A 113,750-nucleotide genomic window follows, 5' to 3' on the forward strand; every position below is an offset into this window, starting at 1 on the left:
TCGACCTCAACGCAAGCAACAGATAGGGTGGGAAACTGTTCGCGATGTCCTCGCACACCTGTTCGCGATGTCTCCGGTCCAAACACCCTTGTGGGAGAAGGTGGCCGAGCGAAGCTCGGTCGGATGAGGGGTGTTCCAGCTTGGCATCAACGTGCTCCGTCCAGCACCCCTCAACCATCTTGGCGCTGCGCGCCAATCCACCTTCTCCCACAAGGGGAGAAGGAAAGAAGGGTCACCCCTTCGGCGCGGGCCCCGGCACGGGCTTTACGTTCGGGGTTTCCTGCGCCGTGTTGGATTCGATCGGCGGCAGGCCCTTCATCAATTTCTGCTGCAAGGCGGCAAGCACGTCCGGGTCCGGCTTCAGGTCGCGGGCCTGGTTCCACTGGAAGGTGGCTTCCAGCTTGCGGCCGACGCGCCAGTAGACGTCGCCGAGGTGATCGTTGAGCACCGGATCCTCCGGCTTCAACGAAACGGCGCGTTCCATTTCGCGCACCGCATCGTCGAACTGGCCAAGGCGGTAATAGGCCCAGCCCAGCGAATCGACGATGTAGCCGTCGCTCGGCCTCAGGTCGACGGCCTTCTGGATCATCGCGAGGCCTTCCTTGAGGTTCATGTTCTTGTCGACCCAGGAATAGCCGAGATAGTTCAGAACCTGCGGCTGGTCGGGGTAGAGCTCCAGCGCCTTGCGGAAATTCGGCTCGGCCTTCGGCCATTCCTTCAGTCGCTCATAGGCGATGCCGCGCTGGTAGAAAATGTTCCAGTTGGCGGCGGTCGGCGTCTTCAGCACCTCGACTGCCTTGTCGTAAAGATTGGCGGCGGAGCGGAAATCCTCCTTCGAGGAATAGACGCCGCCGAGCGCCAGATAGGCGCGCATGTCGTCTGGATGCGCATCGACGATGGCCTTGAGGTGAGCGATCGCCTCGTCGTTGCGGTCGAGATCGGCAAGGTTGAGGCCAAGCTGCAGGTCCGAAAGCTCCTTCAGCGGCGAGCCAGCGGGAATGCGGCGATAGAGCGCGATGGCGCCCTCGCCGTCTTTCAACTGCTCGGCAACGGCGGCAAGCTGAACGAGCGCCGCGTCGTTGTCGGGCCGCAGCGCCAAGGCATATTGCAGATAAAGCCGCACGAACGGCTCGCCGCCGCCGCGGTTGAGCGCGGTGGCGAGATCGAGCAGGATTTCCGAGGCGCCGTCCGACGGACCGGCAACGAAGGGCTCGATCTTTTCGCCCTTGTTGATCTTATCGCGAAGCGCCGCAATCTCGACCTTGCCGGGGGCGAACGCCTCGGCCTTGTCGAGCACCGACAGCGCCTTGGCCTTGTCGCCTTTGCGGGCGAGGAAAGAGGCGTAGGCCTGCGCGTTGCGCATCCATGTTTCGGGGGCCGCACCGCCGGCGGCCGTGTCCTGCACGGTGGCGGTGTAGAGCGCATCCGCCCTGTCGGGCAGGCCGGAGGCGTCGGCAATCAAGGCACGGTGGAAGGACTTGAACAGGCTGAACCAGTCGGGGCCTTGCAGCTTGTCGATGGAAGCCATGGCCTCGCCGGCGTCACCCGCACCCTGCTTGGCCCAGCCGGTCATGACGCCGGAGATCAGCCGGTCGAGATCGGATTCGAGCGACAGCTTGAGCCAGTATTCGGCCTTGGAGAAATCCTTCTTGTGGAAGGAATCGATGGCCAGCGCCAGGCGCGAGAAGCGCTCGACATCGGGAACCGCCTTGAGCTTGTCGGCATAGACCAGGGATTCGTCGAAGCGCCCCTGCGCGATCAGCGACAGCATCAGACTCTGCTGCAGTCCCGTATCGTTCGGATCGAAGGCAAGCGCCTGCTTGTAATAGGAAATGGCGCTGTCGAGGTCGTTGTCGCCGTCGGCAATCCTGGCGGCGAGATAGGCCCCCGAGAAGGATGTGATCCTGACCGGCTCGGCGGTCTGTTTGGCATGCGCCGGTAAAGCCGAGATCGCCATGCCCGTCGCGATTGCCAGCCCCGTCAGCCAGCGCGCATATCCTTGCCGCATCATATCCCTTTCAGCCAAACGCCATCTCCGCGTCAGCGGGATCGCCGTAGACTCGATCCTTACAGGTAAAGCATGGCCTTTTTGGGGTCGTGCTTCAACCCGGCCCGAATTCACAATCGGTCAAGCAATTAATAAACCATGCCGAAAGGGCCTGAACTGCGACCCTTGACCGCGTGGCGTCCGCTTTGGCGCTGCCTGTGCGGTGCTATTTCCCGACGCCGTAAGCGATCCATAAGCGCCAACGGTTGAAAGCTTCCGCCATGCAACTTTGCGTGGCAGGATGAGATTTCAATTCTTGCTTCGCCAGCCATGGGGGCGCCGATGCTGGAAGTGCCGCGCGACGAAGAAGCCTTCGCCATCGTTGATCGTATCTACGAAGCAGCGTTCGCCGCCGAGCTGTGGCCGGGAGCGTTGGAAGCGACCAGTGCGATCACGCGCTCGGCAAGCGGCTCGATTTTCATGATCAGCGATCATTCCCCGCTTCGCGCCATCGGCGAGGCGCAGGCCGAGCCCTTGATCGACGCTTTCATGGCAGATTGGAAATTTTCCGAGAGCGTGCAGCGCATGTGCAGCACTCAGCCGGCAAGCTTCGTGCGGGTCGACGACTTCATGACGGGAGAGGAGATCGAGCGGGACCCGATCTATGCGTGGGCAAGAAATTTCGGCGTCGGATCGCCCGTCTGCACGTCGATTCCCATGCCGAGCGGGGAGCTTGTCCTGTTCGTCTTCCAGCGCTGGCTGAAGGACGGCAAATACGATCAGGCGGCGATCGACCTGCTGAACGGGCTCCGTCCGCATCTGGCGCGGGCCGGCCTTGTCGCCGGACGGCTCGGTCTGGAGCGGGCCAGGACCGCCGTGTCCATTCTGAGCGAAATCGGGCTGCCTGCGGCAGTCATGAGCGGATCGGGCCGCGTGCTGACAGCCAACCGCCTTCTGGAAAACATGGCGGACGTGTTCGTTGCCTTGGCCCATGGCGGCATGGCACTTGCCGATGGACCGGCAAACGCGCTTTTCCAGCAGGCCGTTGCGCACAACCAGGACAACCGCGTCGTGCGGTCCATTCCCGTTCCGGCCAGGAAGGGGCGGCCGGCTCTGATCGTTCACCTTTTGCCTTTGCGCCGCGCCGCACATGACATCTTTTCGGGCGCGGATATCCTTGTCGCGGCAACTGCCGTCAGCATCAGCGCGACGGTGCCGTCGCCCGGTATCCTTTCGGGCCTGTTCGACTTGACGCCGGCGGAAGCCCGGCTCGCCGTCGTGCTTGCCTCCGGCCGTTCCGTACAGGAAGCCGCCCTCGAAATCGGCATCGCCGTTAAATCGGCCCGCACCTATCTCGAGCGAATCTTCCGAAAAACCGGCACCAGTCGCCAAAGCCAGCTCGTGGCGCTGCTGACGAGCGCGCGACCGTTTTCGTGATTTCGGCAACTGACCAGTTCCTGTGTTGCTGAATTGCAACAGCAGGCACCGGAAACGCCGCAAAAACAGCGGGTTTTCCGCGAAATGTAGGCATTTGCCGACTGTCCGGCCGTCGCCGGCTTCATGCATGGTCTGTCTCATCGGGAGCCTTGCGATCGGCCAGCGCTGTTCTGGCAAGAAGGGGATAATTAAGATGGATTGCCGTGTTGTAGAACGCTTTGAATGGTCGGCTGCAGTAAGGGCTGCCGGCATCCTGATGTCGTCGCGCGTGCCGGTTCGCGGGGCCGGAGCTTTGGTGATAGCCGCGGCAGCCGGCTTAGTGGTCCTCGCACCGACTCCGGCGGCGGCGTTTGTATGTGAGGATATAAATTTTGGCGCAGATGGCGCCGGGGCTTCGCCTACCGGTATGGCATGCGGAACTATCGCCCAAGCTGCGGGCGGATCCTCCACGGCGGTTGGCAGTAGAGCCGTTTCTGATGGAGACCTCAGTACCGCTCTTGGCGACGATGCATGGGCTGGGGGAATCTCAGGTCCCATCACCCATAACAATGCAGGCACGACGGCTATCGGCGCCCGTGCTCAGGCTGGTGCGGGAGGCCCTAACCAGGCCAACGCTACCGCTCTTGGCGCCTCGGCCAAGGCGAATGCGGTGAATGCCACCGCTCTCGGCACTGGTGCGACGGCCAATTTTGCCGACTCCGTCGCCATCGGACAGGGCGTGAGCACGACACGGACCAATCAGGTGGCAATCGGCAACAGCAGCGCCACCTACACGCTCGCCGGTGTCAACAGCCAGGCCAGCAAGGACGCGCAGAGCGGACCGAGATATCTGGTGACGTCCGACGCCGCCGGCAATCTGGCGACGGCTTCCGTCAACATTGACGAGATCGAAGGGCTGGTGGACGACGTGGCAGCCCACACCACCCAGATCGCCTCACTCAACACCACGGTCGGCAACCACACCATGCAGCTTGCCGATCACGAGACGCGCATCACCAACAATACCAACCAGATCAACACGCTAAACACCACAGTCAGCGGTCACACGACGCAGCTCGCCGACCATGAGACGCGCATCACCGACAACACCAACACGCTCAACCTGCACACCGCGCAGATCTTCAGCCTCGACAGCCGCACCACGATCAACGAGGCGAACATCGCCCTGCTCGACGGCCGCGTCGGGGCGCTGGAGGGCGGGTTGCAGGATCTTGGCGAGCAGGTCAGCGAAAACCGCTCGGAAGCCCGGGCCGGAACGGCGCTTGCCCTGGCGACGGCGGGCCTGCGTTACGACGACAGGCCCGGCAAATTGTCGCTGGCCGGCGGCTTTGGCCACTTCAAAGGTCAATCGGGCCTGGCGCTCGGCCTCGGCTATAGCCCAAGCCTGGATTTCCGCCTCAACGCCGCCGTGTCGGCCTCGACAAACCGCGGCGATGTCGGCGTCAGCGTCGGCGCATCGTGGACACTGAACTGATGCAGCCGGCATGAGCTCGATGCTGCCGGGATCGGTGCGGCCGGCGGGCAGAATGTTGCTGGCAGCCTTGGTGTTGACGACGGCCGTTCCGCAGCTTGTCCCGTCTGCCCTAGCGCAAACGTCGAAAACCCAGAAATCGGCCAAGCCGCAAGCGCCGAAGCCGGCCAATATCGACCGCAACGGCGTGCTGATCCTGGTGCGCGGCTCGCTGCTGGCGCTCGACCATGCCAACAAGACGGGGAATTACACGGTGCTGCGCGATCTCGGCGCGCCGGGCTTCCAGGCCAACAACGCCGCCAAGCTTGCCGAGATCTTCGCCGGCCACCGCAATGACGGCATCAACCTCGGCGGCGTCGCGGTGCTGGAGCCGCAATTGACGCTGCTGCCGCAGATCGAGCCCAACGGCATGCTGCATATGGCCGGGTTCTTTCCCTCGGTGCCGATGCAGGTCAATTTCGAGCTTCTGTTTGCGCCGGTCGAACGGCAATGGAAGGTGTTCGGCATCTCGGTTGCGCTCGGCAAGGCCGGCCCGGAAGCGCCGGCGACGGAGCCGGAACCACCAAAGCCTGTCGCCACCGAAATACCCGACCCGCCGACGCCGGAGGTCAATCCCAGAAGGGCCGCCGAACAAGCCGGCAAATGAGGCGTCACGGCCCCGAACCTTAGGACGCTTGCGAAAGGCTTGCGTCCAGCGCCTGCATGGCGACGGTGACAAGATCGTGCAGCCGCTTTTTCGGCACGCCGTCGCGTGCCTGGACCGAAAGGCCGTGCATCAGCGTGGCGTAATAGTCACCCAGCGTCTCGGCATCGGTATCCGGCTTCAATTCGCCATCGCGCACGGCCTTTTTCAATCGCTCGACGATCGACGCGGTACGCGCCAGCCGATGCTCCGCCAGCCATTGCAGCACGGCGTCATTTTCGATGGCGCAATTGGTCGCGGCCGTCACCACCATGCAGCCCTGCGGCCGCCCCGGCCTCGTATAGATTTCGACGGCGTCGCGAAGCATGCGCTCGGTGACGCGCCGGACATTTGGTTCTTCCTCCAGCGCGCGCGTGGCAAAGCCGCCCTCATTGGCCTCGTAAAGCGCCACCGCTTCGCGAAACAGGTCCTCCTTCGAGCCGAAGGCGGCATAGATGCGCGCCGATGCGAGACCAAGCGCCGATACGAGATCGGCCATCGAGGTGCCCTCGTAGCCGCGCCTCCAGAAAGCGTCGCGGGCTTTCTCCAGCGCCTGGTCGCGGTCGAATTGCCTTGGCCTGCCTGCCATGGCGGTCTCCAATTTTTGTCGATCAACAAATAATCTGCTTGACTTCGGATTGCAAATCTCAATTCTTTGTCGATCATCAAATAATTGTGGACAAGGAGTCCGACATGAGTTCACTCGATCAAGGCGCGCCGCTCGGGGCGATAACGCAGGGAGCAAGCAGGGCGAAACATGGCGCAACGCTGGCGCTGCTCGCCTTCGCGCAGCTCATCATCTCGCTCGACCTCAACATCGTCTTCGTGGCGTTGCCGAAGATCGGCGCCGGCCTCGGATTTTCAGGCCAGACCCTGCAGTGGGTGGTCAGCGCCTACACCGTGTTCACCGGTGGCTTCCTGCTGTTCGGCGGCCGGGCCGCCGACCTGATCGGCCAGCGCCGCGTCTTCATCTTCGCGCTCTGGCTCTACGCGCTTTCGTCTCTCGTCGGTGGCCTGGCCTAGTCGCCGGAAATCATCATCGCGGCCCGCGCCGTACAAGGCATCGGCGCCGCGTTCCTGTTTCCGGCGACGCTGTCGCTGATCAACCGCCTGTTCGCCGAAGGGCCGGAACGCAACCGGGCGCTCGCCGTCTGGGGCGGCGCGGGCGCCAGCGGCCTGACGCTCGGTTCGCTTGCCGGCGGGTTTCTGACCAGCGCCTTCGGCTGGCCGTCGGTCTTCTACGTCAACGTGCTGCTGGCCGGGATCGCCATCATCGCGGCTTTCGCCATCATCCCGCGCGATCGCAAGCGGCACGAGCAACGCAGCTTCGATCTGCCGGGCGCACTGGCCGTCACCGCCGGCGCGACGCTGCTTGTCTTCACACTGGTTCAGGGGCCTGAATATGGCTGGGGCTCTGTCGCAATCATTGTCAGCGCGGCACTGGCGGCATTCTTCCTGATCGCCTTCACCGTGATCGAGGCCAACAGCGCCGATCCGCTGATGCCGCTGCGCCTGTTCCACAACCGCAGCCTTGTCGCCGGCATGACGATAACCTTCCTCTACATGGCCACTTTCGGCGCGCTGCCCTACTTCCTCACCGTGCTGCTGCAGAACGTGCACGGCTTCACTGCCTTGCAGACGGGCCTCGCCTTTCTCGTGCCGTCGGTCGCCATCGCCACCGGTACGCAAGCCGGCGAGCGTCTGGCGACGCTCTTTTCGACGCGCAGCACGCTGGTCGGCGGCATGATCGTCGGCGCGGTCGGCACAGCATTGATGGTATCAGGCGCGACCGCGGAGAGCAGCTATCTGGCCCTCGTACCTGGCCTGATCGTCTCCGGCGTCGGACAAGGCATCGTCTGGACCGCAATGTGGATTGCCGCCGCTTCCGGCGTTGCCCATGACCAGCAAGGCGTCGCCTCGGGGATGGCTTCGACGACGCTCAATGTCGGCAACGCCATCGGCATGGCCGTGCTGATTGCGATTGCGAACAGCCAAATCGGCGAATTGTCCGGCAATGCGTTGAAAATTGCCGTCGCCGACGGCATCCAGGTCGCCTTCTGGCTCGCGGCGGCGGGCATCGTCGTTAGCCTGCTGGCAGCAATGGTTCTTCCGGCAAAGGCTCGATGAGAACAAGCGCGGGGCGCCGATGCCTGTCAATTCACCCGGCTGATGCAGAAATCGATGACGTCGATCAGCGCCGATTTCTGCGGCGTCGCCTCGAGCGGCGCCAGCGCGTCGCGGGCGATCTCGCCGAAATGGCGGGCGCGCCCGATGGTGTCGGCAATCGCGCCATGGCGGAGCATCAGGCCGATGGCCTTCTCCAGCCCGGCATCGTCGGCGGCATTGTCCTCGATGGCGCGTTTCCAGAAGCTGCGCTCGGCCTTGGTGCCGCGCCGATAGGCGAGGATCACCGGCAGCGTGACCTTGCCCTCGCGAAAATCGTCGCCGACATTCTTGCCGAGATCCTTGCTGGTGCCGCCGTAATCCAGCGCGTCATCGATCAGCTGGAAGGCAAGGCCGAGATTCATGCCGTAGGAGCGGAGTGCTGCGCGATCATTGCGCGTCGCCTGAGCGATGACGGGGCCGACCTCGGCGGCGGCCGAAAACAGGGCCGCGGTCTTGGCCTTGATCACCGCGAAATGCTCATCCTCGGTGGTCTCGAGGTTTTTTGCGGCAGCGAGCTGCATCACCTCGCCTTCGGCGATGACCGAGGCCGCGCTCGACAGGATATCGAGCGCTTCCAGCGAGCCGACATCGACCATCATGCGAAAGGCTTGGCCGAGCAGGAAATCGCCGACCAGAACACTGGCCTGGTTGCCCCAGATCATGCGTGCCGTCTTCTTGCCGCGCCGCATGCCGCTTTCATCGACAACATCGTCGTGGAGAAGTGTCGCGGTATGCATGAATTCGACCGATGTGGCGAGCTTGACATGGCCGTCGCCGGAATAGCCGAACATCTGGGCCGCGGCGAGCGTCAGCATCGGCCGCAGCCGTTTGCCGCCCGACGAGATCAGATGATTGGCTATCTCCGGAATCATCTCGACATCGGAGCCGGCCTTCGACAGGATCAATTTGTTGACGCGCCCCATGTCGGCCGCGGTCAGGTCGATGAGGTCCTTTATCGAGGCGGCTTCGCGCTTCCCGTTTTCAATGTTGAGAACGACACCCACGGCAAAACTCCCAACCTCGATATGCACGACGGCAACATGGTCCCTGGACAGACTCTAGGGTGTCACCCACCGGCGCGGCAAGAGGCGAATTGGCGCGCCGGCTCTGGTACATGATCACGCCTACGTTTACATCAACGCCGCAAACTGCGAGTTTCATCCGATGATAGAGCTCATCCGCACCAACGACGCCGTCATCATTTCGTTTGTCGAATCGCTGATGCGCGATGCCGGCATCGGCTGTTTCGTCGCCGACCAGAACATGAGCGTGCTCGACGGCTCGATCGGCATCCTGCCCCGCCGTGTCATGGTGGACGCCGACAAGGCCGATGCGGCGCGGCGCATCCTGACGGATGCAGGCATCGCCAACGAGATCCGCCAAAAATAATGTCCGCGTCGCCCGCTGCCCTTGTCCCGGACATGCCGGCTCATACGGTCGACGCCTTCCATCGCGGTCGCTTCTGGCTGGTGCAGCCGAGAAAGGCGGGCCACCGCGCCGGCATGGATGCGATGATGCTGGCGGCTGCCGTGCCGTCCTCGTTCGCCGGGCGGCTTGCTGACTTTGGCGCGGGTGCCGGTGCCGCCGGCCTGGCGGTACTGTCGCGCTGCCCCGCTGCAGAGGCCGTGCTTGTCGAGCGTTCCCCGGAAATGGCGGCCTTCGCCACCACCACGCTTGCCCATCCCGGCAATGCGCATCTCAGCGACCGCGCCTCGGTGCTCGTCGCCGATGTCGCGCTGTCGGGCCGGGCGCGAACGGCCGCCGGCCTCGAGGACAACAGCTTCGATTTCGTCATCATGAACCCGCCGTTCAATGCCGCCGAGGATCGCGCGACGCCCGATCCGCTGAGAAAGGCCGCGCATGTCTCTGCGGATGGGCTGTTCGACAGCTGGATCCGCAGCGCGGCCGCGGTGGTCAGGCCGGGCGGCGGGCTGGCCGTCATCGCCAGGCCGGAACAGCTCGGCGCCATCCTCGATGCCATTGCCGGCCGCTTCGGCGACGCCGAGATGCTGGCCGTCCACCCTCGCCCCGAAGCGGCGGCGATCCGCATCGTCGTCCGGGCAGCACTCGGCGCACGCGGCAAACTGTCGATCCAGCCACCGCTTATGCTGCATGCCTATTCAGGCAATGGCCCTTCGGAGCGGGCAGAGCTGATCAATAACGGGCTGGCGTCGCTGTTCGGAGACTGATCCATTCTGATTGCCGGGGTGACGGCATTGCCGTTGGCCGGCGAATTCCTACATGCCTCAAGCAAATCGACCGGAGACCGCCCCCTCGTGAAACGCCTTTTCAACCGCCTGCTGCCGAAATCCTGGCGCTCCGCCGTCGTCACCATTCCGGTCATCCGGCTGCACGGCACGATCATGCCCGGCGGCGGCCAGTTCCGGCCGAGCCTGTCGCTCGCTTCCACCGCCGGCCTTCTCGAAAAGCTGTTTTCCTTCGACGCGCCGGCGGTCGCCATCTCGATCAATTCGCCAGGTGGTTCACCGGTGCAGTCGCGGCTGATCTTCAGGCGCATCCGCGACCTGGCGAGCGAGAAGAACAAGAAAGTCCTGGTTTTCGTCGAGGACGTGGCGGCATCGGGCGGCTACATGATCGCGGTCGCCGGCGACGAGATCTTTGCCGACCCGTCCTCCATCGTCGGCTCGATCGGCGTGGTGTCGGCCTCGTTCGGCTTTCCAGAGCTGTTGAAGAAGATCGGCGTCGAGCGCCGCGTCCACACCGCCGGCCAGAACAAGGCGGTGCTCGACCCGTTCAAGCCGGAAAAGAAGGAAGACGTCGAGCGCCTGAAGGCGCTGCAGCTCGAGGTCCACGAGACCTTCATCGATCTCGTCAAGGACAGGCGCGGCAGCAAGCTCAAGGACGATCCCGACCTGTTCACCGGACTTTTCTGGACGGCCAAAAAAGGGCTGGAGCTCGGGCTGGTCGATGCGCTCGGCGACATGCGCAGCGTGCTGAAGAGCCGTTTCGGGCCGAAAACCCAGCTCAAGCTGATCACCGCGCCGCGCGGCCTGTTCGGCCGCTTCGGCCTGTTCGGCTCGAGCTTTTCGGCGCCCGACATAGCCGCCGCCGCGGCAAGCGGCGTCATCGATGCGGCGGAAGAGCGCGCGCTGTGGGCGCGCTTCGGGCTTTGAAAAGCCGGTGAAAGCGTCTAGCATAAATCATCAACCGACCCGACCGGCCGCCTTGCCGGCCTTGCGAGGGAGGAGTTTGACATGCCGCAGATCATTTTCTTCGCCGTCGTCGGCATTGCCGCCTATTTCGGCTACCGCTCCTTCGTCAGGGAAGCCGAGCGTGTGACCGCCAAGGTGCGGCGTACCGAAAAGCAGGCCGCCAACGGTACAATGGGAACATTGGTCAAGGACCCGAAGACCGGCGAATACCGTCTGGCCAAGGATTGACCGTCGTCCCCCTCGCGGCAGAGCCAGTGAACGCCGAGGCCAGCATCCGGGCGTCGCATGCGCACGCCAAGATAAATCTCGCGCTGCACGTCACCGGCCAGCGCGCCGACGGCTATCACACGATCGAAAGCCTGGCTGTATTCACGCGCTTCGGCGATCGCATCGAGACGGAACTTGCCGACAGCGATGGGTTTTCCGTGTCCGGCAAATACGCCTCCGCGGTGCCGGTCGACGACAATAATCTGGTGGTGAGAGCGCGCGATGCACTGCGGCGCGAGGCCGGTCCCCAGCACGCACCGGCTGTCGCCATCAGGCTCGAAAAGAACCTGCCGGTCGCGTCCGGTGTCGGCGGAGGGTCGAGCGATGCGGCGGCTGTGCTGCGCGCCCTGGTCCAGACTTGGGGATTTGATGTCGGCGATGCCGAACTGGCGCGGATCGGCCTGTCGCTCGGCGCCGACGTGCCGATGTGCCTCGCTGCCAAGCCGCTGATAGCCCGCGGCGTCGGCGACGAGCTGACGCTCGTGCCGGGTTTCCCGGCGCTGGGTCTGGTGCTCGTCAATCCCGGCACTGCCGTCTCGACGGCCGACGTGTTCGAGGCGCTTGGCCGCCGCGACAATGCGGGGCTGCCGCCGCTGCCGCACAGCCTCGACTTCCACAGCATCCGCAACTGGCTGGAGATCACCCGCAACGATCTCGAGCCTGCGGCGCGCGCAATCCAGCCCGCCATCGGCAAGGCCATTTCCGTGCTCAACAAGGCCGGAGCCGGTTTTGCCAGGATGTCCGGTTCAGGCGCCACCTGCTTCGGGCTGTTCGAGACCGGCAATGTGGCCAAGCGCGCGGCCGTCGATATTCGCAGCCGCCATCCCGACTGGTTTGTCGCGGCGACGCGAAGCGTGACATCGGAGGTTGATGCCCATGGCCAGGATTGACGAGAGCCGCCCCTTCGTTCCCGTGCGCATCGCGGTACTGACCGTTTCCGATACGCGCAGCCTCGCCGACGACAAATCCGGGCAGACGCTGGCCGACCGTATCGCCGAGGCCGGCCATGTCCTGGCCGCCCGCGACATCGTCACCGACGACCGCGACAAGATCCGCGACAAGGTCCTGGGCTGGTCGAAGGACGATGCGATCGATGTCGTCATCACCACCGGCGGCACCGGCTTCACCGGCCGCGACGTGACGCCGGAAGCGCTGGAGCCGATCTTCGAAAAGCGCATGGACGGCTTTTCCGAAGTGTTCCACCGCATCTCCTACGACAAGATCGGCACTTCGACGATCCAGAGCCGGGCAACCGGCGGCGTCGTCAACGCCACCTTCGTCTTCGTGCTGCCGGGCTCGCCCGGCGCCTGCAAGGACGCCTGGGACGGCATTTTGAAGCCGCAGCTCGACTATCGGCACATGCCCTGCAACTTCGTCGAGATCATGCCGCGGCTGGACGAGCATTTGCGGCGCGGCTGAGACGAACCGAGGTATCAGCCAAGCGACCTCGGTTTAGCGAATGACCGGCTCGCCGTGAAAACGCCGGCGCGAGGGCGGCGAGACGCCGAAGCCAACCTCCATCATCAGCCGCGGCGTGCGCGTCGGCACGGTGCCCATATGGAAGCCGAACGGATCCTCGACAAAGCCGAGGCCGGCCGGCCCGGTCAGCGTGACCGGGCTCTGCTCGCCGTACACGCCCAGCACCTCTTCCGCCGAATGGCCGACCAGCAGCGTCAGCTGATGCTTCAGGATGCGGCGGTTGTGGGAGCCGCGGACATAGACATGCGGCCCGGTGTCGGCGTCGACCGGCACCAGGTAGAAAAAGAACTTCAGCATGCGCCAGTCGTCGAGGTCGAAATGGTATTTGCCGAGCGAGGCCATGTTCTTGTCGGCGTCCGAGACGCCACCGGTCGGAAAGCTCCACCAGACGCGGGTCGTGATCAGCTTGGCCTGGCTGCCGAGATAGTGTGCCGCGACGTCGAGAAGCAGCGGATCGCGCTGCACGGCGACCGCAGCGCTGCAGTCGAGGACCCGCTCGAAATAGTGACCGCTGAGCAGCGGGCGGCCGAAATGCTTTTCGGCATCGGCGTGTTTTTCGGGCAGGAATTCCAGCCGGCGGTCGAAATTGCCGAAGCATGGCGTGCGCTCGGCGAAGCGGGCGATCTCCTCATGGACGGCGGCCGGCAGCATCAGGCCCGAATAGAGCCCCTCCGTCCGCAGCGCGCCGACGACGGCATCGCGGTCAACGCCGGCGAACATCGTTTCACCGAAATTGCGCGCCGGCCGAACGGGCTTTGCACCGCGCCAGTGCAGGCGCCGCGCCGGCATGGTGCGGGCCAGCATGAACATCGGCAGCCATGCCGGATTCTCGCGAAGGTCGGAAAGATAGGTCGGGATGCGGGCGGCGATGCGGCGCAGCGTGCCGCCGTTGCGCGCGATCGCCTCGAGGCTTGCAGCGCCGGACTTGTCAGGGCTTGAAAGGGTCATCGGGGTCCTCAAAATGTCGAGGGAACAGCATCGACGTTAGTCGTCGCCGCTCCGGCACACCCCAAACCCTATTCGCCCATATCGCCGGGAATGGTAACCCCCGGCCAGATTTTGTGCAATGCACAATAAACCACGACCCGCCAGAAAATTTGCTTGGGCGGAGTTCCCATAACCGGCACGGTAAGCCGTCACTTCCGCGGCGCGACCCAGATCTCGGCGTGGAGACTCCTGGTCGCCAGGCCGCGGGCGATCGCTTCGGCGCTGCGGGCGTTCTTCGACAGCGCCACGGCCTGACGCTTGCTGATCACCAAGCCTTCGGCGAGAGCGCGATTTCCGGCAAAGACGCGCGACAGGAACGGCGCGCGGCTGCCGCGTGCCCGCGAGAACCGCGCCGCCATGGTTTGCCTGGCGATATGGGCGACGACCTCGTCGATCCAGCCCTCTCCCAGCCGCGCGCCCGGTTCCAGCAAAAGCAGCCAGTCGCCCTTGGCCTGCCTGATGCCGGCGGCGATGCCGCCGCTGACATAGTGGCACCCGGCATGTTCGGCGACGCGGTGCGTCTGATCGGTCGAGCCGGTATCGCAGACGAGAACGTCGCGCACCACGCCTTCGACCGCGCCGCCGATCAGCGAGGCGAGCGTGCGGGCAAGGCCCTCCTCGTCGTTCAGGGTTTCGATCAGGACGCTGAGCATGTTTAGCCGAATAGCGGAAAGCGGTGGGCAGCGCCAGTTTTTGCGGCGCACCGCGAGAAAGTTCTTGCTTTGTTCTCATCGATACGATAGGAATACATTCATGAGCAGAGCGATTCGACAGCGGGCGGACAGTCCCTGGGAAAGGGCCAAGATGGAACAGATCGTGCGTGCCGATATTGCAGCCTTCGGCGCTGGCAGGGCCGAGATGGCGAATGCGATGATCGAGCAGAGCGGCATGCGCGTCCGTCCCGACCGCAATCGCGGCAGGTCGGCGGGCATCAATCCGTCCGGCCGTTTCGAGCCGGTCAGCAGGCATGTATTCGACGATGGCTGGAATTCGCTGGAGGAGCTGCCGCCGTTCAAGACCGAGGTACAGGTCGAGAAGCCGCGCACCATCATCACGCGCAACGAATCGCCCGACATCTCCTTCGACCGCTCGATCAATCCCTATCGCGGCTGCGAACATGGCTGCGTCTATTGTTTCGCGCGGCCGACGCACAGCTTCATGGGCCTGTCGCCGGGGCTGGATTTCGAATCGAAGCTGTTTGCCAAGCCGGATGCGGCCCGGCTGCTCGACAAGGAATTGTCCAGGGATAATTACCAGCCGCGCACCATCGCCATCGGCACCAACACCGATCCTTATCAGCCGATCGAGAAGCAATACCGGATCATGCGCGAGATCCTCGAAGTGCTGGAGGCGCGCGGGCATCCGGTCGGCATCGTCACCAAATCGGCGCTGGTGACACGCGATATCGACATTCTGTCACGCATGGCCGAACGCGGGCTGGCCAAGGTGGCATTGTCGGTGACGACATTGGACAGGATGCTGGCCAGAACGATGGAGCCGCGAGCGTCAACGCCGACCAAGCGGCTGGAGGCGATCAGGCAGCTTTCGGATGCCGGCATTCCGGCCTCGGTGATGGTCGCGCCGATCATCCCCGGACTGACCGACCCGGAAATGGAGCGCATCCTCGATTCGGCGCAGGCAGCGGGCGCGCGTGAAGCCGGCTATGTGCTGCTGCGCCTGCCGCTGGAGGTCGCGCCGATCTTCAAGGACTGGCTGCTGCGCCATTATCCCGATCGCTATCGCCACGTCATGTCGCTGATCCGTTCGATGCGCGACGGCAAGGACTACGATTCGGAATGGGGCAAGCGTATGAAAGGCTCCGGTCCCTATGCCTGGCAGATCGGCCGGCGTTTCGAGATCGCTGCCAAACGGCTCGGCCTCAACGCCGAGCGGCGCTCGCTCAGGACCGACCAGTTCGTCCCCGCCGCCAAGGCTACCGAGCAGCTGATGCTGCTGTGACAAAGCGTCTCGCGCCAGCCGGTTGAAACGGCCGGCAACAGGCAAAAATCCCGTCCGGCCTGTCCTGTCCCCGGGCTTGCAGACGGTAGCCCCTCCTGGTCCGGTGCCCCGCCCGACCCGGAGGGACTTGCGGAGAATCGGAGCCGATGCGAACCTCGCCGCACCATGGCTCGCCCGCGTTCCGATTCTCCGCTTCTCTTCGAAATCGTCGAGAAACCCGACTTCTCGTTCGAGACGAGGGCGATGGCCGAAGGCCTGTGGCCGGTGGCGGGGATGGACGAGGCCGGCCGCGGTCCGCTCGCCGGGCCGGTGGTGGCTGCAGCGGTGGTGCTCGATCCCGCCAACATCCCCGATGGCCTCGATGATTCCAAGCGGCTGACGCATTTGCAGCGTGAGGCGCTGTTCCTGAAAATCCTCGGCTCCGCGCTCGCCGTATCGATGGCGTCGGTCAGCGCCGAAGGCATCGATGCCTCCAACATCCTCAAGGCCAGCCTGGAGGCGATGCGCCGTGCCGTGGCCGGCCTGTCAATCCAGCCGAAGCTGGCGCTGGCCGACGGCCGCGACGTGCCGCCCGGCCTGCCCTGCGAGGGCAGAGCGCTGATCAAGGGCGACCAGCGCTCGCAGTCGATCGCCGCAGCCTCGATCGTCGCCAAGGTGATGCGCGACCGCATGATGTGCGGCTGCGGCAGCCATCATGCGCGTTACGGCTTCGAACTGCATATGGGCTACGCCACTGTGCGCCACCGCACGGCGATCGATCTGCATGGACCAGTGGCGCGGCTGCACCGCAACTCCTTCGCGCCGTTCCGGTTCGGCGGCACCGAGGTGCTGGAGGAAGAGGGTTTTTCGGGTTTGGATTGAGGGATTCGGCTAGGTGTGATCTCCCCCCTCGAGGGGGAGATGTCGCCAAAGGCGACAGAGGGGTCGGTACGTCCTGGCGCGACGCCATGCGGGACGAAAGAGAAGGCTGGCGCTTCACGCGCGGCGACCCCCTCTGGCCTGCCGGCCATCTCCCCCTCAAGGGGGGAGATTACGCGCTTGGCCGCTTTCGCTAACAAAAAAGCCGCCAGGTTTCCCGGGCGGCTTCGATGACTTGTAGATGCAGCCGTTCAGTCCAGCTTCGACTTCAAATCCTGCAGTGAGGCATTGAACAGGTCGGCGCCGGCCTTGGCGTCGATCTTGCCGGCCAGCAGCGCGCGCGGCTTCGACGGCGATATCGACTGCGCTGGCACGCACTTCGCCCATCGCCTCACAATCGGCCTTCTACCTTTTAAGTCTTCGTCGCAGCATCACAATATGTAATTAAACTCATCTAAAGAGCAATCGGTGAGCTTTACGCTCACATACCATTGAGGCTTGCGGGGTTAGATATCCGTCGTGGTCGGTTGATTTACTCACACCAACTCCACATGCGACAGAAATGTCAGTATCCGACGAAAGCAAAATAACGTGAAACGTACTCCGGAACCTTGCTGTTCCGCAAATTGCGTAGTTCCAACGGAAATCGTTCCTACGGTAAAGTTGTTCCTGTCAATTCGAATCAATACTTGGTTAAATGCAAACAATAGCACTATTAATGTTACACATGATATCGCAATGGCTAGCAGTAAAAAAAAGAATCTCTTCATAGTCATTTATGCCGACACGCCACATCTGGCTTTGACGTCTGCAGGATTCCATTGCGCCAGAGCCATTCGTGCGGTTTCCCTGGGCCAGATCCCCAGCAATGCAGCGCCGAGAATGCGCCCGTTGTCATTTTTGGTCTCATCGATACCGAGGGTCTGCGCCGCAATGGCATTTAACGTATCAAAAATAGCAACATTCGCTAGGCGCGGATCTCCCCCCTTGAGGGGGAGATGTCGCCAAAGGCGACAGAGGGGGTCGGTACGTCCTGGCGCGACGTCATGCGGGACGAAAGAGAAGGCTGGTGCTTCACGCGCGGCGACCCCCTCTGGCCTGCCGGCCATCTCCCCCTCGAGGGGGGAGATTACGCGCTTGGCCGCTTTCGCTAACAAAAAAGCCGCCAGGTTTCCCGGGCGGCTTTCGATGAATTTCTCGACGAAGTCGCTTAATTCAGCTTCGACTTCAAATCCTGCAGCGAGGCGTTGAACAGGTCGGCGCCGGCCTTGGCGTCGATCTTGCCGGCCAGCAGCGCGCGCGCGGCTTCGACCGCGATGTCGACGGCGCTGGCGCGCACTTCGCCGATTGCTTCGCGCTCCGCCTGGCCGATCTTCTGCTCGGCCAAGGCGGTACGCCGGGCGACATAGTCCTCGGTCTTCTTGTGCGCCTCGGCGGCAAGCATGTCGGCTTCGCGCTTGGCGGCGGCGACGATGGCCGCGGCCTCCTGCTCGGCTTCCTTGCGCTTGCGCTGGTATTGGCCAAGCAGTTGCTGGGCCTCTTCGCGCAACCGGCGCGCTTCCTCGAGCTCGCTGCTGATCTTGTCGGCGCGGGCATCGAGCGCCTTGGCGATCATGCCCGGCACCTTGATGTAGATGGCGATGCCGAGGAAGATTACGAGGGCAACCGTTGCCCAAAGCGTCGCGAGAGATGTGGCGTCCATGATGCGCTCCTCACCCGGCCACGGATTTGACCGCGGCCGCGATTTCGGCCTTGCTGGCCTTGCCGCCGACAAGCGCTTCGACGATGGCCGATGCGGTGTCCTCGGCGATCGTGCCGACTTCCTTCATGGCATTGGCCTTGATGGAAGATATACGCGCCTCGGCCTCGCCAAGCTTCTGGTCAAGCGCTGCCTCGATCGTCTTGCGGGCAGCCTCGGCTTCCGCCTTGGCCGCATCGTTGGCCTGCTGACCGATCGCATTGGCCTTGCCCTTGGCTTCCGCCAATTCCTGCTCATAGGCGGCAACGGCGGCATCGGCCTCGCTTTTCAGCCGGGCAGCATGGTCGAGATCCTGGGTAATGCGGTCGTTGCGCACGTCGATGATGCCGCCAACGCGCGGCATCACCACCCGTTTCAAGAAGAGATAAAACAGCCCGAAGGTGATTGCCAGCCATAGAAGCTGCGAGGGGAATGTCTCCGGATTGAATGGCGGAAACGTGCCGTGCGCCTCGGCGGGCACGCCGGTGCCAGCGCTCCCACCTTCGACGGCGGGCGCGGGCTCTTGCGCAAAGGCAGATGTCACGAACATCGCATTCCCCTGTCCATACAGTCAGGCCGCACCTTGCGCGCCCCTCTTCGTCGGCCCGGTGTTTCTTACTTGAACACCAGCAGGAAGGCGATGAGAAGGGAGAAGATGCCCAGCGCTTCGGTCACGGCGAAGCCGAAGATCAGGCGGCCGAACTGGCCATCGGCGGCCGACGGATTGCGCAGCGCGCCCGCCAGATAGCTGCCGAAGATGTTGCCGAGGCCGATGCCGGCGCCACCCATGCCGAGGCAAGCGATGCCCGCGCCGATTGCAGCTGCTGCATTTACTTCCATGTCAAACTCCTTGTGGTTCCATTGTCGTTGCAGTTTGTAATGACGGTAAATCCGCCGGTGAAATTCCCTAGTGACTGGGATGCAAAGCGTCGTTGAGATACATGCAGGTCAGAACCGCAAAGACGTAGGCTTGCAGGAAAGACACCAGAACTTCCAAGGCCGTCAGCGCTACCGCCATAGCCAATGGCAGGATCGAACCCGCCACGCCAGCCGCGCCAAGCGCGCTCAGCGAAACCACGAAGCCGGAAAAGACCTTGAGGGTGATGTGGCCAGCCAGCATGTTCGCGAACAAACGGACAGAAAGGCTGATTGGTCGCGACAGAAACGAGATGATCTCGATCGGTACGACGAGGAACATCATCACTAAAGGCACGCCCTGCGGCACGAACAGCTTCAGGAAGCCGAAGCCGTGCTTCATGAAGCCGTAGACGATGACGGTTCCGATCACCAGCGCAGCCAGGCCGAAGGTGACGATGATGTGGCTGGTGACGGTGAAGAAATAAGGAAAAAGCCCGAGCAAATTGGCGACGAGCACGAACATGAACAGCGAAAACACCAAGGGGAAGAACTTCATGCCTTGGGTTCCGGCTGAATCGCGCAGCATGTTGCCGACGAATTCATATGCCATCTCGGAAACTGACTGTAGGCGGCCGGGAATGAGGCTGCGGCTCGATGTGCTGAGGTAGAGAAACGCCGCCGCGACAGCCACCGTCGCGACCATGAACAGCGCCGAATTGGTGAAAGACAGGTCGTAGCCGCCGATGTGAATCGGAACAAGCGGATGTATCTGGAACTGGTGGATTGGATCGACCTTGTCAGCAGCCACTTTAAATCCCCATCAAAGTCGCACGCGACTCTACTATCCGTTCATTGCGCCGGTGAGTGGCGCGTTAATTCATTCTTTCGGATCGCGCTGTTTATCGCTTTGTCCGAATTCTGCCATAAGCCCTGCTGAGCGCATGACATTGAGCACGCCGGCGCCAAAACCCAGCAGCAAAAAAACGATCAGACCCCATGGCGTTGTCCCCGCCAGACGGTCGATGATCCAGCCGATGCCGGCACCAACCACCACCCCGGCGATGAACTCGCTGGACAGCTTGAGCGCCTGGCCGTACCCGGCCACACTGCCCGCTTTCGCGTCGTCTTTCCCCTCGAGCCGGTCCGGCCGCCTTGTCGCAAGCGATGCTTCAAGGTCGCGCCGGCGGCGCTCAAGATCGTCGTCGCGGATGTCGGCTTCATGCTGCTTGCCGCGGCCGGTTTTTCCGGTTCCGTCTGGCCCATTCTTGTCGGCCACGCAACCCCCTGCCCGGTCAGACCGTCACCGTCCGTCCGCTTCTTAAAGTCGCCGGCAACATAGTTAGAGGGTCCGCGCCCGTCAAGCCACGGGCAGACGTTCAAGCTCAAGTATTTTTTTGTTATAAATCAGCTACTTGCCTGGGTGCGACATCGTGCCCGACGCGGTCGCTGGCGGGCTGCGCCCGAATCCCTACGGCGACGGGCCTTCGATCGGCCGCTCTCGCGCGAAAGATGCAAGGGCTGCCCGAGCACTTAGCTCCAGCCGCCGCCATAGGTGCGGTAGAAGATGTGCAGGCCGATCCTGGTCATTTTCTGCATCGTCCGCGCCCAGCCCGGATGGACGTAGTCGGCATAATAATGGGTCGACGAGCCGACTTCCGGAATGAAGATCTTGCCGGCCGTGACGGCCATGGCGACATCCTGTGCGGTCTGGTAGGCAGCGGGGTTGTCGATGCGCTTCTTCCTGCCGTCGCAGGCGAAGGAAAACTGGCAGCGGTTGAACCAGTTGTCGTTCTGGTAGACGACGCCGCAGATCGAGTTCGGATAGGCCGGGTTGCGGACGCGGTTGAGGATGACCTGGGCAACGGCGGCCTGGCCGCGCACGGCTTCGCCGCGCGCTTCGAAATAGATGCCCTTGGCGAGACAGGCCTGCTCCGGCTTGGAAAAGACGCTCGCCGGCAGCGGCGTCTGCATCCAAGAATGATCGCCCTTGCTCAGCGGCGGAATGAAGCGACCGTCGTTTGGTTCCTCGTCCTGCAGCAAGGCCTCGAAGGGCGACGCCTGTGCATAATCGGGGGCCGACGAGGCATAGGCGGTCGCCAGCACGTCGGGATGATCGTTGTTGACCAGCGCGGCGAGCATCGCCGGCACGCCGGGATCCGGCTTCTTGTCGATGCGCGTGTGGAAGGCGGCGGCGATCTGGATTTCCTTACCTTTGATCTCGGGCTTGGCGAAAGCCATCCTCAGGCCGCTGTCCATGCTTGGGCGGAGCAGCGAAGAGGTGCGCTCGAAGATCGAGCCGGCATTGAAGTTCTTCGGCGGCGAGACGGGCGAGACCTGGATGATGCGGCCCTTCTTGTCGGCACGCGTGATGCGGTTCTCGTCCGGCGTCGTGCCGGCGATGCCGCCCTTGCCGCGAAACGAGACGGAGCCGATGCCGGGCAGTTGGACGCCGGAGCCGGAGAGCGAACCGGTGCTGCTGGAATCCAGGAAGGGCATTTCGGCGGCGTGAACGGAGCCGGCGACGGATTTCTCGACATAGGCGTTCCAGCGGACGCTCGGCGCCTCAAGGCCGGAGACCAGGCTGGTCATGTCCTGATAGGCAGCGACCGTCGGAAAGCCGATCCAGATGCCAAGGCCAATAATGAACGGAGACAGGAAGGAACGCTTTTTCTCACCGGCGGCGGCGATAAGCCGCGTCAAAACACGTCGATGCACGGAACTCTCCAGAAACGCAACGGACCCCACTGGAGAGCTACAATGATGCATTAACCTTGATGGGGCGTTAACAGCTTAGAACGTTGTTTTCCCATCTCGTGTCGAAGTCAGGCGCTTTTGCGGCCATCGCTTGACGGAAGAAAGATCGGCCAGGCGATCAGCGCGCAAATAGCCGCACCCAGCCAGACGCCTGCCCACGAGCAGAGCACGAGAAGTCCGGGAATGGCGATCGGCACCAGGAAGAAGGCAATGAAGACCAGACTGTTAGCGAGGCCGAGCGCCGTTCCGGCCTGGCTGGCGCCGGCCAGCGTCGCAAGCTCGGTGTAGGCAACGCCGTGCCAGGAGGAGACGCAGATACCGGCCACGACCAGCACCGCAACGATCGCCGGCGACAGCATCGGCGCTTGGCCTGACAAGAATTGGGCCGAAAACAAGACGAGCGCCGCAAGCACGGTGAAGGCGGCCACGCTCAGCATGCTGCACAGACGCAGGAACGACCGGCGGTTGCCGTGACGGTCGGTGTAGCGGCCGCTCCAGACGCGCATGACCATGGCGCCGACCTGCACGGCAGCCAGGCTGGCGCTGATCACGGCTGTTCCCATGCCGGCGAAATCATGCAGGAACACGGAAGCAAATGTAAGCACCGCCACCTGCGGAAAGCAAAGCAGGCCGATGGCTGTTGCGATGCGCCAGACGGCCGGGTTGCGCAGCGGCGCCGGGCCGGCCGACAATGCCATGCTGCCCGAATTGGCATCGTCATGCGCCGGCGGCTGATGCAGCCAGCGCCAGGCGAGCGAGGTCGAGACCGCGGATGCAGCCGCCAGAAGTCCGAAGACCGCCGTGAAGCCATGGGCTGAAGCGAGCGACGGCAGCACGAGCGCGCCAAGCCCGCCGCCAAGCGGCACCGCCGTCTGCCTGATGCTCATGGCAAAGCCGCGCTCGCCTTCGCCGAACCAGGCCATGATGGCGCGGCCGCTGGAGCCGTTGACGCTGCCGCCGAGCAATCCGGTGACCAGCAAGGCAGCGGCGAGAAGCGCGATGCCGGGAATATGGGCCAGTGACGGCACGACCAGCGCGGCCATGACGAGCAGCCAGACCGCGGTTGCGCCGAGCCCCGTCAGCAGCACGCGGCGGTCGCCCCAGCGATCGGTCAGCAGCCCCCACGGCAATTCGCTCAGCGCCACGCCCAGGCCGAGAAGGCCAAGCGCTAGGCCGAGTTCGCCATTGGAGAGATGATAGCCCGAGCGCAGGAACACCGCCGTCGCCGGAATGCCGGAGAAGGTCGCGGAAAAGCAGGCATTGGCGGCGACGCCGATGCCCAGCACCTTCCAGCGATGATTGGCTCGAAGCACCGCCGCCTCTGACGGGGTGGTAACGGCGGCCGGGCGAAGCGGTTTGCAATCTGCTCGTGTGGCGACAGCGGACATGGTTCAGCTCCTGCATGGGTCGGCTGCATTCGGTCTTGACGCGCTCTCTCTACCGCCATAGCTTCGTACTGAATATCAGGAAGTTTTTGACGTAATGTCCCGAATATCAGGATTATTGGCATGCGACGCGTGACATTCGATCTCGACGTCCTGCGCAGCTTCGTTACCGGGATGGAGCTGGGCAGCTTCGCCAAGGCCGCCGACCGGCTCGGCCGCTCGACCTCGGCAATCAGTGCGCAATTGAAGAAGCTGGAGGAGCAGGCGGCGACGCCGATCTTCCGCAAATCTGGGCGTGGCCTGGCGCTGACGGACGCGGGCGAGACCATGCTCGGCTACGCGCGGCGGCTGATCGAGCTCAATGACGAGGCCGCCTCCGCCATCCACGATGTCGAGCTGGAGGGTTGGGTGCGGCTTGGGCTACAGGAGGATTTCGGCGAGGCGGTGCTGCCGGAGGTGCTCGGGCGCTTCGCCCGCGCCCATCCCAAGGTCAAGATCGAGGCCAGGATCGCACGCAGCCATGAGCTTGCCGAACGGATCGTTTCGGGCAGCCTGGATATCGCGCTTGCCTGGCACAATGGCGCGACGCTGCCTTACAGCCGGCATGTCGCCGACGTCCAGATGCGCTGGATCGGCCCGGCAAGACAGATCGAAACCAGCCTGCGCGAAGGCGAGCCGTTAGCGCTGGTGGCGCTCGAGGCGCCGTGCCTGCTGCGCAGCGTGGCGACTGAAACGCTGGACCGTGCCGGCCTGTCATGGCGGATGGCCTTCTCCAGCCCGAGCCTTGGCGGCATCTGGGCAGCCGTCGCCGCCGGACTCGGACTGACGATCCGCACCGATATCGGCCTGCCGGCCACCGTCAGGGCGATGACGCCGGAGATCGCCGGGCTGCCCGCCTTGCCCAAGATGGCGCTGTTCCTGCATCGCAAGGAGGCCGAGCCCGACGCGGTCGCGGCGCGGCTTGGCGACATCCTGCTGCAGGCAGCGCTGGAAGCGTTGCCGCAAGGTGCGCGGATGGATGAGGGGCTAAGAGACGTCGCTTAGGTTTCGACAAGACAGTTTTGAGGCGACGTCGCAAGACTTCCGAAGGCACAGCGATCCAGAACCGCACATCCTGCGTCGAATTTCTTCACACCCCCCTCTGTCCTGCCGGACATCTCCCCCTCAAGGGGGGAGATTGGCAGCTTCGTTCTTGGCACCTTTCTTGCACCGTTAGAGATTGGCGAAGGCATTCGCGAAATCCAATCTCCCCCCTTGCGGGGGAGATGTCCGGCAGGACAGAGGGGGTGCTGTCCCGCCAGCGTTAGCAAAGATCCTGCACCGCAACGACGCTCTTGCGTTACTCCCGAGCCGAGCGCAGGCGCAGCGCCCCTGAAAGCTCCCCTCAGTGGCGCTTCTTGGCCCTGCCGGCGAACGGGTTGTCCGAGGTGCGCAAGGCGATGCGGATCGACACGCCGGACATGTCGAAAGCCTCGCGCAGGCTGTTCGAGAGATAGCGGACATAGGATTGCGGCATCGCATCGGGGCGAGAGCAGGAGACGACGAAGCCCGGCGGCCGCGTCTTGGCCTGCGTGACATATTTGATCTTCAGCCGACGCCCGTCATCGGCGAGCGGTCTCTTGCTTCAGTGAGGTTTTTCGGTGGCGTGCTGCGGTCAGGGACTAATTCCCCGAGGGCCCCGGCGTAGCTGAATCTGGCGGGTACCGCAGCATTTCTTGAACTTCATACCTGAACCGCAAGGACATTGATCATTGCCGCCGCGTTGCAGCCGGCCGACCAGGGGCAGCAGCGCTGCGGAAGGCAGGAGCGCTGCCGCAAGGGCAGCCAACTTGGCCGAGATCCCCGGTACGACGAGGCGACGACCGGATTTGAACCCTCGCCACGCCCGTTCAGCCACATACTCCGGATCCACCTTGGGCAAGATGTTGAAGAGCACCGTCTGATTGGCGCCTGACCTTGCGAGAAACTCCGTCGACACCGGGCCTGGTGCAACGCATGTGACCGTCACACCGGTTCGGCGCAATTCCTGGTGAAGCGCCTCTGAGAAGAAGCGCACGAAAGCTTTGCTAGCGAAGTACAGAGCCATATAAGGCCCGGGAACGAACCCGGCCACGGAACTGAGATTGAGCACCCCGCCCCGTCGGCGCGCCACCATTCCCGGCAGAAAATGGAGGGTCAGTTCTGTGAGGGAATGTATGTTGAGATCGATGATGCCGAGTTGACCATCAATAGGCAGCGCCGTCGTCGCGCCCCGCAGGCCATAGCCGGCGCTGTTGACCAGGACATCACAGACCAGGCCGTGTGCGGACAGGAAGCCCTCCAGGCGCGTTGGCGCATCGCCTGCCACGAGATCCAACTCGAGCGTGAATGCCTCGCCACCCCTCTCCCGAACCTCAGACGCCGCAGCGGCCAAACCCTCGGGCGAGCGGGCAACCAGCACAACCGCACCGCGCTCCCGTGCAGCGACGCTCGCAATTGCCCGGCCAATTCCACCCGAGCCGCCAATCACGACGACGGCTGGCCGGAATTCACAGCGCGAAATCATGTCGCGTTCCTCTGTCCTGCAGGAGCGGCAACACTTTGATCGAGCAGCATCACTTCATTGGCGACAATGCCGTTCAGGATCTTTTCGAATCTCTCCAGTGCTCGTGCAACGTTCGCTCCATCCATGACCCGGTGATCGTAGTGGATGCGGACATTCACCGATCCGTCTTTGCCGATGGGACCGTAGTTGAGAAGCGTGGTCAATGGTGTCAGCGGGTTGAGTGATTCCGCACCGAGACCAGAATAGACGGACAGTTGGAAGGTACCGAAGTAATTTGACCTTTGCCGGGCGATGTTCAACCCTAGCCACATAAGCAGCCACCTGACTGGCGCGGGCGCACCTGCCATGCGCAAGGCACGCCGGAACTCCGGGACCTCCAGGATCGGCCGTGATCGAGCCGCGTGGATGGATCCCTCAAGTTCCGTGATGGAGTAGCGCTCCGGGCGCTTGATGCAGCTCAGCAGAACGGCCGGCTCGCCATCATATTCGCGCTCGTGGGCAATCGAGGCTACGCTTGCCGGATACTCGTAAAGCTGCGGCCAGGGCAACTTGACATAGGCGCGCCGCAGCTCCGGCATCTCTAGGGCGAGAAGCGCATATCCTTTCAGGAAGATCGCGGTCCACGAGGGCCTGGCCTGCTGCGCCATCCTAGCCCTTACGAGTGGGCCGAGGTTCATCTGACGCTGCACCGCGACCCGTGGCACGCCGATCGAAAACCTCATCAGATCGCCAACAAGGCGCCGGGGCGCGGAAAGCTTGAGGGCTCGGCCTCGCATCAAACGTACCTCTAATAAAGATAAGGGAATATTCGCTTGGTCTTTTCCATATAGGCACGGTATTGCGGACCGAAATTCTCCAGCATCATACGCTCTTCCTCGTCCACTCTCAGCAGGAAAAGGACTGCGAACCCAATCAAACCCGATATGCCCGCAATCCAGTTCGGCAGCAGAAAGACCTGGCCGAGCCCCATAAGCAGGAAAGAGGTGTACATAGGGTGACGGACCAAGGCGTATGGCCCGGCGCTGACCAGTTCATGCCGTTCGCGGATCTCCAGCGTAATCGACCAGTTCCGGCCAAGTTCCTTGTGGGACCTGCGAAAAACCCATAGCGCGGAGCAGAAGATGATTGTGCCGAGAGCCACGGCCCACGCGCTGGCCGGGTGGTCAGCCGCTGCGGGCATGCCGGTGACAACATAGAAGGCAGGCAGGATTGCGAGGCCAAACAGAGCAGATGCAAGCCCGACGATGTCGGAACGTGAGCGGTAGCCAGTTACAATTCGCACGCGCCTTGCCCGGCGCTCGAAGGGATACCGGATCACGTACCAAGCAACGATGCCGATTACCCAAATGACCTCGCCAAGTGAGGCTGCCGCAATGCTCACTTCAGGTCACCAGCGCCCTTTCTGCGATCGCGACTGTAGCAGCTGCCCCTGAGTATGGCCAGTTCACCCATCGCCTCGATTTCGTCACCGGCCGACCTTCAGGCGCAGCGATCCTCTCCGAGTTAGTCCGCAGACGCGAAAGCCGGAGGGGCAGTACCGATCGCATTCGGTCCCATTCATCCCTCGAATCTTGGTTATGTATTCATCTCCCGAAGCTCGGTTATGAATTGTTGCGGCCGGAGCTGAATGGCGGGAGTCTTATATCCCATGGAATGAGCGATGTCCGCCACGAAGCCGTTGCAGTTCAAGACCGTCGCCTGCCAGACATGCGAGCTCGCCTGCAGCTTGCGGATGTAGGCAACGACTTTGTCGTATTCGGCCCGGGTCAATATGATTTGCCAGCTTGCGGATCTGTATGGTTCTTCCAGATCACCGTCGCTCCACCCGGTTTCGGCTGGCACCGGCACGATATGGCCCAGAACATAGGGAACCGCACTGTTCGAAGCCGGGTGAAGGCCCGCGACTTGGGGATCGATCATTCTCCCGGCCCGGTCCAGGCGCCCAAAAACTGCGTAGGTGTGGCCGTAGCTTAGGGCGTAGCGGGAGCGGAACTCGATGAAGTACCGCTCGTCGTTTTTTTGAGGCGCAGCTCCGCCATTGGCATAAGATACGAAATTCGGCTGGGGCGGCAGGTCTTTCGTCTGACATGCCGCTGCCGGGAGGGCCACCAACGCCACAAGCAAGAGACGGCTACTTACAAGCGTCATCGCCGCGTCCATTCCCGAACTTCACGAAGCACAGACCTAATAACGGCCTATGCCCGCCAACCGCGCCGTATGCTATGAAGCCGGCCAAAGCCCCGGCTGCGTATGTATGGGGAAGGGCTTGGCACCCCTTCCCCATACAAGCCGGTCCTTACTTAATCACTGGTTCCTCTACCGGAGCGGGTGCCGGAGCCTTACCCTTTCCTTTGCCGATCCAGTCGTTCGCGCAGCCGCTCAGGCTGGCAACGGCGAGCACAGTAACCATTGCAATCAATATCCTGTTCATCAAGCAATCCTTTCCCCGGGGGCGGAATAGCCTATAGAATCGCCACAACTAGAACGATATGCAGCCCCACCAAGTTAGCTGCGATCTACACCAACGCCTAGTGCAGAAATGACACAGTTGGCACCCGGTTGCCGGCGGCACCTTTGCGGTGACGTGCTGGCAGGGTTCACCATCCAACGGAGATCAAGCCTGCCCACCATCAAACAACCACCACCGTCGTGCCCAAAGGAGTACGGTCGTAGAGGTCAATGACGTCGTCATTTATCATACGGATGCACCCGTTCGATACCGCTGTGCCTATCGTCCATGGCTCGTTTGTACCATGTATCCGGAAGTGGGTGTCGTGCCCGTCGCGATAGAGATAAAGGGCACGCGCACCAAGCGGGTTGTTTGGTCCGCCAGGGACCCCCCCTGCATACTGCACCAGGCGCGGCTTGCGCTTCATCATGCTGGCGGTGGGTGTCCACGACGGCCAGTCCGCCTTGCGGCCGACGGTCGCTGTACCCTTGAACGAAAGTCCCTGCTCGCCGACGCCGACGCCGTAGCGCGTCGCCCACCCGTCCGTCTCGACGGCATAGAGAAAACGTTGCGAAGTATCGACGACGATTGTTCCGGCCGGCTCGTTTCCGTCGTACCGCACATGCTGCCGTCGGTAACGAGGATTCAGGCCACGCCTTGGTCCGAACGCGGATGAAATCGACGTACATCCGGAGACCATCAGAGCCAGACTACCCAGCACGAGCCCCCGGCGCGCAATGTGGTGTTCTTCCATTTCTACCTGCTGGGAAACTGGTCATCTACCGCCGCCCTCGTCTCTACCATTCCAAGGGCTGCGGGCCAAGTCTCGCTGTGTGGTGGCAAAAATGAATTCACAGGATTGACAAGCGAATTGGAGCGAAACTTCTTGCGATAACCGTCTGCCTCTGTTTCGGTTATGTCAGAATGGGCATAGGACAGAGACGATGAAGCCTGACTTCCATAGTAAAGTCGCGATTGTGACCGGCGCAGGCTCCGGAATAGGAGCCGCTGTTTCACGGCAACTCGCGCAAGGAGGAGCCGAGGTTGTTGTCGCCGACCTTGACGCCGAGGCCGCGCAGTGCAAAGCCGCCGAAATAAGCTCGCAAGGAGGCAGGGCCTACGACTTTGCGGTAGATGTCACGGATGCAGCAGCCGTGGAAAAGCTGATCGAGTTCACTGTCCAGAAATGCGGCGGACTGGATATGGCGGTAAACAATGCAGGTATCGACGGCGTTCGAAAAGCAACGGCAGACTATCCGCTCGACAACTGGCACAAGCTGATAAACGTCAATCTTAATGGCGTTTTCTACAGCATGAAGTACGAAATCGCCGCGATGCTGGATCGAGGCGGAGGCGCCATCGTGAACATGTCCTCCGTTCTCGGTTCCGTCGGCTTGCCAACTGCGTCCGCATACACGGCAGCGAAACACGGAGTCGTTGGACTAACCAAAGTTGCGGCGATCGAATATGCCAGGATGGGCATCCGGATCAATGTAGTCGGCCCCGGCTGGATCGAAACGCCTCTTTTATCGGAGCAAATGGAGGCATTAGCCAGCCGGCGCATGGCAGGTCTTCAGCCGATGGGCAGGCGCGGGAAACCGGAAGAGGTAGCGGCTCTTGTATGCTTCCTCTTGTCCGACCAGGCCAGCTTTATCACTGGGAGCTACCATCTGGTGGACGGAGCTTACACCGCCCATTAGGTGCAGAGGCTGCCCCCACTCGCGCCGGCCACCGTCAGGGCGATGACGCCGGAGATCGCCGGGCTGCCCGCACTGCCTGAGATGGGCCTGTTGCCGCATCGCAAGGAAGGCCGAGCCAGACCCGGTGGCGGCGCGACTTGCCGACATCCTGCTGCAGGTGTCGGTGGAATCGCCTTCCCGAAAATGTGCAGGCGCTGCCCGCGAGCGGCCTGCGGAGCGTAGCCTGATGCTGGCGCCCAGAAGACGCGCAGCTCAGCGGCGCTTCTTCGCCCTGCCGGCGAACGGGTTGTCCGAGGTGCGCAAGGCGATGCGGATCGGCACGCCGGGCATGTCGAAAGCCTCGCGCAGGCTGTTCGAGAGATAGCGGACGTAGGATTGCGGCATCGCATCCGGCCGTGAGCAGGAGACGACGAAGCCCGGCGGCCGCGTCTTGGCCTGCGTGACATATTTGATCTTCAGCCGACGCCCGGCGACAGCGGGCGGCGGATGATGCGCCAGGATGCCTTCCAGCCAGCGGTTGAGCTTGCCGGTCGACACACGGCTGTTCCAAACTCGATGCGTCCGGATGACGGCATCCATCAGCTTGTCGAGGCCACGCCCGGTCTCGGCCGACACCGGCACCGCCTGCATACCGCGCGCCTGGGGAAGAAGCCGCTCGGTTTTTTCGCGCAGCTCGGCCAGCAGCTCCTGGGGATGGTCGACAAGATCCCATTTGTTGAAGGCGATCACCGGGGCACGGCCCTCGCGGATGATCAGGTCGGCGATCTGCAGATCCTGCTTCTCGAAGGGAATGGTGGCGTCGAGCACGATGATGACGATCTCGGCAAAGCGGATGGCGCGCAAGCCGTCCTGCACCGACATCACTTCGAGCTTTTCGTGGATCCTGGCCTTGCGGCGCATGCCGGCGGTGTCGAACAATTTTAAGCGGCGGCCATGCCAGTCCCAGTCGACCGAGATGGAATCGCGAGTGATGCCGGCCTCAGGGCCGGTCAACAACCGCTCCTCGCCGATTAGTGCGTTGATCAGCGTCGACTTGCCGGCGTTGGGGCGGCCGACGACGGCGATGCGCATCGGTTTGGTGTCGTCATAGCTCGGCTCTGCGTCCGGGTCGGTAACATCCTCGCCGATCAGCACCTCGCTGGCGGCGACCTCCTCCTCGCCGGCCTCTTCGTCCTCGCCGAAGGCGCGCGCCTCGCCCAGTGCCGCGATCACCGCGTCGCGCAAATCGGGCAGGCCCTGGCCGTGTTCGGCCGAGACCGGGATCGGTTCGCCAAGGCCGAGCTCCCAGGCCTCCAGCATGCCGCCCTGGGCGCCGCGCGCCTCGGCCTTGTTGGCGACGACGACAACCGGCTTGCCGGACTTGCGCACGATCTCGGCGAAGGTCTTGTCGTCGGGCATCAGCCCGGACTTGGCATCGATCGTGAAAAAGATCAGGTCGGCTTCGCGGATGGCGATCTCGGTCTGGGCGCGCATGCGGCCGGGCAGCGTCGAGGCGGCCGCATCCTCGAAGCCGGCGGTGTCGATGACGTCGAAATGCAGATCGTAGAGTTTTGCGGCATGGACGCGGCGATCGCGGGTGACGCCGGGCGTATCATCGACAAGCGCCAGCTTCCTTCCCACCAGCCGATTGAAAAGGGTCGATTTGCCGACGTTAGGCCGGCCGATGATGGCGACTTTGAAGGTCATGGACTATCACGACACGCCGCCCGAGCCACGGATCAGCTCGGACATCAAAGTCGCCCGCTCGCGCGTGTTGCGCGGGGCGCCGTCATCCGCGGCGATCTGGTCGAACAGCTTCAATGCATCCGCCGCCTTGCCTTCCTTCCAGGCGGCAAGGCCAAGCGCCTCGCGCGCCGTATGGCGCAGCGTGTTGGTGTCGGCGGTGAGCGCCTCGACGCGGCTGGAGACATCGGCGAAAGAGCCGTGGTCGACCAGAAGCAGCGCTGCCCTGAGACGAGCCATGTCGCGAATGCCGGAGGGGATCTTGGTGTCGGCGGCGACCTCGTCGAAATCCTTGACGGCGGCGTCGACGTCGCCCTTATCCGCCTTGACGGTTGCCGCGCGCATGCGGGCGAGCAGCGGATAGGCGCCGTAGCCGTCCTTCTCCAACGCCTCCAGAGCGGCAAGCGCCTCGTCGTTCTTCCCGTCATTGGCAAGCTTGAGCGCCTGCGAAAAAGCATCGCCCGAGCGGTTGGCGCGAGTTTCGTCCCAATAGCGGTAGCCGACGACAGCAGCAGTGCCGAGCACCACCAGCACGGCCAGCACGATCAAGGCGGGACCGAAACGGTCCCACAGCGCATGCGCCTGGTCGCGACGAATCTCTTCGTTGACTTCGCGGATAAAACTGTCGTCCGACATGGATCAAAACCATTTCCTGCCCCGGGCGGGGCGGTTGATGAGCCCGCGTTTTAGCGAAATTTTGCCGGCATGGAAGGGGTTCGGCAGGAAAATCGCCTATTCACGAGGCAGTCACCGCCAACGGCGGCCGTACAGGTCGATCGTACCCGTGCCATATTTCACCGGTAGGCGTCGCTTCTACATTCCTTGATCCGGTCAGATGCCTTTGCCCCGTTTGTCCCGCGTTGTTGCGTTTTCGATTGCCGCGCTTGCTACCGGCGCGGCTTTTGCCGACCCGCCGGCGCCGCCGGCAAAACCGAAGCAGATCGTCATCATCTCATTCGACAGCGCCCGCGACATTTCGCAGTGGCAGCGCAGCCGGGCGCTGGCCGCGCGCACAGGTGCGCACTTCACCTATTTTGTCTCCTGCGTGTTCCTGCTGTCGCCCGAGACGCGCAAGGAATACACCGCGCCGGGCAAAACACGCGGCAAATCGAATATCGGCTTTGCCGCCTCCAAACAGGAAGTCGCCGACCGGCTCGAGCAGATCAATCTTGCCGCCTCGGAAGGCCACGATATCGGCAGCCATGGCTGCGGCCATTTCGACGGCAAGGACTGGAGCAAAGCCGACTGGCTAAGCGAGTTCGGCTCGTTCAAGCATATTCTCCAAAACGCCTATTCGATCAACGGCATTGCTCCTGAACCGAAGGACTGGCGCGATTTCGCAGGCAAGGCAGTGGTCGGCTTCCGCGCGCCTTATCTGTGGGCAAACAAGGCGCTTTACGAGGCGCTGCCCGCGGCCGGCTTCCTGCTCGACGCAAGCGGCGTCTCGCGTGGGCCGGTTGAGCCACCGACCGTCAACGGCATCACGCGCTTTTCGCTGCCGCAGATCCCGGAAGGGCCGAGCTCAAGGCGGGTGATCGCCATGGATTACAATCTCTATGTCAGACATTCCGGCGGCTTCGAGCGGCCGAGCATGGCGGAAGAGTTCGCTGACCGGACCTATAACGCGTTCCGCGCCGCCTTCGATGCGCAATACCAGGGCAAGCGCATTCCGCTTGAGCTCGGCTTCCATTTCACGCTGATGAACGACGGCGCCTACTGGAACGCGCTGGAACGCTTTGCCGGCGAGGTCTGCATCAAAGCGGACGTCGAGTGCATCAGTTTTCGCGATTATGTTTCGCGGCGAGGCGAAAGGCAGGCGGCGGTGGGCGGCTGAGCCGCAAGCGCCCGCCGCCCGCCAGTCTTAGCTTGCCGGCTGGTCCTCAGGACGCAAGCCGGCTTGCTCACGTTCGAGATAACGCTGGTCGATTTCGGGCAGTGGCTCGCCCTCGAGCGTCGCCTCGAAGGCGCGCAGGCGCTTGTAGATCGAGATCAGTTCCACGACCGTCGGCCAGGCATTGACCAGATACTGAAATGAAGATCGGACCTGCTCAAAGGAGTTGAGAATCTGGTTCAGAGCGCCGAGCTTGATCTTTCCCGCGACCATCGTAGGAACAAGAACAATATATGGAAATATATTGTCGATCTGTAGATAGAATATTCTAGCGACGTTAAAATACAGGTAGTGGAAATATTTACGAAAATAGATGCTTCTTACACTTCTAAAAAGGTCAGCGACAGTTGGCGGTTGGGCGCGATCTGCATCGTCCTCACCATAGACCAATTCTTTGCGGTAGGCTGCCTCGACACGTTGGGTGCGGAATTCGAGACCCGGCAGTTTGATTCCTACCGCAGCTAAGAAAGTAGTTCCGAAGGCCGACCAAAGGATTGCTACAACGACCAGGGAGTAAGGCACCGTGCCGACAATCGGCAGTTCCGTGACGTTTTCAGAGAGATGCAGCAGCACGGGAAGGAACGCTATCAGTGTCATGATGGACCCGACTAAGCTTACGCCCAGATCCTCCATCGTGCTGGAGAAGCGCATCGTGTCTTCTTGAACACGCTGGGACGCACCTTCGATGCGCCTCAATCTTTCCCAGTTGGTCATGTAGTATTCGTTCATTGCGGTGCGCCAACGAAATATCCAATGACTTACAAAAAACCGGTTGAGGGCGCCAACGGTCACAGCCAGAAGCGCAATCCACATAATTGTCAGCAGTTGGATATAGAAGTCCCACGGCGTCGTAGAGTACGGTGTGCCTAAAGCCTTCTGAATAAGATCGTAGAAAGGGCCATACCAGTCATTGAAGGCGACATTTACCTGCACCTGGTAATAGATCACAAAGAGAATCAGTGAGGTGCCAAGGATCGACCAATTCCGCCATGGATGAGGTCGGTACCAGGCCCAAAAGCCGTAGAAGATGAGGACGACAGCCGCAAAATATATATAGAACCAGAGAAATGGCTTCGACCAAAAGAGCGACACGCCAATGATCTTATCGACGCCGGCGGCCATCGGGGGCAGTCCAAACACTGCTCCAAGTTGCTCTCCTCCAAAAAACCAAAACAGAACGGCCGCGAGGCTCCAGACGGCGACCGAACTGAAGAACAGCTTCGGCTGCGGAAAAAACGATACGAACACTGTGGCGAAATCCTCGGTCGATGCGCAAATCAGCGGGTTCAGCGGGCATAAAGTCACACATTAGTGGGAAAGAAAATGCCCGTGCCCGATGCCCGCAACCGAGCAAGACCATAATCATGGCGATTTTGGCGCAGCCGACCAGGCGATCGCGCCGGAAGCGAGCAGGACGGCGGCGGCCACGATCGAGGCGAGGAAAAAATTACCCGAGGCCTGCGCAAGCAGCCCGGCGACGATCGGGCCGATGATCTGGCCAAGGCCGAAGGCGGCCGTCATTACCGCCAGCATCCGGCGTGGTGCTTGCGGAGCAAGCTGCCTGCCGGCCTGCAGGCCAAGCGCGGTGATGGCGATGAAGGTGCCGCCGACAAGAAGGCCGCCGAGCAGCGGCCCGGTGCGCCCGCCCATGACGACACTGGCGCTGACCCCGACCACCTCGACCAGGCACCCCAGAGCGTAGGTGGCATAGAGCCCGATCCTGGCCGTAAGCTTCTGCCACAGCCAGACCGATGGGAAACCGGCAAGTCCGGTGACCATCCAGACCACGGCCTCGAAGACGCGGCCGCCGCCGCCCTGGCGGACGATGGCGACCAGGAATGTTGCCGTGACGATGTAGCCGAAGCCGAACAGGCCGTAGGCGACGATGATCTTCACCAGCGACCGGTCTTTCGGCAGTGCCGGCTCGCTCCCGGTGGTGCTGTTCGCGGCCGAGGTGCCGCCGGCCAGCAAGGCGACGGCGGCAAAGCCGCAGGCCGAAATCGCCGCTGACCACAGCCAGCCCGCCGCCCAGCCGGCATGTTCGGTGACGAGGACTGCCAACAGCGCCGAGGACGCCGCGATGCCGAGGCCGACACCGCCGAAATACAGCGCCTGCAGGTCGTTTCGCCCGGCCGCGAAGAGATGACCGAAAACGATGCTGGTCATGAAGACCAGGACAAAGGCGCTTGCAACGCCGGCAAGAAAGCGGATGAGGAGAAAGGCGGCCATCGTGCCGCTCAGGCCCATCAGCCCGGCGAGGATCGCGGTGGCGGCAAGGCCGGCCAGCATCAGCTGGCGCTCGCGGCCTTGCGCCCAGCCGCCGGTGGCGGCAAGCGCGCCGACGAGGTAGCCGAGATAATTGGCCGATGCGATCCAGCCTGCATCGGCCGGCGACAGGCCGAGCTCTTCCATCATGCCAGGCAGGATCGGCGTATAGACGAAGCGGCCGATGCCCATGGCGACGGCCAGGGCGATCATGCCGGCGATTGCGAGGCGCAAAGGCGAAGCGATGTTCATCGCGGTGCACCATAGGTGCGCCTGCCGGTGAGACAATCCGCCTTTTATTGGGCCAGAAGGGCTGCGCAGCCTCGTCGGCGGCCGGCTCACCTGAAGTGCCAGCAAGTCCTTGTTCAGCCGCAGCAGGTCCTTGGCGGGGCCGTCTCGAAGCGAGTGCGACGCGCAGTCAGCCTGAATGGCATGTCGGCGAGTTCGCGCTCCGACATGGTATCGAGGAGCGGATGCGCCAGCGGATCGGTCACCCAATTGATGGCCTCGCTGTCATCCCGGTGTGGCTGCGCCCCGATCGGGGAAAAGGCGCCGAGCCATGATAAAATCTTCATCGGATTTGCCTCCTCACTCTGCGTAATCCACTTAGAATCCGCCGTTCGTTAGCGTCTGGCAATTGAGATTTCCGCCGCTCCAGTTTAGAAAAACTGTATGGCTATGCTGAACCGCGTCCATCTCAACGGCTTGCGCGCCGTGGAAACTGTTGCCCGCCTGGGCTCGCTTGCGGCGGCGGCCGGCGAGCTCAACGTCTCGGTCAGCGCCGTCAGCCAGCAGATCAACCGGACAGAAAAGCAGCTCGGCCGGGCGCTGTTCGAACGAACGCCAGCTGGCCTGGTGGCGACGGAATTCGGTGCCATCTTCACAACCCGGCTCGGCGCAGGGTTTCGCGAACTCGCGCAGGCGGTGGCGCTTGCCGACGAAAGCTCGGAATGCACGCTGGTGGTTTCGGTGGCGCCGGCGTTCGCCTCGAAATGGCTGCTGCCGCGGCTGTCGCGGCATTTCGCCCGCCATCCGAACGTGCTCCTGCGCATCGATGCCTCGGTGCGGCTTGCCGATCTCGATCGTTCGGACATCGACGTCGCCATCCGGCTCGGCGACGGCAAATGGCCGGGCGGGCGGGCCGAATTGCTGCTGGCGCAGGAGGTGTTTCCGGTCTGTGCACCGGTGATCGCCAGCAAGCTGAAATCGATAGAAGACCTTGCTTTGACCTGTGCGATCACGGACGAAAGATCGATGATCAGTTGGGAGAGCTGGTTCGAAGCGGCCGGGGTGAAGCCGGTCACCTTCATGAAGGGCGCGCGCTTCACAGATCCGATGCTGTGCCTGGAATCGGCGATTGCCGGTCACGGCGTCATGCTCGGCTGGCAGTTGCTGGCCGCCGACGCGCTGGCCGACGGCCGTCTCGTTGCGCCGTTCGGCATACGGGCGCAGAGCGGGCTCGGCTATTGGCTGGTGACCTCGGCCAGCAAGAGCGAAAGCCGCAAGGTCAGGGATTTCAAGATCTGGGTGCGCGAAGAGATCGAGGCGACGATGACGCAGTTCAGATCGCTCGAGAGCGCGCGCTAAACCTGCCGGCACATCACAGTGGAAAGGTCGGCAGCGCCGGTCTATGTAAGAAACAGTCCCCAATCACGGCAGGCAGGATCATGACCACACATTCGCGCGGCGTTTCCGCAAGCATCGACCCGGTGAAGCTCGACAGGCTGGCGGAGGTCGCCGTCAAGGTCGGGCTGCAATTGCAGCCGGGGCAGGATCTGGTGCTGACCTCGTCTATTGCCGCGCTGCCTTTGACGCGGCGGATCGTCGAGCACGCCTACAAGGCAGGTGCCGGCCTGGTGACGCCGATCTTCAACGACGATGAGATCACGCTCGCGCGCTTCCGCTACGGCGCAGACGCCGGCTTCGACCGCGCCGCCGGCTGGCTCTATGAAGGCATGGCAAAAGCCTTCGCCAACAATGCGGCGAGACTTGCCGTGCGCGGCGAGGATCCCTCGCTGCTTTCGGCGCAGGACCCGACAAAGGTGGCGCGTGCCAACAAGGCGAATTCGATGGCCTACCAGCCGGCGCTGGAGAAGATCACCGGCTTCGACATCAACTGGAACATCGTCGCTTATCCCGATCAGGCCTGGGCCAAGCAGGTATTTCCGAACGATGCCGAAGACGTCGCCGTGGCCAAGCTCGCCGACGCTATCTTTGCCGCCTCGCGCGTGGATGTCGAAGACCCGATCGGCAATTGGACGGCGCACAATGCGGCGTTGAAGAGCCGCACCGAATGGCTGAACGGCCACAATTTCCACGCACTGCATTTCACCGGCCCCGGCACCGACCTGACCGTCGGGCTGGCCGACGGCCACGAGTGGATGGGCGGCGCCTCGACCGCCAAGAACGGCATCACTTGCAACCCCAACATCCCGACCGAAGAGGTTTTCACCACGCCGCATGCAAGGCGCGTCGAAGGCCATGTCACCAGCACCAAGCCGCTGTCCTATCAGGGTACCCTGATCGACGGCATTGCGGTGCGTTTCGAGGCGGGCCGCATTGTCGAGGCCAAGGCCACGAAGAGCGAGGATGTGCTGCAGAAGGTGCTCGATACCGACGAAGGCTCGCGCCGTCTCGGCGAGGTGGCGCTGGTGCCGCATTCCTCGCCGATCGCCAAGAGCGGGCTGCTGTTTTTCAACACGCTGTTCGACGAGAACGCCGCCTGCCACATCGCGCTCGGCCAGTGCTATTCGAAGTGCTTCGTCGACGGCGCCTCGCTCGGCCAGGACGAGATCGCGGCGCGCGGCGGCAACAAGAGTTTCATCCACATCGACTGGATGATCGGCTCGGACAAGATCGACATAGACGGCGTCCATAAGGACGGCAGCCGCGTGCCGGTGATGCGCAAGGGCGAGTGGGTTTAGGCCCTGGATCTCTAAGCGAAGACCAGCAAGCAGCGGCGCCTGCTGGCCCATGCGGAGTTGGCAATGGAGCTCGCGGTCAAGCGCATCTATGAGCAGCCGGCGCCCGATGACGGGCAGCGGGTGCTCGTCGACCGCGTATGGCCTCGCGGCGTCCGCAAAGAGGACGCGGCGCTGACGGTCTGGCTGAAGGACATCGCGCCGAGCAATGCGTTGCGCAAATGGTTCGGCCATGAGCCGGCGCGCTGGGCGGAGTTCCAGCGGCGATACCGCGATGAGCTCGACCGGAACGGCGAGGGGGTCGGCCAGCTATGCGCTCTGCTCGACAAAGGCCGGGTGACGCTGCTCTACGGCGCGCATGACGAGAAGCACAATAACGCGGTGGCGCTGGCGAGCTATTTGCGTGAGACGGACTGAAGCGCGAGCCTGCGTCCTGTGACTTTGGAGATTGGCGAAGGCCGTAGCGACGGCCAGAGGGGTGCTTCCCTCCGACCTCTCAAGACCTGGGTTCCTCGCCCCCGCGAAGCGGCTAGGGGATGCACACATCTTTTCGTTGCGTCGATGACTCATCTGTGAGTTGCGGCGTCGGGTTGGTGTGTGATTCTGTAGGCGACGTACTGAGGGAGGCGTCGCGGTGTCATCTATGGGATTGTTGGGGTCGTTCGGTGACGAACGGCTCGAAAAAAGGGGGTCCAGCTTCTGGAGCGGATGGTGTCGCGCGAGAGCGTGTGCCTGCGCCGCTTGGCTGGAGGAGCCCGTAGCGGGATCGTGGGCTTTTGTCGGTTCCTGGCGAACGCTCGGGTGACGACGGACAGGCTGATTGAAGGTTGGGGCGCTGCGACGGCTGAGGCTAGCGCCGGTCGTCATGTGCTGGCGATCCAGGACACCAGTGAGATCAATTTCGCGACGACGCCGGAGTATCGGCGTGGCCTTGGCGAGATTGGCAAGGGCGGCGGCCGTGGCGTGTTGCTGCACGCGATGCTGGGCATCGATGCCGAGACGGGCGGCGTTCTGGGGCTGGTGGCGGGCCGGGTGTGGACGCGCGAGGGGCGTGTGGAGGTTGCTCATGCCAAGCGGCCTCTGTGCGACAAGGAGTCCGAGCGCTGGTTGAGCACGGCCGCGGCGGCCAAGCCGGTGTTGAAGTCGGCTGCACTGGTGACCGAGGTGAGCGACCGCGAGAGCGACATCTACAGCAAGTGGGCGCTTGTACCCGAACCCGGCTTCCACATTCTGACCCGCGCCATGCACGACCGCCGGATCCAGGGCGGCGGCAAGCTGTCGACCGCACCGCTGCAGGCCGCCGGAGAGGCCATGGTCGAGCTGCGCGCGCGGCCTGGTCGGGCGGCGCGCACGGCCCGGCTGGTGGCGAGCTTTGCCCAGGTCGAGGTCGTGCGCCCCGACAACACGATTGAAGAGGGCCTGCCCAAGACGGTGAGCGTGAGCTTGGTGCAGGTAACCGAGATCGACCCGCCGCAGGGCGCCGAGCCGATCCTGTGGCGACTGCTTACCACCCATCTCGTCGAGGACGCGGCCATGGCCTGGCGGATGGTCGATTGGTATCGCATGCGCTGGACCATCGAGCAGTTCTTCCGCACCCTCAAACAGCAGGGGCTTCAGCTGGAAGACAGCCAACTGAGACCGCCGAACGGCTCGTCAAACTGACCGCCATCGCCGCGCGAGCCGCCTGTGTCGTCATGCAACTCGTCCAGGCCCGCGACGGCCGATCCGCACAACACGCCGCCATCGCCTTCACCCACGCCGAAATCGACACGCTTCAAGCCCTGCTGCCCACACTAGAGGGAAAAACCGCCCTGCAGAAGAATCCCCACGCCCCCCCAATCCCTCGCTTGGGCCGCCTGGATTATCGCCAAACTCGGCGGCTGGGACGGCTATCCAAAGTCCAAAGCCCCAGGACCCATCACCTTCCGACACGGATTGCAGCACTTCCTGTCCATCGCCCATGGATGGGCGCTTCGAAATGTGTGAATCGCCTAGCGCGAAGCGGGGGAGAGGTGGCCGCGAAGCGGCCGGAGAGGGGGCTTTCGTAGAGCGCGGTTCCCCGCACCCTCAAGGCGTAGCCGCGCCCCCAGGTGTTTCCCACCCTCCCTTCCCCCCGCGGTTGGGGGGGGGTTCCACATGGTGGCCCCCCCCCGGGGGTGCGGGGGTCTGGGGCGCCCCCCCCCGCCCCGGAGAGGGGGCTTTCCTAGAGTGCTCCCCCTCTCCGTCTCGGCTTCGCCGCGCCACCTCTCCCCCACTTTCGTGGGGGCGAGGAACCCAAGCTGGAACGAAGTCGCGAAACCTCGCCGTCCCGCTGCACCGGGTTCAACCACCCATCGCCTGCTGATAAATGTCCGGCTTGAAGCCAACCAGTATGCGATCGCCAAGTTCCAGCACCGGACGCTTGATCATCGTCGGTTTGGCCAGCATCAGCGCCTTGGCCTTGTTCTCGTCCAAGCCCAGTCTGTCCTCGTCCGACAGTTCACGGAACGTTGTGCTCGCCTTGTTGAGCAGGATTTCCCAGCCGACCTTGCCTGACCAGCCGTCCAGCCGATCCGCTTCAAGCCCGTCTGCCCTGTAGTCGTGAAAGCGATAGGCAACATCGTGGCTCGCCAGCCAGGAACGCGCCTTCTTGACCGTATCGCAATTGGTGATGCCGTACATGGTGATCGTCAAAACGCGTCCTCGGACCAGTCGAATCTGACGGCACCCTAAAACCGCGCCTCTCGGTTTTCCAGCGGCCTCGCCGGCCGTCTGCGATTTTCGCGCTTGCCAATAGTAAGGAATCTTCCTAACTATTTCCCGAGCTAATTTGAGGCAAGGAAACGACCATGACGGGCCTGCAGACCGAAAGCCCCCCGCCCATTGACGGCATTTTCCGGGCGCTCGCCGATCCGACCCGGCGACGCGTGGTCGAGCGACTGAACCGAAGCCCCGCCTCGGTCAGCGAGCTTGCCCAGCCGTTCGAGATGGCCCTGCCATCCTTCATCGAGCACCTCAGGGTTCTGGAAGGCAGCGGGCTGGTGCATTCGGAAAAGGCCGGCCGCGTCAGGACCTACCGGCTCGCGCCGGAGCCGTTGAAGCTCGCGGAAAACTGGTTGGCCGAGCAGCGTGCGCTGTGGGAGCGCCGTCTCGACCAGTTCGACGATTACGTGCTGAAACTCAAGGAGACAGACAGATGAATATGGTGCCGTTGTTCCAACCCGATCCGAAGCTCGACCTCGTGCTCGAACGGACGATCGAGGCGCCGCGAGAACTGCTGTGGATGGCCCTGACGAGACCCGAGCATGTCAGCCAATGGTTCACGCCGAAGCCGTGGATCATCACCGATTGCGAGATCGACCTGCGGCCCGGCGGCCTGTTCCGCACCCGCATGCAGTCGCCCGACGGCAAGGAGGTCAACGATAGGCGTTGCTGCTACCTCGATATCGTCCAGGACGAGCGGCTGGTGTGGACCGATGCGCTGCTGCCAGGCTACCGGCCGTCAGGCGACCCATTCATCACAGCCGTCATATCGCTGCAATCGCATGGCGAGACGACGCGCTACACCGCCACCGCCATCCACCGCGACGAAGCCACGCGCAACAGCCACGAGGAGATGGGCTTCCACGACGGCTGGGGCACGGTGGCGGATCAGTTGGCCGGCTATCTCAAGACGATCTGAGGCGACCCTGCTTCGCACTCACATTGCGGCCACGGAGCCGTCGTGGCCGTTCAACCGAACGCCGATGCCGAGGCACCAACGCTCGCAACAAACTTGACGGTTGGCGTAATGCCAATGTTGAACGCTCAGGCGCCGTAGCCGATGATGCCCTTGATCTCGAGGAAATCGTGGATGGCCCAGTCGGCATATTCGCGGCCGTTGCCGGACTGCTTGTAGCCGCCGAAGGGCGCAAACGTATCCCATTCCGGATAGTTGATCGACACCTGCCCGGCACGCAGGCGGCTGGCAATCTTGCGGGCGTGGTCGATATCCCCGGACTGGACATAGGCAGCCAGGCCATAGACGGTGTCGTTGGCGATCTTCACCGCATCATCATCGTCATCGTAGGAGATGACCGACAGGACCGGCCCGAAAATCTCCTCCTTCTCGATGGTCATGCCAGGCCTGACGTGGCCGAAAACGGTCGGTCGCACATAATAGCCACGGTTGAGGTGTTCAGGCCGGCCGGGGCCGCCGGTGACCAGCGTCGCACCCTCGGCGATACCGGCCTCGATCAACCGCTGGATCTTGTCGAACTGGACGTTGCTGACCACCGGCCCGAGCTTGGTCTCCTCCGAGCGCGGGTCGCCGACCTTGTGCCGTTCGGCGGCCTTCCTGGCGATCGTCAGCGCCTCGTCGTGACGGGCGGCCGGTACCAGCATGCGGGTCGGTGCATCGCAAGACTGGCCGCTATTGCCGAAGCAGGCGTTGACACCCTTGCGCACCGCCGTCTCGAAGTCAGCGTCGGGCAGCACGATGTTGGCCGATTTGCCGCCCAGCTCCTGCGCGACGCGCTTTACCGTCTCGGCCGCCGTCTTGGCGACGATGATGCCGGCCCGGGTCGATCCGGTGAACGAGACCATGTCGACATCGGGATGGCCAGCCATGACCTGGCCGACATCCGGACCGGTGCCATTCACCATATTGTAGACGCCCTTCGGCGTGCCGGCGGCGTCCATCACCTCGGAAAAGATGATGCCGCTGATCGGCGCGATTTCGGAAGGCTTTAAAACGACGGTGCAGCCGGCGGCGATGGCCGGCGCCACCTTGCAGACTATCTGGTTGAGCGGCCAGTTCCACGGTGTAATCAGCGCGCAGACGCCGATCGGCTCCTTGACCACCATGGTGGTGCCGCGCTTCTCGCTGAATTCGTAATCCTCCAGCGCCTTGATAGTGGCTTCCATGTGCGCCCTGCCCGCCCAGGCCTGCGCCTCGCGCGCCCACCTGATCGGCGCACCCATTTCCTGGCTGACCGCCTGGGCGATGTCCTCGTAGCGCTCATTGTAGACTTCGAGGATACGCTTCAGCAGCTTCAGGCGCTCGGCCTTGGTCGTTTGCGAAAAGGCCGGGAATGCCGCCTTGGCTGCAGCCACGGCCTTGTCGACATCGGCTTTCGAGCCGACCGAGATTTTGGTGTAGGCCTCTTCAGTGGACGGATCGATCACATCCAGCGTTGCCGGAACCACGGGGCCGACCCATTTGCCGCCGATGAAAAAATTGAGATGATTGCTCATGGGCCGTGCTCCGGTTTTCTGGAAATGAGTGAGACTAGCTAGGCAGCATAGGGCAGTTGGCACCACGGCGCAGGCTGATATGCGCCACGTCGCCGACGCTGAATTGAAAACCCTCTGTCCGGCGCGGCGCGTCGATCACCACCTGTGTCCCCTGCCCCAACTCTGCATGAAGGCGCAAGGTGCGGCCGTGAAAGACGATGCTGTTCACCCGCACCGGTGCAGTACCGGCCGCCGCCTCGGTCGTGGCCAAAAGGTCCTCCGGACGCACGCCAATGGTGCGCACCGTGCCCTCGCCAGGCAGCTCGCCTTTATCCGAAATCGCTTCCAGCGGCAGAGCGCCGGCGATGAACCGCAAGCGCTCGCCGTCACGGCCGACAAAGCGCGACTGCAGAAGGTTCATGGTGCCGATGAAGCTGGCGACGAATTTGGTGGCGGGGCGGTCGTAAAGGGTCGCCGGCGGCGCAATCTGCTCTATGCGGCCCTTGTTCATGACGACAATGCGGTCTGAGATCGACAGCGCCTCGGTCTGGTCGTGCGTGACCATGACGAAAGTGGTGCCAAGCCGCGACTGCAGCCGCTTCAGTTCGACCTGCATCTGCTCGCGCAGATGCGCGTCGAGCGCCGACAGCGGCTCGTCGAGCAGCAGCACACGCGGCTCGCAGACGATGGCGCGGGCAAGCGCGACGCGCTGGCGCTGGCCACCCGACAATTCGGACACGCGGGCGCCGAGCTTCTCGGCAAGGTCGACCATGGCGAGCGCTGCGCCGACGCGCTTTGCCTGTTCGGCACCGGAGAGCTTGCGCAGCGACAGGCCGAAGCCGACATTTTCGGCAACGTTCATGTGTGGGAACAGCGCGTAGTCCTGGAACACGGTATTGACAGGACGGTCGAAGGGCCTGAGCGCCGTGATGTCGCGGCCTTCGAGCAGGACCTTGCCGTTCGACGGGCTCTCGAATCCGGCGATGACCCGCAGGCTGGTGGTCTTGCCGCAGCCGGACGGTCCGAGCAGGGTCAGGAACTCGCCGCGCGAAATATCGAGATCGACGGCGTCGAGCCCGATGATGCCGCCGGGGAAAATCTTGGAGACCTTGTCCAGCCGGACGAGCGGATCAGGCGCCATCGCGAACCTCGGACGGTTTGGTGGTGTTGACCCACAGGATCTGGCAGCGCTCGCTGCCCGGATTGCGGAAGGCATGCAGCAACGTGCTCTTGAAGGCGAAGCTGTCGCCGGCCTTCAGCCCATATCTGGTCGAGTCCACCACCAGCTCGACCTCACCGGACAGGACGAAGCCGAATTCATGGCCGGCATGAGCGTAGGCTTCGGCGGTGCCACCACCGGCTTCCACGGTCACCAGCATGCCGGTCAGCGTGGCGGCCGGCGGCGACAGCAGCGCCTTGGCGATGCCTTCCGACTTGACCGGGATCTGCCGCCGGCTGTTGGCGCGCACACAATAAAGATCGTTGCCGACATCATTGCCGTCGGCGATCAGCGCCGATGGCTCGATGTCGAGGGCGGCGGCAAGCGGCCAGATCACGCGGACCCGCAATGACGACATGCCGCGCTCGATCTGGCTTAGCGCACCTATCGAGACACCGGCTTTGGCGGCAAGTTCGGCCAGCGAGAGATTGCGTTCTAGCCTGAGCGCCCGCACGCGCCGGCCGACCCTGACGTCGGCGTCGTCCTTCGGCTTCTCAGCCGCTTCGTCCAGCATGTCCATTCGTTCGTCCTTGTTACAGTATTTTTGGCCGGCGCCGCGTGGTCTTCCCTTCTCCCCCTTGTGGGAGAAGGTGGCCGAGCGAAGCTCGGTCGGATGAGGGATGTTCCAGAAAACACCAACGCCTCATTCCTTCCAACACCCCTCAACCGTCTTGGCGCTGCGCGCCAATCCACCTTCTCCCACAAGGGGAGAAGGAAGAGCGAACTCAGCCGCCTGCCTTGACCTTCTCGAACATCTTGGCGAGTTCGTCATTCTGTTTCATCGGCCCGGTGAAGATCGTGGTCTTCAGCATCACCTCGGGATCGGAAGGCAGCTGCAGTTTCTCCAACTCCTCCTTTGGCACGGCGGCGAAGGCCGAGCTGGTCGAGCTGCCATAGCCGTAGGCCTGGATCAGATACTTTCCGGAATCCGTTTCCAGCCGGCTGTTGATGAAGTCATAGGCAAGATCGACGTTCTTGGCGTCCTTGAGCATGACGAAGCCGCAAGCCCAGGTCAGCATGCCTTCTTTCGGCTTCATGAACTCTACAGGCACGCCCTGCTTCTTCAGCGAGGTGGCCGAGGCGTTCCAGGTCATGGCCGCGACCAGCTGGCCGCTCGCCAGTGCCTGTTCGACCGAGGTCATGTCGGTGGTGTAGTTCGAGAGCAGCGGGCGCTGCTCGCGCAGTTTTTCCGCCACCTTGTCCATCTGTTCCGGTGTCATGTCGAATGGATTGACGCCGGCCAGAAGGGCCGCCACCACCGGTGTGTCGTGGACGGCATCGATGGTCGCCATGCGCCCGGCATATTGCTTGTCCCAGAGCAGGTTCCAGCTGGCTTCCGGGTTCTTCACCAGATCGGTGCGGTAGAGGATCGAGGTATTGCCCCAGTCCCACGGCACCATCCAGACCTTGCCGTCGCCGGCCTGCAAGTCGGGCAGGTTCTTGAAGACCGGGAAGATCGAATCCCAGTTCTTGATGCGCTTGGTGTCGATCGGCTGCAGCAGGCCTTCCTTGTTCCAGCGCGCCACCTTGTCATAGCAAGGGTGCGCGACATCGGGGCGGAAGCCGGCCTTGACCTTGGTGAAGGCGTCATCGTCGTCGCCAAACATCGAGGCTTCGACGCCATCAGGGTGCGCGGCGAGGAAGCTCTTGTTGAAGTCGGGCAGCTCGTAACCCGACCAGGTGAAATATTGCAGCTTGTCGCCGGCAAAGGCGACAGTCGATGCAAGCGCCAGCGCGAAGGCGGCCAATCCAGTTTTCGCTGTCTTTGTCGTTATCGATTTCAAGTCGAATGCCATTGCAGTTCTCCTCTTTCGGTTTCTTCTGGTTTTGACAGGCTGGCGGGCGCTGGCCGCTGAGCGGCGGCAAGCCCGCGATGGCGCAGGATTTCGGCGAGTGCGGCGATGACGAACGACACGGCCAGGATCGCCGTGCCGAGCGCCATGACGGTCGGCAGCGATTTCGGGAAGCGCAGCTGGCTCCAGATATAAAGCGGCAGCGTCGGCTCGGTGCCGGCAAGGAAGAAGGCGACGATGAACTCGTCGAACGAGGTCAGGAAGGCCAGCATGAACGCCGAAATAATGGCGGGCAGGCTGAGCGGCAGCATCACCCGTCTGAAGGTCGTCCAGTCCGAGGCGCCGAGGTCGAGCGCTGCCTCGCGGATGGTCTTCGGGATGGCGGCGAAGCGGCTGCGCATGACCACCACCGTCGTCGGCAGCGCCACCAATACATGGCCGAGCACAATGGCAATGCGCGACGGCCCGAAACCGGCGAGATTGACCAGGATCAACAGCGAGATGCCGACGATGACGCCGGGGATCAGGATCGGCAGCCGCGCAATGGCACTGATCGTGGCGGCCAGCGGCGAGCGGCCGTAGAGGTCCATATAGGACACGGTGATGCCGCAGAGTGTTGCGCCGGTGGCGGCAATGGCGCCGATGACGAGGCTGGTGGCAAGCGCACCGGACAGCGCCGAATTGCCGACCAGCGTGCCGTACCATTCCAGCGTGAAGCCTTGCAGCGGAAATGCCGCCTGGATCGAATTGTTGAATGAAAACAGCGGGATCAGCAATATCGGCAGATACAGGAACACCAGATAGGCAAGGACGTAGGCTCCGAGCCAGCCGCCGCCTTGCTTTGCGTCCAGGCGCGCCGTGTTCATGTGCGGCTGCCGTATCGCCGGTCGGCGAAGCGCACCACCAGCACCACGGCGAGAATGACCAGCATGACGGCGACGGCGAGTGCGGCGCCGAACGGCCAGTCATTGGCCTTGCCGAACTCGGCCTGGATCAGTGTGCCGATCATTGTACTGGCAGGGCCGCCGACCAGCGCCGGCGTCACATAATCGCCGACGGTCGGCACGAAGACGACGAGAGCAGCCGCCAGCACGCCCGGCATCGAATTAGGCAGCACGATGCGACGGAAGCTGGTGAACGGTTTTGCGCCGAGATCGGAAGCAGCTTCGAGCAGCGATTTCGGGATCGTGTCCAGCGCCACATAGATGGGCAGGATGGCGAACGGCGCATAAGCGTGGGCAAGCGTGACGACGACCGCTGCCGGCGTATTCAAGAACGCCAATGTCGGCTCCGACCAGATGCCGCTTTCGATCAGCGCCGAGTTCAGCACGCCATTATAGGCAAGCACGATCTTCCAGGCGAAGACGCGCAGGAGATAGCTGGTCCAGAACGGCAGGGTCAGCAGGAACAACAGCAGCCCGCGCCGCCGCCCGGCATGGAAAGCCAGATAGTAGGCAACGGGATAGGCGGTGACGACGGTTGCCAGCGTCACCAGGCCGGCGATACCCAGCGAGCGCAGCGTCACCGTCCAGTACAGCGGATCGGTGGCCACAGTGACGAAATTCGCAAGGGTGAATCCAGCCCCCAGCAGCGAGCCGTCATTGCCGCGAAAGGCGAGAAAGAACACCAGGCCAAGGGCGAAAAGGATCAGCAAGAAGGTGACCAGCCCGCCGGGCAGCAGCATGGCGAAGCGGAAGGCCGGCGAAGACCGGGTTTCCGGCAGCGACTGCGTTACGATGATGGTCGACATCGGCTGTCCATCGAAATTTGAAATCGATTAAGCTTTTTTCATGTTTGTGAAATTGTCAAGCTGTTTCATGCTTGGGCATGAACGTCAGCGTTCGAACGCGTCCAGCATCCGATACCAGGCGATGGTCGCGGCGACGCCGACCTGCCGAAACGCATGAAACGGAATCGGCCGGATCGGCGAGACCGGGAACGGCAATTGCCTAGTGTCGCCGCTCGACAGGTAGGAGGCGATGCGCTCGCCAAGCGCGGTCATCAGGCCGATGCCGCGGCCCTGGCAACCGACGACCGCCAGCAGACCCTTCTCTGGCTCGTGGATATGCGGGAGATGGTCCGGCGTCATTGCCACCCGGCCGAACCACCGCTTTTCAATGGCAATGTCTGACAGCGCCGGATAAAGCCGCAGCAGCGCGCGCTCCAGATGCGCCCAGTCGGCCGGGCCGTTCGGCAAAGCCATGCGGCCGCGCCCGCCGAGCACCAGCCGGCCGTCGGCACTCTTGCGATAATAGACGAGGATGCGGCGCGAATCCGACACTGCCTGCCCTTCCGGCAGGATAGCCGCCGCGAGATTGGACGATAGCGGTGCTGTCGCGATCTGGAAGGAATGCAGCGGGACGATCGTCTCGGTGAGGCCGGGAAGCAGGCCGCCGGTATAGGCGTTGGTCGCCAGGACAATCGCCTTGGCCTTGAGTTCGGCGCCGCTTTCCGTAGAAACGTACCAAATGCCAGCATTCTTGCTGATCTGCATCACGTTCTGGCGCTCGGCGATCTTTACGCCCGCCGCTGCAGCGACGCGCGCCAGTTCCGACGTGTAGGCGAGCGGATCGATGACACCGGCGCGGCGATCGAGCCAGCCGCCGAGATAGCCTTGCGCGCCGGTCATCGTCGCGATCTCCGTCCCGCTCAGCAGCCGGACATCGGCGCCGCGGGCGCGCCACTGCCGATCCCGGTTCGCCGCCGCTTTCAGCGCGGTCTCGGTATGCGCGGCCTGGATCCAGCCATTGCGGACGAACGGCACCGCCAGTCTTTCGTCGCGGATCAATTCGAAGACGGTGTCAGCGGTCGAGGCGGCAAAGTTGACGAGCGCTTCGCCGCGTTCGAGACCAAAATGCTCCAGCAGCCAATCCGGATCGTATTTCAGGCCGGGAATGACCTGACCGCCGTTCAGGCCGGATGCGCCATTGCCAATTTCGCCGGCCTCCAGCACCTGGACAGCAAGGCCGAACCGGGCAGCGTGCAAGGCTGTCGACAGCCCCATGATACCGCCGCCGACGATAACGACATCGACGCATTGGCCGGCGGGAAAAAGCGACTGGAACGCGGTGGCTGTCCGCGGCTTCTGCCAGATTGGATCGGAAAACCGTACGGGCAAGCGTCACCTGGAGATTTCAGTAGGTGAAAACCCTAGCGACGGTTTCATTATTTTGAAAGAGCGTTTTCCGTCGCCGTCGGCGCACGTCAGGCTCGATCAAGGTCCAGCGATGCGAAGACCGCTTGAAAGAATTGACAAAGCTCGCCCTGCAAGCGGGATAGACCTTTGGCGGGAATTTGTTGAAAGTGCCGCGGCCGAAGGACAAGACAACAGGAAATGTAAGCCATGACGAACGCCACACATTTGCCCGCCGAAGGCCTCTTCGTGGGCCGCGCCCGGGCGAGCGATGCTTCCCATCCGCTGGTGGTCACGGTGCGTGACGGCACGGTCTTCGACATCACGTCAAATGTGGCGCCGACCGTGCGCGACGTTTGCGAATTGCCGGATCCGGCGGGGCACGTCCGCTCGGCCAAGGGGCGGCCGATCGGCCCGCTCGATGCCATTGCCGCTAACAGTTTCGAGACAGCGCGCGATCCGGGGAAACCGTATCTGCTGTCCCCCGTCGACCTGCAGGCGATCAAGGCATCTGGCGTCACCTTTGTCGTCAGCCTGCTCGAACGGGTGATCGAGGAGCAGGCGCGCGGTTCGGCGGAAAAGGCCGACGCCATTCGCGCCGACATCGCCGGGCTGATCGGCCACGATCTGTCGAAGCTCAAGCCCGGCTCGCCGGAAGCGATGGAGATCAAGGCCAAGCTGATTGCGCGCGGCGCCTGGTCGCAATATCTGGAAGTCGGCATCGGCCCCGATGCCGAGATATTCACCAAGTGTCAGCCGATGGCCTCGGTCGGCTTCGGCGCCGATGTCGGCCTGCATCCGGTTTCGACATGGAACAATCCGGAGCCGGAGATCGCCATGATTGCCGCCAGCAGCGGCAGGATTGTCGGGGCGACGATCGGCAACGACGTCAATCTGCGCGACGTCGAGGGGCGCTCGGCGCTGCTGCTCGGCAAAGCCAAGGACAACAACGCTTCGGCAGCACTTGGCCCCTTTATCCGGCTGTTCGATGAGACATTTTCCATTGGCGACGTGAAGCAGGCGATCGTACGGTTGAAAGTCGAAGGCGAGGATGGGTTCTCGCTGGAGGGCGCCAGTTCGATGGCCGAGATCAGCCGCTCGCCGGAAGAGTTGGTCGCCGCCGCCATGGGGCCACATCACCAATACCCGGACGGGCTGGCGCTCTATCTCGGCACGATGTTCGTGCCGTCGAAGGATCGGGGCGAAACAGGCAAGGGCTTTACCCACAAGGTCGGCGACATCGTCACCATATCGTCGGAGAAATTCGGCGCCTTGGTCAACCGCGTGCGGCTGTCGCCCGACTGCCCACACTGGACCTACGGCGCCAGCCACCTGATGCGTGACCTCGCAAGGGCCGACCTCATCTAGTCCCGCAGCCTAACATCCGATAGATTCTAGAATTCTCTGATTGGAATACCTGCTCGTCGGCATTCGGGAGAGTCCATTGATCGTCGCTCTTGAGGGCAAGACCCTTGTCGTTACCGGCGGAACGCAAGGACTTGGCGAGACCATAGCCCGGCTGGCCTCAGCCGACGGCGGCGAAGGGATCGCCATTGTCGGCCGCAATGCCGAGCGTGGCAGACGCATCGCCGAAGAGCTTTCACGACCAAGCCGGCCCGTCGTCTTCATCCAGGCCGACCTTGGAGATCCGGCCGCGCCTGCAGCTGTCATGGCGGAAGCGATCAAAAGACTCGGCCGCATCGATTGTCTGGTGAACGCCGCGGCCCTCACCGACCGGGCCTCTCTGGAAACTGGCACAATCGACGACTGGGACAGGTTGTTTTCCGTCAATGCGCGCGCGCCGTTCTTCCTCATGCAGGGGGCCGTAGCCGACATGAAGACACGGCGGGCGGCGGGCGCCATCGTCAACATACTGTCGGTGAATGCGCATTGCGGTGCGCCGGACCTTGCCATCTATTCCGCAACTAAGGGCGCGCTTTCGACGCTGACCAGAAACATTGCCAACGCGCATCTTTCCGATCGCATCCGCGTCAACGGCATCAACATGGGCTGGGTAGCGACGCCGGCCGAACAAGAGATGCAGGCGAGCACGCTGGGCAAGGGCGAAAACTGGGCAAAGATCGCCGCCGCCGGCCTGCCGCTTGGTCGATTGCTGACCATGGACGAAGTCGCCCAGCTAACGCTGTTCCTGCTCAGCGACGCCTCCGGGCTGATGACCGGGACGCTTATCGACCTAGAGCAATCCGTGCTCGGCGCGCCGCCGCGCAGCATTGCATGACGGTCGCAAGGCCGATCGTCGGCCGCCTGGAAAATATCAGCCAAACTGATGCAATCTGATGGGATTGCTGATGGCGCGGTGCCTTGCGCCAACGTCCATTGGCAATCGAGGCTTGCCATCGATCGAAAAAGGGAATGCTCTAATGCGCCCAGGTCGACGCTGGCAAAATGCGACCACCGTTTTGGCCGCGCACGGCTTTTCGCGGTGATCGTCGTCGGAGGAGGAGTTCGGTTCAAATGGGAGGAAATCAAATGCTGACGAGGCTAAGACTGCTTGTACTTGGCTTGATGGTGGCGCTGGCCATTCCGGCCGCGGCACAGGCCAAGACGTTCTACTGGATTTCGCATGGCGGCCCGGCCGATCCGGTCTGGACATACTTCCTTGCCGGCGCCAAGCAATGGGCGGCGGACACCGGCAACACCGTCAACACGTCGTTCCACAATGGCGACGTGGCGTCGCAGCAGGAGGCTGTTCGCGCCGCAATCGCCGCCAAGGCCGACGGCATCACCACGACCAGCCCCGATCCGGGCAGCCTTGTCGAGATCGTCAAGGAAGCGCGGGCGGCGAACATCCCGATCATCAACTTCAACACGCCCGACCCAAAGGCGGACTTCAACGCCTATGTCGGCGGCGACAACGTCACCTTCGGCAAGCATTGGGCTCAGTATTTGGTCGACAAGGGCCTGGTGAAGAAGGGCGACTTCGTCTGGATGCCGGTCGAAATTCCCGGCGCCACCTATGGCGTCCAGGAAGAGGAAGGCATCAAGAGCGTGTTCGAGCCGCTCGGCATCACCTACGAAATCACCGAAGCGACGCTCGACCAGGCCGAAGTGATCAACCGCATGGTCGATTACCTCACCGCCAACAGAGCCAAGGTCAAGGCGGTTATCGGCCTCGGCGACCTTGTAACCGGTTCGATCAAGCGGGTGTTCGACCAGGTCGGCGTCAAGCCGGGCGAAATCCCAGTCGTCGGCTGGGGCAACTCGCTCGACACCACCCAGGAAGTGCTGAACGGCTACGTCAATGCCGGCCAGTGGCAGGATCCGCAGGCGACCAGCTACGTCGCGCTCTCGCTCGCCAACATGGCGGCGAGCGGTATTCCGCCCGGCTTCGACGTGATCACCGGCGCGCTCTACGAGAAGGACACCGCGGCAGTCTACGACAAGATCCTGTCCGGCAAATAAATCCGCGATCGAGTTGGTCACGGCCGCTTCGGCGGCCGTGACTGTCTCATCATTCCGCCGAAGCCGGTTGCGGTCTCGGCCAAATCCAATCCTATCGCGGGTCCAAGGTGGAAAATCGTTCTCTTATCCAACGCTCGATCGCGCGGCCCGAGTTCGGGCCGTTCGTGCTGCTCGTCGTCGAGATCGCTGTGTTCTGGGGCATCAACCACGACTTCCTGTCGCCGCAGAACATCTCGAACACGCTGGCCTTCACGGTTGAGCTCGGGCTGATCGCGCTGGCGATGACGCTGTTGATGACATCAGGCGAATTCGACCTCTCGGTCGGCTCGGTGTTCGGCTTCTCGCCGGTCCTGATGTGGACGTTATTCAACAGCGGCGTCGTCTCGCTCGAAGCCGCCTTCGTCATCGCGCTGGTGGTCGCTGCGTTTATCGGGCTGGTCAATGGCTGGTTCGTGACGCAGCTCAAGATCCCGTCCTTCCTGGTGACGCTGGGCATGCTGCTGGTGGTGCGCGGCACCGCTTTGTTCGTCACCAACGGGTTTCCGCAGCGGACCTGGAGCGCCGAGGGCAGCTGGCTGGCGGAAGCGCTGGTCGGCGATTTCTTCATCGGGCCGTTCCGGATCTATATGTCGCTGTTCTGGTTCATCGCCGCCGCAATCGCGCTCGGCTACGTGCTGACGCAGAGCCGGACCGGCAACTGGATCCAGGCGGCCGGCGGCAACCCGAGTGCTGCAAGGGCGCGCGGCGTCAACGTCAGCGGCGTCAAGATCGGCCTGTTCATCCTGTCGTCGATCCTGGCCTCGCTTGCCGGCGTCATCAGCTCGCTGCGCACCTCGGCGGCCAACCCCAACAGCGGCACCGGCTACGAGCTCGAAGTCATCGCCATGGTTGTGATCGGCGGCACGGCGCTGACCGGCGGGCGCGGCACAATCATCGGCACGGTGCTCGGTATCCTGATCCTGCGCGTGATGCGCAACGGCATAGTGCTGATCGGCGTGCCCGGCCTTGCCTATAATATTTTCATCGGCGCCATCATCCTCGGCATGATGGCGCTCCATTCATGGCTGGAACGCCGGCATCAGGCAGGGACTTGAACCATGGCCGAACCGCTTGTCCGCATGGAAAATATCCGCAAGTCCTATGGCCGCGTGCAGGCGCTGGTTGATGCCAATTTCCATGTCAACGAAAGGGAGATCGTCGGCCTGCTCGGCGACAACGGCGCCGGCAAGTCGACGCTGATCAAAGTGCTGTCGGGCGCGGTCCCGCTGACCAGCGGCGACATCTTCATCCGCGGCAAGAAGGTGAATTTGCGCAGTACCAGCGACGCCATCGCGCATGGCATCGAGACGATCTACCAGGACTCGGCGCTGGTGACGCAGCTGTCGATCGCCCGCAACCTGTTCCTCGGACGCGAGCCGATCAAGCCGCCGCGTTTCCTCAACCGCATGGACCAGGAGGCGATGAACGTGGTTGCCCGCGACCTGCTCAAGCAGGTCGGCATCTCGAAGAACATCCCGCCGACGACGCCGATCGGCTCGCTCTCCGGCGGCGAGCGGCAGGCGGTGGCGATTGCGCGCGCCATGCATTTCGACAGCGATCTCATCATCCTCGACGAGCCGACCAACAATCTCGGCGTCGCCGAAACGCAAGGCGTGCTGAGCTTCGTGCGCAGTGCCCGCGATTCCGGCCATTCCTGCATCTTCATCGCCCACAACATCCATCATGTCTTCCAGGTGGTCGACCGCATCGTCGTCATGCGCCGCGGTAAGGTGGTCGCCGACGATATCGACCCGAAGAAGACCAGCGTCGCCGAAGTCGAACGCGTCATCACCGGCATGTCGGACAAGGAGATCCATGACGCGCTGGTCGAGGGCACGCAACGGCCCAGCTGAGCAGCCGGGGGTCGGCCTGATCGTCGAGGCACTGGATCGCATCGCCACATGGTTGCGACATGAAAGCCACCGTTTCGGATATTGCCAGGAGCTGCGGCCTGTCGACCGCGACGGTCGACCGTGTGCTCAACAACCGGGCGGGAGCCAGTGCCGCCAACCGGCAGCGCGTGATGGAGGCGGCCAAGCAGCTCGGCTATCTGCCGGTCGTCGACCAGGTCGCGTTGCCCTCGCGGCCGGCGCATCTCGAATTCTTCCTGCCGATCGGCAGCAATGCCTTCATGGCCGATCTGGCCAGGCACATCGAGGATTATGCGGCGCGCCTGCCGCTGGTCGCCTCCTGCCGCATCCACAAGCTCGCCGGCATCTCGCCGAGCGCCTTGCAGGCGGCCGTCGAAAACCTCTCGCTCAAGGCGAACGGCGTCGGCGTCATCGCCATCGATCACCCGAGAACGCGCAACATCTTGCGCGAGATCGTCGAGGCCGGCATCCGCCTGGTCACACTGGTGTCCGATGTTCCGGGCGCGCCCCGCTCGGCCTATGTCGGTATCGACAACCGGGTGGCCGGCCGCACCGCGGCGCTGCTGATGGGACGGTTCCTCGGCGGCCGCCAGGGCCATCTGGCGATGGTCGTCGGTTCACGCTCCTACCGCGGCCACGAGGAACGCGAGATGGGCTTTCGCTCCGTGCTCGGCGAGGAGTTCCCCAACCTAACCGTCACCAGCGCCGTGGAGATCAACGATGAGCCGGAGGTCAGTTATACCGCGACCATGAAGGCGCTGCACAACGAGCCGGAGCTGCTCGGCATCTATTGTATCGGCGCCGGGCGCTCGGGCGTCGCAAAAGCATTGCTCGAAGTCAGGCCGCAGACGAAGCCGGTGTTCATCTGCCATGATCTGACGCGCGAGACGCGCGGCTATCTGGTCGACGATCTGCTCGACGTCGTCATCGACCAGAATGCGCGGCTGATCGCCGAACAGTCGGTCATTCGCCTGCTCGGCTCGATCGCCTCGTCGGCGCCCTATCTGACGCGGAAATTCATCGAGCCGCGTCTGATCTTCAAGGAAAATGTCCCGGTGCAGTGATGTCGTGCGACAGCGATGGCTCGGGCCGGTGGATCGTTAAAATTCGGTTGATACCGCAAATCTGCACATCACCTATGCAACTTTTGTGGTTGCCGAATCATTGGGCAATCGATAGTTTCGCAGGTGTCGGCCATCTACTCCTCCCAGATGCGATGCCGACGCTGAGTGCGGTACACCTCCTCCCGTGCCGTATTCGAAATCGAGCCCGCTGCCACCTCCTCCCGGCAGCGGGCTTTTTTTGTTCCGGCTCCGGGATAGCGGCCAATGCTTGCGGTCGGGACAGCACCGGACACGTTTGGTGATCCGCGGATCGATGAGCTTCGCTGCGACCGCCGCGGCTTTGTCGGGCAGAATCCTGTCACACTTGTCACTCTCACCGGTTCGCCGGCGGCCCTATCCTGCCTCACGACCAGCAAACAACGCCGCGCCGGCCATGGTGCGGAGGATCGGCACAGGAGACGCGAGATGGCACATCGCGATGGGACGAGACATCACCCGGCGGCGCGGCCCGCAATCGAAACGCCACGTATCGTTTCGCCGCTTGCGAGACTATCTGGCCCTGAAAGACGTGATCAGGCCTTCCGCCATGCGGACGAACTGCGCGCTCGGGCCCTCGGCGCCAACGCTTTGCAGGCTGACGCGGGCGCCCTCGAGCAACAGCGACAGCGTATCGGCGAGAAGCTCGGCCTGTCCGATGCCGGCATCGCGACACAGCGAGACCAGCCGCTCGCGCTGGGCTTCCTTGAGTTCCTTGATCACTTGCCTTGCCGGATGATCGGCCTCGCTCAGCTCGATGGCGGCGTTGGCCATGTCGCAACCGCGACGGTCCGACATCAGGCAATCGGCCGCCATCCGGACCCAGGCATGCAGCTGCGCCAGCTTGTCGCCCGGATTCTCGGCCTCGAACTTTTCCCACATCGCGTTGGCGCTGCAGGCGGTCGCCCGCAGACATTCAATGATCAGATCGTCCTTGGACTCGAAATGCCGGTAGAGCGTCATCTTGTTGGTGCCGGCGGCCTCGGTAATGGCGTCGATGCCGACGCCGCGAATGCCATGCTTGTGAAACATGTCCCGTGCCGTCTCCAGGATCCTGTCCCGGGGGCGAACACGCTCCACAACACCGTCTGTCATCAAAACCTCCGTGATTGCGTTTCCCGAAATTCCCTCGGTGCACCTCTTGACTAGGGTGTTACCGGTCTGTAACGTTAGAGATGTTACTTACCTGTAACACCCGCATTGCATCATGTCAAACTCGCAAGTGCCGGCCATCAGCCCCGCCCCGATCGGCAAGGGGACGAACCGCACCTTACGGCCTCGGCCGGCGAGCAAGAAAACACCCGATCCGCGGCTTACCGCGGATCACCAAAAACCAGGAGCCGCTTCGATGTCGCAGCGCAATGATCTGACGATCGATGAAGTCGTGAAGGATCCGATGATCCGCATGCTGATGAAGGCCGACCGCGTCGACCCGCGGTCCTTCGAGGCGATGCTGCGTGCGCTGGCGGACGAACAGGCCGAGCGCCGCAATGCGCCGCGCCGCCTTGAAGATTTCGGCTTTCTCGAAGATTCCGGCTCAACACGCAGCCGGCGGCTTTCCAGGGTGGCCAGGGCCTTTGGCCGGGCCAGAGCATCGGGCGAGGCGTGCATATCATGGTAAACTTCTTCATTCATCGTCCGATCTTTGCGTCGGCGATCGCCATCATCATGGTGCTCGCCGGAGGGATCTGTTATTTCCTCCTGCCCGTCTCGCAGTTTCCCGACATCACGCCGCCCCAGGTCGTGGTCAGCGCCCACTACCCGGGCGCCAGCGCGCAGGTCGTCGCCGACACGGTGACGACGCCGCTCGAACAGCAGATCAACGGCGTCCAGGGGATGACCTATATGTCGTCGTCGAGCTCCAATGACGGCTCCTCGACGATCACCATCACCTTCGACGTCGGCTACGATCTGAGCACGGCGGCCGTCGACGTCCAGAACCGCGTTTCGCAGGCGGCTTCCTCGTTGCCGGCCATCGTCAATCAGGGCGGCGTGACGATCAAGAAGCAGAACCCGAACTTCGTCCTGATCGTCGACCTCACCTCGCCGGACGGTTCCGTCAACCCGGTCGCGCTGAGCAACCTCGCCTATCTGCAGGTGGTCGATCCGCTGAAGCGCCTGCCCGGCGTCGGCGACGTGCAGATCTTCGGCGAGCGGCGCTATTCGATGCGCATCTGGCTCGACCCCGACAAGCTCGCCAATCTCGGCATTACTGCCGTCGACGTGCAGAACGCCGTCGCCGAGCAGAACGTCCAGGTGGCGGCCGGCAAGATCGGGCAGTCGCCGGCTCCGGCCGGCACCGCCTTCGAGATGCAGGTCAACGCCGTCGGCAGGCTGAGCGATCCCAAGGAGTTCGGCGACATCGTCGTGCGGGCCAATACCGCCAACGGCTCGCTGGTCAGGCTGCGCGATGTTGCGCGCATCGAGCTCGGCGCGCTGCAATATTCGTCGTCGGCCTTCTTCGGCAAGGACCCGACGGTGGTGCTCGCGGTCTACCAGATGCCGGGCTCCAACGCGCTCGATCTGCAGCAGCGCGTCAAGGACAAGATGCAGGAGCTGTCGGCCCGTTTCCCGAAGGGCGTCAGCTACGCCATGCATTACGATACGACACGTTTCGTTTCGGCCTCGATGCACGACGTGCTGATCACGCTCGGCGAGGCGCTGGTCCTGGTCGTCGCCGTGGTGTTCATCTTCCTGCAAAGCTGGCGCACCACGATCATCCCGACGATCGCAATTCCGGTGTCGCTGGTGGCGACGCTGGCCGTCATGCATATGCTTGGCTTCTCGCTGAACATGCTCAGCCTGCTCGGCATGGTGCTGGCGATCGGCCTCGTCGTCGACGACGCCATCGTCGTCGTCGAGAATGTCGAACGCCAACTTGAGGCCGGCCTCAAACCGCTGGCTGCCACGCGTACCGCGATGGCGGAGGTTACCGGCCCGATCATCGCCACGACCGCCGTGCTGATGGCTGTGTTCGTGCCGGTTGCCTTCATTCCCGGCGTGTCCGGCCGGCTCTACAACCAGTTCGCCCTGACTGTGGCGATCTCCTTCGGCATCTCGGCCTTCGTCTCGCTGACGCTTACCCCGTCGCTCAGCGCCGCCTTCCTGCGCCACCGGCCGGAAACGCAGTTCGTGCTGTTCCGCTGGTTCAACATGGGCTTCGAACGGCTGGCGCATGCCTATGCGAATGGTGTGCGCATTCTCATCCGCCTGCGCTGGATCATGCTTGGCGTGTTCGCGGCCGGACTTGTCGCGACCTATTTCGTCTGGCAGCGCCTGCCGTCGACCTTCCTTCCGGTCGAGGACCAAGGCTATTTCTTCGTCGTCATCCAGCTCCCCGACGGGGCCTCGCTGGAACGCACCGATGCGGTGGCGCAAAAGGCGCGCGACATCCTGCAAAACACGCCCGGCGTCGACATCGTCGGTTCGATCAGCGGCTTGAACTTCCTGACCAGTGCCGCGCAGTCGAACTCGGCGGTCGAATTCGCGATCCTGAAGCCATGGGACGAACGCGGCCCCGACCAGAGCGCCTCTAAGCTCGTCGCCGACGTACGCAACAAGCTGCTGCAAATTCCAGAGGCTTTTGCGCTGAGCTTCGACCCGCCGTCGATCCCGGGCATCGGTACCACCGGTGGCTTCGAGTTCCAGGTCGAGGACCTGACCGGGCGCGGCAGCGTGGCGCTCAACGATGCGACGCAAGCGGTGATTGCCGAGGCGCGCAAGCAGCCGGAGCTCAACCCGCAGCAATTGTTCTCGTCCTTCTCGACCTCGACGCCGCAGTTCAACTACGATCTCGATCGCGCCAAGGCGAAGCTGCTCGGGCTCAACCTGCCGGACGTGTTCAATACGCTGCAGATCTATCTCGGCTCGCTCTATGTGAACGATTTCAACCTGTTCGGCCGCACCTTCCGGGTGACGATACAGGCCGACAAGGACTCTCGCGCCGGTCCGGCCGACATTTCGCGGCTCTATGTCCGCAATGCGTCGGGTGGCATGGTGCCGCTGAGCACGCTGGGCAAGCTTGTGCCCGTCGTCGGCCCCGAGACCGTGCCACATTACAACAACAATGCGTCGGCTCTGATCAATGGCGGCGCCGCCCCCGGCTTTTCGTCCGGCCAGGCGGTGGCGGCGATGGAACGTGCCGCTGCCACGGCGTTGCCGAGAGATTTCGGCTACGAATGGACCGGCATCACCTATCAGGAGCTCAAGGCGGGATCGATCGCATCCGTCGTCTTTGGTCTCGCCATCGTCTTCGTCTTCCTGATCCTCGCCGCGCAATATGAGAGCTGGGCGATGCCGTTCATGGTGCTGCTGGCGGTGCCGCTCGCACTGTTCGGTGCATTCGTCGTGCTGTGGCTGCGCGGCATGCAGATCGACGTCTATTCGCAGATAGGCTTCGTCATGCTGATCGGACTGGCGGCCAAGAACGCGATTCTGATCGTCGAGTTTGCCCGGCGCCGGCGCGAAGAAGGCCTCAGCATCGTCGACGCCGCGATGGAAGCGGCGCGGCTTCGGCTGCGACCGATCCTGATGACCGCCTTCGCCTTCATCCTCGGCGTGCTGCCGCTGATGTTCGCTACAGGTGCAGGTGCGGCGAGCCGGCAGTCGATCGGCACCACCGTCTTTGGCGGCATGGTCGCGGCGACGATCCTGTCGCTGGTGTTCGTGCCGGTCTTCTATGCGGTGATCGAGCAGCTGCGCGAGCGCCGCAGCGAGAGCGAACCGGTTTCCGAAGCGACCGAACAACCAACTGCCGAACCCGCCTTCGAGCCATTGGCCGAAGCGGCTGAATAGGACTGGAGAATTGATCATGCGTAAATGGAAAATCGCGCTGGGAACGGCCGTCGCCCTTGGGGCCATTTCGGTGGCGAGCGTTCACCTGCTCGACATGGGCAGCCTCAGCCTCAACGCCGGCACAGCCGGGGCGGCAACCCCCAAGCCGGAAGCCTTTGTCATGCCGGTGCCGGTGGTGAGCGTCGTCAAGAAGACGATCCCGATCTATCTCGACTACGCCGCCCGGGTGGAGCCGATCCGCAGCATCACGCTGCAGGCGCGCGTGCCGGGCTATCTGCAGGAGCAGGTCGCCATCGACGGCAGCGACGTTGCGAAGGGCGACCTTCTCTACAAGATCGCGCCGGAGGATTTCCAGGCTGCCCTCGAGCAGGCGAAGGCGCTTATCCAGCGCGACACGGCGACGCTCGATTATGCGCGCTCCAATCTCGGGCGCGGCAGCGAGCTCGCCAAGAGCGGCTATCTCGCCAAGGACGTGTTCGACCAGCGCACCAGCACCTTACGTGAGGCTCAGGCCTCGCTTGCCGTGAACCAGGCCGCCTTGCGGACCGCCGAGCTCAATTTGAGCTATACCGAAATCCGTGCCCCGTTCGCGGGACGCATCGGACGCAGCCAGGCTTCCGTTGGAACGCTGGTCAGCGTCGCCGGCACGGTGCTCAATTCGCTGGTGCAGCTCGATCCGATCTACGTCACCTTCAATCCGAGCGAAACGGACCTGACACAGATCGAGGAAGCCCGGGCCGCGGGACCGATCTGTGTCGACGTCCTGCTTCCCGGTGAAACGGAACCGCGCCAGAAGGGCGATCTTACCTTCATAGACAACACGATCGATCGCTCGACCGGCACGATCACGGCACGGGCGACGGTCGGTAACGGCAAGTTCACGCTGCTGCCCGGCCAATATGTCCGCGTCCGGCTGCACGTCAAAGAGCAGCCCGATGCGCTGATGGTACCGCAGACGGCACTCGGCTCAGGCCAGCTCGGCAAATATCTCTATGTCGTCGGCAAGGACAACACGGTCGACCAGCGTATCGTTTCGCTCGGACCGACCAATGGCGATCAGGTCGCCATCTTGAGCGGTGTGGCCGAAGGCGACCGGGTGATTACCGGCAATCTGCAGAAGATCGGCCCGGGAATGCCGGTCTCGCCGCTGCCCGAGAAACCGGCCACCTGATAACCCCCATCAGGTTCCGGTCCCGCGGCGCCCTCGGCTCCCACGCCAAGGGCGCCGTTTTTGCTGATGTTTTCGACACGGCCGATTCAAGCCGTTGTGCGAACGGCGGCTCTGGCGACGATGGCAGCATAGAGGCGCTCTCCAACTGTGAAGGCAGTTTGTGGATCAGCAAACGAGACATCCATCCAGCCGACGGCTTGTCGCGGCTATCGCGCGAACGCCCGCTTCGACCTGGAGGGATGGACTGCTGGATTTAGGCGGCATAAGGCACCGTCTTCCAGGTCAAATCCTGGCGCAACGGTTTCGCCGGTCAGGCCGCCTGCAGGATCCGGATCCCGTGGCGTCCGGTAAGCTCGATCACGCGGTTAATCATGCCAGCGGTCGGCGGGCCGGAGGGCGCGTCCTTGGATGCAGCCTCTTCGAAGAATGCGATCATCTCGTCGTCGACGATCGCCATGAAAATAACCGGCACGGGACCAGCATTGCGATAGCCATGGGGCGCGTTGCCCGGAATGGTGACGACATCACCGGGTTCCACCTCATATTCTTGCGCGACCCCATCGATCATTGTCCATATCGTGAGGGTGCCCTCGAGAATGCGGAAAATTTCCGCGGAAGGATGCGTGTGGGGCGGCGTGCCGCTTCCAGGAGGTACCGTGACGTCGATCACGTTGAGTGCCGTCCCAGCGAGCTTTGCCCGGACAGCGACCTGATCGCCCATCACCCAGAAGCCTTGAACCGAATCGGCCGGATGGACCGTCGCTTTGGTCTTATCCCAAGTCACTTGCTTTTTCCTTTCGAACAGCGCCTTGCTGCGATTTTGCCGCATTGAGCAAGGCGCGAATTGCCCAGGCGGCTGCCTCTCCGGCCTCACGGCCGGTAAGACCCCAGTAGTCTTTCATCGTCTGCCAGGCAGTGGCGCTGAACAGGAGCTGGATCACGGCCTCAAGCTGGCGCGCCGCCTTCGGGTCCATTCCGTTTGCGACTTGCGAAAGGCTGCTCTGAAAGGCACGTTGCCGCTCACCATTGGCTTGCAGGCGCATCTCGCGCCCGGTAGCGCTCGCATGCGAGGCTCTGACTACGCCTTCGATTGCGTCCAACGAGGCGAAAAGGTCGGGAGGAAGATCGATCAGATCCTGCTCCCGCTCAGGCCAGAACCGCACTCCCAGCGAGGCATTGGTGCTGGCCCAAAAGGCTTCCAAAAGCGCTTCCTTCGTCGGGAAATGGCGGAAGATGGTCCGTCGGTTTACGCCCGAAACCTCGGCAACCTCATCGAAGCCAAGGAGGCTGTACGGATTTTGCTCCAGAATCGTTCGAATGGACGCGAGGATGCGCTCGCGCGTGGCCTGCGCCTGCTCTGCCCGCAGCGGGCTCTCGTATTTCTGAGTCATCGTTTGTGAATTCATGTCACTGCTAGTGACACAAACCTTCCCAGTCGTCAATGGACATTGCGAAGGCTACGCACCAGGCCGTTTCGCGCTGCGAGAGGCCAGCTGACGCTCAGCGGCCGGGACCTGGTCGGCTTGCATGGCCAGGCTGGCTGCGGCCGGAGGGGCGCCAATGTCTCCAGGATCGAGAATCCAGCTCTTGTTAGATTGTCGACAATCTGCTTGTCTTGCTTTCGGTTCCCTGGAGCAGCCGGAATGGCAACGCTGGATTTCAGTCCGATCGCCGACACGACAAGACGCGCCGAGATCGTCGCGCTGCTGAGGCGGGCGATCCTGACCGGCCGGCTGGAACCGGGGCAGAAGCTCAACGAACTCAGGATTTCCGAGCAGATGCGGGTGAGCCGCGCGCCGCTGCGCGAGGCGATGCGCGAATTGGTGCAGGAAGGCATCCTGACCAGCATCCCCTACGCCGGAACCTTCGTCATCAACGTCACCGCCAAGGACATCGACGATGCCTATTCGCTCAACAAGGTACTCGACGAATTCGCCATCGCGCGGACCTGGCCGCTTCGCGACCAGCGCTTCTTCGACGAACTTGACCGGCGCCATGCGGCGGTGAAGCAGGCGACGCGCGAACTGGACACGACGCGGCAGATCGAAACGGCGCTGCAACTGCATGGCCTGATCCATGAATGGGCCGACAATTCGGTGCTGCTGGAGACCTGGCAGCGGCTGACCAGCCGGTTGCAGATGTATTTCGCGCTGCACCAGCGGGCGCGCAACGAGCCGGTGCCTGCCGAAGATGCTCACGAGACCTATGTGCGGCTGCTCAAGGGCACCGACATGCCCGCCGCCCAGCGCCATGCCAAGGAGCATATCGATTTGGATTTCGAGGAACTGCTCGCCTATGCGCGCGGGCTGGAACAGCGCGGCTCAAAGGGCGCCGGCGCCGATCGTGCCGGCCCGACTTAAAGGCGGCTGAGCCCGACAAATTTGACGGACATCCCGGAACACAGACAACGGACAGAAAACGTGCAGATCAAAACCATCAAGGCATATCATGTCGTGCAGCCCTTCGTGGACGGGCCCTACCGCATGTCCAAGGGGCGTGTCGCCGATGCGTTCGACGCGATGATCGTCGCCGTCATCGCCGATAGCGGGCTCACCGGCTGGGGCGAGATGGCGCCGCTTGGCAATTTCTATTCGCCTGCCTTCGCTGCGGGTACTCGCGCCGGCGTCGTCGAGATCGCGCCGCATCTCATTGGCCATGACCCACGCGGGCTTGCCAGTATCAACAGGCTGATGGACACGGTGTTCAAGGGCCATCCCTACGTCAAGTCGGCGCTCGACATGGCATGCTCGGATCTCGCGGCGCGCGCCGCCGACGTGCCGCTGGTCACGTTGCTTGGCGGCCGCGAGAGCGAGACGGCGGAACTCTACAAGGTCGTCACCCACGGCACGGTCGACGCGATGGCCGCGCTCGCCAAGCGCATCGTCGGGGAAGGATTTCACCGGCTGCAGGTCAAGGTCGGCGGCAACGTCCATGACGACATCGAACGCGTCACAGCCGTTGCCGCCGCGGTGCCGAAGGGCACCGTCATCTTCTGCGACGCTAATGCCGGCTGGACCCCTTACCAGGCGCGCCAGTTCGTGGATGCGACGCGCACCATCGACTACACGTTCGAGCAGCCCTGCACGACCATCGACGAATGCCTGTCGGTGCGCCGCTCGCTCGACAAGCCGATGGTGCTCGACGAATCCGTCGCCTCGCTGGACGATATGCTCGACATCCACCGCAAGGGCGCCGCCGACGGGCTGACGCTGAAGATCTCGCGCCTCGGCGGCATTACCAAGACGCGCCAGATCCGCGACCTTGCCGTCGACCTCGGCTTCATGATCACGGTCGAAGACACTGGCGGCGCCGAGATCGACACATCGGCGATGGCGCATCTGTCGCTGTCGACGCCGGAGGAGCGCCGGCTGCACGCCATCGCCTTTCACGAATGGGTGACGGTGCGCACCGCATCCAACATGCCGCCGGTTTCAGGCAGCCGTATGGGCATTCCGGATGGGCCGGGCCTCGGCATCGATGTCGTTCCCGGCCTGCTTGGTGCGCCCTTCTTCGAAATCGGCAGCTGAGCTGCAACAAGGCTGCACCCAATCAACCTGAATATGCCGCGTCCTTCTGACTGCGGAGGCACGGCCGTGTGGATTGACCGCTCATCCAATCGTCTTCGGCCGATTGCAGAGCGACAATGCCCAATTGCCGGTTGAAATATTTTTCATTTGCAAATAGAAATGTTCAAAACGTTGATTTGGACGCTGCGGCGCGTCAGGAACTGGAGGAAGCGACATGTCCCATCCGCAATTTGCAGCGGAACTTCTGCAGCGCGCTGAACAGCAGGGGCCGATCACCATCGGGCTTGCCGGCGCCGGACAGATGGGCACCGACATCGTCGTCCAGGTCGCGCTGATGCCGGGCATGCGGATCGGCGCCATTTCCGAAGTCAGGCCGCAGGCAGCGATCGACGCGGCGCTGCTCGCTGGCCATGACCGTTCCGACATCGTCCAGGCCGGCAATGCCGCCGCGATCGACCGCGCCATCGAGGCCGGCAAGATCGCGGTGACCGAAGATTTGCATGCGCTGGCGGCGGCCGGCCGGATCGACGTCATCATCGACGCGACGGGCAATCCCAATATCGGCACGCTGTTCGCGCTGGAAGTGATGAAGAACGGTAAGCACATCGTCATGCTCAATGTCGAGGCCGACATCACCATCGGCCGCTTCCTCAAGGAGGAGGCACGCAAGGCCGGCGTCGTCTATACCGGTGCCGCCGGCGACGAGCCCGCCTGCACGCTGGAGATCATCGGCTTTGCCAAAAGCCTCGGCTTCAACATCATCGCCGCCGGCAAGGGCAAGAACAATCCGCTGAAGATCGACGCCATGCCGGCCGACTACGAGAAGGAGGCGGCCGAGCGCAACATGAATGCGCGCATGCTGGTCGAATTCGTCGACGGCTCGAAGACGGCGATCGAGATGGTGGCGATCGCCAATGCGACCGGGCTGGTGCCCGATGTGCCGGGCATGCACGGCCCGACCGCGACGCTGGAGGAGTTGGCCAGCGTGCTTTGCCCGCGCGAGGATGGCGGCGTGCTGCACCGCAAGGGCGTGGTCGATTACTCGATCGGCAAGGGTGTGGCGCCCGGCGTGTTCTGCATCATCGAGACCCGGCATCCGCGTGTGCTGGAGCGCATGATCGACCTCAAGGTCGGCAAGGGCCCCTATTTCACGATCTTCCGGCCCTATCATCTGACCAGCCTGGAAGTGCCGCTGTCGGCGGCGCGCGCCGTGGTCTACAAGCGGGCCGACATGGAGCCGCTCGACCATCCTGTGGCCGAGGCGGTGGCGGTCGCCAAGAGCGATCTTGGTGTGGGCCAATCTCTCGGCATGATCGGCGAGAATGACTATCGCGGCTTCGCCATGACCTGGGGGGATGCGCGCGCCCGCGGCGCCCTGCCGCTCGGCCTTGCCGAACGCGCCAAGGTGGTCAAGCCGCTCAAGACCGGCGACTTCCTGACCTATGAAAATTGTGTACCCGACGATTCGATGGTGATAACCCAGATCCGCCGCCGTCTCGACCAGTCGGACGGACGGTTCGTTACAAACGCAGCCTGACCCCGCCGGATCTCCGCCTGATGGACGATGTCGTAATCGGGATCGACGCCTCGACCACGGCCGTGAAGGCGATTGCCTTCGCGCGCGACGGCGAGGAGCTGTTCCAGGCGCGCGAGCCGTACCCGCTTTCAAATCCGAAGCCCGGCCATTTCGAGCAGGACGCCGAACATTGGTGGACGGCGCTGCTTGGCGCATTGAAGCAGGTCACCGAGGCGGTCGGCGCTGCGCGGGTGGCGGCGATCTGCATCGCTCACCAGCGAGAGACCTTCACGCTGGTGGACAGCGCCGGCAAAGCACTCATGCCGGCGATCCTGTGGCTCGACGAACGCGCCCGGCCGCAGGTTATCAGGCTTTCGGCCGAACTCGGCCGCGAGGCGATCCGCGACTGGAGCGGCAAGCCGCCGGACCCGACGCCGGCGCTCTACGCCATTGCCTGGCTTGCCGAGCACCAGCCGCAAGTGCTTCGCCAGGCAGCGGCACTGGTCGACGTGCACGGCTTCTTCGTCCAGCGGCTGACCGGGCGATTGGTCACCAGCACCGCAAGTGCGGATCCGCTCGGGCTGCTCGACGTCGAGAAGGGTACCTGGCATCCCCGCCTCGTTGCGGCCGCCGGACTGCAGATGAAGCAATTGCCCGAGCTGGTCGCACCAGGCGTGGTCTGCGGCAGTCTTTCCGCAAGCATAGCGCAGCTGACCGGCCTGAGGGCCGGCACGCCGGTCGTTGCCGGCGCCGGAGACGGTCAGGCGATGGGTCTCGGCATGGGCGTCTACGGCGAGGGCAAGAGCTATCTCTCGCTCGGCTCCGGCGTGGTCAGCGGCTGCTATTCCGGCAAGGTGAAAACCTCGGACGCCTTTCGCACGCTGGTCTCGCCGACCGGCTCCGGTTTCATGCTGGAGACCGTGCTGCGCTCGGGCATGCAGCTGGTCGACTGGATCGTGCGAACCACCGGTTCGCCCTCGGCGGCAGCGCTGGAGAAAGTGGCGCTGGATGTTGCCGCGGGTAGCGAGGGCCTGCTCATCATGCCCTATTGGGCCGGCGTCATGAGCCCGTATTGGGACGGTGCGGCGCGCGGCGCAATTGTCGGCCTGTCGCTCGATCACCGGCCGGAGCATCTCTTCCGCGCTGTCCTGGAAGGCATCGCCTTCGAGCAGGCCGTCGCCACCGAGGCCATGGAAGCCCAGGCCGGCGGACCGGCGGCGATGATTGCTGCCGGCGGCGGCACCAATTGCGCGCTGCTCATGCAGATCATGGCAAGCGTGCTCGAGCGGCCGCTCTCGGTTTCGCCGGTCAACGAAGCCGCCGCACTCGGCGCTGCCATGCTGGCGGCAGCGGCTGTCGGCTGGTTTGCCTCGCCGGAAGCCGCCGCGCAGGCAATGGCTGCCGCTCCCACCAGGCATGTCGATCCGGTCGACGGGCTTGTCGCCGCCTATCGCAGCCGCAAGGAAACCTACCGCGACCTTTATCAGGCGACGCGCGACATCCACACCCGCCTCAGCGCTCTCGGCGAAATCTAGCGATTGAGCAGGCCCTTGGCCGCGTCTTCGTCGGTGATCAGAACCGATACCTTGGTGTTGGCGAGCGCAGCCCGCATTACCGCTACCTTCTCGCTGCCTCCCGATACCAGGATGATGCTCGGGATATCCGACAGATCCTGCAGCGGATAGGCGCAGACGCGGCGGTTGACCTCGTGGTCGACCGGGCGGCCCTCGGCGTCGATGAAATGACACAGAATATCGCCGACGGCACCGGCCGCCTGCAATTCCTCGAGTTCGCTTGGCTTGATGAAGCCGTAATTGGCGATCGGGCTGTCGTTGGAAAACGAGCCGACGCTGAGCACGGCGATGTTTGCCCGGCGTGCACGGAAGACGACGTCCTGAACGCTGCGCTGGCTCATGAAAGCGTCGCGCTGCTCCGGCCTGTCGGCATAGACCGGCACCGGCAGCAGGAAGCACTCCGCACCGATCTTTTCGGCGAAATCCCAGGCGCTTTCTGTCGGGTTGAGCGGCTGGGCATGGGTGAGGCCGCCAAGCATCGAAACCACCGTCGTCCTGGCGATGGGCCGCCGCGGCAATTCATTGATGGCGAATTTCAGTGTCCGCCCCCAGCCCAGTGCGATGACATCGCCGGCATTCACATGGTCGGCCAGGTAGGCGGCGGCGGCGTGGCCGATCATCAGCGGCGCGTTGCTTCGGTCGGCCGCCGACGGCACCACAACAGCCTGGCTGAGCCCGAACCGCTGCTTGAGGCTTTCCTCCAAAATCACGCATTCGACGACGCTGTCGCGGATGCGAAACTGGACGACACCCTCTTCGCGGGCGGCGGAGAGAATGCGATGCACCTTGATGCGGCCGACGCCGAGAATTTCGGAAATCCGCTCCTGTGTAAGACCCTCGACATAATAGTGCCAGGCGGCGCGGGCCTTGAGTTCGGCGTCGGGGAAGCGCGAGGCTCTTTCGTTCTCTACGATCGTCATCTGTTTGCCTTGCCGCAGCCGCCGGCCCTGCTCATGATATTCCAATCCGGCGACTTCGAAATGCCCAAGATTTCCGAGACCTTGCGTAAGGCAAACCGGCGGACAGCGCAAACCCGTCGTCGAATGAAGCGGCAGGCCTTGACAATTTTCCGACGAACAGTTTAGCTGAACAAAATTGCATGTTAAAGATAAATTGTTCACAGGGAGGGGCCTGGTGAACAAAGTGGCCCGGTGATGCAGCGCCGGATTGCTGTGGAGGAGACAAAGTGGCTGTGAGCAACGACGCAAGCAATGTGAAGGCAGGCGAGTTGAAGGCAGGCTCTGGTGCGCAGGCTACGGCGGGCGCAAGGTTTTCGGCTGTCTTTGCCGGAACCCTGGGTCCGCTGATCGGGCTGGTTCTGCTGTGCCTGGCGCTCTCGCTGACCACCGACACCTTCCTGACCATCCGCAACATCCTAAACGTGCTCGACCAGGTCACTGTGCTCGGCATCATGGCGATCGGCATGACGCTGGTCATCCTGATCGGCGGCATCGACCTGTCCGTCGGCTCGGTGCTGGCGCTGGCTTCCATGGTGATGGGCTTCGTCGCCCATCCGGACTATCTCAATCTCGGCCTGCCGGCCGGCATCGCCGCAGCCCTCGTCGTCGCCGGCCTTTGCGGGCTGGTTTCGGGCCTGCTGGTGACGGTCACCAAGCTGCCGCCCTTCATCGCCACGTTGGCGATGATGTCGGTGGCGCGCGGCCTCGCCAATATGATCACCGACGGCTCGCAGATCGTCGGCTTTCCCGACTGGTTCACCAGCCTGTCGATCATCCGCCATTTCGGCTTCCTCTCGGTCACCGTCGGGCTGATGATCGTGCTTGCCGTCATTTTCGCGATCTTCCTGAATTATCGCGCTACCGGCCGTAGCCTGTACGCAATCGGCGGCAGCGCCGAAGTCGCCCGGCTGTCCGGCATACCAGTCAAGTCGCTGACAAACTGGGTCTATGCGATCTGCGCCGTGCTGGCCGGTCTCGCCGGCATCGTGCTTGCCGCCCGACTCGATTCCGTCCAGCCGAGCTCCGGCCTTGGCTACGAACTCGACACCATCGCGGCGGTGGTGATCGGCGGCGCCAGCCTGTCGGGCGGCGTCGGTTCGATCGGCGGCACAGCCATCGGCGTCCTCATCATCGGCGTGCTGCGCAACGGGCTGAACCTGCTCGGTGTCTCGCCCTTCATCCAGCAAGTGGTTATCGGCGTGGTGATCGCGCTGGCGGTGGCCACCGACACTTGGCGGCGCCGAGCACAATGAAGAATGGGGCACAATGAAGAATTGGGCTCAATGAGATTCGCCCTGATATTCGGGCGAAAACGGATCGGTGATCCGAAACTGGGAGTTGTTCGGCCAAGGGGCGCCGCGATGCGCGGGCAGGACAGATTGAACATCAACGGAGGAATAAACATGCTGACCAAACGTTCATTGCTGCTTGCCGCCGCGGCCGTCATCCCGCTGCTTGGCCTATCCGACATGGCCTCGGCCAAGGAGGCCAAAAAGCTCGGGCTCGCCGTCGCCAATCTGCAGGCCGACTTCTTCAACCAGATCAAGCAGTCCGTCGAAGCCTACGGCAAGGAAAAGGGCATCGAGGTCGTTACCGTCGACGCCAAGGGCGATTCGGCGACCCAGGTCAGCCAGGTGCAGGACCTGATCACGCAGAACATCGATGCGCTGATCTATATTCCAGCCGGCGCCACCGCCGCCACCGTGCCGACCAAGACCGCCAAGGCTGCCGGCATCCCAGTCGTCAATGTCGACCGCAACGCCGATGGCGCGCCCGGCGATACCTTCATCGCAACCAACAGCGTGGCATCGGCCAAGGCGGTTTGCGACTACATCGCCAAGCAGGCCGGCGGCAAGGGCGAGCTGATCATCATCCACGGCCAGAAGGGCACGACGCCCGAAGTCGACCGCTCGAAGGGCTGCGGCGAAGCGCTGAAAGGCTATCCCGACATCAAGGTTGTCGGCGAATTGTGGAGCGAAGGCTGGCACCAGGACGAAGGCTTCAAGCTGACGCAGGATCTGTTGCAGTCGCACCCCGACGTGTCGATCGTCATCGGCCAGGCCGACGCGCTGGCGCTCGGTGCGGCGCAGGCCGTCAAGGTCGCCAATCCCGGCCACAAGGTCTGGGTTGCCGGCTTCGACGGCGACGTGGCGGCGCTCAAGGCACTGAAGGACGGCGTCTTCGACGTGACGGCGACGCAGCAGACCCAGGGCATGGGCCGGCTCGCCGTCGATGCAGCAATCAAGCTGGTGGCCGGCGAGACCATTCCCGCCGAACAGCTGCAGGATGCGACGCTGACCACCAAGGACAATGTCGAGCAGTTCATCGCCAAGCATCCCTGATTGAGACCAGTCCGACAATCGACGAGCGCAACGATGTCCACCGATCCTCGCCACACGCACAGCCCCCATAACGGGCTCGTCGTCAGCGGCCTCTGCAAAAGCTACGGGCCGGTGCAGGTCCTGGCCGATGCGAGCTTCGAGGTGCGGCCGGGCGAGGTCGTGGCGCTGCTTGGCGAAAACGGCGCCGGCAAGTCCACCGTCTCGAACATCATCGCCGGGTCGACCAAACCCGATGCTGGCACCATCACCTGGCGGGGGAACCCTTATTCCCCCGCCAATCCTGCCGCGGCGATCGACGCCGGCATCGGCATGATCCACCAGGAGCTGAAGCTCTTGCCCGATCTGTCGGTCGCCGAAAATGTCTATGTCGGCCGCCTGCCGATGCGTGGCGGCCGCATCGACCGAGCGGCAATGAATGCACGGGCATCGGCCCAGTTGAAGCGCCTCGGCCTCGATGTCTCGCCCGAGCGCAAGGTGCGCACGCTGCGTATCGCCGCCCAGCAGCAGGTCGAGATCGCCAAGGCGCTGACGCTCAATGCCGAGCTGCTGATCTTCGACGAACCGACGGCCGCCCTTGGCGGCGAGGAAACGGAGCTCCTGTTCCAGCAGATCCGCAAGCTCAAGGCGGAAGGCATGTCCTTCATCTATATCAGCCACCGGCTGGACGAGATCGCCCAGATCGCCGATCGCGTGGTGGTGATGCGCGACGGGCGCATCGTCGCCCGGCACGAGCGCGCCGACATTCCGGTGCGCACTGTCGTCGAGCAAATGGTCGGCCGCAGTGTCGAGCGGATGTTCCCTACGGTATCGGCGCCGGGCAACGACACGCTGCTCGAGGTCGAGAACCTGTCCTCGCCGGAACGCAGCTTTCAAAATGTCAGCTTTTCAGTGCGGGCCGGCGAAATCCTCGGCATTGCCGGGCTGATCGGCGCCGGACGCACGGAGCTGGTGCGGGCGATCGCCGGTGCCGATCCGATCTCATCGGGATCGGTGCGCGTCGCCGGCAAGCCGGTGCATCTCAATGGCCCGGCGGCGGCGATCAAGGCCGGCGTCGTCCTGGTACCGGAAGACCGCAAGACGCAGGGCGTGGTGCTCGACCAGACGATCGGCGAGAACCTGGCGATCGGCAATTTCGACCATGTCGCGCCGAATGGCTGGGTGTTCCCGAAGGCGGTGCAGAAATTCGCCGAGGCCGGCATTCGCCGGCTCGGCGTCAAGGGCCGGCCGAACCAGGCGGTCAGCAAGCTCTCCGGCGGCAACCAGCAGAAAGTGATCATCGCCAAATGGGTGTCGCGCCCGCCCAAGGTATTCATCCTGGACGAGCCGACGCGCGGCATCGACGTCGGTGCACGCGCCGCGATCTATGATGTCATCGCCGACCTTGCCCGCTCCGGCATGGCGGTGGTGGTGGTGAGCTCCGACCTCGAGGAAGTGCTCGGCCTGTCACATCGCGTGCTGGTGCTGAGCCGCGGCCGGCAACGCGGCATTCTCGACCGCAGCGAAGCAAGCAATATCGCCGTGATGGAACTCGCCACGAGCTAGGAACAGCCCATCGAAACAAAGCGCAGCAGGTGGTATCCTCCCGGGCACCAGACCGCGCGGGGCGCCAGCAACAGAGTTGGCGCCCCTTTATTTCCGGAGGACGGCGGTTGGAGCAGAGGGACCGACGATGAAATTATTCGACCTTCATGGTGACGTGGCACTTGTGACAGGCGCCGGCAGCGGCATCGGGCAGGCAATCGCCATTGGGCTGGCCGAGGCCGGCGCCGACATAGCCTGCTTCGGCCACGCCTCGAAAGGCGGGCTGGATGAGACCGCGCACCGGATCACGGCACTCGGCCGCAAGGCGCTGGTGCTGACCGGCACGGTGACTTCAGAGGCCGATCTGGCGGCTGCGATCGAGCGTACGAAGATGGAACTCGGCGCGTTGACCATCGCCGTCAACAATGCCGGTGTTGCCGGCGCCGAGCCGGCAGAATCGCTGTCGCTGGAGAAATGGCAGAAGCTCTATGACGTCAATGTCAGCGGCGTGTTCCTGTCCTGCCAGGCCGAGGCCCGCGCCATGCTGACGCGACGCAAGGGCTCGATCATCAACATCGCCTCGATGTCGGGTTCGATCGTCAATCGCGGCCTGACCCAGGCGCATTACAATTCGTCGAAGGCCGCAGTCATCCACATGTCGAAGAGCCTCGCCATGGAATGGGCCGATCGCGGCCTGCGCGTCAATGTCGTCAGCCCCGGCTACACGCTGACGCCGATGAACAAGCGGCCGGAGGTCGCCGACCAGGTCAGGATCTTTGAGCGCGACACGCCGATGGGCCGCATGGCGGCGCCGGAAGAGATGGTCGGCCCGACCGTGTTCCTGGCCAGCCGCGCCTCGAGTTTCGTCACCGGCATCGACCTGATCGTCGATGGCGGCTTCGTCTGCTGGTAGGAGAAAAGATGCAGAAGCGATTCCTGGGAAAAACGGCGGTCATCACCGGCGCCAGCGGCGGCATTGGCGCGGCAATGGCCAGGCGCTTCGCGGCGGAAGGTGCCGCGGTCGTCGTCAGCGCCATCGACCCGCGCGTCGAAGAGGTCGCCGCCGACCTCAAGGCTACGGGCGCCAGGGTCGCATCGCTGCGCATGGACGTGACCAAAAAGGACGAGGTCGTCGCCCTCTATGACCTGGCCGAGCAACAGTTCGGCCGTGTCGACATCTCCGTACAGAATGCCGGTGTCATCACAATCGCCAGGATAGAGGCGATGACCGAGGCCGAATGGGACAAGGTGATGGCGGTCAACACCAAGGGCGTGTTCCTGTGCTGCCAGGAGGCGATCGCGCGCATCCGCAAGCATGGCGATGGCGGCCGGCTGATCAACACCGCATCCGGCCAGGCGCGGCAGGGCTTTATCTACACGCCGCATTATGCGGCCTCGAAATTCGGCGTCGTCGGCATCACCCAGAGCCTCGCCAAGGAAGTGGCCAAGGAGAAGATCACCGTCAACGCGATCTGCCCCGGCATCATCGACACCGATATGTGGGCCTATAACGATGCCGTATGGGGCAAGTTGATGGGCGACTACAAGCCCGGCGAGCTGATGGCCGAATGGGTGAAGAACATCCCGATGGGCCGCGCCGGCAGCGGCGAAGATGTCTCCGGCCTGGTCAGCTTTCTGGCCAGCGACGATGCAGCCTACATCACCGGCCAGACCATCAATGTCGATGGCGGCCTGATCATGTCGTGAGCGGCGGCGCGCGGGCCAACGTACCATCCACCGGGATCTGAAAGCCGCTTCGCTGCGTTCAGACCGGTCGGCCGGCCCGTGCCAATCCATGCTCCACGAGCCGGTCGATGATTTCGGAATAGCTGACGCCGCTCACCGCCATTGCCTTGGAATACATGCTGATATCGGTGAAGCCGGGGATGGTGTTGATTTCATTGACCAGGAATTGCATGTCCGGTGTCAGGAAAAAGTCGATGCGCGCCATCCCGTCACAGCCGACGGCTCTGAAAGCCCTTGCGGCCACGTCCCGCATGGCTGCCTCGACCTCCGGCGGCAGTTCGGCCGGCACTTTAAGTGCCGCGCCGTTCTCGTCGATGTATTTGGCATCGTAGCTGTAGAAATCGTGGCTTTCGGCCGGCACGATCTCGCCTGGCCGCGAGACGAACAGGTCGCCTGCCGGGTCCTCCAACACGCTATATTCGATCTCGCGCCCACGAATGAATTCCTCGGCCAACAGCTTGCAATCGTGCCGGAAGGCTTCAGCAAGCGCTCCATCGAATTCCTGGCTGGCATGGACTTTTCCGACGCCGACAGACGATCCCTGACGCGCCGGTTTGATGAAGAACGGCAGGCCGAGTTCGCTTTCCAGTGCAGCGAGGGCGGGCGCCGCACCTTCATGGATCGTCACTGAGCGCGCGATTGGCAGCCCCGCCGCTTCCAGGAGCCGTTTGGCGATGTCCTTGTCCAGCGCGGTTGCCGAACCCAGGATGCCGCAGCCGGCGAGCGGCACCCGAGCCACCTCGGCCACCCCCTGTACCGAGCCGTCTTCGCCATGAGGGCCGTGCAGGACGGGAAACAGGATGTCGATCTTCGGCAGATCATAGGGCGTGCCGTCGGCCGGGATCGCCATCATCCGTCCGCGCCCACCCGGAACCAGGCAAACTTCCAAACCGCCCGCAGGCTTTGCGAGCGTACCATCCTGGAAGCTGCTCAGCAGCCACTGTCCTTCGCTCGTGACGAAGATTGGGAGGGCATCGTATTTGGCGGACAGCAGCGCACGCATGACATTGGTTGCTGAAAGCACCGAAACGTCATGTTCGGCGGAACGTCCGCCAAAGAGCACGGCAATTCGCAGTCTGTTCAAGGAAGAGGTCATGAAAGCCTCGGATACGATCTGGTGTTGAAAGGTCACAAGCCGAAGGCGATCCCGCGGTTGGCGAAGAAGTAAGGCATTTTGGTCTGCTGCATTGTATCGGTATCCTGTCCTCGCGGCTCGCATACGCGATGACCGGCAATCTTGGCTTTTTTCAAACTCATCTACGGGTCCATGCAAAAGGACGGGCTGTGAAATTGGCACCGGCGTTAATCGTTGCGCGACATGAACGTTGGTATATATAATTTCATCCCATGAAAGTGGCTCTGGCGAGTTGCCGAGCTGACAGCCGAGATCATGGGACTTTGATGGTTTGCGCCTCAAGACCGGCGATCGATCCGTGGATCACTGCTTCGGCAGCGATCCTTGCGCAGTCATGACGCGGCCGGTTCCCGCGCCACATCTTCACCAATTTGGGCACCACCCCCGTTTTGCGCGCCGGCATCCGCTTCGGCAGCATTGTGGCGCCTACGGCCTTGCGCAACGACCAGCTTTTCCAACACAATCAAAAAAGACGCAAGAAGGGAACTAACGATAACGTCCACCAGAGCTTGACAGGAGAACAAGCATGTCACTTCGGAGCATGATTTCGAATTTCTCAATGGGAGCCTTAACACTTGCCGCAGCCGCACTGACATCTTCGGCCCAGGCGGCGGCGCCGGAATCCAACGACCCGATCAAGATCGCGCTGTTCGACTGGACCAGCGTCAATCTGAACGCCAAGATACTCGGCGGCATCCTCGAAAAGCTCGGCTATACCGTCGAGTATCCGACCGCCGACTATCTCTCCAGCCTGACCACCGGCCTGACCAATGGCGACATCGATGTCGGCATGGAGTTCTGGGACACGACTGCCGGCGAAGCGATGAAGGCCTCGGACGCGACGGGGCAGACCGAACGCCTCGGCAAGCTCGGACCCAAGGCCAAGGAAGAATGGTGGTTTCCCGAATATATGAAAGAGAAATGCCCCGGCCTGCCGAACTGGGAAGCTCTGAAAGATCCGAAATGCGCCGAGGCCTTTTCGACGGCCGAAACCACACCGAAGGGGCGCTATCTCGGCGGCCCGGTGACATGGGAAGGTTTTGACGACGAACGCGTCGAGGCGCTGAAACTGCCCTTCACCGTCATCCATGCCGGTACCGATGCGGCGATGTTCGCCGAACTGGACTCGGCCTATCAGCGCAAGGCGCCGATCATGCTGTGGATCTATTCGCCGCATTGGGCGCCGGCCAAATACAAGGGCGAATGGGTCGAATTCCCCGACTATACGACAGAGTGCTACACCGACCCGAAATGGGGCGTGAACCCCGACGCGAAATATGACTGCGGCAAGCCGCATGGCGAGATCTGGAAATATTCCTGGGCCGGCATGAAGGACAAATGGCCGGTCGCCTACAAGGTCGCGAAAAACTACACGGTCGATACCGACGAGCTCAACAAGATGAGCGGCGAGATCGATCTCGAAGGCAAGACGCCGGAAGACGTCGCCGCCGCCTGGATCGCCGCCCACGAAGCCGACTGGAAAGCCTGGGCCGAGTGACCGTCTGACTGGAAATCCGACGACCCGGCCATCCGTGGCCGGGTCTCGATCCCGTGTTCCAGAAGGACGATCGCATGACCGATACGATTGAACAGGCGGCGAAAGCGGGCAACGATGCCCGCCCGACAAAGCTTGCCTGTCGCAATGTCTGGAAGCTGTTCGGGGCGGACGCGGCCGATTTCATCCGCCGGCGCGACGGCAAGGCCAGCCTGGCGGACATCGCCGCTGCCGGACTGGTTGGCGCGGTGCGCGCCGTCGATCTCGAAATCCGCCAGGGCGAGATTTTCATCATCATGGGACTTTCGGGGTCCGGCAAGTCGACGCTGGTGCGCTGCATGTCGCGGCTGATCGAGCCGACCCACGGCAAGGTCGAGTTTGAAGGCAAGGACCTGCTCAAGATTTCCGATGCCGCGCTGATCGAGCTGCGACGCCATCGCATGGGCATGGTGTTCCAGAATTTTGCCTTGCTGCCGCATCTCAACGTACTGGAGAACATCGCCTTTCCCTTGGGCATCCAGGGGCAGGACCGGCCGACGCGCGAGAAGCGGGCCCGTGAAGTCATCGAGCTGGTCGGCTTGCGCGGTCGCGAGCATTTCTATCCGCGCGAGCTTTCCGGCGGCCAGCAGCAGCGTGTCGGCATCGCCCGCAGCCTCGCCACGAAGCCGGAAATCTGGTTCCTCGACGAGCCGTTCTCGGCCCTCGATCCGCTGATCCGCCGTGAGATGCAGGACGAGCTGATGCGGCTGCAGACCATGCTGCACAAGACCATCGTCTTCATCACCCATGATTTCGACGAGGCCATCCGGCTGGCCGACCGGATCGCCATCATGAAGGACGGCGAGGTTATCCAGATCGGCACGCCGGAAGAACTGGTGGTCAATCCGGCGACCGACTATGTCGCCGAATTCACCCGCGATGTCGATCGCGCCAAGGTGATATCGGCGCGCAGCCTGATGCGCGCCTGCGACGGCGCCGAGTACGGCGGCACGGTCGCGCCGGATGCCAAGATATCAAGTTTTTCGGCTGATATCGTCTCTGCCGGTAAGCCTTTCGCGGTGGTCAACGGCACCGGCAAGCCGATCGGCTTAGTCACGCCGCAGGCGGTGATCGATCTTCTCGCCGGCATAGAACGTCGTGGGGCCGGCGCATGACGGTCACGGCAAGCGCCAGCGCAGCGAGGCCCCGGCCGGTTCAGACCTGGCTGGCGATCTGGGCCTGCGCGCTCGCCGCCGTGCTTATTGTCTTCCTGCTGCAGGAAAGCCTGCCCTGGGCGGTCAATTACCCGGCCGGCGCGATCGTTCCTGTCGCAGACTGGGTCGGTGCGCTGATGAACTGGGTGAAGTCGAACTTCTCCTGGCTGACCCGCTCGATCACCGCGGTGCTCGGCGTGCCGCTCGATTTCGCGCTCGGTCTTCTGGCCAAGAATTTCAAGATCGGCCATGGCGCGGATATGATCGTCTTGCCGCGCCTGTCCTGGGTCGGCGTCTGCGCTGCCGCCTACCTTGCCGGACGCGCCGCCGGCGGCTGGAAGCTGGGTGCGCTGGCCGGCGGCTGTTTTCTCTACATCGCGCTGTTCGGGCAGTGGACCAGCGCCATGCTGACGCTGGGCTTGATCTCGATCGCCGTGCCGTTTTGCATTGTCACCGGGCTGTTCGCCGGCATCTGGGCATGGCGCAAGCCTTGGGCGGAGAGGTTATTGATCTCCCCTGCCCTCGATCTGATGCAGACGATCCCGACCTTCGCCTATCTGATCCCGATGCTGCTTCTGTTCGGCAACAGCCCGGTCTCGGCAATGATCGCGACGGCAATTTTCGCGACGCCGCCAATGGTGCGGGCGACGATGCTCGGCCTGTCGCGGGTGCCGTCGGAGATCGACGATTTCAGCGAGATGGCCGGCTGCACGGCACGGCAGAAACTGTGGCGGGTGCTGTTGCCGTCGGCGCGGCCGACATTGATGGTTGGCGTCAACCAGGTCATCATGCTGGCGCTCAATATGGTGATCATCGCCTCGATGATCGGCGCCGGTGGGCTCGGCTATGACGTGCTTTTGGCGTTGCGCGCGCTCAAGGTCGGCGAGGCGATGGAAGCTGGCCTCGCCATCGTCGCACTGGCAATTGCACTCGACCGGCTGAGCCAGGCGATCGCGCACAATCACGCCAAGGGCAATGTCCGCCACCAGGCCAGCACCAGTTTCTGGCGGCGCTATCCCAATCTGACGCTGGCCGTTGCCATCCTCGCCGTCGCCACGCTGCTCGGCCTGTTCGTGCCGGCGTTCGCCGCGGTGCCGAAAGCGATCACCTTCACCACCGCGCCTTTGTGGAAGGCGGCGGTGAACTGGATCACCATCAACTTCTTCGACACGATCGAAGCGTTCCGCGTGGCGCTTATCCTCAACGTGCTGAACCCGGTGCGCGCCTTCTGCGAGGGTTTTCCGTGGCTGGGCGCGGTGTGTCTCCTCGGCCTTGCCGGCTACCAGCTCGGCGGCTTGCGCCTCGCCGCCCTGGTCGCGGCTTTGACAGCGTTCTGCGCCGTCACCGGACTTTGGGAAAAGACCATGGCGACGGTCTATTTGTGCGGAATCTCGGCCTTTATCGCCTGCCTGATCGGCATCCCGATCGGGCTGATGGCATCGCGCAGCGACCGCTTCGAAAAGACCGTCACGCCGGTCATCGACACGCTGCAGGTGCTGCCGTCGTTCTGCTTCATCATTCCGGTGGTGATGCTGTTCAGGGTCGGCGACGTCACCGCGATGATCGCCACCGTCGCCTTCGCCGTGGTGCCGGCGATCCGCTACACCAATCACGGCATTCGACAGGTGCCGCCGGCGCTGATCGAGGCGGCGAAGGTTTCGGGCTGCACCAGGCGCCAGACCTTCTGTCGCGTGCAGCTGCCGCTGGCGTTGCCCGAGATCATGCTCGGCGTCAACCAGACCATCCTGATGGCGCTGGCGATGATCGTCATCTGCGCCATGGTCGGCACGCGCGATCTCGGCCAGGAGGTGTTCATCGCCCTGTCCAAGGCCGATTCCGGCCGCGGCATCGTCGCCGGCCTGGCCATCGCCTTCATCGGCATTGTCGCAGACCGGCTGTTCAACGCCTGGACGGCGAAGGCTCGGGCAAGGCTGGGATAGTCCGGAATAGGACGGCCTCAGGAAGCTGCCGCCAAGCGCGCCGTTAACGAGGCACCGATCCCTACGCCTAAAGACATAGCCATTCGGGATTATTGCTCGTTTTTGCCTCACATCGTACGGCTGCCATGGGACGGGCAGGCTCAACAGGAGAGCGGATAATGTCTAAACGCGTTCCCTTTACTACCGGTGATCTAGCAGATCATCAGCGGGGTATCGATGACGCCCTCACAGGCGATCCGAATACGAATATCTTGACCGGCGACGCTGGCGGCAGCCTGCTCGATTTCTCAAGAGGCGGCAACGACACCTTTACGGAAACCGCACCGTCGACCTACACCTTCTACGGCGACGCGGCTCGGAGCTTGTTCAATTTTGCTCGGGGCGGTGACGATACCTTCACCACGGGGCTGTCATCCTCCACCACCACTGCCTTTGGTGACGCTGGCGACGATATGTCGGACCATAGCAGGGGCGGCAACGATACCTTCAACAGTGGAGTGGCAAGGCAGGTAGTCGATACCTTCTATGGTGACGCCGGCGGCAAGATGTTCGGCTATGCCCGTGGCGGGGATGACACTTTCCTGACCAGCACTGTACAAGGAGCTACCCACACCTTCTACGGTGATGCGGGCGGCGAAATGTCGGATCACAGCAAGGGCGGCAACGACACCTTCCAGGGCTCCAGGCAGGCCACGAACACCTTCTTCGGTGACTCCGGCAGCAACATGTCCGGCAATGCCCAGGGCGGCGACGACAGTTATACGAGCCGGACCGACTCGCTCAACACTTTCTACGGCGATGCCGGCGGCGATATGTCGGGTAACAGCAAGGGCGGCAACGACACGTTCACGGGCGCCTTCTTTTCCACCAGCACTTTCTTCGGCGATGCCGGCGGCGATATGTCGGACCATGCTCAGGGCGGCGACGACCATTACACGGATCTGGGTGGGGCGATCCCGAACAAAACCCTCTTTGGCGATGCGGGCGGTGATCTTTCCGGTTTTGCCAAAGGCGGCAACGACAACTTCACGAGCGCTGGTGGCTCCCAGATAAGTTTCTACGGTGACGCGGGCGCCAACATGTCCGACCACGCTCGCGGTGGCGACGACGTGGCCGTGCTGCAAGGCACTCATAATTTAGGGTATGGCGATGCGGTCACGATGCTCGGCAGCGCTGTGGGCGGCAATGATTCCCTGACTGGTGGCGACAGGAACTCCGGTCCGGATGTTCTAAGCGAGTTGTACGGCGACGCCCTCGCTATGTCCGGTTCCGCCAGGGGCGGCAACGACATTCTTACCGGGGGCCACAACAGCGAAAGCGGCCAGGTCCGCAACTTCCTGTGCGGCGACGCTCTACAAATGTCCGGTTCGGCTCTGGGCGGAAACGATACCCTGTACGCCGGGAGCGCGGCACCCGGCTGCACCGTCATCAACGATATGTGGGGTGACGGGCAACTGAGCGAACTGGCTCAGGGCAGCAGAGATCAATTCATATTCAAGGACGATGGTTCAATGACGGTCGGAACCCAAAACACCATCTACGACTTCAGCCAGACCCAAGGCGACACCATTGTATTTAGTGGCGTGGAGGGCGTGCAATCGTTCGATGATCTCACAATTGCGCAAAGTGGAACCGACACCATCATTACCGCAGGAGTCGATCAAGTTACTCTCGCAAACTTTACAAGCCCGCTGACGACGAGTGACTTTTTGTTTGTCTGAAAGCGAAGCTCTTATCGCATTCCAAGAGGGGGAATGCGTGAGAATTTGTTTCGCATCGTCGCGCGGCCGGTCGCCCCAATAATGTTCGACCGGCCGATCGACAATCCCAGCCGCAAGTATGGATCAAGCGGCCAGGAATCTCTCGGTCAAACGAGCCCAGAGCGCTGCGCCGACGGTCAAATTGCCGTCGTTGAAATCATATTTCGAGCTGTGCAGGATGGCTGAATCCTCGCCGTTTCCGAGGCGCAGGAAGCAACCGGGTTTGTGTTCGAGGAAATAAGAAAAATCTTCGCTGCCGGGGATCAACGGGCAGACGGACACCTTGTCCTGACCGACGAGTTCGACAGCGATGTCTGTCGCAAAGGACGTCTCGCGCTCGGAATTGACCACCACCGGGTAGCCGCGCTCGTAATCGATCTCGACCGTTGCGCCATGCGCCTGCGCCACAAGTGCTGCGATATTGCGAATACGCTGCTCGAGCGTGTCGCGGATCTCGGCCGAGAAGGAGCGGACGCTCAGCGTGATTTCGGCGTGTTCCGGGATGACGTTGGAGGCCGTGCCTCCGTGAATCGTGCCGACGGTGACGACAGCCGTCTCGATCGGGTTGACGTTGCGCGACACAACCGTCTGCAGGGTCATGACGATGTTGGCGGCAGCGACGATCGGGTCGACCGTCAGGTGCGGACGCGAGGCGTGGCCGCCACGCCCGGCGATCCTGATGGTGACGGTATCGCTCGCCGCCATCAGCGGCCCGGCGCGCATCAGGAACGAACCCGTCGGCGCGCCCGGGTGGTTGTGCAGCCCGAATATCGCATCGCAGGGAAAGCGCTCGAACAGGCCGTCGGCGATCATCGCCTGTGCCCCGCTTCCCTTGCCGGCTTCCTCGGCCGGCTGGAAGATGAGGTTCACCGTGCCGTTGAAATGCCGTGTGCGCGCCAGGTATTCGGCGGCACCGAGCAGCATCGTGGTGTGGCCGTCATGACCGCAGGCGTGCATCTTGCCGCTGGCCTGGCTGGCATATGGGAGATTGGTAGCTTCGGTGATCGGCAGGGCGTCCATGTCGGCACGGATGGCGATGCTGCGGCCGCTGCCCTGGCGCAGGCGACCGACGACGCCGAGCCCGCCGACATTGCGCGTCACCTCATAGCCCCAGCTTTCGAGCCGTTCGGCAACGTATGCAGCCGTTTCGTGCTCCTGGAATGAAAGCTCGGGATGCGCGTGCAGGTGCTGGCGGGCCGCTGCAAGCTCGGCGGCCTTGTCGGCGAAGTCGGAAATGTCGGCGAACTGGTTGGAGGTCTTTGGCATGGGAGGTCCTTTGCCGGCCGAGCAGGTGCCGCGCCGGCTTTGCTTTTAGATGAAACGGCTTAAGAAAGCCCGCGTGCGCGGGTGCCTGGGTTTGGCGAGAACCTCATCAGGAGGCCCGGCCTCGATCACATTGCCATCGTCCATGAACACCACCCGATCCGCCGCTTCGCGGGCGAAGCCGATCTCATGCGTGACCACGATCATGGTCAAGCCCTGCCTGGCGAGATCGCGCATGGTGGCGAGCACCTCGCCGACCAGCTCCGGATCGAGCGCCGACGTCGGCTCGTCGAAGAGCATCAATTTCGGGCGGATGGCGAGCGCACGGGCGATGGCGACGCGCTGCTGCTGGCCGCCTGAAAGCTGGCGCGGATAGGCGTCGATCTTGTCGGCAAGACCGACACGGGTCAGCAGTTCGCGGGCGTAGCCGATCGCCTCCTTGCGGTTCTCCCGGTGAACGCCGACCGGAGCCTCGATGACGTTCTGCAGCGTCGTCATGTGCGGATAGAGATTGAACTGCTGGAACACCATGCCGATCTTGCGCCGCTGCGCGGCGATCGCGCGGTCGGAAAGCTTGTCGAGGCGGCCGTCGTGCAACCGGTAACCGATCTGCTCGCCGTCCACCTCGATCGACCCCTGGTCGATCGCCTCGAGATGATTAATGCATCGCAGGAAGGTCGACTTTCCGGAGCCGGACGGTCCGAGAATGACCACCACCTCGCCAGGCGCGACGTCCAGATCAATGCCCTTGAGCACCTCGAGCGGGCCGAAGGCCTTGTGAACGTTGCGCGCCCGGACCAGGGGCGTGTCATGCGCGCTCATTGGCGGCCTCCAGGGTGGCGGTCGCCGTCTTCTCGCGGGCGCCGCGGTCGCCGCGGCTGTAGTGGCGTTCGATCGCGCCTTGCGCGACATTGAGGACCGAGGTGATCAGCAGGTACCACAGCACTGCAACCATCAGCAGCGGAATGATTTCGAAGGTGCGGTTGTAGATCGACTGCACCGAGTAGAGCAGGTCGGCCATGGCGATGACGCTGACAAGCGACGTCGCCTTGATCATGCTGATCAGCTGATTGCCGGTCGGCGGCACGATCGACCGCATCGCCTGCGGGATGATGATGCGCCGCAAGGACCGGGCGCGGGTCATGCCGAAGGCTTCAGCCGTTTCGGCCTGTCCCTTGTCCACCGACAGCAGCCCGCCACGGATGATCTCGGCCATGTAGGCGGCCTCGTTCAGTGCCAGACCAAGAACGGCGGCCGTCAAAGGCGTGATCAGGTCGTTGGTGTTCCAGCTGGCGAAGCCAATGGAAATGCGCGGAAACAGCGTCGAAAGGTTGTACCACAGGATCAATTGCACCAGCAGCGGCGTTCCCCGGAAGAACCAGATGAACAGGCCGGAGAGAAGGGATGCCAGCCTGTCGTTCGACATACGCGCGATGGCGAGCAGCAGGCCGAGCACGATACCCAGGATCATCGCCACGACCGTCAGGCCGAGCGTTACGGAAAGCCCCTGCATGACCGTCGGATCGAAGAAATACTGGGCGACGACCGGCCAGCCGAAATTCGGGTTGACTGCAACGATATAGGCGAAGCCGGCCGCCACGGCGACGGTGAACGCCCAGAGCGCCAGCCGGACGAGCGGAAACGGCCGGTGGGCTCGTTTGACGTCGCGCAGCGCGTCGTCGGGATGTCGCGGCAGCCCGGCCGCGTAGGCAGCGGTGGCGTCGGTCATGGCAGCCTCTACCGGCCCTGGTTGATGCCTGGCGCATCGATCATGTTCTTCTCGAGACCCCACTTCTTCATGACCACGGCGTAGGTGCCGTTCTTCATCAGGATCTTGAACGCGTCGAGCAGCACGCCGCCCAGCGGCGAGCCCTTCTTGACGACGGCGCCTTGATAGATGTCCTTGAAGCCGTTGGCCTGGCCGACCCCGGCGAGTTCCAGCTGGCCCTTCGCCTGCTCGACGAAATAGGTCAGCGGCGCCTGCGAGGAGAAGAATGCGTCGGAGCGTTTCGACCGGACGGCCAGTATCGAGCTCGGCTGGTCGGTGAAGGATTGCACCTCGACGGCCGGCTTGCCCCCCTCGGTGCATTTCTGCGCCTGCTGCTTGATGACCTTTTCGGCCGAGCCACCCGACATGACGGCGATGCGCTTGCCGCACGCGGTGTCGAGCGAGGTGATGCCTTGCGGGTTGCCCTTCTCGACGGCGAAGACGACGTATTCGCGCACCCAATCGATGAAGTCGTTGGATTTCTGCCGGTCGGGATAGTCGCCGACAGGCCCCATCGCGAACTGATAACGGCCGGCATTGATACCGCTCAGCAAAGCCGGCAGGCCGGCGACCGAGGCATGATCGATCTCGACACCGAGCAGCTGGCCGATGGCGTCGGAAATGTCCCTGGTCGCCCCCGACAGTTCGGTGCCGGTGACGATCTCATAGGGCGGGAACGAGCCGTTGTTGACGGCGGTGATCTTTCCCGCCGTGCGGATCTCTTCCGGCAGCCGGGCCCGCAAATCCTCGTTCACCGATTGCTTCTGGATATCCTGGGCAAAGCTGGCCTGCGCCAGCATGGTGACGAGCGAGGCGAATATGAAGCTGATTGTCCTCATGGCATTCTCCTTCGTGTTCTTCGTTGTGCGTTGTCAGGCTGCGGTGGCCCGCGATCTGGCCTCGAAAGGAAACAAGGCTTCGGCGGAAATCGGTTCCGCCAGAATGCCCTGGGCATGGAGCTCGGTGACGAAATCCTCGATCATGCGCCGGTTGGCCGGCAGGCCGCTGGCGTTCCAGGAGGCAGGCAGGTCGCGCCCCGCATGAAGCAGCTCCTCGAGGATCCAGGGCGAGGTATCGGCATATTTTCGGCGCTTTGCCGTCCAGACGCGCTGGCTTTCGTTGATCAGCCTGGCGAGTTCCTGCGGCAGCCAGGGGTGCTCCCTGACTAGGGCGGCCTTGACGGCGACCAGATGCATGCCCGGGACATAACCGACGTCGGCGAAATAGGCGCGTTCGGCCGCGCGAAAATCGCGCAGCACTTGCCGGAAGCCGGAAGCCGGGCCGAAAAAGCCGTCCGGCATGAAGGGCGTGAAAACGGCGTCGAGCTCGCCTTGCGACAGCAGCTCCATCATCGGGCGCTCGCCTGGTGCTGCTTCGATGCGCCCCGGCCTGCCGAATCCGTCGAGGCGGTCGGTGACCGGGTGCTCCGATGTCAGCCTGCCGGCGAACCAATGGGCATCCTCGACGCCAACGCCTTCCCGGCGAAGCGCCGCGCGCGTCCATGTGTTGCCGGAATCGCGCCAGCCGGTCACGCCGATGCGTTTGCCGGCAAGGTCGGAAAGCCGTTCCAGCGGGCTGGTCTCGACCGTTATGATGCAGCGATGGCGAAAGCCGCGCATGATGAAGCACGGTAGTCCAACCACCGTATCGACGCCCGAAGCCATGGCCGACACATAACGGCTGAATGAGACCTCCGCCGCATCGAAGTTCGGATCGGTACCGATATCCGCGATCAGCGTGGCGACACGATCAACCTTCACCGACAAGCGGCTCGAAATAACGTCACCCAGCACCAAAGGGGTGAGATAGTCCCAATCGCGGGTGGCTACAGTGATGGAAACGGGCATCGGCATGAACTTCAACGCTATGTTTGACCGGCGATTGGTAAATGTTTATTTTTGACCGATCAAATGTTATTATGTTATTGAACATTAGCTTTGATGGTCGCCGCGGGTGCCGATGGATTTCGATGCAGGATGGTTCGCTGATCGCCTTGGCGACCGCACGATGCGCGGCATCGCGCGCGAGACCAGTGCGCTGATCAGAAGCGGCGCGCTGCCTGTCGGCGCAAAGCTTCCGCCGGTGCGCGATCTGGCCTATGTGCTTGGCGTCAGCCCGGCGACGGTCTCGCAGGCGTGGAGCGAGTTGCGGCGCTACAAGATCATCGGCGGCCGCGGACGCAACGGCACCTGGATCATGGGCAACCGCTTTGCCGCCCGGCCCGAGCGCCACATGAGCGGCGGCAATTACGGACAGGATGTTCTGAACCTGGCGATCGCGGAGCCCGATGTGAGGCTCTTGCCGCCGCTCGACATCGCGCTGGCGCATGGTGCGCGCGCCGAAAAGCTCAACAGCTACGAGCGGGTGCGCATCCTGCCCGAGCTGGAGGCCGCAGTGCGCCCGTCATGGCCGTACGATCCCGGCGCGTTCCTGGCCACCAATGGCGGTTACAACGCCATCTACACCTTGCTGCATGCGCTGGTCCCGCCGGGGGCGCCGGTAGCCATCGAGAACCCGACGGCGCTTCGCCTGCTCGACATCCTCGAGGATCTCGATGTGCCGATCATCCCGGTAGACTGCGACAGCGACGGTCCCTTGCCGGATGCACTTGCCAACGCTCTGCGGCAGCGGCCCGTCGCGTTCCTGTTCCAGCCGCGCGTCCATTCGGTTACCGGCGCCTGCATGTCGTCGGCGCGGCTGGAAGTCATCGGCGACCTGCTCGCCGGCACCGACGTGCTGATTGTCGAAGATGACGGCGTCGGCGATATTGCCTCGGCGCCGCGCATTTCGCTTGGCCGGCGTTTTCCCGATCGCGTCGTCCATATCCTGTCCTATTCCAAGACCCACGGCCCGGATCTGCGGCTCGCCGTGCTGTCCGGATCGGCGACGATCGTCGAGCAGATCCAGTCCTACCGCAGCTTCAGCTCGGGATGGACCAGCCGCATCCTGCAGGCAGCCACCGCCTGGCTGCTGCAAGACCCGGCCACGGCCGCCCTGGTGGAGCAGGCGAAGGAGGTATACCGCGGCCGTCGCGAACGGCTCGCCGGCGAACTGGCCAAACGCAATGTCGATATCGACGCCGGACACGGTCTCAGCGTCCTCATTCCGGTTGCTTCGGAACCTTACGCGATGGTCACGCTGGCCGCCCACGGCATCGCGGTCCATGCCGGAGCGAAGTTTTCGACCGGAAAAACGAACGCTGTCCGCGTCGCGACCAGCATTCTGGACGAGGAGCACCTCGAGCACGTCGCAAATTCCCTGGCGCTGGCAGCCGACCCGGCGCGGGAAGTTGTCTGAGGCAAGTCAATCGCCGTTCGGACTGCTACTCCGCCGCGACGCCCTTCACCTCGAGATAGCTTTCCATTGAATCGTCCATCGCCTGCAGCCAGGGCGTATGGTGCAGCGGCGCCATCGTGCCGGTCATCAGCGAGCGGTAGGCGTGATCGCGGAAGCCCATAATGTCTTGCGCCTTGTGGTGCTCCCACTCCATGAAGGTCTGATTGACAGCCTCGACATCGAAGCCGGGATAGTCGGTCTGCTCCATCAGCTCCCTGGTGTAGTCGCCCTGGAACCAGATCATCTGCTCGGCGTCTTCAAGTGTTTCTTCACGTGCCCGCCATTTCCGGCCGTGCTCGGCCATCGCTTCGGCCGAGGGCAGCTTGATGCGGCCCATGATGACGTCGCGGGCGAACCAGGCCTGCGCGTCGAACATGTTGAAGGTGTAGAACTGGTCCTGCATGCCGATATAGGACAGCTTCGGGTTTTTCTCCCAGACGACGCCCTCGTAGAGCCCGTCCGGCCACATGCGGTTGGCGGTCTTCAGCTTCAAATCCTCGGTGAGGAACGGGAAGGAATGGAGGTAGCCGGTGCACAGGATGATGGCGTCGACGTCTTTGGTGCTGCCGTCCTTGAAATGCGCCGTCTTGCCGACGACCTTCTGCAGAAGCGGCACTTCCTTCCAGTTCTCCGGCCATTTGAAGCCCATCGGCTTCGAGCGGTAGCTGGAGGTGATCGATCTGGCGCCGTATTTGTAGCATTGCGAGCCGATGTCCTCGGCTGAATAGGAGCGGCCGATTATCAAAATGTCCTTGCCCTTGAATTCCATGGCGTCGCGGAAATCGTGGCTGTGCAGGATACGGCCGTTGAAGGTCGAAAAGCCCTCGAAATAGGGAACGTTGGGCACGGAGAAATGACCCGAGGCGACGACGACATGGTCGAACTCTTCCGAGTAGGTGACGTCGCTGGTGCGGTCATGCGCGGTGACGGTGAATTTTTTTGTCGTTTCGGAGAAGGTCACCATGCGCACCGGGCTGTTGAAGCGCACCCATTGGCGCACGCCGGATTTTTCGACGCGGCCCTTGATGTAGTCCCACAGCACGGCGCGCGGCGGATAGGAGCCGATCGGCCGGCCGAAATGCTCCTCGAAGGTGTAGTCGGCGAATTCGAGGCATTCCTTCGGGCCGTTCGACCAGAGGTAACGGTACATCGAGCCGTGCACCGGATCGCCGTGCTCGTCGAGGCCGGTGCGCCAGGTGTAGTTCCACAGGCCGCCCCAGTCGGACTGCTTTTCGAAGCAGACGATCTCGGGAATGTCGGCGCCCTTGTCGGCGGCCGACTTGAAGGCCCTGAGCTGGGCCATGCCGGACGGCCCGGCTCCGATGACGGCAACACGATCTTTCATTGCGGGCCTCCCGATCTCATTTCCCTAACGAAACAAATTTCACTGACAGGACAGTAATTGCCCCTTCGATGCTGTCAACAGGGCTTGTCGCGAAACCGCGTTTCGCCCAGCTGGATTTCCAAGCGACGCAGTAGCTCGGGCGAAATCCAGACATTGCGCAATTCGACACGGGTGGCTTGCCGTGGCAGTTGCGCTTCTGTATCGGCACCGAATATGTTCACCGTGAGTGAAATGAATCGGCAAGGTCCGGGGTGGCAACATGGCGAAAAAAGCATCCAGTCTAAAGCCCGCTGCGGCCGTCGTCGCCGCCAAGGCCAAGCCGTCGGTCGCTGCAATCGATCCGCGCAAGATACGCGCGCCGCTCACCCAGAACCCGCACGCCATTCGCGACACCCGCGAAAAGGTCCTGGAGGTCGCCATCGGCCGCGAGGTGCGGGCCTTCCGCAAGAAGCTCGGCATTACGGTGGCCGATCTGGCTGCCGCCACCGACATTTCGCTTGGCATGCTGTCGAAGATCGAGAACGGCATCACCTCGCCATCGCTGACCACGTTGCAGGCGCTGTCACGGGCGCTCGGCGTTCCCGTCACCGCCTTCTTCCGCCGCTTCGAGGAAGAGCGCAGCGCCGTCTTCGTCAAGGCCGGCGAAGGCCTCGACGTCGAACGCCGCGGTACGCGCGCCGGCCACCAGTACAATCTGCTCGGCCATATCGGCTCCAACACCAGCGGCGTCGTCGTCGAACCCTATCTGATCACGCTGACCGAGGATTCCGACGTGTTCCCGACCTTCCAGCACGAGGGCATGGAATTCCTCTATATGCTCGAGGGCGAGGTGGTTTACCGGCACGGCAGCAATCTCTACCCGATGAAGCCTGGCGACAGCCTGTTCTTCGACGCCGATGCGCCGCACGGACCGGAAGTGCTGAGCGTTCTGCCGATGCGGTATTTGTCGATCATCTGTTATCCGCAGAGCGCGGGGTGAGAAACCCTCCTCACTGACATTGCCGCGTGTTAATTCATACGCCTTTGACTCTACTGTCTTGGCATTTAGACCGGCTTTGCTTTGTCGCCTTCCTTAACACCGCGAAACGGAACAATTGCTGGCGGTTTGCGCTCTTCTATTGTTTCAGAATCGGGCCGAAACAGACTACCCAAACCGCCGCTCATCCTGCTTGGCTCAACAACTCTTTTAGTGATCTCTCCGACCTTAACTTCAGTGCTCACAATTGTCGCCATGCGCTCTTGAACGTGCGCAACCTTTCCCCGCCCTCTAACGAGCTCAAGTTGTCCGAGGTCTTCACCAGTTTCCGGGTCAGTGATATTTGGACCAATACCAAAAATCAAAAATGCGTCGCCTTGGCCAACTCCGTCGCGAAGGCCCCTATTTATAACGACGGCTTTACCACTATCCATTACGGTCACGACAGTACCCAGCGAGAAATCGTGATATTTACTGTGCATGATCAGCCTCCGGTAAAAGATATGAGTAGGGTATATTTGGCCTTACAATAATTGATTCTTTAAAACTCTTTGATTCTCTTCCAAATATATTCTTCCAAATATTCTTATCCCCGAGTTCTTTAACAATTAGAACTTGAATATTACCCTTAGACTGTATCGTATTCACCCTTCCGATTCCACATAATAGCTCAAAATCGCCGTCATTGTGATAGATAGATACAATTGAATCAATGCCAAATAAATTTGACGGAGACAGAAGCAGCAGTCTCTGCCCGTCATTCTCTCTTGCGACAATTATACGAGGTATTTCGATATTCTTCTTAATTTCCAGCAAAGCTCTATAGCTCATATCAATAAATATTGATATGAACATAACGAATATAAGAACACTGCCAATCAGCCACCTAGCGTCAACTTGACTTATCAAGCCGGCTGGCAAAAATACCGGGGAAAGAGATACGATAAGTGCAATGGCGGCAAACAAGAAACCATAGGTATTCCGAAACGAATTGTACGTTTCCTGCCAAAATGAATTCATTTCATCCCCCGTCCGGCAGAATTCTAATGCATCTTTGGCGGAGGAGTCGAGTGGCCTCGTTCTTTGGGTAAGAACGTGTCAGCGGGATATCGGCAGAACCATCATCATAGTAAGCCTTCATATGGGTGTATGATAGATCAGCTCCAAGATGCCACCTGTCAATCCGGCCCGAACCCCGGCGATGTCGCACTGCCGTCATCCAGTTTCGACAGCCACTCGACCAATGTCGCGCGATAGCGCGTCAGGCCTTTGTAGTTGGCGAGTTCGTCGGGAAGGTCGCGGATGACGCGGTGCAGGCGCCTTGCCCATTTCGGCTGCGTCACCAGCTCGTCCATCTTGATCAGGTAGCAGCGGATCGGGAAGACGATCGCATTCGAGCGCGGCAGCCGCCAGAAGCTCTGCAGCTCGACGCGCAGATGAACCTTGTCGCCGACATTTTCTGGCGTCACCGTGGCGCGGTCCGGACCCCATTTGTGGTAGTTTTCCGGGCTGGTATCGAGGCGCGGATTGATGGTCATCGTCCAGTTCAGCCGCCGCGCCGGCTTGCCCTGCTGGATGTTGGTGAGGAATTTCAGCGCCCGGACGAATATCCCCTTCTCGTGCGCCAGCGGCACCGGCGCGTGCCATTCGAAGAAGTTCATGCCGATGTCGAAATCGAGCGACCAGTCGGCCTGGGTGGTGACCATGCCGGCATCCATCCACAGATTGCCGTCGCGCTGGTCGAGAATGCAGAAATCGCCCTGGCTCTGGCGGGTGATGTATTCCATCGGCCCATAGGGCAGCGTCGAGACGTCGCCGAAGGTGAAGCTGTCGTCGATGCCGAGCGGTCGGTTGATCCAGCGCCAGCGGTCGCCATGGCGCGTCAGCGTGAAATGCTCGGGATAGCCCAGCGCCTGCTGCTCCATCAAAAGCTCGAGCAGATCCCAGCCGGCCAGCGTCATGTGCGGCAGCGACTGGCAGCGCAGCGGATCCTCGGCCAGCACCAAAGCGCGGTCCTGCATCTCGGCGACATAGTGCTCGTCGACGTCGATCAAATTCTCCAGCACGCTGCCCTTCGGCCCGGCGACATGCGGCTCGATGTTGACGGCATACATGTAGCTGTCTTCGTGGAACGGGAACGGGAACCGCCTGATGTGCTCGGGGCTGTTCCTGAAGGTGAAGTCGTCGCGGAACGTTTCCTTGCGAAAGGTGATGCCCAAGCTCGCCTCCTATCTTTCCAGCACCAGCGACCGGCCCTCGAAGCGCGAGACGCAGGGCATGATCTTGCAGCCCGAACGGTGGTCTTCCTCGCTCAGCCAGTGGTCGTTGTGGATGAATTTGCCGTCATGCGAAATGACGTTGGTCTCGCACTGGCCGCAGACGCCGCCGCGGCAGAGATAGGGCGGATCGACCCCGGCCGCCTCGATCGCCTCGAGCAGGCTCTGCTGCTCGTCGACACGGATGATCTTGCCGCTGAGCGCCAGCGTCACGTCGAAGGGCGCGCCGGGCTGCGGTGCCGCGAAATGCTCGAAATGCACGGTCTCGGCAGGCCAGCCTAAGGCAGCCGCGCGATCGCGCACCCAGTCGATCATGCCGGACGGGCCGCAGACATAGAGATGCGTGCCGAGCGGCTGCGACGACAGCAGCCGGTCGAGATCGACGCGCTCGTCGCGGTCGTCGTGATAGAGCCTGATCCGGCGGTCGTAGCGCTCTCTCAGCAGATCGGCATAGGTGCCGAGCGAGGCGGTGCGGCAGGTGTAGTGCAATTCGAAATTGCCGCCTTCCGCCGCCAGCTGCGCGGTCTGCGCCATGAACGGGGTGATGCCGATGCCACCGGCCAGCATCAGATGCTTCCTGGCCCGAAGATCGAGCGAGAACAGGTTGACGGGGTAGCTGACCACCATCTCCGTGCCCGGCCGGACCTGCCTGTGCATGAACAGCGAGCCGCCGCGGCCGGCGTCGTCGCGGCGCACCGAGATGGTGTATTCGCGGGTGTCGAGCGGCGAGCCCATCAGCGAATAGGGATTGAGCCTGGTGCGTTCGCCATCGCGCATCTCGACGACGACATGGGCGCCGCCGGAGAAGGTCGGCAAAAGCTCGCCGTCGCGCCGTCGGAAATGAAAGCGCGTCACCAGTTCGTTGATCGGGACGACATCGCTGACGACGACATCGAGCTTGGTGGTGCCGGTGCTCATCGAAAGACCTCCTCGGTCGGAGGAATTTCGCTGCGGTCCTCGGCGTTGATGCAGACGCCCTGGAAGGCGGCGAGGCGCCGCGAATAGTGGTCGCGCACCAGAAGCAAGAGGCCGCAATGCGAACAGGTTGCCGGCTGCGTCGTCACGTTGTCGGTGATGCCCTTGCAATGGACGCACTGCATGCGGCGCGCCAGCGAGCCGCGATGCTCGGTCTGGATCGAGGTGTGGTCGATGCCGGCTTCGAGCGCCGCCTGCATGGCCTGGCCGATAAGCCCTTCGGTGCCGGCGAGATAGAGCCTGAGGCCCATATGGGCGTTGGCCAGCGTCTGCTTCAGCCGCGGCAGGGCGCTGGCGAAGGAATGGCCGAGGTAGAACTGCGCCGGCTTCAGTGCTTCGAGCGCATCGGCATATTTACCGTCGCGGCCGGGAATGAAGATGATGTGGGCGCCGCCGAAGAAATCCGCCGGTGCCTTGGCGGCCAGATCGGCAATCGCCAGCGCTCCCTCTGCGTCCGCTACGAAAAGATGATGCTTGCCGGGCTGCGGAGACAGGGTCCCATAGACCGGCCGGCTGATGATGCTTTTCGCTGCCATACCCGCAGTATGCCTCAGCCTTTCGCCGTGCGCTTGGTCTTCTTCGGATCGTCGAAGGGAAGCGGCTCGGCGGTTGCGCTGATGGTGCCGCTCTTGTTGCGGATCTCGAGCCTGGTGCCCTGCACCGCGCAGTTGACGTCTAGCCGGGCAATGCCCATCGATTTTTTGACCAGCGGCGAATACATTGCGCAGGTCACCACGCCGACCTTTTTGCCGTCGCGATAGACCGGTGCGCCCTCGTCGGCCGGCTCCTTGCCTTCGAGCAGCACGCCGAAGATCTTGAAGCGCTCCTTGCCCTTGAGGCGGTAGTGCTCCTCGGCACCGCGAAAGCCCGTCTTGCCGGGGCTGACGGTGAAGTCGAGACCAAGCTCCCACAGCGTGTCGCCCGGGCCTTCGTTCTCAAACGGGTATTTCTGCGAATTGTCGTAGGGGTAAAACAACAGGTAGCTCTCGACGCGCAGCATGTCGAGCGTGGTGAAGCGGCACGGGATGATGCCGGCGCTCTTGCCCTCGTCGAGGATCCTGTCCCAGATCGTTCCGGCGTCCTGGCCACGGCAGAAGATCTCGTAGCCGCGCTCGCCGGTGTAGCCGGTGCGCGAGATCATCACCGGGAAGCCGAACAACTGCGTCTGCATGTGATGGAAATAGTTGAGGTCGCGAATGCCGGGCACATGCTTTGCCAGATAATCCACGGCTAGCGGCCCCTGCAGCGAAAGGTCGTGCAGATTGTCGTCGAAGCGCAGCGACACGTCGCGACCGACGGAAGCGCGCTGCAGCTCTTCATGGCCGGTGCCCGAGCCATGCACGACCATCCAGGAATTCGGGCCGGTGCGGTAGAGGATGCAGTCGTCGGTGAACTTGCCGGCCTCGTTGAGCATGCAGGCATAGGCCGACTTGCCGGGATAGATCTTTTCGACGTCGCGCGTCGTCGCCAGATCGATCAGGTGCGAGGCGTGCGGCCCGGTGATGTGGACCTTCTTCAAGCCGGACACGTCCATCAGGCCGGCCTTGGTGCGGATGGCGATATACTCTTCGTCGGCGTCCTTGTCGTAGGTCCAGGCGGTGCCCATGCCGCTCCAGTCCTCGAGCTTCGAGCCGAGCGCGCGATGGCGATCCGCAAGCGTCGAAAATCTCCAGGATGCCGTCATCCGCTGTCCTCCGTTAGAAAGAAACTTTTTTGCTTTCCCCTGCTCCCTGCACACAGGCGGGAGCGTTGGCTTGAATATTGATCGCAAACGCCGGGAGCCTGCAATACCCGTAAGCAAATAATTTCATTGTCAGGCAAATCCGGCGAGCTCAAACAAACGGTTAACGTCGCGTAAAATCGTCTTGACAATTCCAGAATTCGGCCGGATTTTATGAAAAAAATTTCACTCTCTTGAAAGAGGGCAATGACCGGCCAATCCGGACCGGCGTTGAAAAAGGGGAAAGCCGATGTCCGACCTGCAACAGCGCGTGGAAGCGCTGTACCGTTCCGACGTGCGTGGATCCATGCTCCTGATCGTCTGCCTGTGGGCGACGATCCTCTTTGTCCTGTTCATGACGTGGCCATACGTCCCCGACGCCGGCATCAAGCTCGTCGTCGCGGTCGCCGCCGCCGCCGTGTTGATCTTCAACACGGCCGCGATCCTGGCGATGGTCAACCACTACAAGGAAGACAAGGACTTCATCTACGGCCTCGACATCAAGAATGCCGACGCCTACCGCAACCGCAAGTCCTGAGGGGGAGACGCATGGCCCGCTATACACCGCCCGAACAGAGCAAGGCCGGACAGGTTTTCGATATCGCCGTCGTCGTGGTCGCGATTTTCGTCGCGCTGTGGCTGCCGCTGAAACTAGGGCTGGCAGGGGCGGCAAAATCCATCGACGCGCTCGACGCCAAGACGTGGGAAGCGCTCGGCCAGAACCCGACCATGGCCTCGATCTGGGAAAAGCTCGGCTACACGCCGGAAACCGCGCACGACATCATTCAGAACCGGTTCCACTACATCATCGACTGGCCGACGCTGATCATCATGGCGGCAGTGCTGATCGGCTATTTCATCTTTCTGTTCCGCGCATCGGACCGCGAATACCGCGACGTCATCGACGAAAAGTTCGGCGACAAATAGATAGGAAGCATCGTCATGTGGGTGGCACTCTCTTACGCATGCTGGGGCATCTCGATCGTGCTCGCGCTGTGGATGCTCTACGACTGGTTCAAGATCGACACGACCTATTCCGAAGAGATGCTGACCTCGTCCAGGGAAGGCGAACTTGAAGCCGTGTCCGAAAAACACCGGATCTGAGTGGGGGATTGAACGATGACGATCACGGCTGAACCAGCGGTGCAAGTGCAGGGCGACAGGGTTTCACTGCTCAGGGTGCTCGGCCCCGCCCATGTCTGGGCGCTCGGTGTCGGCATCGTTCTGGTCGGCGAATTCACCGGCTGGAATTTCGCGGCGGACAAGGGCGGCGCGCTGGCGGCGCTGATCGTCTGCTGGATCGTCGGGCTGCTCTACACCTCGGTCGCGATGATCGATTCCGAAGTGACCTCGACGGTTGCCGCCGCCGGCGGCCAATATGCGCAGGCCAAGCACATTGTCGGGCCGCTGATGGCCTTCAACGTCGCGCTGTTCCTGGTCTTTGCCTACACCATGCTCGAAGTGTCGGACGCGATCCTGCTCGGCGACACCATCGTCGCCAAGGCCGGCGTCGAGGGCCTCAACCACAATTCCTTCATCGCCGCGACAATCGTCGTGCTGGCATGGCTGAACTATCGCGGCGTGCTGATGACGCTCAACGTCAACTTCGTCATCACCGCCATCGCCTATGTCTCGATCGTCATCCTGTTCTTCTCGGTCAGCCCATGGACGCAAGGCGCCGTGCTCAAGCTCAACGAGTTGGTGACCCCGGGCAACGCCCTGCCCTACGGCTGGATCGGCGTCATCGCCGCCTTCCAGTTCGGCATCTGGTATTATCTCGGCATCGAGGGCACCACGCAGGCCGCCGAGGAAGTGCGCTCGCCGGCGCGCTCGCTGCCCTACGGCACGATGGCCGGTATGATCACGCTTCTGATCGCCGCCGCCATGACCTGGTATGTCTGCGCCTCGATGATGCCCTGGGAATATCTCGGCATCACCTATTATCCGCTGTGGGATGCAGGCAAACTGACCGGCAGTGCGCTGCTGGAGAACCTGTTGTTCATCGCGACGCTGCTTGCCGCGCTCGCCTCCGCCAATGGCTGCATCAACGACGCCGCGCGCGCCTGGTTTTCGCTCGGCCGCGACCGCTATCTGCCGACCTGGTTCTCGGCGGTGCATCCGAAATACCGCACGCCCTATCGCTCGATCCTGTTTCTGCTGCCGATCGCGCTCGCCTTCGCCTTCATCGCCGACCTCAACCAGGCGATCACCTTCTCGATCCTGTCGGGCGTGCTGCAATACACTTTCATGAGCATCAACATCATCATGTTCAGGAAAAAGTGGCCGCTCGGCTCGATCCGCCGCGGCTACACCCATCCGTTCCATCCGCTGCCGGCGATCGTCTTGTTCTGCCTTTGCGTGGTCACCTTCTTTGCGATCTTCCTCGGCTTCGGCTCGCAGCTGATCGCCATGGTCGCCTTCTACTTCCTGATCTCGCTGTGGTTCCACTTCTACCGCTACAAATTCGTGCGCCGTGGTGCCCAGTTCACCATGCCGTGGCCGAAGCCGCAGGGCTACTGACGGCGCGCCCGGTCTGGGCGGGCATTTGCGTGACGAGGTGCGTTAGGTGATCTCAGCATTGCTCGCCGGGGCGGTTGCCCTGGCTCTCGTCCTCCATATAGCCTGGCTTGCGCGGGCCAGTCGCGCCAAGGCTTCGACCGGGCTTGCCGCCGACGAAGCCGGCGTCCGCGCCGTCATCCCCGACGCGGCCAACGTCTCGGACGGCACTGCCGGCGTCGTTACCTTCGCCGGCTCGTGGAACGGCCGGCGGGTGCAGGTGCGGACCATCGTCGACACGCTGGCGATCAGGAAGCTGCCCGCGCGCTGGCTGAGCGTTTCGATCACCGAAAAGGTCGCGATACCAGGCACTTTCGATATGATGATGCGGCCGGGATCGCCGACGACTTTTTCCAATTTCGATCATCTCGTCCATCCGCTGCCGAAGGCGGCGGGGTTTCCGGCCGAGGCGGTGCTGCGGAGCGACCGCAAGGGCGTGCGCTTCCCCGAAGCCATCATCGCCGGCCACCTCGATGTCTTTGCCGAGGAGCGCGCCAAGGAATTGCTGATCACGCCGAACGGCGTGCGCATCGTCTGGCTGCTGGCCGAGGCCGAGCGGGCGCGCTACGGCGTATTCCGGCAAGCCGAATTCGGCGCGGTCAGGCTCGATCCGGTGCTGATCGAGAGGCTGCTGTCGTCGGCTTCGGCGCTGCGCGATGCCATCAATCAAAGCGAACGGCAAGCGGCATGATCAGCCAGATCACCACCTCCCCCGCACCACCGAGCCCCTATCTGGTTCTGGGCGCTGCGATCGTTTTGCCGGCGAGCGGGCATGTCGTGCTCGGCGTGCCGGTGCGCGGCCTGCAATTCCTGTTCTTCATGGTGATCCTTGCCTGGATCACCGCCAAGATCGCGCCGCCCGACGCCAGCTTCGTCGGACGCCATGCCGGCGGCTTCCTGATCTATGCCCTGTCGATCCTGGATGCCTACAAGATCGCCCGCATCCGCTATGCCAAATGGGTTCACAATGGCGGCCAGCGCAGCGATAGTGCGGCCGGCGGCGCCTCAGCCGATATATAACGACAGGAAAATTTTTTTCATACCAATTGAATTCCCGGGACTCATTCGATACATCTCGGAGGGAACAAACTCGCGGAGGCTGACATGTGCGGAATCGTCGGACTGTTTTTGAAGGACAAGTCGCTCGAGCCCCAGCTTGGCGCGATGCTGTCGGAGATGCTGATCTCGCTCAGCGATCGCGGTCCCGACAGCGCCGGCATCGCCATCTATGGCGCGTCCTCCAATGAAGCCAAGATCACCATCCAGTCGGCCAAGCCGGAGCGCGATTTCCGCGGCCTCGACGCCGAACTTGCCAAGGCAATCGGCGCGCCGGTGAACATTGCTGCGAAGTCGACGCATGCGGTGGTCCGGACGACGCCTGCCAAGATCGACGAAGCGCGCGAGACGATCCAGGCGCTGCGCCCCGACATCCGCATCATGGGCGCCGGCGACGTCGTCGAGATCTACAAGGAAGTCGGCTTGCCCGAAGCGGTCGTCGACCGTTTCGGCGTCCGCGAGATGACCGGCACGCACGGCATCGGCCATACCCGCATGGCGACCGAATCGGCGGTGACGACGATGGGCGCGCATCCGTTCTCGACCGGCGCCGACCAGTGCCTGGTGCATAATGGCTCGCTGTCCAACCACAACAATGTCCGCCGCGAGCTGATCCGCGAAGGCATGACATTCGAGACCGAGAACGACACCGAGGTCGCTGCCGCTTATCTCTCCTCGCAGATGGCACATGGCAAGAATCTGGGCGAGGCGCTGGAAGGCACGCTGAGCGATCTCGACGGCTTTTTCACCTTCGTCGTCGGCACCAAGAACGGCTTCGGCGTGGTGCGCGATCCGATCGCCTGCAAGCCCGCCGTAATGGCCGAAACCGACCAGTATGTCGCCTTCGGCTCGGAATATCGTGCGCTCACCAAACTGCCCGGCATAGACAATGCGAAGGTCTGGGAACCCGAGCCCGCAACCGTCTATTTCTGGGAGCATTGAACCAATGCCGGCAAGCAATGCCTTCAATACGGGCAACCTCTCCAAGGCGGCTCGCGAGCCGGGCCATGCGTCACGGGTCTTCGATCTGGCCGAAATGTCGCTGCGCGAGCTCAACCAGGCGCTGCACGATCTGGCGCCCGGTTCGAATGAGACAGCCTGGGAGGTGCTCCACCCGCGAGGCAGCCATTCGGTCGCCGTCGGCGTCGACCAGCCGGTCGCCATCGATGTGCGCGGCAGCGTCGGCTATTATTGCGGCGGCATGAACGACGGCGGCACCATCACCGTGCATGGCTCGGCCGGGCCCGGCGTCGGCGAGAACATGATGTCCGGCCAGATCGTCGTCAAAGGCGATGCCAGCCAGTATGCCGGCGCCACCGGCCGGGGCGGGTTGCTCGTCATCGAAGGCAACGCGTCGTCGCGCTGCGGCATCTCGATGAAAGGCATCGACATCGTCGTCCACGGCAATATCGGCCACATGTCGGCCTTCATGGCGCAGTCCGGCAACCTCGTGGTGCTGGGCGACGCCGGCGATGCGCTCGGCGATTCCATTTACGAGGCGCGGCTTTTCGTGCGCGGCAAGGTCGAAAGCCTCGGCGCCGACTGCATCGCCAAGGAGATGCGGCCCGAGCATCTCGAATTGCTGCAAGGCTTGCTCGACCGCGCCGGCGTGACCGGCGTCAAGGCGGCGGAGTTCAAGCGTTATGGCTCGGCTCGTACCCTCTACAATTTCAATATCGACAACGCCGACGCGTATTGAGGCTCAATGACCTATCGCAACCCGCCGACGACGCCGCGCAAATCCGCGACCTTCGACGACTACACGCTTTCCGAGATCCGCCGCGCCGCGGCGACCGGCATCTATGACATCCGCGGCGCCGGCGCCAAGCGCAAGCTGCCGCATTTCGACGACCTTCTGTTCCTCGGTGCTTCGATCTCGCGCTATCCGCTCGAAGGCTATCGCGAGCGCTGCGACACCAGCGTCGTGCTCGGCTCGCGCTATGCGAGAAAACCGATCGAACTGAAAATCCCGATCACCATTGCCGGCATGAGCTTCGGCTCGCTGTCCGGGCCGGCGAAGGAAGCGCTCGGCCGCGGCGCGACGCTGTCGGGCACCTCGACGACCACCGGCGACGGCGGCATGACCGAGGAAGAGCGCGGCCACTCAAAAACGCTGGTCTACCAGTATCTGCCGTCGCGCTACGGCATGAACCCGCGCGATCTGCGCCGTGCCGACGCGATCGAGGTGGTCGTCGGCCAGGGCGCCAAACCCGGCGGCGGCGGCATGCTGCTCGGCCAGAAGATCTCCGACCGCGTCGCCGAAATGCGCACGCTGCCGAAGGGCATCGACCAGCGCTCGGCCTCGCGCCACCCCGACTGGACCGGGCCGGACGACCTCGAGATCAAGATCCTCGAACTGCGCGAGATCACCGACTGGGAAAAGCCGATCTACGTCAAGGTCGGCGGCGCGCGGCCGTATTACGACACCGCGCTTGCGGTGAAATCGGGCGCCGATGTCGTCGTCGTCGACGGCATGCAGGGCGGCACGGCGGCAACCCAGGAAGTGTTCATTGAAAATGTCGGCCAGCCGACGCTTGCCTGTATCAGGCCGGCGGTGCAGGCGCTGCAGGATCTCGGCATGCACCGCAAGGTGCAGCTGATCGTCTCGGGCGGCATACGCAACGGGGCCGACGTCGCCAAGGCGCTGGCGCTCGGCGTCGATGCGGTGTCGATCGGCACGGCAGCGCTTGTCGCGCTCGGCGACAACGACCCGCGCTGGGAGGCGGAATACAACGAACTCGGCACCACCGCCGGCGCTTATGACGACTGGCATGAGGGTCGCGACCCGGCCGGCATCACCACGCAGGATCCCGAGCTAATGAAACGGGTCGATCCGATTGCGGCCGGCCGACGGCTGGCGAATTATCTTAAGGTGATGACACTTGAGGCTCAGACAATCGCCCGCGCCTGCGGCAAGAACAGCCTGCACAATCTCGAGCCCGAGGATCTTGTGGCCTTGACGATCGAAGCCGCCGCCATGGCCGGCGTGCCGCTGGCCGGCACCAACTGGATACCGGGCAAGACCGGCTTCTAAAACAAACCATATGCCAGTAAGCGAGGAACTATAATGGGGAACGATCTCGCCGCCTTCGCCAAGGAGAAGGGCGTCAAATATTTCATGATATCCTACACCGACCTGTTCGGTGGACAACGCGCCAAGCTGGTGCCGGCGCAGGCGATCGCCGACATGCAGCGGGACGGTGCCGGCTTTGCCGGCTTTGCCACCTGGCTCGACCTGACGCCGGCGCATCCCGACATGCTGGCGGTGCCGGATCCGGCCTCGGTGATCCAGTTGCCTTGGAAGCCGGAGGTCGCCTGGGTCGCCGCCAACTGCATCATGGACGACAAATCGGTCGAGCAGGCGCCGCGCAACACGCTGAAGCGGTTGATCGCGGAGGCCGCTGGCGACGGCATGCACATCAAGACCGGCGTCGAGGCCGAATTCTTCCTGATCTCGCCGGATGGCAAGACGATTTCCGACGAATATGACACGGCGTCGAAGCCTTGCTACGACCAGCAGGCGGTGATGCGCCGCTACGACGTGATCGCCGAGATCTGCGACCACATGCTGGCGCTCGGCTGGGGCGCCTACCAGAACGACCACGAGGACGCCAACGGCCAGTTCGAGATGAACTGGGCCTTCGACGATGCGCTGGCGACCGCCGACAAGCATTCCTTTTTCAAATTCATGGTGAAATCGGTCGCCGAAAAGCACGGCCTGCGCGCAACCTTCATGCCTAAACCCTTCCAGGGCCTGACCGGCAATGGCTGCCATGCGCATATCTCGGTGTGGGACAAAGACGGCAAGACCAATGTCTTTGCCGACAATGCGATGGAGCTCGGCCTGTCGGCCAAGGGCAGGAATTTCCTCGGCGGCATCATGAAACATGCGTCCGCGCTTGCCGCCATCACCAACCCGACGGTCAATTCCTACAAGCGCATCAACGCACCGCGCACCATCTCCGGCGCCACCTGGGCGCCGAACACGGTGACCTGGACGGGCAACAACCGCACCCACATGGTGCGCGTACCTGGGCCAGGCCGCTTCGAGCTGCGCCTGCCGGACGGCGCGGCAAACCCCTATCTGCTGCAGGCGGTGATCATCGCCGCCGGGCTTGACGGCGTCCGCTCGAAGGCCGACCCCGGCCGGCGCTACGATATCGACATGTACCAGTTCGGCCATACGGTCGAGGGCGCGCCGAAGCTGCCGCTCAACCTGCTCGACGCATTGCGCGAATTCGACAACGACAAATCGCTCAAGACGGCGCTGGGTGAGGAATTCTCGTCGGCCTATCTAAAGCTCAAGCAGCAGGAATGGAATTCCTATGCTTCCCACTTCACCCAGTGGGAGCGCGACCACACGCTCGACATCTGATCCGGAATTGTTGCACGCCCGGCGCGAAACAGGTTCATGAAATACTCGATCTTCTCCCTCGCCCGGGCGGCATTTTCCGGCCACAAGAACTGGCAGCGCACCTGGCGCGACGCCAGCCCAAAGAGCCACTACGACGTGGTGATCATCGGCGGCGGCGGCCATGGCCTTGCGACGGCATGGTTCCTCGCCAGCGAATACGGCATCAGGAATGTCGCCGTGCTGGAAAAGGGCTGGATCGGCTCCGGCAATGCCGGCCGCAACACCACCATCATCCGCTCCAATTACGGGCTGCCCGGCAATACCGGCTTCTACGAGCTGTCGATGAAGCTGTGGGAGCGGATGGAGCAGGACCTCAACTACAACACCATGGTCAGCCAGCGCGGTGTCATCAACCTCTACCATTCCGACGCGCAGCGCGACGCCTATGCGCGGCGCGGCAACACCATGCGCATCAACGGCATCGATGCCGAACTGCTTGATCTGGCGGCGGTCAGGAAGATGATGCCGTTCCTGAACTTCGACAACGCACGTTTCCCGGTGCAGGGCGGCCTCTTGCAGCGACGCGGCGGCACGGCACGACACGATGCCGTGGTCTGGGGCTACGCGCATGCGGCGAGCGCGCTCGGCGTCGACATCATCCAGAATTGCGAAGTGACCGGCTTTGTCCGCGATGGCAGCGGCAAGGTGACCGGCGTCGAGACGAGCCGCGGCAGGATCGGCGCGGCCAAGGTCGGCATGGCGGTCGCCGGCTCCTCGTCGCGCGTCGCGGCGATGGCCGGCATGCGGCTGCCGATCGAAAGCCATGTGCTGCAGGCCTTCGTCTCCGAGGCGATCAAGCCGCTGATCCCCAATGTCATGACGTTCGGCGCCGGCCACTTCTACGTCAGCCAGTCCGACAAGGGCGGCCTGGTCTTCGGCGGCGATATAGACGGCTACAATTCCTACGCCCAGCGCGGCAATTTGCCTGTCATGGAAGACGTCTGCGAAGGCGGCATGGCGCTGATGCCGATGATCGGCCGGATACGGCTGCTGCGTCAGTGGGGCGGCATCATGGACATGTCGATGGACGGCTCGCCGATCATCGACAAAACACCGGTCGACGGGCTCTATCTCAACGCCGGCTGGTGCTATGGCGGCTTCAAGGCGACGCCCGGCTCCGGCCTGGTCTTTGCCCATCTGCTGGCGCGCGACGAGCCGCACAAGGAGGCTGCCCGCTTTCGCCTCGACCGCTTCCGGCGAGGTGCGATGATCGACGAAAAGGGCCAGGGCGCCCAACCGAACCTGCATTGAAGGCTGGCTGAAGAAGCAATGCGCATTGTCTGTCCCTTCTGCGGCGAACGCGAACTCGGTGAGTTCACCTATCTGAGCGACGCCAAGCCGGTGCGTCCGGCGGCCGGCGCCACCGAAGACGAGGTCTTCGACTACGTCTATCTGCGCGACAATGTCGCCGGGCCGATGAGCGAATTCTGGTATCATGGCGGCGGCTGCCGGGCCTGGCTGAAGGTCGCCCGCAACACACTGACGCACGAGATTTCGGCGGTCGAACCGGCTGCAGGCGTTGGTGCGAGGCAGGCTGCAAGATGAATTCTGTCCAGGTTAGCGCCGCCCCTCACCTGCCTGCCGGCCTCCTCTCCCCGTATAGAGACGGGGAGAAGGGCGCCGTCATCGATTGTTTCGCCAATCATCGACGTTCCCTGAAAGGCGCCGAGGTTGCGGCCAACCCCCTTCTCCCCGTCCCTATACGGGGAGAAGTGCCCGGCAGGGCGATGAGGGGCAGCGCGGCGCTCCTGCTTAAGGGCCAGCAAACGTGACCTCCAGCCAGCCCTATCGTCTCGTATCAGGCGGTCTCATCGATCGCGCCGCGCCGCTGGCCTTCCGCTTCGACGGCAAGAGCTTTGCCGGCTTCCAAGGCGACACGCTGGCCTCGGCGCTGATCGCCAATGGCGTCAAGCTGGTCGGCCGCTCGTTCAAATACCATCGGCCGCGCGGCATCCTGACCGCTGGTTCGGAGGAGCCCAACGCGCTGGTCGAACTGCGCAGCGGAGCGCGGCGCGAGCCGAACACCAAGGCGACCACGGCCGAACTCTATGACGGGCTCGAAGCCGCCAGCCAGAACCGCTGGCCGTCGCTGCGCCACGATCTGATGGCGGTCAATCAGCTGTTCGCGCCGATCTTCGTCGCCGGCTTCTACTACAAGACCTTCATGTGGCCGGCGAAATTCTGGGAAACGATCTACGAGCCAACGATTCGCCGCGCCGCCGGCCTCGGCCGCGCTGCAGGCGTCGCCGATCCCGACCATTACGACAAGGCCTGGGCGCATTGCGACGTGCTGATTGCCGGGTCCGGCCCGGCCGGGCTGGCTGCGGCACTGGCGGCCGGGCGCGGCGGCGCCCGCGTCATCCTGTGCGAGGAAGATTTTGTGCTTGGCGGCCGTCTGCTCGCCGACGGCGGCATGATCGACGGTGCGCCGGCGGCCGAATGGATTACGCGCACGCTGGCCGAACTCGCCACACTGCCCGATGTCCGCATCATGACCCGCACGACATTGTTCGGCGTCTATGATGGCGGCACCTATGGCGCAATCGAGCGGGTCAACGACCACCTGCCCTCGCCGCCCGAGCACCAGGTGCGCCAGCGGCTGTGGCGGATCGTGGCCAAGCGCTGCGTCGCCGCCGCCGGTGCCATCGAGCGGCCGATCGTCTTTGCCGGTAACGACACGCCGGGCGTGATGATGGCTTCGGCGATGCGGACCTATGTCGCGCGCTACGCGGTTACCCCTGCCAGGAGGATCGCGCTGTTCACCAACAATGAGGATGGCTGGCGCACGGTCGAGACCGCGCTTGGCGCCGGTTTGCAGATCGCGGCGGTCGTCGATGCGCGCCCGGACGTCTCCGCCGCGCATCGCGCGCTTGCCGCCAAAGGCGGCTTTGCCGTGCTCAACGGCTCGGTCAGCGGGGTCGAAGGCGGCAAGGACGGGGTCCGGAAAATCGTGGTGGCGCTGACCGGCGGCGCACGGGCGGAAGTCGAAGCCGACGGGCTTGCCGTGTCCGGCGGCTGGAATCCGGCGGTCGGGCTGACCTCCTATCATCGCGGCCAGCCGAAATGGCAGGACGATATCGCAGCCTTCGTGCCGGATGGTGCGCCGCCCGGCATGGTGGCCGTCGGCGCCGCCAACGGCGCCTTCGGGCTGGGCGACTGCCTGCGCCAGGGCTTTGCCGCGGGTGCTGCGGCAGCGCAGAATGCTGGACGCAGCGGCAATGCCGGCACATCGCCGGTCGCCGACAGCGAGGCGTTTTCGCTGACGCCGCTTTGGTATGTGGCCGGCAAAGGGAAAGCCTTCGTCGATTACCAGCACGACGTGACCGCGTCCGACATCGAACTGGCGCAGCGCGAAGGTTTCGAATCGGTCGAGCATCTCAAGCGCTATACGACGCTCGGCATGGCCACCGACCAGGGCAAGACCTCGAACGTCGCCGGTCTCGCCATCATGGCGGCAATCAGCGACAAATCGATCCCCGAAACCGGCACGACGATCTACCGGCCGCCCTATGTGCCGGTCGCCATCGGCGCTTTCGCTGGCCATCATCGCGACGAGAATTTTCATGCGACACGACTGACGCCGTCGCATCACTGGGCAGCCGAACAGGGCGCGGTGTTCGTCGACACCGGCCTGTGGAAGCGGGCGCAATGGTATCCGCGCGCCGGCGAAAAGGACTGGCTGGAATCGGTCACCCGCGAGGTCAAGGCGGTGCGCTCCGGCGTCGGCTTCTGCGATGTCTCGACGCTCGGCAAGATCGACGTGCACGGCCCGGATGCCGGCGCCTTTCTCGACCGCGTCTACATCAACACCTTCTCCAGTCTCGCCGTCGGCAAAGCCCGCTACGGGCTGATGCTGCGCGAGGACGGCATCGTCTATGACGACGGCACGACGTCACGGCTGGCCGAGGACCACTATTTCCTGACCACCACCACCGCCAAGGCCGGGCTGGTGATGCAGCATCTCGAATTCTGCCGGCAGGTGCTGTTCCTCGAATTCGACGTGCAGCTGACATCCGTCTCCGATCAATGGGCGCAGTTCTCGATCGCCGGGCCGAAGACCCGGGACCTGCTTCGGGAAATGGTCGATCCGGCGGAGGATTTGTCGAACGAGGGCTTTCCCTTCATGGGGGCGCGGGAAGTCGCGCTTCGCGGTGGCATCAAGGCGCGGCTGTTCCGCATCTCGTTTTCGGGCGAAATGGCGTTCGAGATTTCGGTTCCCGCCCGCTATGGCGAGACGCTGGCGCGCAATTTGATGCTGGCCGGCAAGCCGTTCGGCGTTACGCCCTACGGTACCGAGGCGCTCGGCGTCATGCGCATCGAAAAGGGCCATGTCGCCGGACCGGAGCTGAACGGCACGACGACGGCCGCCGACCTCGGCCTCGGCAAGATGATGTCGACCAAAAAAGATTTCATCGGCCGCGTCATGGCCGGGCGCGAGGCGCTGATTGCCCCAGACCGGCAGGTCGTCGTCGGCATCAAGCCGGTCGACAAGACGCGCCGCCTGCGTTCCGGCGCGCATATCCTCCCGAAGGGCGAGACGCCCGGTCCCGATAACGACCAGGGCTACGTCACCTCGGTCTGCTTCTCGCCGACGCTCGACCAGTGGATCGGGTTGGCACTGGTTGAGCGCGGGCGCGAGCGCATCGGCGAAATCGTCCATGCGCAAGACCCGCTGCGCGGCGAAGACTACGATGTCGAGCTGTGCAGTCCCGTCTTCTACGATCCGGATGGAGGGCGCCAGCGTGGCTGAGTTTTCCTGGATTGCCCGCAGTCCGCTGGAGAAAGCGCTTGTTGTCGGCGCCTGTGGCGCGCGCGGCACGGCGGCCGGCGTATCGCTCACCGAGATCCGCAATTTCGACCTGATCCAGGTGATGGCGCGGCGCGGCAAAGCGGCAGAACTGGCGAAGGCCGCCGAAACCCGCTTCGGCGTTGCCGCCCCGGAAACGCCGAAGGCGACCCGAGCTCCCGACGCTACGCTGATCTGGTCGGGACCGGATCAGTTCCTGGTCCTGTCCAATGGCGGCAAGCACGCGAGCGAACCGCTGAGCCAGGCGTTTGCGCAATCCGCCTCGTTGTCCGACCAGTCGCATGCCCGCGCGCTGATCAGCGTTTCCGGAGAAAAGGCGCGCGCGATGCTGGCCAAACTGTCGTCGCTAGACCTGCACCCCGCGGCGTTCCCGGCCGGCACCGCTGCCGCGACATCGATCGACCATACCGGCGTCAATCTGTGGCGCGGCAATGACCGGCCGGACGGACAGGCGGTGTTCAATCTTCTGGTGTTCGCCACCTTCGCGGAAAGCCTGTGGCATACGATGCTGGACGCTGCCGCCGAGTATGGCGTCGAGATCAGCCACAGCGAGGAGTTGGCATAGCCTTGGCGCGTCTTCCCTTCTCCCTTGTGGGAGAAGGTGGATCGGCGCGCAGCGCCGAGACGGATGAGGGGTGTTCCAGCGGAGTGAGAGGCTGGCGTTCCCTGGAACACCCCTCATCCGTCGCCTTCGGCGACACCTTCTCCCACAAGGGGAGAAGGGGGAGCTTGTGCCACCTTCACCTTGCCAAACCCGATCCCCCTGCTATTCTTCCCGCTAAAATAATTTCACGCACAGGCAAACTTGTTTCTCGAAACCAAGGTTGAGATGAGCCAGTCGCCCTACCCCGCCGTCGTCGCCGGACCGCCCCGGCCGAGCCTGATCCTGCGGCCAGGCCAGATTACGCTGCCGGCCGGGATGGAGCGCTACTCGGTTCAGGGCAATGGCGCGGTGCTGATCGAGGTCGAGGCCGGCGACATTGTCACCGTGCGCGATGTCGAGGGCGGGCAGGCCTGCGAGTTGCTGGCATGGGACAGCAGCGACGCGACCGATCCCGGCATTCTCGGCGAGAAATCGAACAGCAATGCCGCCGGCATCAAGGCGCTGCTGGCCGAAGGCGACGACAGCCTCGCATCCTTGCGCCGGGGGCTCGAGCGGCGCCAGGTGCAGCTCGACCAGGCGAAGGCGGTTCGCGTTTTCGGCGGCGCCACCCCTGCCGGTACCGAACAGGCTTTTACCGTCGCTCGCGATGGGTCGATGCTGATTGCCGCGCCCGGCGGGCCGATGCTGGTCGACGGCCACGATACGGCGACGCCGCTTAGCGTCATCGTCCGCCGCGCCACCATCCGCCCGGCGGCGAAATCCAGGCTTGCCGACCCGCTGGCCGATCCCGTGCTCGACCTGCCCGTCCATTCGGCGACGGCGGAGGCCTACTTCGTCAAGGCGGGCGACTATCTGCAGATCATCGATGTCGATGGGCGCCAATGCACCGACTTCCAGTGCTTTTCGGCGCGCAAGCTGGACAAGGGCCGCGATCATCCGCTCGACGTGACGACGACGCGCACGCTGATGGGTTCGAGCTATCCGATGCCCGGTCTGCACTCGAAATACTACGACCAGGACATGGAGCCGCTGGTCGAGGTTGTGCAGGACACTTGCGGCCGCCACGATGCATTCGCGCTCGCCTGTGCGGCCAAATATTACGACGACATCGGTTATCCCGGCCATCCCAACTGCTCGGAGAATTTCAACCGCGCGCTGGCCGACAAGGGTGTCACGCCTCGCGCCGGCTGGATGGCGATCAACTTCTTCTTCAACACGGCCATCGACGCGCATGGCGTCGTGGTATCGGACGAGCCATGGTCGCGGCCGGGCGACTATGTGCTACTCAAGGCGCTCACCGACATCGTCTGCGTCTCGTCCGCCTGCCCCGACGATACGACGCCGGCCAATGGCTGGAACCTGACCGACATCCATGTGCGAACCTATCCCGGCCAGCACAAATTCTCGCGAGCGATCGCCAGACGCATGACGCCCGATTCGGAACCGAAAATGACCCGCGAGACCGCCTTTCATTCGAGCTTTGCCAAGCACACCCGCAACTTCGTCGAGTACAAGGGCTATTGGCTGGCCAATTCCTTCGCCAAGCAAGGCCCGATCGATGAATACTGGGCCTGCCGGCAGGACGCCGTGATCATGGACCTGTCGCCGCTGCGCAAGTTCGAGGTCACCGGGCCGGACTCCGAGGCGCTGCTGCAATACACGCTGACCCGCGACATCAAGAAGCTCGGCGTCGGCCAGGTCGTCTATTCCGCCATGTGCTACGAGCATGGCGGCATGATCGACGACGGCACGCTGCTCAGGCTCGGCAAGGATAATTTCCGCTGGGTCGGCGGCGACGATCTATCCGGCCAATGGCTGCGGGAAACGGCGCAAAAACTCGGCCTCACCGTGCTGGTGCGCTCCTCGACCGACCAGATGCACAATGTTGCCGTGCAGGGACCGAAAAGCCGAGACGTCCTGCGGCAGATCATCTGGACCTCGCCGCTGCAGCCGTCGATCGACGAACTCGAATGGTTCCGTTTCGCCGTCGCCCGCATCGGCGGCGGCAACGGCATTCCCGTCGTGGTGTCGCGCACCGGCTACACCGGCGAGCTCGGCTATGAGATCTGGTGCCATCCGCGCGACGCCGAAAAGGTGTTCGACGCCATCTGGCAGGCCGGCCAGCCGCACGGCCTGAAGCCGATGGGGCTGCAGGCGCTCGATATGGTGCGCATCGAGGCCGGGCTGATCTTTGCTGCTCACGAGTTTTCCGACCAGACCGACCCGTTCGAGGCCGGCATCGGCTTCACCGTACCCCTGAAGACCAAGAGCGACGATTTCATCGGCCGCGAGGCGCTGATCCGGCGCAAGGAAAACCCGCAGAAGAAGCTGGTCGGCCTCGACGTCGACGCCAATGTCGCGGTCGGCCACGGCGATTGCGTGCATGTCGGCCGGGCCCAGATCGGCGTCGTCACCTCGGGCATGCGCTCGCCGGTGCTGAACAAGACCATCGCGTTGGCCAGGCTCGACGTCGCGCATTCGGCGATCGGCACCGAGGTCGAGATCGGCAAGCTCGATGGTCACAGCAAGCGGCTGCCGGCGCGCGTCGTCGCCTTCGCCCATTACGACCCGCAAAAGATCAGGCCGCGCTCCTGACCGACGCTTCCTGGTTCTTCCCTTCTCCCACAACAAGGGGAGAAGGAAAGACCGCACCCGTTGGCAGCGCCAGCGAAGCTCGACTGTTTCACAAGCGCAATGTGCACAGCGTCACAAAGCGCTTGACGTGAAAGCGCGTTGGGTCAATCTTCACTGCTAAGAAAAAAATACTACTGAGCGGAAAACGCCTGGGGCCGTTCAACGTGAGCGTCGATGACGCCTCGCGAGATTGCGGCTGTTGCCGATGGGGAACATCAAAAATGGGGAATCCACGTAAATGAGCACGATAGTCACCACCTTGGTGCCGCCTGCCGAAGGGCAGCTGCACCGGAACATCGATTGGCGCGGCGCCTTCTGGGTGGCAAGCGGCGTTCCGGCCCTTGTCCTGTTTTCGATCGGCGGCATCGCCGGCACCACCGGAACACTGGCCTTCCTGATCTGGGCCGTATCCATGGTCATGGGCTTCCTGCAGTCCTTCACCTATGCGGAGATCGCCGGGCTGTTCCCGAACAAATCCGGCGGCGCCTCGGTCTACGGCGCCACCGCGTGGCTGCGCTATTCGAAATTCATCGCGCCGCTTTCGGTGTGGTGCAACTGGTTCGCCTGGTCGCCGGTGCTGTCGCTCGGCTGCTCGATCGCCGCCGCCTATATCCTCAACGCGCTGGCACCGGTGCCGCTGTTCACCGACACTTCGCCGGAAGTCGCCACCTATATTGCGGCCCATGCCGGAACCAGCGCCGCTGACGCCATCACCGCGGTCACCGCGGCGGCGACGCCGGCGATCCGCAACTGGACGCTCTACGGTCACACGCTTGGCCCGGTTTCCTTCACCTTCAACGCAACCTTCTTCATCGGCGCGGTGCTGATGCTGATCATCTTCTCGATCCAGCATCGCGGCATCCTGGGCACGGCCAACGTGCA

At 63.1% G+C, this 113,750-nt stretch carries 109 protein-coding genes and 3 pseudogenes (1 of these 112 running past the window's edge); 61 read left to right on the top strand and 51 right to left on the bottom strand.

Annotation, left to right across the window (positions count from 1 at the left end; all coding sequences use genetic code 11):
• A partial coding sequence (locus tag NKJ20_RS07745; RefSeq protein WP_352743387.1) for a hypothetical protein occupies window positions 1-196 on the bottom strand: 196 nt, incomplete at its 3' end.
• A gap of 36 nt (window positions 197-232) precedes the next feature.
• Window positions 233-2,008, bottom strand: coding sequence for a tetratricopeptide repeat protein (locus NKJ20_RS07750; RefSeq protein WP_352743552.1), 1,776 nt, complete (start codon window positions 2,006-2,008; stop codon window positions 233-235).
• Window positions 2,009-2,329: 321 nt separating this feature from the next.
• Between NKJ20_RS07750 and NKJ20_RS07755 the strand changes: the two genes are divergently transcribed.
• The 3 genes from NKJ20_RS07755 (at window position 2,330) to NKJ20_RS07765 (ending at window position 5,541) form a co-directional block, all read left to right on the top strand.
• Entirely contained in the window at window positions 2,330-3,424 is a 1,095-nt protein-coding gene (locus NKJ20_RS07755; RefSeq protein WP_352743389.1) for a helix-turn-helix transcriptional regulator, read from the top strand.
• A 406-nt stretch (window positions 3,425-3,830) separates the two neighbouring features.
• The gene (locus NKJ20_RS07760) at window positions 3,831-4,898 is read left to right on the top strand and encodes a YadA-like family protein (protein WP_352743554.1); all 1,068 of its coding nucleotides are present in this window, start codon (window positions 3,831-3,833) and stop codon (window positions 4,896-4,898) included.
• Window positions 4,899-4,908: 10 nt separating this feature from the next.
• Window positions 4,909-5,541: a hypothetical protein gene (locus NKJ20_RS07765; protein ID WP_352743391.1), complete on the top strand. Its 633-nt coding sequence runs from the start codon at window positions 4,909-4,911 to the stop codon at window positions 5,539-5,541.
• A gap of 19 nt (window positions 5,542-5,560) precedes the next feature.
• On the opposite strand, the gene NKJ20_RS07770 is transcribed toward NKJ20_RS07765, so the two are convergent.
• Window positions 5,561-6,166, bottom strand: a complete 606-nt coding sequence (locus tag NKJ20_RS07770; RefSeq protein WP_352743393.1) for a TetR/AcrR family transcriptional regulator — start codon at window positions 6,164-6,166, stop codon at window positions 5,561-5,563.
• 104 nt (window positions 6,167-6,270) lie between these two features.
• Between NKJ20_RS07770 and NKJ20_RS07775 the strand changes: the two are divergent.
• Window positions 6,271-7,704 (top strand): annotated as a pseudogene (locus NKJ20_RS07775) (MFS transporter).
• A 26-nt stretch (window positions 7,705-7,730) separates the two neighbouring features.
• Here NKJ20_RS07775 and NKJ20_RS07780 read toward each other — a convergent pair.
• The gene (locus NKJ20_RS07780) at window positions 7,731-8,747 is read right to left on the bottom strand and encodes a polyprenyl synthetase family protein (protein ID WP_292663011.1); all 1,017 of its coding nucleotides are present in this window, start codon (window positions 8,745-8,747) and stop codon (window positions 7,731-7,733) included.
• Between the two features lie 160 nt (window positions 8,748-8,907).
• On the opposite strand from NKJ20_RS07780, the gene NKJ20_RS07785 reads away from it, so the two are divergent.
• The 6 genes from NKJ20_RS07785 (at window position 8,908) to moaB (ending at window position 12,602) form a co-directional block, all read left to right on the top strand.
• The gene (locus tag NKJ20_RS07785) at window positions 8,908-9,132 is read left to right on the top strand and encodes a putative signal transducing protein (protein ID WP_023674082.1); all 225 of its coding nucleotides are present in this window, start codon (window positions 8,908-8,910) and stop codon (window positions 9,130-9,132) included.
• Window positions 9,132-9,932 (top strand): tRNA1(Val) (adenine(37)-N6)-methyltransferase, encoded by an 801-nt coding sequence (locus tag NKJ20_RS07790; RefSeq protein WP_352449925.1) that lies wholly within the window; start codon window positions 9,132-9,134, stop codon window positions 9,930-9,932. Before NKJ20_RS07785 ends, NKJ20_RS07790 begins: the two co-directional genes overlap by 1 nt.
• 87 nt (window positions 9,933-10,019) lie before the next feature.
• Window positions 10,020-10,877, top strand: coding sequence for a S49 family peptidase (locus NKJ20_RS07795; RefSeq protein WP_031211037.1), 858 nt, complete (start codon window positions 10,020-10,022; stop codon window positions 10,875-10,877).
• An 81-nt stretch (window positions 10,878-10,958) separates the two neighbouring features.
• Complete coding sequence (locus NKJ20_RS07800; RefSeq protein ID WP_023674078.1) at window positions 10,959-11,144, top strand: membrane protein; 186 nt, start codon at window positions 10,959-10,961, stop codon at window positions 11,142-11,144.
• A gap of 26 nt (window positions 11,145-11,170) precedes the next feature.
• On the top strand, window positions 11,171-12,073 hold the full coding sequence (locus NKJ20_RS07805) for a 4-(cytidine 5'-diphospho)-2-C-methyl-D-erythritol kinase (protein WP_352743395.1): 903 nt from the start codon (window positions 11,171-11,173) through the stop codon (window positions 12,071-12,073).
• Window positions 12,060-12,602: a molybdenum cofactor biosynthesis protein B gene (gene moaB / locus NKJ20_RS07810; RefSeq protein ID WP_352456849.1), complete on the top strand. Its 543-nt coding sequence runs from the start codon at window positions 12,060-12,062 to the stop codon at window positions 12,600-12,602. Before NKJ20_RS07805 ends, moaB begins: the two co-directional genes overlap by 14 nt.
• A 33-nt stretch (window positions 12,603-12,635) precedes the next feature.
• Here the strand turns inward: moaB and NKJ20_RS07815 are convergent, their stop codons facing one another.
• Both NKJ20_RS07815 and NKJ20_RS07820 read right to left on the bottom strand, forming a co-directional pair.
• Entirely contained in the window at window positions 12,636-13,610 is a 975-nt protein-coding gene (locus tag NKJ20_RS07815) for a phytanoyl-CoA dioxygenase family protein (protein WP_352743397.1), read from the bottom strand.
• Between the two features lie 188 nt (window positions 13,611-13,798).
• Complete coding sequence (locus NKJ20_RS07820) at window positions 13,799-14,302, bottom strand: glycosyltransferase (RefSeq protein WP_352743399.1); 504 nt, start codon at window positions 14,300-14,302, stop codon at window positions 13,799-13,801.
• Between the two features lie 151 nt (window positions 14,303-14,453).
• Between NKJ20_RS07820 and NKJ20_RS07825 the strand changes: the two genes are divergently transcribed.
• Together NKJ20_RS07825 and rnhB are read left to right on the top strand one after the other, a co-directional pair.
• Window positions 14,454-15,608 carry a PA0069 family radical SAM protein gene (locus NKJ20_RS07825; protein ID WP_254818651.1) on the top strand — a complete coding sequence of 385 codons (1,155 nt, stop codon included), beginning with the start codon at window positions 14,454-14,456 and terminating at the stop codon, window positions 15,606-15,608.
• A 165-nt stretch (window positions 15,609-15,773) separates the two neighbouring features.
• A complete protein-coding gene (gene rnhB, locus NKJ20_RS07830) occupies window positions 15,774-16,469 on the top strand; it encodes a ribonuclease HII (protein WP_352743401.1) in 696 nt (231 codons plus the stop codon).
• Window positions 16,470-16,717: 248 nt separating this feature from the next.
• Here the strand turns inward: rnhB and NKJ20_RS07835 are convergent.
• The 8 genes and pseudogenes from NKJ20_RS07835 to NKJ20_RS07870 form a co-directional block, all read right to left on the bottom strand.
• Window positions 16,718-16,856 (bottom strand): annotated as a pseudogene (locus tag NKJ20_RS07835) (ATP F0F1 synthase subunit B); the annotation flags it as partial.
• A gap of 820 nt (window positions 16,857-17,676) precedes the next feature.
• Window positions 17,677-18,168, bottom strand: a complete 492-nt coding sequence (locus NKJ20_RS07840; RefSeq protein WP_023674071.1) for a F0F1 ATP synthase subunit B — start codon at window positions 18,166-18,168, stop codon at window positions 17,677-17,679.
• A gap of 10 nt (window positions 18,169-18,178) precedes the next feature.
• On the bottom strand, window positions 18,179-18,754 hold the full coding sequence (locus NKJ20_RS07845) for a F0F1 ATP synthase subunit B (RefSeq protein WP_352743405.1): 576 nt from the start codon (window positions 18,752-18,754) through the stop codon (window positions 18,179-18,181).
• Window positions 18,755-18,819: 65 nt separating this feature from the next.
• The gene (locus tag NKJ20_RS07850) at window positions 18,820-19,044 is read right to left on the bottom strand and encodes a F0F1 ATP synthase subunit C (protein ID WP_320232093.1); all 225 of its coding nucleotides are present in this window, start codon (window positions 19,042-19,044) and stop codon (window positions 18,820-18,822) included.
• A gap of 67 nt (window positions 19,045-19,111) precedes the next feature.
• The gene (locus tag NKJ20_RS07855; protein WP_352743407.1) at window positions 19,112-19,870 is read right to left on the bottom strand and encodes a F0F1 ATP synthase subunit A; all 759 of its coding nucleotides are present in this window, start codon (window positions 19,868-19,870) and stop codon (window positions 19,112-19,114) included.
• Window positions 19,871-19,939: 69 nt separating this feature from the next.
• Window positions 19,940-20,338, bottom strand: coding sequence for an AtpZ/AtpI family protein (locus tag NKJ20_RS07860; RefSeq protein WP_352743409.1), 399 nt, complete (start codon window positions 20,336-20,338; stop codon window positions 19,940-19,942).
• Between the two features lie 254 nt (window positions 20,339-20,592).
• Window positions 20,593-21,777 carry a cell wall hydrolase gene (locus NKJ20_RS07865; protein WP_352743411.1) on the bottom strand — a complete coding sequence of 395 codons (1,185 nt, stop codon included), beginning with the start codon at window positions 21,775-21,777 and terminating at the stop codon, window positions 20,593-20,595.
• A 107-nt stretch (window positions 21,778-21,884) separates the two neighbouring features.
• The gene (locus NKJ20_RS07870; protein WP_352743413.1) at window positions 21,885-23,204 is read right to left on the bottom strand and encodes an MFS transporter; all 1,320 of its coding nucleotides are present in this window, start codon (window positions 23,202-23,204) and stop codon (window positions 21,885-21,887) included.
• A gap of 120 nt (window positions 23,205-23,324) precedes the next feature.
• Here NKJ20_RS07870 and NKJ20_RS07875 point away from each other — a divergent pair, with 120 nt between their 5' ends.
• A complete protein-coding gene (locus tag NKJ20_RS07875; RefSeq protein WP_352743415.1) occupies window positions 23,325-24,245 on the top strand; it encodes a LysR substrate-binding domain-containing protein in 921 nt (306 codons plus the stop codon).
• 340 nt (window positions 24,246-24,585) lie between these two features.
• Here NKJ20_RS07875 and NKJ20_RS07880 read toward each other — a convergent pair.
• The 7 genes and pseudogenes from NKJ20_RS07880 to NKJ20_RS07910 all read right to left on the bottom strand — a co-directional run.
• Window positions 24,586-24,816, bottom strand: a pseudogene (locus NKJ20_RS07880) (ribosome biogenesis GTPase Der); the annotation flags it as partial.
• A 39-nt stretch (window positions 24,817-24,855) separates the two neighbouring features.
• Window positions 24,856-25,746, bottom strand: a complete 891-nt coding sequence (locus tag NKJ20_RS07885) for an SDR family NAD(P)-dependent oxidoreductase (protein ID WP_352449937.1) — start codon at window positions 25,744-25,746, stop codon at window positions 24,856-24,858.
• Window positions 25,743-26,522, bottom strand: a complete 780-nt coding sequence (locus tag NKJ20_RS07890) for a hypothetical protein (protein ID WP_352449938.1) — start codon at window positions 26,520-26,522, stop codon at window positions 25,743-25,745. The genes NKJ20_RS07885 and NKJ20_RS07890 overlap by 4 nt, the downstream gene beginning before the upstream one ends.
• Window positions 26,523-26,533: 11 nt before the next feature.
• Window positions 26,534-27,121 (bottom strand): protein-S-isoprenylcysteine O-methyltransferase, encoded by a 588-nt coding sequence (locus tag NKJ20_RS07895; protein ID WP_352449963.1) that lies wholly within the window; start codon window positions 27,119-27,121, stop codon window positions 26,534-26,536.
• A gap of 200 nt (window positions 27,122-27,321) precedes the next feature.
• Window positions 27,322-27,894: a hypothetical protein gene (locus tag NKJ20_RS07900; protein ID WP_352449964.1), complete on the bottom strand. Its 573-nt coding sequence runs from the start codon at window positions 27,892-27,894 to the stop codon at window positions 27,322-27,324.
• Window positions 27,895-28,042: 148 nt separating this feature from the next.
• Window positions 28,043-28,177: an ABC transporter gene (locus NKJ20_RS07905; protein ID WP_352449939.1), complete on the bottom strand. Its 135-nt coding sequence runs from the start codon at window positions 28,175-28,177 to the stop codon at window positions 28,043-28,045.
• A gap of 199 nt (window positions 28,178-28,376) precedes the next feature.
• The gene (locus NKJ20_RS07910; RefSeq protein WP_352449940.1) at window positions 28,377-28,949 is read right to left on the bottom strand and encodes a L,D-transpeptidase; all 573 of its coding nucleotides are present in this window, start codon (window positions 28,947-28,949) and stop codon (window positions 28,377-28,379) included.
• 190 nt (window positions 28,950-29,139) lie between these two features.
• Between NKJ20_RS07910 and NKJ20_RS07915 the strand changes: the two genes are divergently transcribed.
• Window positions 29,140-29,895 (top strand): SDR family NAD(P)-dependent oxidoreductase, encoded by a 756-nt coding sequence (locus NKJ20_RS07915; RefSeq protein WP_352449941.1) that lies wholly within the window; start codon window positions 29,140-29,142, stop codon window positions 29,893-29,895.
• Between the two features lie 252 nt (window positions 29,896-30,147).
• Here NKJ20_RS07915 and der read toward each other — a convergent pair whose 3' ends face one another.
• Both der and NKJ20_RS07925 read right to left on the bottom strand, forming a co-directional pair.
• Entirely contained in the window at window positions 30,148-31,581 is a 1,434-nt protein-coding gene (der, locus tag NKJ20_RS07920) for a ribosome biogenesis GTPase Der (protein ID WP_352449942.1), read from the bottom strand.
• A gap of 6 nt (window positions 31,582-31,587) precedes the next feature.
• The gene (locus NKJ20_RS07925) at window positions 31,588-32,253 is read right to left on the bottom strand and encodes a tetratricopeptide repeat protein (protein ID WP_352743418.1); all 666 of its coding nucleotides are present in this window, start codon (window positions 32,251-32,253) and stop codon (window positions 31,588-31,590) included.
• A gap of 205 nt (window positions 32,254-32,458) precedes the next feature.
• Between NKJ20_RS07925 and NKJ20_RS07930 the strand changes: the two genes are divergently transcribed.
• A complete protein-coding gene (locus NKJ20_RS07930; protein WP_352743556.1) occupies window positions 32,459-33,451 on the top strand; it encodes a polysaccharide deacetylase family protein in 993 nt (330 codons plus the stop codon).
• Between the two features lie 27 nt (window positions 33,452-33,478).
• Here the strand turns inward: NKJ20_RS07930 and sbmA are convergent, their stop codons facing one another.
• The 3 genes from sbmA to NKJ20_RS07945 form a co-directional block, all read right to left on the bottom strand.
• On the bottom strand, window positions 33,479-34,756 hold the full coding sequence (sbmA, locus tag NKJ20_RS07935) for a peptide antibiotic transporter SbmA (RefSeq protein WP_031211034.1): 1,278 nt from the start codon (window positions 34,754-34,756) through the stop codon (window positions 33,479-33,481).
• 114 nt (window positions 34,757-34,870) lie between these two features.
• Window positions 34,871-36,025, bottom strand: coding sequence for a YbfB/YjiJ family MFS transporter (locus NKJ20_RS07940; protein WP_352743419.1), 1,155 nt, complete (start codon window positions 36,023-36,025; stop codon window positions 34,871-34,873).
• Between the two features lie 113 nt (window positions 36,026-36,138).
• Complete coding sequence (locus NKJ20_RS07945; RefSeq protein ID WP_352743420.1) at window positions 36,139-36,348, bottom strand: hypothetical protein; 210 nt, start codon at window positions 36,346-36,348, stop codon at window positions 36,139-36,141.
• A 97-nt stretch (window positions 36,349-36,445) separates the two neighbouring features.
• On the opposite strand from NKJ20_RS07945, the gene NKJ20_RS07950 reads away from it, so the two are divergent.
• The 4 genes from NKJ20_RS07950 (at window position 36,446) to NKJ20_RS07965 (ending at window position 40,356) form a co-directional block, all read left to right on the top strand.
• Complete coding sequence (locus NKJ20_RS07950) at window positions 36,446-37,360, top strand: LysR substrate-binding domain-containing protein (RefSeq protein ID WP_352743422.1); 915 nt, start codon at window positions 36,446-36,448, stop codon at window positions 37,358-37,360.
• Window positions 37,361-37,440: 80 nt separating this feature from the next.
• Complete coding sequence (locus NKJ20_RS07955; protein ID WP_352743424.1) at window positions 37,441-38,697, top strand: aminopeptidase; 1,257 nt, start codon at window positions 37,441-37,443, stop codon at window positions 38,695-38,697.
• A 57-nt stretch (window positions 38,698-38,754) separates the two neighbouring features.
• Entirely contained in the window at window positions 38,755-39,111 is a 357-nt protein-coding gene (locus NKJ20_RS07960) for a DUF488 domain-containing protein (RefSeq protein ID WP_352743426.1), read from the top strand.
• Between the two features lie 294 nt (window positions 39,112-39,405).
• Window positions 39,406-40,356, top strand: a complete 951-nt coding sequence (locus tag NKJ20_RS07965; protein ID WP_352743428.1) for an IS4 family transposase — start codon at window positions 39,406-39,408, stop codon at window positions 40,354-40,356.
• 660 nt (window positions 40,357-41,016) lie between these two features.
• Here the strand turns inward: NKJ20_RS07965 and NKJ20_RS07970 are convergent.
• Entirely contained in the window at window positions 41,017-41,367 is a 351-nt protein-coding gene (locus NKJ20_RS07970) for an ArsC family reductase (protein ID WP_352743430.1), read from the bottom strand.
• 155 nt (window positions 41,368-41,522) lie between these two features.
• Here NKJ20_RS07970 and NKJ20_RS07975 point away from each other — a divergent pair, with 155 nt between their 5' ends.
• Both NKJ20_RS07975 and NKJ20_RS07980 read left to right on the top strand, forming a co-directional pair.
• Window positions 41,523-41,873: an ArsR/SmtB family transcription factor gene (locus tag NKJ20_RS07975; protein WP_352452564.1), complete on the top strand. Its 351-nt coding sequence runs from the start codon at window positions 41,523-41,525 to the stop codon at window positions 41,871-41,873.
• Window positions 41,870-42,355, top strand: coding sequence for an SRPBCC family protein (locus NKJ20_RS07980; RefSeq protein ID WP_502895022.1), 486 nt, complete (start codon window positions 41,870-41,872; stop codon window positions 42,353-42,355). Before NKJ20_RS07975 ends, NKJ20_RS07980 begins: the two co-directional genes overlap by 4 nt.
• A 125-nt stretch (window positions 42,356-42,480) precedes the next feature.
• Here the strand turns inward: NKJ20_RS07980 and NKJ20_RS07985 are convergent, their stop codons facing one another.
• The 7 genes from NKJ20_RS07985 to NKJ20_RS08015 all read right to left on the bottom strand — a co-directional run bounded on the left by NKJ20_RS07985 (window position 42,481) and on the right by NKJ20_RS08015 (window position 50,017).
• Window positions 42,481-43,908, bottom strand: coding sequence for an aldehyde dehydrogenase family protein (locus NKJ20_RS07985; RefSeq protein ID WP_352743431.1), 1,428 nt, complete (start codon window positions 43,906-43,908; stop codon window positions 42,481-42,483).
• Between the two features lie 34 nt (window positions 43,909-43,942).
• Window positions 43,943-45,028 (bottom strand): ABC transporter ATP-binding protein, encoded by a 1,086-nt coding sequence (locus tag NKJ20_RS07990; protein WP_352452562.1) that lies wholly within the window; start codon window positions 45,026-45,028, stop codon window positions 43,943-43,945.
• The gene (locus NKJ20_RS07995) at window positions 45,018-45,626 is read right to left on the bottom strand and encodes a cupin domain-containing protein (protein ID WP_023674050.1); all 609 of its coding nucleotides are present in this window, start codon (window positions 45,624-45,626) and stop codon (window positions 45,018-45,020) included. The genes NKJ20_RS07990 and NKJ20_RS07995 overlap by 11 nt, the downstream gene beginning before the upstream one ends.
• Before the next feature lie 205 nt (window positions 45,627-45,831).
• The gene (locus NKJ20_RS08000) at window positions 45,832-46,902 is read right to left on the bottom strand and encodes an ABC transporter substrate-binding protein (RefSeq protein ID WP_352569423.1); all 1,071 of its coding nucleotides are present in this window, start codon (window positions 46,900-46,902) and stop codon (window positions 45,832-45,834) included.
• Complete coding sequence (locus tag NKJ20_RS08005; RefSeq protein WP_352569421.1) at window positions 46,887-47,765, bottom strand: ABC transporter permease; 879 nt, start codon at window positions 47,763-47,765, stop codon at window positions 46,887-46,889. Before NKJ20_RS08005 ends, NKJ20_RS08000 begins: the two co-directional genes overlap by 16 nt.
• Window positions 47,762-48,649, bottom strand: a complete 888-nt coding sequence (locus tag NKJ20_RS08010) for an ABC transporter permease (RefSeq protein WP_352743434.1) — start codon at window positions 48,647-48,649, stop codon at window positions 47,762-47,764. The genes NKJ20_RS08005 and NKJ20_RS08010 overlap by 4 nt, the downstream gene beginning before the upstream one ends.
• Before the next feature lie 84 nt (window positions 48,650-48,733).
• Window positions 48,734-50,017, bottom strand: coding sequence for an NAD(P)/FAD-dependent oxidoreductase (locus NKJ20_RS08015; RefSeq protein ID WP_352743436.1), 1,284 nt, complete (start codon window positions 50,015-50,017; stop codon window positions 48,734-48,736).
• Window positions 50,018-50,242: 225 nt separating this feature from the next.
• Between NKJ20_RS08015 and NKJ20_RS08020 the strand changes: the two genes are divergently transcribed.
• From NKJ20_RS08020 to NKJ20_RS08045, 6 genes are all read left to right on the top strand, one after another.
• Window positions 50,243-51,400, top strand: coding sequence for a fumarylacetoacetate hydrolase family protein (locus NKJ20_RS08020; protein WP_352452558.1), 1,158 nt, complete (start codon window positions 50,243-50,245; stop codon window positions 51,398-51,400).
• A gap of 76 nt (window positions 51,401-51,476) precedes the next feature.
• Window positions 51,477-52,271 (top strand): SDR family oxidoreductase, encoded by a 795-nt coding sequence (locus NKJ20_RS08025; RefSeq protein ID WP_352743437.1) that lies wholly within the window; start codon window positions 51,477-51,479, stop codon window positions 52,269-52,271.
• Window positions 52,272-52,522: 251 nt separating this feature from the next.
• The gene (locus NKJ20_RS08030) at window positions 52,523-53,455 is read left to right on the top strand and encodes a substrate-binding domain-containing protein (protein ID WP_352452556.1); all 933 of its coding nucleotides are present in this window, start codon (window positions 52,523-52,525) and stop codon (window positions 53,453-53,455) included.
• A gap of 107 nt (window positions 53,456-53,562) precedes the next feature.
• On the top strand, window positions 53,563-54,549 hold the full coding sequence (locus NKJ20_RS08035; protein ID WP_292659922.1) for an ABC transporter permease: 987 nt from the start codon (window positions 53,563-53,565) through the stop codon (window positions 54,547-54,549).
• A gap of 3 nt (window positions 54,550-54,552) precedes the next feature.
• Window positions 54,553-55,347 (top strand): ATP-binding cassette domain-containing protein, encoded by a 795-nt coding sequence (locus tag NKJ20_RS08040; RefSeq protein ID WP_352569415.1) that lies wholly within the window; start codon window positions 54,553-54,555, stop codon window positions 55,345-55,347.
• A gap of 59 nt (window positions 55,348-55,406) precedes the next feature.
• Window positions 55,407-56,429: a LacI family DNA-binding transcriptional regulator gene (locus tag NKJ20_RS08045; protein ID WP_023674039.1), complete on the top strand. Its 1,023-nt coding sequence runs from the start codon at window positions 55,407-55,409 to the stop codon at window positions 56,427-56,429.
• 549 nt (window positions 56,430-56,978) lie between these two features.
• On the opposite strand, the gene NKJ20_RS08050 is transcribed toward NKJ20_RS08045, so the two are convergent.
• Entirely contained in the window at window positions 56,979-57,560 is a 582-nt protein-coding gene (locus NKJ20_RS08050; protein ID WP_031211029.1) for a TetR/AcrR family transcriptional regulator, read from the bottom strand.
• A 253-nt stretch (window positions 57,561-57,813) separates the two neighbouring features.
• Between NKJ20_RS08050 and NKJ20_RS08055 the strand changes: the two genes are divergently transcribed.
• From NKJ20_RS08055 to NKJ20_RS08065, 3 genes are read left to right on the top strand one after another with little or no spacing between them, the layout of a single operon-like run.
• Complete coding sequence (locus NKJ20_RS08055) at window positions 57,814-58,086, top strand: hypothetical protein (RefSeq protein ID WP_352452554.1); 273 nt, start codon at window positions 57,814-57,816, stop codon at window positions 58,084-58,086.
• Complete coding sequence (locus NKJ20_RS08060; RefSeq protein WP_352452553.1) at window positions 58,080-61,259, top strand: efflux RND transporter permease subunit; 3,180 nt, start codon at window positions 58,080-58,082, stop codon at window positions 61,257-61,259. The genes NKJ20_RS08055 and NKJ20_RS08060 overlap by 7 nt, the downstream gene beginning before the upstream one ends.
• Window positions 61,260-61,275: 16 nt before the next feature.
• Window positions 61,276-62,430, top strand: a complete 1,155-nt coding sequence (locus NKJ20_RS08065; protein ID WP_352743440.1) for an efflux RND transporter periplasmic adaptor subunit — start codon at window positions 61,276-61,278, stop codon at window positions 62,428-62,430.
• A 310-nt stretch (window positions 62,431-62,740) separates the two neighbouring features.
• Here the strand turns inward: NKJ20_RS08065 and NKJ20_RS08070 are convergent, their stop codons facing one another.
• Window positions 62,741-63,214, bottom strand: coding sequence for a cupin domain-containing protein (locus tag NKJ20_RS08070; RefSeq protein ID WP_352452551.1), 474 nt, complete (start codon window positions 63,212-63,214; stop codon window positions 62,741-62,743).
• A complete protein-coding gene (locus NKJ20_RS08075; protein ID WP_352452550.1) occupies window positions 63,201-63,821 on the bottom strand; it encodes a TetR/AcrR family transcriptional regulator in 621 nt (206 codons plus the stop codon). The genes NKJ20_RS08070 and NKJ20_RS08075 overlap by 14 nt, the downstream gene beginning before the upstream one ends.
• Before the next feature lie 252 nt (window positions 63,822-64,073).
• On the opposite strand from NKJ20_RS08075, the gene NKJ20_RS08080 reads away from it, so the two are divergent.
• The 4 genes from NKJ20_RS08080 to NKJ20_RS08095 all read left to right on the top strand — a co-directional run bounded on the left by NKJ20_RS08080 (window position 64,074) and on the right by NKJ20_RS08095 (window position 69,008).
• Entirely contained in the window at window positions 64,074-64,790 is a 717-nt protein-coding gene (locus NKJ20_RS08080) for a GntR family transcriptional regulator (protein ID WP_352743442.1), read from the top strand.
• Window positions 64,791-64,850: 60 nt separating this feature from the next.
• Window positions 64,851-65,957 (top strand): mandelate racemase/muconate lactonizing enzyme family protein, encoded by a 1,107-nt coding sequence (locus NKJ20_RS08085; protein WP_352743444.1) that lies wholly within the window; start codon window positions 64,851-64,853, stop codon window positions 65,955-65,957.
• Window positions 65,958-66,171: 214 nt separating this feature from the next.
• The gene (locus NKJ20_RS08090; RefSeq protein ID WP_352579437.1) at window positions 66,172-67,494 is read left to right on the top strand and encodes an NAD(P)H-dependent oxidoreductase; all 1,323 of its coding nucleotides are present in this window, start codon (window positions 66,172-66,174) and stop codon (window positions 67,492-67,494) included.
• 20 nt (window positions 67,495-67,514) lie between these two features.
• Window positions 67,515-69,008: a xylulokinase gene (locus NKJ20_RS08095; protein WP_352743446.1), complete on the top strand. Its 1,494-nt coding sequence runs from the start codon at window positions 67,515-67,517 to the stop codon at window positions 69,006-69,008.
• Here NKJ20_RS08095 and NKJ20_RS08100 read toward each other — a convergent pair.
• Entirely contained in the window at window positions 69,005-69,967 is a 963-nt protein-coding gene (locus tag NKJ20_RS08100) for a sugar-binding transcriptional regulator (protein WP_031211026.1), read from the bottom strand. The genes NKJ20_RS08095 and NKJ20_RS08100 overlap by 4 nt on opposite strands.
• 308 nt (window positions 69,968-70,275) lie before the next feature.
• On the opposite strand from NKJ20_RS08100, the gene NKJ20_RS08105 reads away from it, so the two are divergent.
• The 5 genes from NKJ20_RS08105 to NKJ20_RS08125 all read left to right on the top strand — a co-directional run bounded on the left by NKJ20_RS08105 (window position 70,276) and on the right by NKJ20_RS08125 (window position 75,576).
• On the top strand, window positions 70,276-71,259 hold the full coding sequence (locus NKJ20_RS08105) for an ABC transporter permease (RefSeq protein ID WP_502902797.1): 984 nt from the start codon (window positions 70,276-70,278) through the stop codon (window positions 71,257-71,259).
• A gap of 150 nt (window positions 71,260-71,409) precedes the next feature.
• On the top strand, window positions 71,410-72,348 hold the full coding sequence (locus tag NKJ20_RS08110; RefSeq protein WP_023674026.1) for a sugar ABC transporter substrate-binding protein: 939 nt from the start codon (window positions 71,410-71,412) through the stop codon (window positions 72,346-72,348).
• A gap of 33 nt (window positions 72,349-72,381) precedes the next feature.
• Complete coding sequence (locus tag NKJ20_RS08115; protein ID WP_352743450.1) at window positions 72,382-73,890, top strand: sugar ABC transporter ATP-binding protein; 1,509 nt, start codon at window positions 72,382-72,384, stop codon at window positions 73,888-73,890.
• Between the two features lie 127 nt (window positions 73,891-74,017).
• The gene (locus NKJ20_RS08120) at window positions 74,018-74,782 is read left to right on the top strand and encodes an SDR family oxidoreductase (RefSeq protein ID WP_352743452.1); all 765 of its coding nucleotides are present in this window, start codon (window positions 74,018-74,020) and stop codon (window positions 74,780-74,782) included.
• 8 nt (window positions 74,783-74,790) lie between these two features.
• Entirely contained in the window at window positions 74,791-75,576 is a 786-nt protein-coding gene (locus tag NKJ20_RS08125; protein ID WP_352743454.1) for an SDR family oxidoreductase, read from the top strand.
• A gap of 58 nt (window positions 75,577-75,634) precedes the next feature.
• Here the strand turns inward: NKJ20_RS08125 and NKJ20_RS08130 are convergent, their stop codons facing one another.
• Window positions 75,635-76,711: a D-alanine--D-alanine ligase family protein gene (locus NKJ20_RS08130; RefSeq protein ID WP_352743558.1), complete on the bottom strand. Its 1,077-nt coding sequence runs from the start codon at window positions 76,709-76,711 to the stop codon at window positions 75,635-75,637.
• A 565-nt stretch (window positions 76,712-77,276) separates the two neighbouring features.
• Here NKJ20_RS08130 and NKJ20_RS08135 point away from each other — a divergent pair.
• From NKJ20_RS08135 to NKJ20_RS08150, 4 genes are all read left to right on the top strand, one after another.
• Window positions 77,277-78,248, top strand: coding sequence for an ABC transporter substrate-binding protein (locus NKJ20_RS08135; protein WP_352743456.1), 972 nt, complete (start codon window positions 77,277-77,279; stop codon window positions 78,246-78,248).
• 74 nt (window positions 78,249-78,322) lie between these two features.
• Complete coding sequence (locus NKJ20_RS08140; protein ID WP_352743458.1) at window positions 78,323-79,399, top strand: quaternary amine ABC transporter ATP-binding protein; 1,077 nt, start codon at window positions 78,323-78,325, stop codon at window positions 79,397-79,399.
• Window positions 79,396-81,378 carry an ABC transporter permease gene (locus NKJ20_RS08145; RefSeq protein WP_352743460.1) on the top strand — a complete coding sequence of 661 codons (1,983 nt, stop codon included), beginning with the start codon at window positions 79,396-79,398 and terminating at the stop codon, window positions 81,376-81,378. The genes NKJ20_RS08140 and NKJ20_RS08145 overlap by 4 nt, the downstream gene beginning before the upstream one ends.
• Window positions 81,379-81,536: 158 nt before the next feature.
• The gene (locus tag NKJ20_RS08150; protein WP_352743461.1) at window positions 81,537-83,099 is read left to right on the top strand and encodes a hypothetical protein; all 1,563 of its coding nucleotides are present in this window, start codon (window positions 81,537-81,539) and stop codon (window positions 83,097-83,099) included.
• Between the two features lie 123 nt (window positions 83,100-83,222).
• Here NKJ20_RS08150 and NKJ20_RS08155 read toward each other — a convergent pair whose 3' ends face one another.
• From NKJ20_RS08155 to NKJ20_RS08175, 5 genes are all read right to left on the bottom strand, one after another.
• Window positions 83,223-84,404: a M20 aminoacylase family protein gene (locus NKJ20_RS08155; protein WP_352455185.1), complete on the bottom strand. Its 1,182-nt coding sequence runs from the start codon at window positions 84,402-84,404 to the stop codon at window positions 83,223-83,225.
• Window positions 84,405-84,449: 45 nt separating this feature from the next.
• On the bottom strand, window positions 84,450-85,223 hold the full coding sequence (locus tag NKJ20_RS08160) for an amino acid ABC transporter ATP-binding protein (protein ID WP_023674014.1): 774 nt from the start codon (window positions 85,221-85,223) through the stop codon (window positions 84,450-84,452).
• Window positions 85,210-86,130 (bottom strand): amino acid ABC transporter permease, encoded by a 921-nt coding sequence (locus tag NKJ20_RS08165; protein ID WP_352682725.1) that lies wholly within the window; start codon window positions 86,128-86,130, stop codon window positions 85,210-85,212. The genes NKJ20_RS08160 and NKJ20_RS08165 overlap by 14 nt, the downstream gene beginning before the upstream one ends.
• Window positions 86,131-86,138: 8 nt before the next feature.
• Window positions 86,139-86,969: an ABC transporter substrate-binding protein gene (locus tag NKJ20_RS08170; RefSeq protein WP_502902564.1), complete on the bottom strand. Its 831-nt coding sequence runs from the start codon at window positions 86,967-86,969 to the stop codon at window positions 86,139-86,141.
• A gap of 72 nt (window positions 86,970-87,041) precedes the next feature.
• The gene (locus NKJ20_RS08175; protein ID WP_352743463.1) at window positions 87,042-88,016 is read right to left on the bottom strand and encodes a substrate-binding domain-containing protein; all 975 of its coding nucleotides are present in this window, start codon (window positions 88,014-88,016) and stop codon (window positions 87,042-87,044) included.
• Window positions 88,017-88,128: 112 nt separating this feature from the next.
• Between NKJ20_RS08175 and NKJ20_RS08180 the strand changes: the two genes are divergently transcribed.
• The gene (locus NKJ20_RS08180) at window positions 88,129-89,466 is read left to right on the top strand and encodes an aminotransferase-like domain-containing protein (RefSeq protein WP_352612309.1); all 1,338 of its coding nucleotides are present in this window, start codon (window positions 88,129-88,131) and stop codon (window positions 89,464-89,466) included.
• Window positions 89,467-89,491: 25 nt separating this feature from the next.
• On the opposite strand, the gene NKJ20_RS08185 is transcribed toward NKJ20_RS08180, so the two are convergent.
• Window positions 89,492-90,850: a trimethylamine monooxygenase gene (locus tag NKJ20_RS08185; protein WP_352743465.1), complete on the bottom strand. Its 1,359-nt coding sequence runs from the start codon at window positions 90,848-90,850 to the stop codon at window positions 89,492-89,494.
• A 259-nt stretch (window positions 90,851-91,109) separates the two neighbouring features.
• On the opposite strand from NKJ20_RS08185, the gene NKJ20_RS08190 reads away from it, so the two are divergent.
• Window positions 91,110-91,829, top strand: coding sequence for a helix-turn-helix domain-containing protein (locus tag NKJ20_RS08190; RefSeq protein WP_352452528.1), 720 nt, complete (start codon window positions 91,110-91,112; stop codon window positions 91,827-91,829).
• A 65-nt stretch (window positions 91,830-91,894) separates the two neighbouring features.
• Here NKJ20_RS08190 and NKJ20_RS08195 read toward each other — a convergent pair whose 3' ends face one another.
• From NKJ20_RS08195 to NKJ20_RS08220, 6 genes are all read right to left on the bottom strand, one after another.
• Window positions 91,895-92,308 (bottom strand): hypothetical protein, encoded by a 414-nt coding sequence (locus tag NKJ20_RS08195; RefSeq protein ID WP_352743467.1) that lies wholly within the window; start codon window positions 92,306-92,308, stop codon window positions 91,895-91,897.
• Window positions 92,298-92,846 (bottom strand): hypothetical protein, encoded by a 549-nt coding sequence (locus tag NKJ20_RS08200; protein ID WP_352743469.1) that lies wholly within the window; start codon window positions 92,844-92,846, stop codon window positions 92,298-92,300. The genes NKJ20_RS08195 and NKJ20_RS08200 overlap by 11 nt, the downstream gene beginning before the upstream one ends.
• Before the next feature lie 158 nt (window positions 92,847-93,004).
• The gene (locus tag NKJ20_RS08205) at window positions 93,005-94,045 is read right to left on the bottom strand and encodes a heme-dependent oxidative N-demethylase family protein (protein WP_352743471.1); all 1,041 of its coding nucleotides are present in this window, start codon (window positions 94,043-94,045) and stop codon (window positions 93,005-93,007) included.
• Between the two features lie 9 nt (window positions 94,046-94,054).
• Complete coding sequence (locus NKJ20_RS08210; RefSeq protein WP_352743473.1) at window positions 94,055-95,020, bottom strand: PDR/VanB family oxidoreductase; 966 nt, start codon at window positions 95,018-95,020, stop codon at window positions 94,055-94,057.
• On the bottom strand, window positions 95,017-95,613 hold the full coding sequence (locus tag NKJ20_RS08215; protein WP_352743474.1) for a dimethylamine monooxygenase subunit DmmA family protein: 597 nt from the start codon (window positions 95,611-95,613) through the stop codon (window positions 95,017-95,019). The genes NKJ20_RS08210 and NKJ20_RS08215 overlap by 4 nt, the downstream gene beginning before the upstream one ends.
• A 14-nt stretch (window positions 95,614-95,627) precedes the next feature.
• Window positions 95,628-96,761: an aminomethyl transferase family protein gene (locus NKJ20_RS08220; RefSeq protein WP_352743476.1), complete on the bottom strand. Its 1,134-nt coding sequence runs from the start codon at window positions 96,759-96,761 to the stop codon at window positions 95,628-95,630.
• 286 nt (window positions 96,762-97,047) lie between these two features.
• Between NKJ20_RS08220 and NKJ20_RS08225 the strand changes: the two genes are divergently transcribed.
• The 16 genes from NKJ20_RS08225 to NKJ20_RS08300 all read left to right on the top strand — a co-directional run.
• On the top strand, window positions 97,048-97,335 hold the full coding sequence (locus NKJ20_RS08225) for a hypothetical protein (RefSeq protein WP_023673993.1): 288 nt from the start codon (window positions 97,048-97,050) through the stop codon (window positions 97,333-97,335).
• An 11-nt stretch (window positions 97,336-97,346) separates the two neighbouring features.
• Complete coding sequence (locus tag NKJ20_RS08230) at window positions 97,347-97,724, top strand: hypothetical protein (protein ID WP_023673992.1); 378 nt, start codon at window positions 97,347-97,349, stop codon at window positions 97,722-97,724.
• A 15-nt stretch (window positions 97,725-97,739) separates the two neighbouring features.
• Window positions 97,740-97,901, top strand: a complete 162-nt coding sequence (locus NKJ20_RS08235; RefSeq protein ID WP_023673991.1) for a hypothetical protein — start codon at window positions 97,740-97,742, stop codon at window positions 97,899-97,901.
• Between the two features lie 15 nt (window positions 97,902-97,916).
• Complete coding sequence (locus NKJ20_RS08240) at window positions 97,917-99,317, top strand: APC family permease (RefSeq protein ID WP_352472309.1); 1,401 nt, start codon at window positions 97,917-97,919, stop codon at window positions 99,315-99,317.
• Between the two features lie 46 nt (window positions 99,318-99,363).
• Window positions 99,364-100,044: a hypothetical protein gene (locus tag NKJ20_RS08245; RefSeq protein ID WP_352743478.1), complete on the top strand. Its 681-nt coding sequence runs from the start codon at window positions 99,364-99,366 to the stop codon at window positions 100,042-100,044.
• Complete coding sequence (locus tag NKJ20_RS08250; protein WP_352502042.1) at window positions 100,041-100,373, top strand: hypothetical protein; 333 nt, start codon at window positions 100,041-100,043, stop codon at window positions 100,371-100,373. Before NKJ20_RS08245 ends, NKJ20_RS08250 begins: the two co-directional genes overlap by 4 nt.
• 84 nt (window positions 100,374-100,457) lie before the next feature.
• On the top strand, window positions 100,458-101,351 hold the full coding sequence (locus NKJ20_RS08255) for a class II glutamine amidotransferase (RefSeq protein WP_352743480.1): 894 nt from the start codon (window positions 100,458-100,460) through the stop codon (window positions 101,349-101,351).
• Window positions 101,352-101,445: 94 nt separating this feature from the next.
• Window positions 101,446-102,108, top strand: a complete 663-nt coding sequence (locus tag NKJ20_RS08260) for a GltB/FmdC/FwdC-like GXGXG domain-containing protein (RefSeq protein WP_245274607.1) — start codon at window positions 101,446-101,448, stop codon at window positions 102,106-102,108.
• Window positions 102,109-102,114: 6 nt separating this feature from the next.
• Window positions 102,115-103,443 (top strand): FMN-binding glutamate synthase family protein, encoded by a 1,329-nt coding sequence (locus NKJ20_RS08265; protein ID WP_352743482.1) that lies wholly within the window; start codon window positions 102,115-102,117, stop codon window positions 103,441-103,443.
• Between the two features lie 33 nt (window positions 103,444-103,476).
• Window positions 103,477-104,784: a type III glutamate--ammonia ligase gene (gene glnT / locus NKJ20_RS08270; RefSeq protein ID WP_352453796.1), complete on the top strand. Its 1,308-nt coding sequence runs from the start codon at window positions 103,477-103,479 to the stop codon at window positions 104,782-104,784.
• 36 nt (window positions 104,785-104,820) lie between these two features.
• Window positions 104,821-106,074: a sarcosine oxidase subunit beta family protein gene (locus NKJ20_RS08275; protein WP_352489495.1), complete on the top strand. Its 1,254-nt coding sequence runs from the start codon at window positions 104,821-104,823 to the stop codon at window positions 106,072-106,074.
• Between the two features lie 18 nt (window positions 106,075-106,092).
• Complete coding sequence (locus NKJ20_RS08280; RefSeq protein WP_352453798.1) at window positions 106,093-106,368, top strand: sarcosine oxidase subunit delta; 276 nt, start codon at window positions 106,093-106,095, stop codon at window positions 106,366-106,368.
• A gap of 223 nt (window positions 106,369-106,591) precedes the next feature.
• Window positions 106,592-109,573, top strand: coding sequence for a sarcosine oxidase subunit alpha (locus NKJ20_RS08285; protein ID WP_352743484.1), 2,982 nt, complete (start codon window positions 106,592-106,594; stop codon window positions 109,571-109,573).
• Complete coding sequence (locus NKJ20_RS08290; protein WP_352453800.1) at window positions 109,566-110,195, top strand: sarcosine oxidase subunit gamma; 630 nt, start codon at window positions 109,566-109,568, stop codon at window positions 110,193-110,195. The genes NKJ20_RS08285 and NKJ20_RS08290 overlap by 8 nt, the downstream gene beginning before the upstream one ends.
• Before the next feature lie 264 nt (window positions 110,196-110,459).
• Complete coding sequence (locus tag NKJ20_RS08295; protein ID WP_352743486.1) at window positions 110,460-112,829, top strand: trimethylamine N-oxide demethylase; 2,370 nt, start codon at window positions 110,460-110,462, stop codon at window positions 112,827-112,829.
• Between the two features lie 277 nt (window positions 112,830-113,106).
• Window positions 113,107-113,750, top strand: the 5' end (the start) of a protein-coding gene (locus NKJ20_RS08300) for a trimethylamine N-oxide permease (RefSeq protein WP_352743488.1). Its footprint extends 1,066 nt past the window's final position; the window shows 644 of its 1,710 coding nt (coding positions 1-644); it begins with the start codon at window positions 113,107-113,109; the stop codon falls past the right edge of the window.

This window comes from Mesorhizobium sp. M0185 (genome assembly GCF_040322175.1).
Classification (GTDB): domain Bacteria; phylum Pseudomonadota; class Alphaproteobacteria; order Rhizobiales; family Rhizobiaceae; genus Mesorhizobium.

Bases quoted from the DNA above. Each gene is read 5' to 3' on its own strand.
- NKJ20_RS07750 (WP_352743552.1), bottom strand. From the start codon at position 2,008: ATGCGGCAAGGATATGCGCGCTGGCTGACGGGGCTGGCAATCGCGACG.
- NKJ20_RS07755 (WP_352743389.1), top strand. From the start codon at position 2,330: ATGCTGGAAGTGCCGCGCGACGAAGAAGCCTTCGCCATCGTTGATCGT.
- NKJ20_RS07760 (WP_352743554.1), top strand. From the start codon at position 3,831: ATGGCATGCGGAACTATCGCCCAAGCTGCGGGCGGATCCTCCACGGCG.
- NKJ20_RS07765 (WP_352743391.1), top strand. From the start codon at position 4,909: ATGAGCTCGATGCTGCCGGGATCGGTGCGGCCGGCGGGCAGAATGTTG.
- NKJ20_RS07770 (WP_352743393.1), bottom strand. From the start codon at position 6,166: ATGGCAGGCAGGCCAAGGCAATTCGACCGCGACCAGGCGCTGGAGAAA.
- NKJ20_RS07785 (WP_023674082.1), top strand. From the start codon at position 8,908: ATGATAGAGCTCATCCGCACCAACGACGCCGTCATCATTTCGTTTGTC.
- NKJ20_RS07790 (WP_352449925.1), top strand. From the start codon at position 9,132: ATGTCCGCGTCGCCCGCTGCCCTTGTCCCGGACATGCCGGCTCATACG.
- NKJ20_RS07800 (WP_023674078.1), top strand. From the start codon at position 10,959: ATGCCGCAGATCATTTTCTTCGCCGTCGTCGGCATTGCCGCCTATTTC.
- moaB (WP_352456849.1), top strand. From the start codon at position 12,060: ATGGCCAGGATTGACGAGAGCCGCCCCTTCGTTCCCGTGCGCATCGCG.
- NKJ20_RS07815 (WP_352743397.1), bottom strand. From the start codon at position 13,610: ATGACCCTTTCAAGCCCTGACAAGTCCGGCGCTGCAAGCCTCGAGGCG.
- NKJ20_RS07820 (WP_352743399.1), bottom strand. From the start codon at position 14,302: ATGCTCAGCGTCCTGATCGAAACCCTGAACGACGAGGAGGGCCTTGCC.
- NKJ20_RS07825 (WP_254818651.1), top strand. From the start codon at position 14,454: ATGGAACAGATCGTGCGTGCCGATATTGCAGCCTTCGGCGCTGGCAGG.
- rnhB (WP_352743401.1), top strand. From the start codon at position 15,774: ATGGCTCGCCCGCGTTCCGATTCTCCGCTTCTCTTCGAAATCGTCGAG.
- NKJ20_RS07840 (WP_023674071.1), bottom strand. From the start codon at position 18,168: ATGGACGCCACATCTCTCGCGACGCTTTGGGCAACGGTTGCCCTCGTA.
- NKJ20_RS07845 (WP_352743405.1), bottom strand. From the start codon at position 18,754: ATGTTCGTGACATCTGCCTTTGCGCAAGAGCCCGCGCCCGCCGTCGAA.
- NKJ20_RS07850 (WP_320232093.1), bottom strand. From the start codon at position 19,044: ATGGAAGTAAATGCAGCAGCTGCAATCGGCGCGGGCATCGCTTGCCTC.
- NKJ20_RS07870 (WP_352743413.1), bottom strand. From the start codon at position 23,204: ATGTCCGCTGTCGCCACACGAGCAGATTGCAAACCGCTTCGCCCGGCC.
- NKJ20_RS07875 (WP_352743415.1), top strand. From the start codon at position 23,325: ATGCGACGCGTGACATTCGATCTCGACGTCCTGCGCAGCTTCGTTACC.
- NKJ20_RS07885 (WP_352449937.1), bottom strand. From the start codon at position 25,746: ATGATTTCGCGCTGTGAATTCCGGCCAGCCGTCGTCGTGATTGGCGGC.
- NKJ20_RS07890 (WP_352449938.1), bottom strand. From the start codon at position 26,522: ATGCGAGGCCGAGCCCTCAAGCTTTCCGCGCCCCGGCGCCTTGTTGGC.
- NKJ20_RS07900 (WP_352449964.1), bottom strand. From the start codon at position 27,894: ATGACGCTTGTAAGTAGCCGTCTCTTGCTTGTGGCGTTGGTGGCCCTC.
- NKJ20_RS07905 (WP_352449939.1), bottom strand. From the start codon at position 28,177: ATGAACAGGATATTGATTGCAATGGTTACTGTGCTCGCCGTTGCCAGC.
- NKJ20_RS07910 (WP_352449940.1), bottom strand. From the start codon at position 28,949: ATGGAAGAACACCACATTGCGCGCCGGGGGCTCGTGCTGGGTAGTCTG.
- NKJ20_RS07915 (WP_352449941.1), top strand. From the start codon at position 29,140: ATGAAGCCTGACTTCCATAGTAAAGTCGCGATTGTGACCGGCGCAGGC.
- der (WP_352449942.1), bottom strand. From the start codon at position 31,581: ATGACCTTCAAAGTCGCCATCATCGGCCGGCCTAACGTCGGCAAATCG.
- NKJ20_RS07925 (WP_352743418.1), bottom strand. From the start codon at position 32,253: ATGTCGGACGACAGTTTTATCCGCGAAGTCAACGAAGAGATTCGTCGC.
- NKJ20_RS07940 (WP_352743419.1), bottom strand. From the start codon at position 36,025: ATGAACATCGCTTCGCCTTTGCGCCTCGCAATCGCCGGCATGATCGCC.
- NKJ20_RS07945 (WP_352743420.1), bottom strand. From the start codon at position 36,348: ATGAAGATTTTATCATGGCTCGGCGCCTTTTCCCCGATCGGGGCGCAG.
- NKJ20_RS07950 (WP_352743422.1), top strand. From the start codon at position 36,446: ATGGCTATGCTGAACCGCGTCCATCTCAACGGCTTGCGCGCCGTGGAA.
- NKJ20_RS07955 (WP_352743424.1), top strand. From the start codon at position 37,441: ATGACCACACATTCGCGCGGCGTTTCCGCAAGCATCGACCCGGTGAAG.
- NKJ20_RS07975 (WP_352452564.1), top strand. From the start codon at position 41,523: ATGACGGGCCTGCAGACCGAAAGCCCCCCGCCCATTGACGGCATTTTC.
- NKJ20_RS07980 (WP_502895022.1), top strand. From the start codon at position 41,870: ATGAATATGGTGCCGTTGTTCCAACCCGATCCGAAGCTCGACCTCGTG.
- NKJ20_RS07985 (WP_352743431.1), bottom strand. From the start codon at position 43,908: ATGAGCAATCATCTCAATTTTTTCATCGGCGGCAAATGGGTCGGCCCC.
- NKJ20_RS07990 (WP_352452562.1), bottom strand. From the start codon at position 45,028: ATGGCGCCTGATCCGCTCGTCCGGCTGGACAAGGTCTCCAAGATTTTC.
- NKJ20_RS07995 (WP_023674050.1), bottom strand. From the start codon at position 45,626: ATGGACATGCTGGACGAAGCGGCTGAGAAGCCGAAGGACGACGCCGAC.
- NKJ20_RS08000 (WP_352569423.1), bottom strand. From the start codon at position 46,902: ATGGCATTCGACTTGAAATCGATAACGACAAAGACAGCGAAAACTGGA.
- NKJ20_RS08005 (WP_352569421.1), bottom strand. From the start codon at position 47,765: ATGAACACGGCGCGCCTGGACGCAAAGCAAGGCGGCGGCTGGCTCGGA.
- NKJ20_RS08010 (WP_352743434.1), bottom strand. From the start codon at position 48,649: ATGTCGACCATCATCGTAACGCAGTCGCTGCCGGAAACCCGGTCTTCG.
- NKJ20_RS08020 (WP_352452558.1), top strand. From the start codon at position 50,243: ATGACGAACGCCACACATTTGCCCGCCGAAGGCCTCTTCGTGGGCCGC.
- NKJ20_RS08030 (WP_352452556.1), top strand. From the start codon at position 52,523: ATGCTGACGAGGCTAAGACTGCTTGTACTTGGCTTGATGGTGGCGCTG.
- NKJ20_RS08040 (WP_352569415.1), top strand. From the start codon at position 54,553: ATGGCCGAACCGCTTGTCCGCATGGAAAATATCCGCAAGTCCTATGGC.
- NKJ20_RS08045 (WP_023674039.1), top strand. From the start codon at position 55,407: ATGAAAGCCACCGTTTCGGATATTGCCAGGAGCTGCGGCCTGTCGACC.
- NKJ20_RS08050 (WP_031211029.1), bottom strand. From the start codon at position 57,560: ATGACAGACGGTGTTGTGGAGCGTGTTCGCCCCCGGGACAGGATCCTG.
- NKJ20_RS08055 (WP_352452554.1), top strand. From the start codon at position 57,814: ATGTCGCAGCGCAATGATCTGACGATCGATGAAGTCGTGAAGGATCCG.
- NKJ20_RS08060 (WP_352452553.1), top strand. From the start codon at position 58,080: ATGGTAAACTTCTTCATTCATCGTCCGATCTTTGCGTCGGCGATCGCC.
- NKJ20_RS08065 (WP_352743440.1), top strand. From the start codon at position 61,276: ATGCGTAAATGGAAAATCGCGCTGGGAACGGCCGTCGCCCTTGGGGCC.
- NKJ20_RS08075 (WP_352452550.1), bottom strand. From the start codon at position 63,821: ATGACTCAGAAATACGAGAGCCCGCTGCGGGCAGAGCAGGCGCAGGCC.
- NKJ20_RS08080 (WP_352743442.1), top strand. From the start codon at position 64,074: ATGGCAACGCTGGATTTCAGTCCGATCGCCGACACGACAAGACGCGCC.
- NKJ20_RS08090 (WP_352579437.1), top strand. From the start codon at position 66,172: ATGTCCCATCCGCAATTTGCAGCGGAACTTCTGCAGCGCGCTGAACAG.
- NKJ20_RS08095 (WP_352743446.1), top strand. From the start codon at position 67,515: ATGGACGATGTCGTAATCGGGATCGACGCCTCGACCACGGCCGTGAAG.
- NKJ20_RS08100 (WP_031211026.1), bottom strand. From the start codon at position 69,967: ATGACGATCGTAGAGAACGAAAGAGCCTCGCGCTTCCCCGACGCCGAA.
- NKJ20_RS08110 (WP_023674026.1), top strand. From the start codon at position 71,410: ATGCTGACCAAACGTTCATTGCTGCTTGCCGCCGCGGCCGTCATCCCG.
- NKJ20_RS08115 (WP_352743450.1), top strand. From the start codon at position 72,382: ATGTCCACCGATCCTCGCCACACGCACAGCCCCCATAACGGGCTCGTC.
- NKJ20_RS08120 (WP_352743452.1), top strand. From the start codon at position 74,018: ATGAAATTATTCGACCTTCATGGTGACGTGGCACTTGTGACAGGCGCC.
- NKJ20_RS08125 (WP_352743454.1), top strand. From the start codon at position 74,791: ATGCAGAAGCGATTCCTGGGAAAAACGGCGGTCATCACCGGCGCCAGC.
- NKJ20_RS08130 (WP_352743558.1), bottom strand. From the start codon at position 76,711: ATGACCTCTTCCTTGAACAGACTGCGAATTGCCGTGCTCTTTGGCGGA.
- NKJ20_RS08135 (WP_352743456.1), top strand. From the start codon at position 77,277: ATGTCACTTCGGAGCATGATTTCGAATTTCTCAATGGGAGCCTTAACA.
- NKJ20_RS08140 (WP_352743458.1), top strand. From the start codon at position 78,323: ATGACCGATACGATTGAACAGGCGGCGAAAGCGGGCAACGATGCCCGC.
- NKJ20_RS08145 (WP_352743460.1), top strand. From the start codon at position 79,396: ATGACGGTCACGGCAAGCGCCAGCGCAGCGAGGCCCCGGCCGGTTCAG.
- NKJ20_RS08150 (WP_352743461.1), top strand. From the start codon at position 81,537: ATGTCTAAACGCGTTCCCTTTACTACCGGTGATCTAGCAGATCATCAG.
- NKJ20_RS08155 (WP_352455185.1), bottom strand. From the start codon at position 84,404: ATGCCAAAGACCTCCAACCAGTTCGCCGACATTTCCGACTTCGCCGAC.
- NKJ20_RS08160 (WP_023674014.1), bottom strand. From the start codon at position 85,223: ATGAGCGCGCATGACACGCCCCTGGTCCGGGCGCGCAACGTTCACAAG.
- NKJ20_RS08165 (WP_352682725.1), bottom strand. From the start codon at position 86,130: ATGACCGACGCCACCGCTGCCTACGCGGCCGGGCTGCCGCGACATCCC.
- NKJ20_RS08170 (WP_502902564.1), bottom strand. From the start codon at position 86,969: ATGCTGGCGCAGGCCAGCTTTGCCCAGGATATCCAGAAGCAATCGGTG.
- NKJ20_RS08175 (WP_352743463.1), bottom strand. From the start codon at position 88,016: ATGCCCGTTTCCATCACTGTAGCCACCCGCGATTGGGACTATCTCACC.
- NKJ20_RS08180 (WP_352612309.1), top strand. From the start codon at position 88,129: ATGGATTTCGATGCAGGATGGTTCGCTGATCGCCTTGGCGACCGCACG.
- NKJ20_RS08185 (WP_352743465.1), bottom strand. From the start codon at position 90,850: ATGAAAGATCGTGTTGCCGTCATCGGAGCCGGGCCGTCCGGCATGGCC.
- NKJ20_RS08190 (WP_352452528.1), top strand. From the start codon at position 91,110: ATGGCGAAAAAAGCATCCAGTCTAAAGCCCGCTGCGGCCGTCGTCGCC.
- NKJ20_RS08195 (WP_352743467.1), bottom strand. From the start codon at position 92,308: ATGCACAGTAAATATCACGATTTCTCGCTGGGTACTGTCGTGACCGTA.
- NKJ20_RS08200 (WP_352743469.1), bottom strand. From the start codon at position 92,846: ATGAATTCATTTTGGCAGGAAACGTACAATTCGTTTCGGAATACCTAT.
- NKJ20_RS08210 (WP_352743473.1), bottom strand. From the start codon at position 95,020: ATGAGCACCGGCACCACCAAGCTCGATGTCGTCGTCAGCGATGTCGTC.
- NKJ20_RS08215 (WP_352743474.1), bottom strand. From the start codon at position 95,613: ATGGCAGCGAAAAGCATCATCAGCCGGCCGGTCTATGGGACCCTGTCT.
- NKJ20_RS08220 (WP_352743476.1), bottom strand. From the start codon at position 96,761: ATGACGGCATCCTGGAGATTTTCGACGCTTGCGGATCGCCATCGCGCG.
- NKJ20_RS08225 (WP_023673993.1), top strand. From the start codon at position 97,048: ATGTCCGACCTGCAACAGCGCGTGGAAGCGCTGTACCGTTCCGACGTG.
- NKJ20_RS08230 (WP_023673992.1), top strand. From the start codon at position 97,347: ATGGCCCGCTATACACCGCCCGAACAGAGCAAGGCCGGACAGGTTTTC.
- NKJ20_RS08235 (WP_023673991.1), top strand. From the start codon at position 97,740: ATGTGGGTGGCACTCTCTTACGCATGCTGGGGCATCTCGATCGTGCTC.
- NKJ20_RS08240 (WP_352472309.1), top strand. From the start codon at position 97,917: ATGACGATCACGGCTGAACCAGCGGTGCAAGTGCAGGGCGACAGGGTT.
- NKJ20_RS08250 (WP_352502042.1), top strand. From the start codon at position 100,041: ATGATCAGCCAGATCACCACCTCCCCCGCACCACCGAGCCCCTATCTG.
- NKJ20_RS08255 (WP_352743480.1), top strand. From the start codon at position 100,458: ATGTGCGGAATCGTCGGACTGTTTTTGAAGGACAAGTCGCTCGAGCCC.
- NKJ20_RS08260 (WP_245274607.1), top strand. From the start codon at position 101,446: ATGTCGCTGCGCGAGCTCAACCAGGCGCTGCACGATCTGGCGCCCGGT.
- NKJ20_RS08265 (WP_352743482.1), top strand. From the start codon at position 102,115: ATGACCTATCGCAACCCGCCGACGACGCCGCGCAAATCCGCGACCTTC.
- glnT (WP_352453796.1), top strand. From the start codon at position 103,477: ATGGGGAACGATCTCGCCGCCTTCGCCAAGGAGAAGGGCGTCAAATAT.
- NKJ20_RS08275 (WP_352489495.1), top strand. From the start codon at position 104,821: ATGAAATACTCGATCTTCTCCCTCGCCCGGGCGGCATTTTCCGGCCAC.
- NKJ20_RS08280 (WP_352453798.1), top strand. From the start codon at position 106,093: ATGCGCATTGTCTGTCCCTTCTGCGGCGAACGCGAACTCGGTGAGTTC.
- NKJ20_RS08295 (WP_352743486.1), top strand. From the start codon at position 110,460: ATGAGCCAGTCGCCCTACCCCGCCGTCGTCGCCGGACCGCCCCGGCCG.